Annotated in this window: 63 protein-coding genes, 1 tRNA gene and 21 pseudogenes; 35 read left to right on the top strand and 50 right to left on the bottom strand. The window is 51.0% G+C overall.

The window, feature by feature from the left end:
- A pseudogene (locus tag CRI63_RS17010) lies at positions 1 to 220 on the bottom strand (IS110 family transposase); the annotation flags it as partial.
- 232 nt (positions 221 to 452) lie between these two features.
- A pseudogene (dusC, locus tag CRI63_RS17005) lies at positions 453 to 1,401 on the bottom strand (tRNA dihydrouridine(16) synthase DusC).
- Positions 1,402 to 1,672: 271 nt separating this feature from the next.
- Here dusC and CRI63_RS17000 point away from each other — a divergent pair.
- The 7 genes and pseudogenes from CRI63_RS17000 to preA all read left to right on the top strand — a co-directional run bounded on the left by CRI63_RS17000 (position 1,673) and on the right by preA (position 7,583).
- Positions 1,673 to 2,071 (top strand): CidA/LrgA family protein, encoded by a 399-nt coding sequence (locus CRI63_RS17000; protein WP_001295452.1) that lies wholly within the window; start codon positions 1,673 to 1,675, stop codon positions 2,069 to 2,071.
- The gene (locus tag CRI63_RS16995; RefSeq protein ID WP_130207051.1) at positions 2,068 to 2,763 is read left to right on the top strand and encodes a CidB/LrgB family autolysis modulator; all 696 of its coding nucleotides are present in this window, start codon (positions 2,068 to 2,070) and stop codon (positions 2,761 to 2,763) included. The genes CRI63_RS17000 and CRI63_RS16995 overlap by 4 nt, the downstream gene beginning before the upstream one ends.
- A 129-nt stretch (positions 2,764 to 2,892) precedes the next feature.
- Positions 2,893 to 3,777 (top strand): cytidine deaminase, encoded by an 885-nt coding sequence (gene cdd, locus CRI63_RS16990; RefSeq protein WP_130221870.1) that lies wholly within the window; start codon positions 2,893 to 2,895, stop codon positions 3,775 to 3,777.
- 184 nt (positions 3,778 to 3,961) lie between these two features.
- On the top strand, positions 3,962 to 4,681 hold the full coding sequence (sanA, locus tag CRI63_RS16985) for an outer membrane permeability protein SanA (protein ID WP_130207054.1): 720 nt from the start codon (positions 3,962 to 3,964) through the stop codon (positions 4,679 to 4,681).
- Positions 4,682 to 4,683: 2 nt separating this feature from the next.
- Positions 4,684 to 4,922, top strand: a pseudogene (locus CRI63_RS16980) (DUF2542 family protein).
- A gap of 193 nt (positions 4,923 to 5,115) precedes the next feature.
- A pseudogene (gene preT / locus CRI63_RS16975) lies at positions 5,116 to 6,353 on the top strand (NAD-dependent dihydropyrimidine dehydrogenase subunit PreT).
- Positions 6,347 to 7,583 (top strand): annotated as a pseudogene (gene preA, locus CRI63_RS16970) (NAD-dependent dihydropyrimidine dehydrogenase subunit PreA). The pseudogenes preT and preA overlap by 7 nt, the downstream one beginning before the upstream one ends.
- A 70-nt stretch (positions 7,584 to 7,653) precedes the next feature.
- Here the strand turns inward: preA and mglC are convergent.
- The 6 genes and pseudogenes from mglC to folE form a co-directional block, all read right to left on the bottom strand.
- Positions 7,654 to 8,664, bottom strand: a complete 1,011-nt coding sequence (gene mglC / locus CRI63_RS16965) for a galactose/methyl galactoside ABC transporter permease MglC (protein ID WP_001275110.1) — start codon at positions 8,662 to 8,664, stop codon at positions 7,654 to 7,656.
- A 15-nt stretch (positions 8,665 to 8,679) separates the two neighbouring features.
- Positions 8,680 to 10,201, bottom strand: a pseudogene (gene mglA / locus CRI63_RS16960) (galactose/methyl galactoside ABC transporter ATP-binding protein MglA).
- A 60-nt stretch (positions 10,202 to 10,261) separates the two neighbouring features.
- Positions 10,262 to 11,260: a galactose/glucose ABC transporter substrate-binding protein MglB gene (gene mglB, locus CRI63_RS16955; protein WP_001036964.1), complete on the bottom strand. Its 999-nt coding sequence runs from the start codon at positions 11,258 to 11,260 to the stop codon at positions 10,262 to 10,264.
- Positions 11,261 to 11,557: 297 nt separating this feature from the next.
- Entirely contained in the window at positions 11,558 to 12,580 is a 1,023-nt protein-coding gene (galS, locus tag CRI63_RS16950; protein ID WP_130207064.1) for an HTH-type transcriptional regulator GalS, read from the bottom strand.
- 141 nt (positions 12,581 to 12,721) lie between these two features.
- Entirely contained in the window at positions 12,722 to 13,879 is a 1,158-nt protein-coding gene (yeiB, locus tag CRI63_RS16945; RefSeq protein ID WP_130207066.1) for a DUF418 domain-containing protein YeiB, read from the bottom strand.
- Between the two features lie 16 nt (positions 13,880 to 13,895).
- The gene (folE, locus tag CRI63_RS16940; RefSeq protein ID WP_001139613.1) at positions 13,896 to 14,564 is read right to left on the bottom strand and encodes a GTP cyclohydrolase I FolE; all 669 of its coding nucleotides are present in this window, start codon (positions 14,562 to 14,564) and stop codon (positions 13,896 to 13,898) included.
- Positions 14,565 to 14,821: 257 nt separating this feature from the next.
- Between folE and yeiG the strand changes: the two genes are divergently transcribed.
- Positions 14,822 to 15,658, top strand: a complete 837-nt coding sequence (gene yeiG / locus CRI63_RS16935; protein ID WP_135520183.1) for an S-formylglutathione hydrolase — start codon at positions 14,822 to 14,824, stop codon at positions 15,656 to 15,658.
- Positions 15,659 to 15,689: 31 nt separating this feature from the next.
- On the opposite strand, the gene cirA is transcribed toward yeiG, so the two are convergent.
- The 3 genes and pseudogenes from cirA to yieE all read right to left on the bottom strand — a co-directional run bounded on the left by cirA (position 15,690) and on the right by yieE (position 20,524).
- Positions 15,690 to 17,681: a catecholate siderophore receptor CirA gene (gene cirA / locus CRI63_RS16930; RefSeq protein WP_135520181.1), complete on the bottom strand. Its 1,992-nt coding sequence runs from the start codon at positions 17,679 to 17,681 to the stop codon at positions 15,690 to 15,692.
- A 285-nt stretch (positions 17,682 to 17,966) separates the two neighbouring features.
- Positions 17,967 to 19,438: pseudogene (gene lysP, locus CRI63_RS16920) on the bottom strand (lysine-specific permease).
- A gap of 204 nt (positions 19,439 to 19,642) precedes the next feature.
- Positions 19,643 to 20,524, bottom strand: coding sequence for a DNA-binding transcriptional regulator YeiE (gene yieE, locus CRI63_RS16910; protein ID WP_130207074.1), 882 nt, complete (start codon positions 20,522 to 20,524; stop codon positions 19,643 to 19,645).
- 98 nt (positions 20,525 to 20,622) lie between these two features.
- On the opposite strand from yieE, the gene CRI63_RS16905 reads away from it, so the two are divergent.
- The 3 genes and pseudogenes from CRI63_RS16905 (at position 20,623) to CRI63_RS16895 (ending at position 23,695) form a co-directional block, all read left to right on the top strand.
- The gene (locus tag CRI63_RS16905; RefSeq protein ID WP_000182044.1) at positions 20,623 to 21,672 is read left to right on the top strand and encodes a YeiH family protein; all 1,050 of its coding nucleotides are present in this window, start codon (positions 20,623 to 20,625) and stop codon (positions 21,670 to 21,672) included.
- Between the two features lie 73 nt (positions 21,673 to 21,745).
- A pseudogene (nfo, locus tag CRI63_RS16900) lies at positions 21,746 to 22,604 on the top strand (deoxyribonuclease IV).
- A 2-nt stretch (positions 22,605 to 22,606) separates the two neighbouring features.
- Entirely contained in the window at positions 22,607 to 23,695 is a 1,089-nt protein-coding gene (locus CRI63_RS16895; protein WP_135520179.1) for a sugar kinase, read from the top strand.
- Positions 23,696 to 23,749: 54 nt separating this feature from the next.
- Here the strand turns inward: CRI63_RS16895 and CRI63_RS16890 are convergent, their stop codons facing one another.
- Positions 23,750 to 25,000, bottom strand: a complete 1,251-nt coding sequence (locus CRI63_RS16890; RefSeq protein ID WP_135520177.1) for a NupC/NupG family nucleoside CNT transporter — start codon at positions 24,998 to 25,000, stop codon at positions 23,750 to 23,752.
- 99 nt (positions 25,001 to 25,099) lie between these two features.
- Positions 25,100 to 26,041: a ribosylpyrimidine nucleosidase gene (gene rihB / locus CRI63_RS16885; RefSeq protein WP_000415426.1), complete on the bottom strand. Its 942-nt coding sequence runs from the start codon at positions 26,039 to 26,041 to the stop codon at positions 25,100 to 25,102.
- A gap of 129 nt (positions 26,042 to 26,170) precedes the next feature.
- Between rihB and CRI63_RS16880 the strand changes: the two genes are divergently transcribed.
- The gene (locus CRI63_RS16880) at positions 26,171 to 26,869 is read left to right on the top strand and encodes a transcriptional regulator YeiL (RefSeq protein WP_135520175.1); all 699 of its coding nucleotides are present in this window, start codon (positions 26,171 to 26,173) and stop codon (positions 26,867 to 26,869) included.
- 58 nt (positions 26,870 to 26,927) lie between these two features.
- Here the strand turns inward: CRI63_RS16880 and CRI63_RS16875 are convergent, their stop codons facing one another.
- The 6 genes and pseudogenes from CRI63_RS16875 to fruB all read right to left on the bottom strand — a co-directional run bounded on the left by CRI63_RS16875 (position 26,928) and on the right by fruB (position 34,341).
- Positions 26,928 to 28,178 (bottom strand): NupC/NupG family nucleoside CNT transporter, encoded by a 1,251-nt coding sequence (locus CRI63_RS16875; RefSeq protein ID WP_135520173.1) that lies wholly within the window; start codon positions 28,176 to 28,178, stop codon positions 26,928 to 26,930.
- A 93-nt stretch (positions 28,179 to 28,271) separates the two neighbouring features.
- The gene (gene psuG / locus CRI63_RS16870) at positions 28,272 to 29,210 is read right to left on the bottom strand and encodes a pseudouridine-5'-phosphate glycosidase (protein ID WP_135520171.1); all 939 of its coding nucleotides are present in this window, start codon (positions 29,208 to 29,210) and stop codon (positions 28,272 to 28,274) included.
- Entirely contained in the window at positions 29,198 to 30,139 is a 942-nt protein-coding gene (locus tag CRI63_RS16865; protein WP_130217116.1) for a pseudouridine kinase, read from the bottom strand. The genes psuG and CRI63_RS16865 overlap by 13 nt, the downstream gene beginning before the upstream one ends.
- Before the next feature lie 424 nt (positions 30,140 to 30,563).
- Positions 30,564 to 32,257 (bottom strand): annotated as a pseudogene (gene fruA / locus CRI63_RS16860) (PTS fructose transporter subunit IIBC).
- A 16-nt stretch (positions 32,258 to 32,273) separates the two neighbouring features.
- Positions 32,274 to 33,212, bottom strand: a complete 939-nt coding sequence (gene fruK, locus CRI63_RS16855) for a 1-phosphofructokinase (protein ID WP_000091270.1) — start codon at positions 33,210 to 33,212, stop codon at positions 32,274 to 32,276.
- Positions 33,212 to 34,341 (bottom strand): annotated as a pseudogene (gene fruB / locus CRI63_RS16850) (fused PTS fructose transporter subunit IIA/HPr protein). The gene fruK and the pseudogene fruB overlap by 1 nt, the downstream one beginning before the upstream one ends.
- A gap of 367 nt (positions 34,342 to 34,708) precedes the next feature.
- Here fruB and setB point away from each other — a divergent pair.
- Positions 34,709 to 35,890, top strand: a complete 1,182-nt coding sequence (gene setB / locus CRI63_RS16845; protein ID WP_130221884.1) for a sugar efflux transporter SetB — start codon at positions 34,709 to 34,711, stop codon at positions 35,888 to 35,890.
- Here setB and CRI63_RS16840 read toward each other — a convergent pair.
- On the bottom strand, positions 35,887 to 36,141 hold the full coding sequence (locus CRI63_RS16840) for a YkgJ family cysteine cluster protein (RefSeq protein WP_064526801.1): 255 nt from the start codon (positions 36,139 to 36,141) through the stop codon (positions 35,887 to 35,889). The two genes, setB and CRI63_RS16840, sit on opposite strands and share 4 nt — an antisense overlap.
- A 154-nt stretch (positions 36,142 to 36,295) precedes the next feature.
- Here CRI63_RS16840 and yeiP point away from each other — a divergent pair, with 154 nt between their 5' ends.
- The 10 genes and pseudogenes from yeiP (at position 36,296) to yejF (ending at position 48,742) form a co-directional block, all read left to right on the top strand.
- Complete coding sequence (gene yeiP / locus CRI63_RS16835) at positions 36,296 to 36,868, top strand: elongation factor P-like protein YeiP (protein WP_001136827.1); 573 nt, start codon at positions 36,296 to 36,298, stop codon at positions 36,866 to 36,868.
- A gap of 222 nt (positions 36,869 to 37,090) precedes the next feature.
- A pseudogene (locus CRI63_RS16830) lies at positions 37,091 to 38,558 on the top strand (mannitol dehydrogenase family protein).
- 118 nt (positions 38,559 to 38,676) lie between these two features.
- Positions 38,677 to 39,663 carry a zinc-binding GTPase YeiR gene (yeiR, locus tag CRI63_RS16825; RefSeq protein ID WP_135520169.1) on the top strand — a complete coding sequence of 329 codons (987 nt, stop codon included), beginning with the start codon at positions 38,677 to 38,679 and terminating at the stop codon, positions 39,661 to 39,663.
- Positions 39,664 to 39,701: 38 nt separating this feature from the next.
- Positions 39,702 to 40,408, top strand: a pseudogene (gene lpxT, locus CRI63_RS16820) (Kdo(2)-lipid A phosphotransferase).
- Between the two features lie 422 nt (positions 40,409 to 40,830).
- Positions 40,831 to 41,397: a bifunctional murein DD-endopeptidase/murein LD-carboxypeptidase gene (gene mepS / locus CRI63_RS16815; protein WP_000241011.1), complete on the top strand. Its 567-nt coding sequence runs from the start codon at positions 40,831 to 40,833 to the stop codon at positions 41,395 to 41,397.
- Positions 41,398 to 41,579: 182 nt separating this feature from the next.
- Positions 41,580 to 43,136, top strand: a complete 1,557-nt coding sequence (locus CRI63_RS16810) for a cyclic di-GMP phosphodiesterase (RefSeq protein WP_130207104.1) — start codon at positions 41,580 to 41,582, stop codon at positions 43,134 to 43,136.
- 81 nt (positions 43,137 to 43,217) lie between these two features.
- Positions 43,218 to 45,032 carry an extracellular solute-binding protein gene (locus tag CRI63_RS16805; RefSeq protein WP_130207106.1) on the top strand — a complete coding sequence of 605 codons (1,815 nt, stop codon included), beginning with the start codon at positions 43,218 to 43,220 and terminating at the stop codon, positions 45,030 to 45,032.
- A pseudogene (locus CRI63_RS16800) lies at positions 45,033 to 46,126 on the top strand (microcin C ABC transporter permease YejB). It abuts the gene before it with no gap.
- On the top strand, positions 46,126 to 47,151 hold the full coding sequence (locus tag CRI63_RS16795; protein ID WP_130217098.1) for an ABC transporter permease: 1,026 nt from the start codon (positions 46,126 to 46,128) through the stop codon (positions 47,149 to 47,151). Before CRI63_RS16800 ends, CRI63_RS16795 begins: the two are co-directional and overlap by 1 nt.
- 1 nt (position 47,152) lies before the next feature.
- Positions 47,153 to 48,742 (top strand): microcin C ABC transporter ATP-binding protein YejF, encoded by a 1,590-nt coding sequence (gene yejF / locus CRI63_RS16790; protein WP_135520167.1) that lies wholly within the window; start codon positions 47,153 to 47,155, stop codon positions 48,740 to 48,742.
- A gap of 3 nt (positions 48,743 to 48,745) precedes the next feature.
- Here the strand turns inward: yejF and CRI63_RS16785 are convergent, their stop codons facing one another.
- The 3 genes from CRI63_RS16785 to rsuA form a co-directional block, all read right to left on the bottom strand.
- Positions 48,746 to 49,090: a YejG family protein gene (locus CRI63_RS16785; RefSeq protein WP_000202791.1), complete on the bottom strand. Its 345-nt coding sequence runs from the start codon at positions 49,088 to 49,090 to the stop codon at positions 48,746 to 48,748.
- Positions 49,091 to 49,422: 332 nt separating this feature from the next.
- Complete coding sequence (gene bcr / locus CRI63_RS16775) at positions 49,423 to 50,613, bottom strand: multidrug efflux MFS transporter Bcr (RefSeq protein WP_000213385.1); 1,191 nt, start codon at positions 50,611 to 50,613, stop codon at positions 49,423 to 49,425.
- A gap of 27 nt (positions 50,614 to 50,640) precedes the next feature.
- Positions 50,641 to 51,336 carry a 16S rRNA pseudouridine(516) synthase RsuA gene (gene rsuA, locus CRI63_RS16770; protein ID WP_130207114.1) on the bottom strand — a complete coding sequence of 232 codons (696 nt, stop codon included), beginning with the start codon at positions 51,334 to 51,336 and terminating at the stop codon, positions 50,641 to 50,643.
- A 148-nt stretch (positions 51,337 to 51,484) separates the two neighbouring features.
- On the opposite strand from rsuA, the gene CRI63_RS16765 reads away from it, so the two are divergent.
- Both CRI63_RS16765 and rplY read left to right on the top strand, forming a co-directional pair.
- Complete coding sequence (locus CRI63_RS16765) at positions 51,485 to 53,245, top strand: DEAD/DEAH box helicase (protein ID WP_135520165.1); 1,761 nt, start codon at positions 51,485 to 51,487, stop codon at positions 53,243 to 53,245.
- Positions 53,246 to 53,370: 125 nt separating this feature from the next.
- On the top strand, positions 53,371 to 53,655 hold the full coding sequence (gene rplY, locus CRI63_RS16760; RefSeq protein WP_000494183.1) for a 50S ribosomal protein L25: 285 nt from the start codon (positions 53,371 to 53,373) through the stop codon (positions 53,653 to 53,655).
- 75 nt (positions 53,656 to 53,730) lie between these two features.
- Here the strand turns inward: rplY and CRI63_RS16755 are convergent, their stop codons facing one another.
- From CRI63_RS16755 to yejK, 4 genes are all read right to left on the bottom strand, one after another.
- Complete coding sequence (locus CRI63_RS16755) at positions 53,731 to 54,141, bottom strand: cytochrome c3 family protein (protein WP_135520163.1); 411 nt, start codon at positions 54,139 to 54,141, stop codon at positions 53,731 to 53,733.
- On the bottom strand, positions 54,138 to 55,778 hold the full coding sequence (locus tag CRI63_RS16750; RefSeq protein WP_240725519.1) for an FAD-dependent oxidoreductase: 1,641 nt from the start codon (positions 55,776 to 55,778) through the stop codon (positions 54,138 to 54,140). The genes CRI63_RS16755 and CRI63_RS16750 overlap by 4 nt, the downstream gene beginning before the upstream one ends.
- 93 nt (positions 55,779 to 55,871) lie before the next feature.
- Positions 55,872 to 56,330: a NapC/NirT family cytochrome c gene (locus CRI63_RS16745; protein ID WP_240782758.1), complete on the bottom strand. Its 459-nt coding sequence runs from the start codon at positions 56,328 to 56,330 to the stop codon at positions 55,872 to 55,874.
- A 506-nt stretch (positions 56,331 to 56,836) separates the two neighbouring features.
- A complete protein-coding gene (gene yejK, locus CRI63_RS16740; RefSeq protein WP_130207118.1) occupies positions 56,837 to 57,844 on the bottom strand; it encodes a nucleoid-associated protein YejK in 1,008 nt (335 codons plus the stop codon).
- A gap of 181 nt (positions 57,845 to 58,025) precedes the next feature.
- Here yejK and CRI63_RS16735 point away from each other — a divergent pair.
- From CRI63_RS16735 to narP, 4 genes and pseudogenes are all read left to right on the top strand, one after another.
- Positions 58,026 to 58,252: pseudogene (locus tag CRI63_RS16735) on the top strand (YejL family protein).
- Positions 58,253 to 58,271: 19 nt separating this feature from the next.
- A complete protein-coding gene (gene yejM / locus CRI63_RS16730) occupies positions 58,272 to 60,032 on the top strand; it encodes an LPS biosynthesis-modulating metalloenzyme YejM (protein ID WP_130257505.1) in 1,761 nt (586 codons plus the stop codon).
- A 74-nt stretch (positions 60,033 to 60,106) separates the two neighbouring features.
- A tRNA-Pro gene (locus CRI63_RS16725) sits at positions 60,107 to 60,183 on the top strand.
- Between the two features lie 182 nt (positions 60,184 to 60,365).
- Positions 60,366 to 61,013 carry a nitrate/nitrite response regulator protein NarP gene (gene narP / locus CRI63_RS16720; RefSeq protein ID WP_064526779.1) on the top strand — a complete coding sequence of 216 codons (648 nt, stop codon included), beginning with the start codon at positions 60,366 to 60,368 and terminating at the stop codon, positions 61,011 to 61,013.
- A gap of 213 nt (positions 61,014 to 61,226) precedes the next feature.
- On the opposite strand, the gene ccmH is transcribed toward narP, so the two are convergent.
- From ccmH to napF, 15 genes and pseudogenes are all read right to left on the bottom strand, one after another.
- On the bottom strand, positions 61,227 to 62,279 hold the full coding sequence (ccmH, locus tag CRI63_RS16715) for a cytochrome c-type biogenesis thiol:disulfide oxidoreductase CcmH (protein ID WP_130217086.1): 1,053 nt from the start codon (positions 62,277 to 62,279) through the stop codon (positions 61,227 to 61,229).
- Positions 62,276 to 62,833 (bottom strand): thiol:disulfide interchange protein DsbE, encoded by a 558-nt coding sequence (dsbE, locus tag CRI63_RS16710; protein ID WP_000824439.1) that lies wholly within the window; start codon positions 62,831 to 62,833, stop codon positions 62,276 to 62,278. The genes ccmH and dsbE overlap by 4 nt, the downstream gene beginning before the upstream one ends.
- Positions 62,830 to 64,772 (bottom strand): annotated as a pseudogene (ccmF, locus tag CRI63_RS16705) (cytochrome c-type biogenesis heme lyase CcmF). Before ccmF ends, dsbE begins: the two are co-directional and overlap by 4 nt.
- Complete coding sequence (ccmE, locus tag CRI63_RS16700; protein WP_130221898.1) at positions 64,769 to 65,248, bottom strand: cytochrome c maturation protein CcmE; 480 nt, start codon at positions 65,246 to 65,248, stop codon at positions 64,769 to 64,771. The pseudogene ccmF and the gene ccmE overlap by 4 nt, the downstream one beginning before the upstream one ends.
- Entirely contained in the window at positions 65,245 to 65,454 is a 210-nt protein-coding gene (ccmD, locus tag CRI63_RS16695; protein ID WP_032184639.1) for a heme exporter protein CcmD, read from the bottom strand. The genes ccmE and ccmD overlap by 4 nt, the downstream gene beginning before the upstream one ends.
- On the bottom strand, positions 65,451 to 66,188 hold the full coding sequence (gene ccmC / locus CRI63_RS16690) for a heme exporter protein CcmC (protein ID WP_001295447.1): 738 nt from the start codon (positions 66,186 to 66,188) through the stop codon (positions 65,451 to 65,453). Before ccmC ends, ccmD begins: the two co-directional genes overlap by 4 nt.
- 41 nt (positions 66,189 to 66,229) lie before the next feature.
- Complete coding sequence (gene ccmB / locus CRI63_RS16685) at positions 66,230 to 66,892, bottom strand: heme exporter protein CcmB (protein ID WP_000971724.1); 663 nt, start codon at positions 66,890 to 66,892, stop codon at positions 66,230 to 66,232.
- Positions 66,889 to 67,512, bottom strand: a complete 624-nt coding sequence (gene ccmA / locus CRI63_RS16680) for a cytochrome c biogenesis heme-transporting ATPase CcmA (protein WP_214678548.1) — start codon at positions 67,510 to 67,512, stop codon at positions 66,889 to 66,891. Before ccmA ends, ccmB begins: the two co-directional genes overlap by 4 nt.
- A gap of 14 nt (positions 67,513 to 67,526) precedes the next feature.
- Complete coding sequence (gene napC, locus CRI63_RS16675) at positions 67,527 to 68,129, bottom strand: cytochrome c-type protein NapC (RefSeq protein ID WP_130207128.1); 603 nt, start codon at positions 68,127 to 68,129, stop codon at positions 67,527 to 67,529.
- Between the two features lie 9 nt (positions 68,130 to 68,138).
- Positions 68,139 to 68,588, bottom strand: a complete 450-nt coding sequence (gene napB, locus CRI63_RS16670) for a nitrate reductase cytochrome c-type subunit (RefSeq protein ID WP_000835174.1) — start codon at positions 68,586 to 68,588, stop codon at positions 68,139 to 68,141.
- Positions 68,585 to 69,448 carry a quinol dehydrogenase ferredoxin subunit NapH gene (gene napH / locus CRI63_RS16665; protein ID WP_135520161.1) on the bottom strand — a complete coding sequence of 288 codons (864 nt, stop codon included), beginning with the start codon at positions 69,446 to 69,448 and terminating at the stop codon, positions 68,585 to 68,587. The genes napB and napH overlap by 4 nt, the downstream gene beginning before the upstream one ends.
- Complete coding sequence (gene napG / locus CRI63_RS16660) at positions 69,435 to 70,130, bottom strand: ferredoxin-type protein NapG (RefSeq protein ID WP_000091300.1); 696 nt, start codon at positions 70,128 to 70,130, stop codon at positions 69,435 to 69,437. The genes napH and napG overlap by 14 nt, the downstream gene beginning before the upstream one ends.
- Positions 70,131 to 70,136: 6 nt before the next feature.
- Entirely contained in the window at positions 70,137 to 72,623 is a 2,487-nt protein-coding gene (gene napA, locus CRI63_RS16655) for a periplasmic nitrate reductase subunit alpha (protein ID WP_000778067.1), read from the bottom strand.
- Entirely contained in the window at positions 72,620 to 72,883 is a 264-nt protein-coding gene (gene napD / locus CRI63_RS16650) for a chaperone NapD (RefSeq protein ID WP_135520159.1), read from the bottom strand. Before napD ends, napA begins: the two co-directional genes overlap by 4 nt.
- Entirely contained in the window at positions 72,873 to 73,367 is a 495-nt protein-coding gene (napF, locus tag CRI63_RS16645) for a ferredoxin-type protein NapF (protein ID WP_000686723.1), read from the bottom strand. The genes napD and napF overlap by 11 nt, the downstream gene beginning before the upstream one ends.
- Positions 73,368 to 73,475: 108 nt before the next feature.
- Between napF and CRI63_RS24755 the strand changes: the two genes are divergently transcribed.
- Positions 73,476 to 73,640 carry a hypothetical protein gene (locus CRI63_RS24755; protein WP_276319961.1) on the top strand — a complete coding sequence of 55 codons (165 nt, stop codon included), beginning with the start codon at positions 73,476 to 73,478 and terminating at the stop codon, positions 73,638 to 73,640.
- A 132-nt stretch (positions 73,641 to 73,772) separates the two neighbouring features.
- Positions 73,773 to 74,261: a serine protease inhibitor ecotin gene (gene eco, locus CRI63_RS16640; protein WP_130207134.1), complete on the top strand. Its 489-nt coding sequence runs from the start codon at positions 73,773 to 73,775 to the stop codon at positions 74,259 to 74,261.
- 264 nt (positions 74,262 to 74,525) lie between these two features.
- On the opposite strand, the gene mqo is transcribed toward eco, so the two are convergent.
- The 6 genes and pseudogenes from mqo to ompC form a co-directional block, all read right to left on the bottom strand.
- Complete coding sequence (gene mqo, locus CRI63_RS16635; protein WP_135520157.1) at positions 74,526 to 76,172, bottom strand: malate dehydrogenase (quinone); 1,647 nt, start codon at positions 76,170 to 76,172, stop codon at positions 74,526 to 74,528.
- A gap of 217 nt (positions 76,173 to 76,389) precedes the next feature.
- Positions 76,390 to 78,033: a microcin J25 efflux ABC transporter YojI gene (gene yojI / locus CRI63_RS16630; protein WP_135520155.1), complete on the bottom strand. Its 1,644-nt coding sequence runs from the start codon at positions 78,031 to 78,033 to the stop codon at positions 76,390 to 76,392.
- A 75-nt stretch (positions 78,034 to 78,108) separates the two neighbouring features.
- Complete coding sequence (gene alkB, locus CRI63_RS16625) at positions 78,109 to 78,759, bottom strand: DNA oxidative demethylase AlkB (RefSeq protein WP_135520153.1); 651 nt, start codon at positions 78,757 to 78,759, stop codon at positions 78,109 to 78,111.
- Positions 78,759 to 79,820, bottom strand: a pseudogene (gene ada / locus CRI63_RS16620) (bifunctional DNA-binding transcriptional regulator/O6-methylguanine-DNA methyltransferase Ada); the annotation flags it as partial. The pseudogene ada and the gene alkB, both read right to left, overlap by 1 nt.
- Before the next feature lie 77 nt (positions 79,821 to 79,897).
- Positions 79,898 to 80,954, bottom strand: a pseudogene (gene apbE / locus CRI63_RS16615) (FAD:protein FMN transferase ApbE).
- A gap of 111 nt (positions 80,955 to 81,065) precedes the next feature.
- Positions 81,066 to 82,168: pseudogene (gene ompC, locus CRI63_RS16610) on the bottom strand (porin OmpC).
- 739 nt (positions 82,169 to 82,907) lie between these two features.
- Between ompC and rcsD the strand changes: the two are divergent.
- Both rcsD and rcsB read left to right on the top strand, forming a co-directional pair.
- Positions 82,908 to 85,580 carry a phosphotransferase RcsD gene (gene rcsD, locus CRI63_RS16605; RefSeq protein WP_130217062.1) on the top strand — a complete coding sequence of 891 codons (2,673 nt, stop codon included), beginning with the start codon at positions 82,908 to 82,910 and terminating at the stop codon, positions 85,578 to 85,580.
- 16 nt (positions 85,581 to 85,596) lie between these two features.
- The gene (gene rcsB / locus CRI63_RS16600; protein WP_042290573.1) at positions 85,597 to 86,247 is read left to right on the top strand and encodes a response regulator transcription factor RcsB; all 651 of its coding nucleotides are present in this window, start codon (positions 85,597 to 85,599) and stop codon (positions 86,245 to 86,247) included.
- A 172-nt stretch (positions 86,248 to 86,419) separates the two neighbouring features.
- Here the strand turns inward: rcsB and rcsC are convergent.
- A pseudogene (rcsC, locus tag CRI63_RS16595) lies at positions 86,420 to 89,270 on the bottom strand (two-component system sensor histidine kinase RcsC).
- 167 nt (positions 89,271 to 89,437) lie between these two features.
- Here rcsC and atoS point away from each other — a divergent pair.
- Together atoS and CRI63_RS16585 are read left to right on the top strand one after the other, a co-directional pair.
- Complete coding sequence (gene atoS / locus CRI63_RS16590) at positions 89,438 to 91,264, top strand: two-component system sensor histidine kinase AtoS (RefSeq protein ID WP_135520151.1); 1,827 nt, start codon at positions 89,438 to 89,440, stop codon at positions 91,262 to 91,264.
- Positions 91,261 to 91,896 (top strand): annotated as a pseudogene (locus CRI63_RS16585) (response regulator); the annotation flags it as partial. The gene atoS and the pseudogene CRI63_RS16585, both read left to right, overlap by 4 nt.
- 10 nt (positions 91,897 to 91,906) lie before the next feature.
- Here the strand turns inward: CRI63_RS16585 and CRI63_RS16580 are convergent.
- Positions 91,907 to 92,170: pseudogene (locus CRI63_RS16580) on the bottom strand (IS4 family transposase); the annotation flags it as partial.

Here is a 92,170-nt window from a genome sequence, read left to right as displayed (position 1 = left end):
GAGTTTTACCTCATGACCATAGCGGGTGAATAATCGCGCAAAATAATGACTGGATGAGCAGGCTTCCATGCCAATCAGACAAGGTTCCAGTTGAATCACAAACTGAACAAACTTAGCCCGGGTGAAGCTTTTTACGCAAAATAGTATGGCCTTCATGATCGACACCATGAAGCTGAAAAACGTTCTTTGCCAGGTCGATACCAAGAGTTGATACTTTCATGTGGACGCTCCTAATTTTTCAGGACGTATTGCAACGATCCAGTCTGGTACTTTGATACCGTAAAATCTGGAGCGTCCATCTCATTATCCCTGTAAGACGCGCCCTCAGCCCACATCCATGTGGGCTGCCCCGGCCTTCAGGGAACGCCTCGGCGATTTTGACGCCACCAAACAACCGTGCGGCCTATTGATAAAGAGCTAACACATTGTCAAAAAAACATCACTATAGTTTTTTAGAGTTTCTCGATATCAATTGCCTGAATAGCCCTTGCAATATCAGGGGAATTATTCAACACCCGCACATGCTGAAATAATCCCGTTGCTTCATCATATTCTTTACGTAAATAACTCAACCACTGCTTAATCCGCGCGACGTGATATAAGCCGGTATCTCCCTGTTTCTCCAGACGGGTATACTTTTGCAGCAATGCAACGACCTCCGGCCACGGCATTCGCGGTTCGTTATATTTCACCACCCGACTCAGGTTGGGAATATTGAGCGCCCCGCGCCCAATCATCACCGCGTCGCAGCCGCTGATAGCCATGCATTGTTGCGCACTCTCGCCAGTCCCAGATTTCACCATTGGCAATCACCGGAATATTCAGCCGCTGGCGAATCTCGCCAATCGCCCGCCAGTCGATATGCTCCGCGCGGTACCCCTGCTCTTTTGTCCGCCCATGCACCACCAGCTCCGTAGCGCCAGCCTGTTGAACAGCATCGGCAATTTCAAATTTTTTCTCGCCACTGTCCCAGCCCAAACGCACTTTCACGCTGACGGGCAAATGCGCCGGTACGGCTTCGCGCATCGCTTTCGCGCCCTGGTAGATGAGTTCGGGATCTTTCAGTAACGTTGCCCCACCGCAGCTGCCGTTAACCGTTTTCGACGGGCAGCCGCAGTTAAGATCCACGCCCCAGGAACCTAATTCCACCGCACGGGCGGCGTTCTCTGCCAGCCATTGCGGAAACTGCCCCAGCAACTGTACGCGCACCAGCGTACCTGAAGGAGTACGGCTGGCGTTTTGTAGCTCAGGACAAATGCGATGAAAAACTTTTACCGGCAGCAGTTGATCCACCACGCGAACAAACTCAGTGATGCACAGATCGTAGTCGTTAACTTCGGTCAGCAATTCGCGCACCAGAGAGTCAAGTACCCCCTCCATTGGCGCCAGTAACACACGCATATCATCACCCGCAAAAAATGAGGCGCTATGTTAGCGCCTCCGGTCAGCGGATTAAAGGTCTGCCGAGTGAGATTGCGGCAAAGCTGCAATCCCTCTCTATGCTTGATCTATGGCAAACACACTTTCTGTTGCGAAAAAGCAGATTTGCCTGAGTTCGCTGCTCACATCGTCATACCCAGGCGCGAAAAATAGCGATGAATTCTTAATGTGATCTGTAGCACATTTTATGAATTAATTGTATGATGAATCCATCTCATCTGGGGTGTTGATTATGAGTAAGACACTGAACATTATCTGGCAATATTTACGCGCTTTCGTCCTGATTTATGCCTGCCTGTATGCAGGCATTTTCATTGCATCCCTGCTACCGGTAACCATTCCGGGCAGCATTATCGGGATGCTGATCCTGTTTGTCCTGCTGGCCTTGCAAATTCTTCCGGCGAAGTGGGTCAATCCAGGGTGTTACGTTTTAATTCGCTATATGGCGCTATTGTTTGTGCCGATTGGCGTAGGCGTAATGCAATATTTTGATTTACTACGCGCGCAGTTTGGCCCGGTAGTGGTTTCCTGTGCAGTCAGTACGCTGGTGGTTTTTCTGGTGGTGAGCTGGAGTTCTCAACTGGTGCACGGTGAACGTAAGGTCGTAGGTCAGAAAGGATCAGAAGAATGATGGCAAATATCTGGTGGTCATTACCGCTGACGTTGATTGTCTTTTTTGCCGCCCGCAAGCTGGCGGCGCGGTATAAGTTTCCCTTGCTTAACCCGTTGCTGGTGGCAATGGTGGTGATCATTCCTTTTTTAATGCTGACCGGCATCTCTTACGACAGCTACTTTAAAGGTAGCGAAGTGCTAAACGATCTGCTGCAACCGGCGGTCGTCGCGCTGGCCTATCCTTTATATGAACAGTTGCATCAGATCCGCGCCCGCTGGAAATCAATCATCACCATCTGTTTTATCGGCAGCGTGGTAGCGATGGTGACAGGGACTTGCGTGGCATTGTTGATGGGGGCTTCACCGGAAATTGCTGCGTCAATATTACCGAAATCGGTCACTACGCCAATTGCGATGGCTGTCGGCGGCAGTATTGGCGGTATTCCGGCAATCAGCGCAGTTTGTGTCATTTTCGTCGGGATCCTCGGCGCGGTATTTGGCCATACATTGCTTAACGCGATGCGTATTCGTACCAAAGCGGCGCGCGGTCTGGCGATGGGGACAGCTTCCCACGCCCTCGGTACGGCGCGCTGCGCCGAACTGGATTATCAGGAAGGCGCATTTAGTTCGCTGGCGCTGGTGTTATGCGGGATTATTACTTCGCTGATCGCGCCGTTCCTTTTCCCAATTATTCTGGCAGTAATGGGCTAAAATTTGCGATGCGTCGCGCATTTTTGATGTACGTTTCACGCGTTGCATAATTAATGAGATTCAGATCACATATAAAGCCATAGCAGGTTCGTAAACTGTTATCCCATTACATGATTATGAGGCAACGCCATGCATCCACGTTTTCAAACTGCTTTTGCCCAACTTGCGGATAACTTGCAATCTGCGCTGGAACCTATTCTGGCAGACAAGTACTTCCCCGCTTTGTTGACCGGGGAGCAAGTCTCTTCGCTTAAGAGCGCAACCGGGCTGGACGAAGACGCGCTGGCTTTCGCACTGCTACCGCTGGCTGCGGCCTGTGCGCGTACGCCATTGTCGAATTTTAACGTTGGCGCTATTGCACGCGGCGTGAGTGGTACATGGTATTTCGGTGCCAATATGGAATTTATTGGTGCAACAATGCAGCAAACTGTTCATGCTGAACAAAGTGCTATCAGCCACGCCTGGTTAAGCGGTGAGAAAGCTCTCGCGGCCATCACCGTTAACTACACGCCTTGTGGTCACTGCCGTCAGTTTATGAATGAACTGAACAGCGGTCTGGATCTGCGTATTCATCTGCCGGGTCGCGAGGCGCACGCACTGCGTGACTATCTGCCGGATGCCTTTGGACCAAAAGATCTGGAGATAAAAACGCTGCTGATGGACGAGCAGGATCACGGCTTTGCGTTAACTGGTGATGCGCTTTCTCAGGCGGCGATTGCCGCGGCAAACCGTTCGCACATGCCTTACAGTAAGTCACCAAGCGGTGTAGCGCTGGAATGCAAAGACGGTCGTATTTTCAGCGGCAGCTACGCTGAAAACGCCGCATTCAACCCGACTCTGCCGCCATTGCAGGGTGCGTTAATTCTGTTGAATCTCAAGGGTTATGATTACCCGGATATCCAGCGCGCGGTTCTGGCAGAAAAAGCCGATGCGCCGTTGATTCAATGGGATGCAACCTCAGCAACGCTGAAAGCTCTCGGCTGTCACAGTATCGACCGCGTTCTTCTCGCTTAAGCCTGGTGCCGGATGCGGCGGGAACGCCTTGTCCGGCCTACAGTCTGGCACGCTGATAAGCGTTGCATCAGGCTTGCCAGCGCTCTCCTGATGTCGAAAATCCCGGCAAACAGTTTACCGTTTCTTGCGCAAAAGCAGCGGGTAAAGTAGCCTGATAAAAATTTCCCGAGATCGAGTCTTCTGCATGTTAAAGCGTCTGTTCTACAGCCTGTTAGTCATGATCGGCTTGCTGCTGTTGACTGTGCTCGGCCTCGATCGCTGGATGAGTTGGAAAACCGCGCCTTATATCTACGACGAGTTGCAGGATCTCCCCTACCGTCAGGTCGGCGTGGTGCTTGGCACAGCAAAGTATTATCGCACCGGAGTCATTAATCAGTATTACCGCTACCGTATTCAGGGGGCGATTAATGCCTATAACAGCGGTAAAGTGAACTATCTATTACTTAGCGGCGATAACGCGTTGCAAAGTTATAACGAACCGATGACCATGCGCAAAGATTTAATAGCCGCTGGCGTCGACCCCTCTGATATTGTTCTCGATTACGCGGGCTTCCGAACACTGGATTCCATCGTACGCACGCGCAAAGTGTTCGATACTAACGATTTCATTATTATCACCCAGCGTTTTCACTGTGAGCGGGCATTATTTATCGCTTTACATATGGGTATTCAGGCCCAGTGTTATGCCGTACCATCGCCAAAAGATATGTGGTCTGTCCGTATTCGCGAATTTGCCGCCCGTTTCGGCGCGCTGGCTGACCTTTATATTTTTAAACGTGAGCCGCGCTTTTTAGGTCCATTGGTCCCTATTCCGGCAATGCATCAAGTGCCGGAAGATGCGCAGGGCTATCCCGCCGTCACGCCCGAGCAGTTACTTGAATTACAAAAGAAACAAGGAAAGTAGTTATGGATGTACAGCAGTTTTTTGTCGTTGCCGTTTTTTCCTAATCCCTGTATTTTGTTTTCGCGAAGCGTGGAAAGGCTGGCGTGCTGGCGCGATTGATAAACGGGTTAAAAATTCGCCGGAACCGGTGTATGTCTGGCGAGAAAAAAATCCGGGGCTCTTCTTTGCTTATATGGTGGCGTATTGTGGTTTCGGAATTTTATCTATTGGCATGATTATTTATCTTATTTTCTATCGTTAATATTCCTCTCTCCAGTTAATTATTGAGAATAATTATTACTTCACCTGATAAGCTGCGGATATCACATTCTTAACCGCAGCTATTTGTGAATCCTTTCACAGTTTAAATTTCCCCGCACGCTTAGCCTTAATATCAGTACATTATTATTTACTAAACGCTCGCCTTAATTACCTATAGCATTAAGGAAGATCACATGCCGCAACAAAATTATCTGGATGAACTCACTCCGGCTTTTACGCCTTTACTGGCGATTAAAGAAGCCTCTCGCTGTTTATTATGTCACGACGCGCCCTGTAGCCAGGCTTGCCCGGCGCAAACCGATCCGGGAAAATTTATTCGCTCAATTTATTTTCGTAATTTTAAAGGTGCTGCCGAGACAATTCGCGAAAATAACGCCCTCGGTGCCATTTGCGCCAGAGTATGCCCTACGGAAAAATTATGCCAGCAAGGTTGTACACGTGCCGATGTCGACGACCCGATTGATATTGGCCGCTTACAGCGTTTTGTTACTGATTTCGAACAGCAAACCGGAATGGAGATTTATCAGCCCGGCAGTAAAACGCTCGGCAAAGTGGCGATTATTGGTGCAGGCCCTGCCGGGCTACAAGCGAGTGTGACACTGACCAACCGGGGATACGACGTCACGATTTATGAAAAAGAAGCACAGCCAGGGGGTTGGCTGCGTAATGGCATTCCGCAATTTCGTTTGCCGCAATCAGTGCTGGATGCAGAAATCGCCCGTATCGAAAAAATGGGGGTGACCATAAAGTGTAATTGCGAGATTGGTAAAACACTCACGCTGGAACAATTGAAAGCGGAAAACCGAGCGGTACTGGTCACCGTGGGGTTATCGAGCGGTTCTGGTCTGCCGCTGTTTGAACATAGCGATGTTGAGATTGCGTCGACTTCTTGCAACGTGTACGACAGGCGCAGGGCGATATCAGCATCCCACAGAGCGCATTAATTATTGGCGGCGGCGATGTCGCGATGGACGTTGCCAGCACGCTGAAAGTTCTTGGTTGCCCGGCGGTGACCTGCGTTGCGCGTGAAGAGTTAGATGAGTTTCCGGCAAGCAAGAAAGAGTTCACCAGCGCTCAGAAATTGGGGGTATCGATTATCGATGGCTTTACGCCAGTGGCTGTAGACGGCAATAAAGTGACGTTTAAACATGTTCGTTTACCGGGCGAACTGACGATGGCGGCGGACAAAATTATTCTCGCTGTAGGTCAGCATGCCGAACTTGCCGCGTTTGCGGCGCTGGAACCACAGCGCAACACCATCGAAACGCAAAATTACCAGACCCGTGACCCGCAACTGTTTGCCGCTGGCGATATTGTTGAGGGTGACAAAACCGTGGTTTATGCAGTGAAAACCGGGAAAGAAGCCGCCGAGGCGATCCATCACTATTTAGAGGGAGCTTGCTCATGTTAACGAAAGATCTTTCTATTACCTTTTGCGGCGTGAAGTTTCCCAACCCGTTCTGCCTCTCTTCTTCGCCGGTTGGCAATTGCTACGAGATGTGCGCCAAAGCCTACGACACCGGCTGGGGTGGCGTGGTGTTCAAAACGATCGGCTTTTTTTATCGCTAATGAAGTCTCACCGCGTTTTGATCATCTGGTGAAAGAAGATACCGGTTTTATCGGCTTCAAAAATATGGAGCAGATTGCTGAACATCCGTTGGAAGAGAATCTGGCCGCCCTGCGTCGGCTGAAAGAAGATTACCCGGACAAAGTATTGATCGCGTCGATCATGGGGGAAAATGAGCAGCAATGGGAAGATCTGGCGCGTCTGGTGCAAGAAGCTGGCGCCGATATGATCGAGTGTAACTTCTCCTGTCCGCAAATGACTTCTCATGCGATGGGTAGCGATGTCGGGCAAAGCCCGGAGCTGGTAGAAAAATATTGTCGGGCAGTGAAACGTGGTTCCACGCTGCCAATGCTGGCGAAGATGACGCCGAATATCGGTGATATGTGCGAAGTGGCGCTGGCGGCAAAACGCGGTGGCGCAGATGGTATTGCGGCAATTAACACCGTTAAATCAATCACCAATATCGATCTTAATCAGAAAATCGGTATGCCAATCGTTAACGGCAAATCGAGCATTTCCGGTTATTCCGGTAAAGCGGTGAAACCGATCGCCCTGCGCTTTATTCAGCAAATGCGCACGCATCCAGAGTTACGCGATTTCCCGATCAGCGGTATCGGCGGTATTGAAACCTGGGAAGATGCGGCGGAGTTTTTATTGCTCGGCGCGGCAACCTTGCAGGTGACCACCGGCATTATGCAGTACGGGTATCGGATAGTGGAAGATATGGCGAGCGGGTTGTCGCATTACCTTGTCGATCAGGGATTTGATTCGTTGCAGGAGATGGTAGGTCTGGCGAACCATAATATTGTTCCGGCAGAAGATTTAGACCGCAGTTATATTGTCTATCCCCATATCAATCTTGATAAATGTGTTGGCTGTGGACGCTGTTACATTTCCTGTTATGACGGCGGTCATCAGGCGATGGAATGGAACGAGAAAACGCGCACGCCGCATTGTAATACCGAAAAATGCGTTGGTTGTTTGCTTTGCGGTCATGTTTGCCCGGTGGGTTGTATCGATCTCGGGGAAGTGAAGTTTAAGAAAGGAGAGAAAGAACACCCGGTAACGTTGTAAAACCAGCGTTGCATCCGGCATTTGGCTCCGATTGCCGGATGCGGCGCATCCGGCAATACCCACAATCACATCACTTCTTACGTGCGTATTTCAGTGAATCCAGCGCCACGGCGAAGATAATAATCGCCCCTTTGATGATGTACTGCCAGTACGGGTTTACGCCGATGTACGTCAGGCCATAGTTGATGACGGTAAAAATAATTACCCCGGTCACCACGCCAATCACCGTCCCCACACCGCCGCTGAACGATACGCCGCCCACCACGCACGCCGCGATAGCATCCAGCTCATACATGAAGCCGAGGTTGTTGGTGGCAGAGCCGATACGTCCGGCTTCTAACATCCCACCGAAGGCATAGAACACGCCAGACAACGCATAGATCATCAGCAGGTTCAGGCCGACGTTGACACCAGAAACTTTTGCCGCTTCCGGGTTACCGCCAATGGCAAAAATGTTCTTACCAAAACGGGTTTTGTTCCACAGCACCCAGACGAATGCCACCGCAATCAGGGCGTAGAAGGTGATGTAAGAGAGACGGAAACTCCCCAGCGCAATAAAGCCCTGGGCAAAAGTGGAGAAACCACTGTCAAAACCAGAAATAGGCGACGCACCAACAAAATCGTAATAGAGCGAGTTAATGCCATAAACGATGATCATCGTGCCGAGAGTGGTTATGAATGGCGTTACGTTGAGATAGGCGATAATCAGCCCGTTGATCAAACCGATCACCGCGCCAATAGCACAGACAATCAGAATAACCAGCGCAATCGGCATCGTCGCCATTTCAGGGAACACTTTGTTGGCGTTATCCATGGACTGCAATAACGTCGCTGCTACCACTGCCGCCAGCCCTACCTGACGACCAGCTGAAAGGTCGGTCCCCTGGGTGACAATTAACCCTGCCACGCCGAGCGCGATAATAATACGCACCGATGACTGGGTGAGAATATTACTTAAGTTCAACAAACTTAAAAAAGTGGGATCCTGGAAAATAATAATCGCCAGCAAAACTAAAAGAACGACGTAAATACCGCCCTCTTTCAGGTAAGTAAGAAAACTTTTCTTATTTAACGCACTCATGGGAAGCCCCTAATCTTAAAGGTGCAAAGACGCAAGACGCAGAATTTCGTTTTGCGTTGTTGTTTTTGTATCGACAATTCCGGAAACGAGGCCATTGCTCATAACCAGAATACGGTCTGTTATCCCTAACAACTCTGGCATTTCAGATGAGATAATAATAATCCCCTTGCCTTTCTTCGCCAGTTCGGCAATTAACTGATAAATTTCAAACTTCGCTCCAACATCAATACCGCGCGTCGGTTCGTCGAGCATTAATATTTCTGGTTGCGTTAGCAGCCAGCGACCAATAATCACCTTTTGCTGATTACCACCTGAGAGCGAACCAATTTGCGTCCGATGCCCTGGCGTTTTTTACCCGCATCGAATCAATCACCCACTGGGTATCGCTTTTCATCCGCGAGTTATCCAACAAGCCAACTTTATTTTTGTAGTTGCGAATATTGGAAATTAATGAGTTAAAGCCAATATCCAGATAGGCATAAATTCCCGTTGAACGGCGTTCTTCAGTTACCAACGCGAATCCGTGGTTAATGGCTTCGTTGGCGTTATGGTTATTGATCTTTTTGCCGTGCAACGTAATGGTGCCAGCAGATTTCTCGCGAATGCCAAATAACGTCTCAACAATATCGGTACGTTTCGCCCCCACCAGCCCGGCAATACCGAGGATCTCCCCTTTATGCAGGTCAAACGACACATCGCGAATCGATGGCTGGCGTAGTGACGTCAGGTTACGCACTTCGAGGATCACTTCGCCCGGCTTGTTTTCTTTATCCGGGAAACGCTGGTTAAGAGAACGACCAACCATCATGGCGATGATCTTGTCCATCGTCAGCCCTTCCAGCGGTTCGGTAGCGATCCACTGACCGTCGCGCAATACGGTGACTTCATCACATAACTGGAAAATCTCTTCCATTTTATGCGAGATATAGACAATACCGCAGCCGCGTTCTTTTAATTTACGAATAATAGTAAACAGATGGTTGACCTCTTTTTCGGTTAACGAAGAAGTCGGTTCATCCATAATCACAATTTTCGCGTTATAGGAAAATGCTTTAGCAATTTCGATCATCTGCATTTGCGAAACGGATAATGTACCGACGCGCGCACGCGGATCGATATCAATATCCAGTTCATCAAAAATCGCTTTAGTTTCGCGGTACATTTTGTCCTGATCAACAAACATGCCTTTGGTGGGATATCGCCCCAGCCACATGTTGTCCATCACCGAACGTTGTAATACCAGGTTTAACTCCTGGTGTACCATCGAAATACCATTTTCCAGTGCTTCTTTGGCAGAATGAAAATCGATCTCTTTACCCTGGAATAAAATGGTGCCGGAATCTTTTTGATAAATACCAAACAGGCATTTTAATAATGTTGATTTTCCCGCGCCGTTTTCCCCCATTAATGCATGGATAGAATGTGGTCGGACTTTTAAATTAACGTTATCAAGTGCCTTAACACCAGGAAAAGACTTGTTGATACCGCTCATTTCCAACAAGTATTCACCTGATGACGGAGTCGTTGAGCTGACCATATAATTTTACCTTGTTGGTCATACAATAAGGGCGCAATAAACTATTGCGCCCGTTCAGTCTTATTTCTTGCTGAATTCAGCCAGGTTATCTTTGTCTACGCCAACATAAGGTACGCGAACCACTTTGTTGTCGATTTTCCAGTTGGTGCCGTCAGCAGCGCCCTTGCCATCGGCCAGGTTTTTCGCCAGATCAAAAGTCGCTTTCGCCTGGTTGTTGGCATCATTCAGTACGGTCCCCGCCAGCGCACCGGATTTCACCAGCGCCAGAGCTTCTGGCAGCGCATCGACGCCAAACACCGGAATGCTGGACTTGTTGTGTGCTTTCAGCGCTTCAACCGCACCCATTGCCATCGCATCGTTGTTAGCAATAACCACTTCGATTTTGTTGGCGTTCGGGCCAGACAGCCAGGCGTCCATCTTATCTTTCGCCTGAGCAGTGTCCCACATAGCGGTATCTAACTGTAACTGTTCAGTTTTGATGCCTTTATCGTTCAGCTCTTTAATCACGTAAGTGGTGCGTGCTTCTGCATCCGGATGGCCCGGCTCGCCTTTCAGCAGTACGAACTGAATCTGACCGTCTTTGTTCAGATCCCAACCCTGATTCGCCGCCCAGTGTTTAGCAATCAGATCGCCCTGGATAATGCCGGACTCTTTGGAGTCAGTACCAACGTAGTAGGCTTTGTCGTAGCTATCCAGTGCCTTACGGGAAGGTTCTTTGTTGAAGAAAACCACCGGCACGTTTTGCCCGCGCGCTTTCTCAATCACCGTACCCGCAGCTGCCGGGTCAACCAGGTTGATTGCCAGCGCCTTCACCCCTTTCGCCAACAGCACGTCAATCTGATCGTTCTGCTTGGACTGGTCATTCTGTGAATCATTCATCAGCAACTGGACGTCTGGTGCTGCTTTCGCATCCTGTTCGATAGCCTTACGCACGACAGACATAAAGTTATCGTCATATTTATAAATCGTCACACCAATACGGGTATCAGCAGCGTGTGCAGCGGCGCCGAATAACATGCTGGCCATCACAGCAGACAGGGTTAACACCTTCTTATTCATGGTATCTCCGGTTTTTCTTATGCAGGGTAGTGCTTGAGATAAATGCTCGGCGGGCCAGTATGGTTAATGAAGTGTTACTGAACGCCGAAGCTCATTTTTAAAAATCCGTTCGTCCATGCCCGGTAACGCTCCATAAAACGGCTCTAATTGTTGTTATGACGCCATAACTTCGATAAAAGCGATTATTCGCTGTTACATACAAGTTACAACGTTAAAACGGTGCAATCATAGCTACCACATTGTTAAGATACTGTGAAATCTCTCACAAATTGAAAGCGGTTACATCCTCTGATTTGCTCAGTTAGTGATCGCCGCCGCATTCTGACGTATTGCGACAGAATGGCGGCGCACTAACGTCGGCATAAAACAGTGGCTGGCACGCGGATCAATGTTGCCTGCAGCCCCCTGCAAGGCCAGTTCAGTGGCTAATTTTGCCATCGAAGCAATGGGATAACGCACGGTCGTTAATTGCGGGTCGGTGTAACGAGCAATGGGGATATCATCGAAACCGATGATTGAGAGATGTAACGGAATCGCAATGCCATTATCTTTTAATGCCGTCAGAGCGCCTGCGGCCATATTGTCGTTATAGGCAAATACAGCGGTAAGTTGTAGATTGCGCCCGAGCAGTTCAACCATCGCCGCCTCGCCGCCTGGCATATCCGGCGTACCCGTGCCAATCCAGCTTTCCGGCGGAACAATATCCTGCTCTTTCAGCGCGCTTATCCAGCCCGCTTTACGCATTGCGTCATCTTCAATGCTGTGGCTGGAAGAGAGATAGCCGATACGTTGATGACCGTTATTCAGCAACATGCGCGTCGCCATTCTGGCACCGCTGATATTATCCAGACAAACACAGCGATGGGCATAGCCTGGCACAACCCGATTGATGAGCACCATGCCGGGAATGTTGTCCATAAATTGCGCCAGCTCGTCGTCACTTAACGCTTTTGAATGAACGATCAACGCGTTACAACGCTGGCGAATTAACACCTCAATGGCGTGACGCTCTTTTTCCGCTTCATGATAGCTATTGCCAATCAACACATATTTCTGATGTTGCTGGGCAACGAGATCGACGGCTTTAACCAATGCGCCGAAAAATGCATCTGAAACATCCATGACCACCACACCGATGGTATCGCTCACCTGAGTTGCCAGCGCCTGTGCATTGGCATTTGGCCGATAATCCAACTCACTCACCGCTTTCATAACTGCTTCACGCGTGTCGGCACTGACCAGCGTGCTGTTATTGAGCACCCGGGAAACCGTTGCCACAGAGACGCCAGCCTGACGCGCTACATCACGAATGGTGATCATATTCACTACCTGTTATGAGAATGCAGTAGGTTACTGCTTGCTGGCGGCTATTTTGTCAGCACTGAATACAGGACTTCGTGAATCGAGTCACAGCAATGGAAACGGTTACAGCCGTTTTGTTAATGAATGTGATCCAGATCGTTATCTGGATGTTTTAGATAATGCAGGTCCGGCAGCGCGCAAGGTTAACTGACGCCAGAGCCATTCCACCGGCCCCTGACGGAAGTAACGCAGCCAGATAACAGAGAAAAGCAGGTTCGCCAGCCATACCGGAACGACAAACGCCAGCAACTCCAGGCGGTCAAACTGCATAAACAAACCGAGGTGGTAAAACAGCGTGGTACAAATCAGCGTTTGCAGTAGATAATTGGTTAGCGCCATCCGTCCGACGCAGGCGATTGCCAGCACCAGCCTGAAGCGGCTTAATTGCGGCCAAAAGCCATAAAACAGCGACGCATAGCCAATTGCCTGAAACGGCGCGCTAAGTTCACGCGGCATTTGAAGTAAGAAGGCACACCAGCGATACGCCCAGTCTAGCCGCCATTGCAGTGCGATAGCAGGAAGGTTAATCAGCACACCAATTGCCACCAGCACAAAACCGGTACGACGATAGTGACGTAAGCTGAACTGCCCTTTCAGCCAGCCGCTACGCATCAGCGCAGCGCCAATTAACATCATCCCTGCCAGTTGCCAGCCATACTGCGCGCCCAGTGCCAGTAAACTGTTGCCGACGCCATCGGCACGGTTACTGATCGCTTCAACGCCGCCATGAAGTTTCCAGTATTTTTCATACAAAATGGCCGATGCATCTGGCGTCCAGGCGCGGCTGGTCTGGCTGTCAGAAATCAACCCCAGCAACAGCAAAACGCCAATCCCCACCAGATACAGCATCACGCCAGTATTAAATAAACTTTTTACCGATGGCGCATCACGCACCAGTCGCCAACTGATTAAGCCCACCAATCCGTAAGCCAGCAGGATATCGCCGTCCCAGAACAATAAACCGTGAATAAAACCCAGCAAGACTAACAGTGTTAACCGCGACTGGATCCAGCGTCTGCCGCGCGGCAGCAACATTTGCAGGCCCGCGCCAAACAGCAGCGCAAAAAGCGTGAGGAATTTTACCTGGCCGATGAGATCCAAAAACGCCCAGGTCCAGGCGTCGGACGGGGTAATAGTGCCATACCAGGCGGGATTGAGATAAGCCGCCTTTGGTAAACCAAAGGCGCTGATGTTTAATAGCAGGATCCCCAGAATGGCGACGCCGCGAACAAAATCGAGCGTGACGTTGCGCTCCATGGTTCCTGCCTTTTAATCAGTTGTGATGACGCACAGCGCGCAGAAACTCGTGCCGCGTATTCTGACTGGATTTGAACAAACCACCGAGGGAGGTCGTTGTCGTGGCGCTGGTTGCATCGCGGATGCCACGCGCCTTCACGCAGTAGTGCACCGCGTCGATGGAGACAGCCACGTTATTGGTGCCCAGCAGCGTTTGTAGCGCAATGAGGATTTGCTGAGTCAGACGTTCCTGCACCTGCGGGCGCTGGGCAAAGAACTGCACGATGCGGTTAATTTTCGACAGGCCGATCACCGAATCTTTCGGGATATAGGCTACCGTCGCTTTGCCATCGATAGTGACAAAATGGTGCTCGCAAGTGCTGGTCAGGGTGATATCGCGCACGGTGACCATTTCATCGACCTTCATTTTGTTTTCAATGAGGGTGATTTTCGGGAAATTGGCGTAATCCAGACCGGAGAAAATTTCATCGACATACATTTTAGCGATGCGATGCGGCGTTTCCATCAAACTGTCATCAGCGAGGTCGAGATTCAATAGCTGCATGATTTCAGTCATATGACCGGCGATAAGGCTTTTGCGCGTTTCGTTATCCATTTCATGCACGGGCGGGCGCAGCGGTGTTTCCAGTCCTCGCGCAACTAACGCTTCATGAACCAAGGCCGCTTCTTTACTGAGTGATGGCATTTATGTTTTCTCCTGCAGGTGTGACGCCTCCGCCCTGCGTGGGGGCAAAGTTATTAAGCTGATTAGCAGCCCGATTATTGTGCGTGAGGTGGCGCACATAATCCAGTATTCACAGCGATAATTATTGTAATTGCCGCTGCCTTTCAGCGTTAGATGTTAAAACATCGTTATGCATATGCGGAAGTGAAAGTTACTCACAGCGCATTGAATAAACGGTATGATGACTAAAATGCAAACAACACAACAAGGAGCCACGCATGGAAATGCTCGAAGAGCACCGCTGTTTTGAAGGCTGGCAGCAACGCTGGCGGCACGACTCCAGTACCTTAAATTGTCCGATGACGTTCAGCATCTTTCTCCCACCGCCCCGCGACAACGCCCCTCCGCCTGTGCTGTACTGGCTTTCAGGTTTAACCTGCAATGACGAGAACTTCACCACCAAAGCAGGCGCTCAGCGCGTAGCGGCAGAACTGGGGATTGTGCTGGTAATGCCAGACACCAGCCCGCGCGGCGAACAGATTGCTAACGATGATGGCTACGATTTAGGCCAGGGTGCGGGGTTTTATCTCAACGCCACGCAACCGCCGTGGGCGACGCATTACAGGATGTATGATTATCTGCGCGATGAATTACCGACGCTGATTCAATCGCAATTTAACGTCAGCGATCGCTGTGCTATTAGTGGCCATTCGATGGGGGGTCATGGCGCATTGATTATGGCGCTGAAAAATCCGGGCAAGTACACCAGCGTTTCCGCCTTTGCGCCGATTGTGAATCCGTGCTGCGTCCCGTGGGGAATCAAAGCGTTTAGCCGCTATTTAGGTGAGGACAAAGATGCATGGCTGGAATGGGACAGTTGCGCGCTGATGTATGCCAGTCATGCGCAGGATGCGATCCCGACGCTTATCGATCAGGGCGATAACGATCAGTTTCTTGCCGACCAGCTGCAACCCGCAGTTCTGGCAGAAGCCGCGCGGCAGAAAGCTTGGCCGATGACGCTACGTATTCAACCTGGTTATGATCACAGTTATTACTTCATTGCTTCTTTTATAGAGGATCATCTGCGCTTCCATGCGCAGTATTTACTGAAGTGAAAGTTCGCCCGGTTCGCCGGGCATCTTCTCATCAGAAGCGATAATCCACTGCCATAAAGTAACGACGTCCGTCTTCGTTATAGCTGTAGTCATCACGACTCAGATCTTTGTCGCCCAGGTTCAGCACGCCTGCGCGCAGTTTGACGTCTTTGGTCACCTGCCAGGCCGCGCCGGTATTCCAGATCACATAGCCACCTGGCGTTTTAGCGGTATCGCTGTCGGCTCGTTTCTGACCAGTGTAGTGACCAGAAACATAAAACGACCAGTCTTCCAGCGCCAGCGGTTTCCAGTCCAGCGTACCGTTAGCGGTATGGAACGGCAGATCGGATAGCGGTTTGTTTTCACCGTTGCTGACATCGCGTCCATCGTTGTAGGTGTAGTTGAGTGACAGCTTCCATTCATCGTTGAACGGAATTTTCAGCTCGGTTTCCACGCCCTGAATACGAGCTTTGTTAACGTTGTAGTAGCTGAACACCGGTATACGTCGACCGTTTGCCCCCGTTTCAAAACCAACAAAGTTTTGGTAACCCGGCGCAGCATTGACGTCAGATGTACGGCTGATGCTGATACGATCTTTCACATCGTTACGGAAAACGGTAACGCTGGATTCAACACCTTCCAGCCAGCCCTCTTCACCCATGTAGTAAAGCCCCAGTTCCCAACTTTCGCTGGTTTCTGGTTTCAGATCCGGGCTACCCACAATCTTACATGCGCCACGGCAGGAATTGGTCGTCCAGTCGGGGCTAAGTTGTAATAACGAAGGTGCTTTAAATGCCGTCGCCCAACCCCCTTTCACTGTTACGGTGTCGGTAGCGTTATAGACCAGATAGGCACGCGGGCTCCAGTGATCGCCGTAGGTTTCATGATCGTCCATACGCACGCCGGTCGTCAGCGCCAGCGGCTCGAAGATCCGCCATTCATCTTCCACAAACAGCGCGTACTGACTGGCGGACGTTTTAGTGCTGGTGCCGCCGGTCAGGTTCACCGCATCGCTAAGTTTGTCGTGGCGCCATTCACCACCCACCGTGACAAACTGATTGATAGCCGTCAGCGGCAGCGTGTATTTACCATCGACCGTGTTACTTTCGGAAGTAATCGGGCTACTGTTGCCTGGGTTTTTGTTCTCGACTTTCTCACCATAATATTTCAGTTCGCTGGTGCCGTAATCCCAGCGCCCATTATGGCTTACGGAGTAGTTCTGGCGTTCGAGGCGGTTTTTGTCCAGCGAGTCAGAATCGCGATCCTGGCGGTCAAAACCGTAACCAGCGGTAAAATCGTGATTTTGATTCGGCGTCCAGGCAAATTCGACATTGCCGTCGCGACTGGAGAATCCTTCAATACGCGGCGTTTCTCCCGTGTCGGTAGTAGAGGAACTCTGCGGGTCATCCTTTTCACGTTTTGCCAGGCTACCGTAAGCTTTCATTCCCAGCACGCCGTCAATCAGCGGTCCACTCGTGAAGAACTGGCCATTGTAGGTGTCACCGCGATCACGATGTTCCTGAATGGTGGTATCTACCGTTACAGTGCCTGACCATTTCTGGCCGATTTTTTTGGTGATGATGTTCACCACGCCGCCGAGCGCATCGGAACCATACAGTGAAGACATCGGGCCACGTACCACTTCGATACGTTCGATGGAATCGACCGGGATCCAGTTCAGGTCAAAGTCATTATGGCGGAAGACGGCATTGCGCGAGTTAACACGTTTACCATCGACAAGAATCAGGGTGTAGCTGCTATCCAGACCACGAATACTGACGCCCTTACGGTTGTCCCCTTCGTTAGTCAGTTGTACGCCCGGCACTTCTTTGAGGACATCCTTCAAATTTTGCACTGGTTTACGTTGCAAATCTTGCTGGGTAATGACACTGATACTGGCGGGCGCATCTTTGAGGTTTTGTTCAACGGAAGATGCCGTGACTACCATCGTTTCGCCATCATCATCAACCGCTAACACAGGCCATGCACATGAAACTGCGGACAAACACAGCCCGGCCCGTACGAAAGGGTTCAACCTAAACATTCCATATCTCCATGAGGTAACTACGAAAATAAAATGGGTTATCGCTCACATCTTCTTCATGTCCCCTTGCGTACGGCAGCATCGCGGTAGACTTTTTTGTATGCAGGTGATCATCCCAAAAGCCTGAACAGCCTCTGATTTGTCAGCCTTTTTTGATTTCGGCGTAACGATAATGCAAACGATAACAATTATCAATCCAAATGTTAAATTTTATATCCGTATGAATACTAAGGAAAAGAAAAAGCCCTCTCGGTTGAGAGGGCTTTATTAAGGAAGGGGTAAAACTTATTTCTTATCGTTCTGCGGGAACTTCATTTCACTGTAGCGTACGAAGTGGGTTCCTTTAATCAACTTATAGCCAAACCAGATCATAAGGAACAGCGGGATGCCAATATAGGTTGCCGCTACGCCACCCCAGTCGATAGTGTCTTTCAGGAACGCTTCGTAGTTCTGGCCCAGAGTGATAATCAGGCACAGCACAAAAGCGAAGATCGGTCCCAGCGGGAAGAAGCCTGAACGGTACGGCAGATCGTTAATATCATGCCCCTGCAGCACATAACCGCGACGGAAACGATAATGGCTGATCGCAATTCCCAGCCAGGCGATAAAGCCTGTCATACCGGAGGTGTTCAGCAGCCACAGGTATACCGTCTGGTTACCAAACATGGAGGTCAGGAAGCACAGACCCGCAATTACCGTGGTCGCATACAGCGCGTTACGCGGTACGCCGCCACGCGACAATTTAGCGAAAATGCGCGGCGCTTTACCGTCACACGCCAGGGTGTACAGCATACGAGTAGACGCATACATACCGGAGTTACCCGCTGACAGCACCGCCGTCAGAATAACCGCGTTCATCACCGCCGCCGCAGAGAGCAGACCCGCATGCTGGAACACCAGGGTGAACGGGCGTGACGCTGATGTCTTTAACATCGTTACGCAGCAGGCTCGGATCGGTGTATGGAATGATCAGGCTGATGATCAGGATTGCGAACACATAGAACAGCAGGATTCGCCAGAACACCTGACGTACCGCGCGTGGAATGTTTTTCGCCGGTTCTTCGGACTCGCCTGCAGCAATACCGATCAGCTCGGTTCCCTGGAAAGAGAAGCCGACAATCATTGCCACACCGATCATCGCCGCAAAACCACCAGCAAATGGTGCTTCGCCAATCGTCCAGTTGCTCCAGCCCGCAGGCTGTGCGCCTTTGAAGATGCCGATAATCATCATCACGCCGACGATGATAAAGACAATGACCGTAGTGACTTTGATCAGTGAGAACCAGTATTCCGCCTCGCCAAAGCCACGAACTGAAATGTAGTTCAGGAGGAAGATAACGCCGAGGAACAGCGCACTCCAGATCCAACCCGGGGTGTCCGGGAACCACCAGCTCATGACCAACTGAGCGGCCACCAGGTCAACGGCGATAGTAACCGCCCAGTTGTACCAGTAGTTCCAGCCCAGCGCGAAGCCAAAGCCTTCTTCAACATAGTTCTGACCGTAAGTGGCAAAGGAACCAGAAACCGGCATATATGCCGCCAGTTCACCAAGACTGGTCATCAGGAAGTAAACCATCAGGCCGATCAGAATATACGAGAGCAGCGCCCCACCTGGACCTGCCTGAGAGATCGTTGCGCCAGAGGCAACAAAAAAGACCCGTACCGATGGAACCGCCAATGGCAATCATCGTCAGGTGACGCGCCTTTAATTCACGGCGTAAGCCCGGCGCTTCTGTGGTTTTAGTTTCGGAAACCATACGAAAATGCTATCCATCTTAAAAATGAGGCGCGATTGTAGCAGACGATTTGCAATCCTTCCGGTAGAAATACGCTTTTATAAGACACCTTCATGATCGCCCAGGGATTATAAGTAAAGCAACCAATCTCTTTTCTGGCGAATGTATACCGGTGGTGCTGCGTCACAAAATCGACACAGCCCCCGTAGGTTTCTGTACAACGGATTAACGCGGCAAAGTGGAGGAATCGCAGTACTCCAGAAAGCGCCGTAACGCGTTGGAAAGGTGTTTCTGCCGATGATGTATACGCCACAACGTACGCATCAGGCGCGGCAGAGGGACAGCAACTTCACTTAATGTGCCAGCCTGCAATTGATCTTCAATGACCCTTCGCGACAGGCAACTGATTCCCAACCCATGACGCACCGCATGTTTGATTGCCTCGGAGTTACCTAATTCCATCGCCATCTCAAACTTCGGTAAATGCGACAGTAACAGATAATCGACAATCTCCCGCGTGCCGGAACCGCGTTCACGCAGGATCCACGGCGCAGCGGCCAGCTGTTCTAAAGTGACCGGACCACGAGCCAAAGGCGAAGTCGGCGCGGCGAAAACCACCAGCTCGTCTTCCAGCCACGGTTCAGAAATGATTTCAGTGCTGTGGCACGGTCCTTCAATAAAGCCAATATCAACGCGGAAATCCAGCACCGCTTGCATCACGTCCTGGCTGTTCCCAACGCTCAGTTCAATCGGCAACTGCGGATAATCATGGCGATACCGGGCGATGACTGCAGGCAGAATGTAGTTACCGATGGTACTACTGGCATAGACACGAATCGCGCCGTTGTCTTCGCGAAACAGTTGTTCGATTTCAATCGCCTGTTCAAGCAGTGCCAACGCACGCGGATAGAGCAGCCGCCCGTGTTCATTAACAACCAGTCTTTTCCCCACGCGATCAAACAGTTGCACGCCAAGCTGCCCTTCCAGGTCGGTCAAGGCTGCGCTCACTGCTGATTGCGACAACGCCAGCATCACCGACGCCTGGGTGGTTGATCCACTTTTCAATACTTCTGCAAAAACTTCCAACTGCCGGAGGGTGATGTGCATAGTCGCTTACCACTTATAAAGATTAATTATAAATATATAATCAATTTTATTTTTAAACCAGTTAGTCGTAACCTTATGCCCGGTTAAAGGAGAGGGTTATGACAAATATCACCTTACAGAAACAACATCGTACACTGTGGCATTTTATTCCGGGGTTAGCCCTGAGTGCAGTTATCACCGGGGTCGCCCTGTGGGGTGGTTCCATTCCCGCGATTGCGGGTGCCGGGTTTAGTGCCCTCACCCTCGCAATCTTGTTGGGGATGGTTTTAGGCAACACCATCTATCCGCACATCTGGAAAAGCTGTGACGGTGGCGTGCTGTTTGCCAAGCAATATTTATTACGTCTGGGTATCATTCTTTATGGCTTCCGTCTGACGTTCTCGCAAATTGCCGATGTCGGTATCAGTGGGATCATCATTGACGTGCTGACGCTGTCCAGTACCTTCCTGCTGGCTTGCTTCCTGGGGCAGAAAGTGTTTGGTCTGGATAAGCACACCAGCTGGTTGATCGGTGCCGGTAGCAGTATCTGTGGTGCTGCAGCGGTACTGGCGACTGAGCCGGTAGTGAAAGCGGAAGCCAGTAAAGTAACCGTGGCTGTTGCAACCGTTGTTATCTTCGGGACCGTCGCGATTTTCCTCTACCCGGCGATATATCCGCTGATGTCTCAATGGTTTAGCCCGGAAACTTTCGGTATCTACATTGGTTCTACTGTGCACGAAGTGGCGCAGGTGGTGGCGGCAGGTCATGCCATCAGCCCGGATGCAGAAAACGCAGCAGTTATTTCCAAAATGCTGCGCGTGATGATGCTGGCCCCGTTCCTCATTCTGCTGGCGGCGCGTGTTAAACAGCTGTCTGGGGCGAACAGCGGCGAGAAAAGCAAAATCACTATTCCGTGGTTTGCCATCTTGTTCATCGTAGTTGCCATCTTTAACTCGTTCCACCTGTTACCGCAGAGCGTGGTGAACATGCTGGTAACGCTGGATACCTTCCTGCTGGCAATGGCGATGGCGGCGCTGGGTCTGACCACTCACGTCAGCGCGCTGAAAAAAGCCGGGGCGAAACCTCTGCTGATGGCACTGGTACTGTTTGCCTGGCTGATTGTTGGTGGTGGTGCGATTAACTATGTGATTCAAAGCGTCATCGCATAAACCACTACATCTTGCTCCTGTTAACCCGCTATCATTACCGTTTTCCTCCAGCGGGTTTAACAGGAGTCCTCGCATGAAATACATTGGAGCGCACGTTAGTGCTGCTGGCGGTCTGGCAAATGCCGCAATTCGCGCCGCCGAAATCGACGCAACCGCGTTTGCCTTGTTCACCAAAAACCAACGTCAGTGGCGTGCCGCACCGCTCACGACGCAAACCATCGATGAATTCAAAGCCGCCTGTGAAAAATATCACTACACATCGGCGCAAATTCTTCCCCACGACAGTTATCTGATTAACCTCGGACATCCGGTCGCTGAAGCTCTGGAAAAATCGCGCGATGCCTTTATAGATGAAATGCAGCGTTGCGAACAGCTGGGGCGTTTCTTTGCTCAACTTCCACCCAGGCAGCCATCTGATGCAGATTTCAGAAGAGGATTGCCTTGCGCGTATTGCCGAATCCATCAACATTGCACTGGATAAAACACAAGGTGTGACCGCGGTGATTGAAAATACCGCCGGTCAGGGCAGCAACCTTGGATTTAAATTCGAACATCTCGCGGCGATTATCGACGGCGTGGAAGATAAATCCCGCGTCGGCGTCTGCATTGATACCTGCCATGCTTTCGCTGCCGGGTATGATTTGCGTACTCCAGCCGAATGCGAGAAAACATTCGCGGATTTTGCCCGTATTGTCGGCTTTAAATATCTGCGCGGGATGCACCTTAACGATGCGAAAAGCACCTTTGGCAGCCGCGTTGACCGCCATCATAGCCTCGGTGAAGGCAATATCGGTCATGATGCGTTCCGCTGGATCATGCAGGACGACCGTTTCGACGGCATTCCGCTGATCCTTGAAACCATCAACCCGGATATCTGGGCAGAAGAGATCGCCTGGCTGAAAGCGCAACAAACTGAAAAAGCGGTAGCCTGAAGATGAATAACCGGGAGAAGGAGATCCTTGCAATTTTACGGCGTAACCCGCTGATTCAGCAGAACGAAATTGCGGACATGCTGCAAATTAGCCGTTCGCGCGTTGCGGCGCATATTATGGATTTAATGCGCAAAGGGCGGATTAAAGGCAAAGGTTACATTCTCACCGAGCAGGAATATTGCGTGGTGGTGGGAACAATCAATATGGATATTCGCGGGATGGCGGATATCCGTTATCCGCAAGCGGCCTCTAATCCCGGTACGATTCATTGCTCGGCGGGCGGCGTTGGGCGCAACATCGCCCACAATCTGGCGCTGTTAGGCCGCGACGTCCATTTACTCTCGGTGATTGGCGATGACTTTTATGGCGAAATGCTCCTGGAAGAGACGCGCCGCGCCGGAGTGAATGTCTCCGGCTGTGTTCGTTTACACGGCCAAAGCACATCGACGTATCTGGCAATTGCCAATCGAGACGATCAAACCGTGCTGGCGATTAACGATACCCATCTGTTGGAACAGTTGACACCGCAACTACTGAACGGGTCGCGCGATTTACTTCGTCATGCGGGCGTGGTGCTGGCTGATTGCAACCTGACAGCCGAGGCGCTGGAGTGGGTCTTTACCCTCGCTGATGACATCCCGGTGTTTGTCGATACCGTTTCAGAATTCAAAGCGGGCAAAATCAAACACTGGCTGGCGCATATTCACACCCTGAAACCCACTTTACAGGAACTGGAAATTTTATGGGGACAGGCGATCACCAGCGATGCTGACCGTAATGCCGCAGTGAATGCGTTGCATCAGCAAGGTGTTCAGCAACTGTTTGTTTATTTGCCCGATGAGTCAGTTTATTGCAGCGAAAAGGATGGTGAACAATTTTTGCTGACTGCGCCAGCGCATACGACGGTAGACAGTTTTGGTGCTGACGATGGTTTTATGGCGGGCCTGGTGTATAGCTTTCTGGAAGGAAGCAATTTCCGTGATAGCGCCCGTTTTGCGATGGCCTGCGCGGCAATTTCGCGCGCCAGCGGCAGCTTAAACAACCCTACCCTGTCTGCCGATAACGCGCTTTCATTAGTGCCAATGGTGTAACAATGTTGCCGGATGCGACGCTTAACGCGTCTTATCCGGCTCATAAATCGCGCACTACGCTAAACCAATAAAGAACCCGGCAATGGTCGCACTCATCAGGTTGGAAAGCGTCGCCGCCGCCAGCGCCCGTAAACCAAGCTGGGCGATTTCCGGCGCACGGTGTGGCGCAACCGCAGAAAATGCCCCAACCACTACCCCGATAGAACCAAAGTTAGCGAAACCGCACAGCGCAAAAGAAATAATCGCCACGGTTTTAGCATCCAGAGAGCCACCCGTTTGCAGATATGGCGAGAAATTGAGATAAGCGACAAATTCATTGATCGCCAGCTTCTGCCCAATCAAACTCCCGGCAAGATTTGCATCACTCCAGTCAACACCCATCACCCACGCCAGCGGGGCCAGCAGATAACCTAAAATGGACTCCAGCGAGGCTTGCTCAAAACCAAACCAGCCGCCAACGCCGCCGATAATACCGTTAATTAACGCAATGATGGCAACAAATGCCATGACTACTGTCGCCACACCCGCAGCGATTTTCAGCCCGGTCATTGCCCCTGTAGCGGCGGCCTCAATAATACTTTTTGGCGGTGTTTCGGTGAAAGAGAGGTTATTAAAGGAAACCTGCGAAGATTCCGTAGCCGGGCTTAACAGGCGGGCAAACAAGATCCCGCCGGGGATCGCCATTAATGATGCCGCCAGCAGATATTCCACAGGTACGCCCAGTGCAGCGTAACCAATCATTGTCGAACCAGCAATCGAGGCCATGCCACTACAAATCGCTGTAAATAATTCATTGCGATTCAGACGATCGATAAAGGGCTTCACAATCGCCGGAATTTCGTTTTGCCCGAGGAAAATGGTAGTGACCGCGACGAATGACTCAATCTTGCTGATATTTAATGCTTTCTGGAATATACCGCCGAGAATGCGAATTAAAATCCCCATCACACCGATGTAGTAGAGAATACTCACCAGTGCAGTAACGAAGATAATTGCCGGTAATACCCTGAAACCAAAGATAAATCCTGCGCCATCAAATAAGGTGTCCATTTTCGGTCCGACCAGAGAACCGAAGATAAATGCGCTACCCGCGTCGCTGTACGCCATCACTTTATGGACGCCAAAAGCGACTTTTTCAGCGACCCAACGCCCTGGCGGTAACCAAAGCATAATGCCGCCAATCACGACCTGTAACACTAACGCCGCGCCAACGGTACGCAGGCTGATCTTCTTCTTGTTTACTGACAGCAAAAATGCAATTGCCAGCAGTACCACCATTCCCAGAACACTTCTCATGACATCCATAGTGATTATCTCTTCATGTCATTTTGGGCGACGGCTTTCTGCCCATCAGAAATAGCCGGGCCTGCATCTTGCGATACTGACCCAGCTTGTTATCAACACTTAATGGGTTTTGATGTAGCCGCGAACGCACTCTTCGACTAAGCCCCAGAACCAGTCGGTATCAATAGTGATGCCGACTTTGGTATTGGCTGGCTTGCCAAGAACGCCCAACTCGTCGCAGACGGTACGCCCGTAGCAAGGGCCGCTATTAACGTCCACTTCGACGTACATATCCTGGGTTTTAATGCCATCAGGGTTAATCAGATAACCGATGCAGGTGGCGTCGTGCACCGGGCCGCCAGCCAGACCGTAGTTTTCGAACTGGGTTTTGAGAGTGAAGTTCATGATGTCGCTGAACAGCTCCCCGGCAGGGCCGCCTGCCCTTTCCATCCGTGCAATCACGTCAGGGGTGCAAACGGTCTGGTTGGTGAGATCGAGGCCCATCATCACCAACGGAACGCCGGAGGTGAACACCACGCGTGCGGCTTCCGGGTCAGCAAAGATGTTGAACTCGGCAGATGGCGTAAAGTTGCCAGTACCATAAGCGCCGCCCATCAGTACAATTTCACGGATTTTGGGCAGGATTGCGGGTTGCATGCGCATTGCCACCGCGATGTTTGACAACGGACCAACCGGCACCAGAGTGATATCGCCATCGCTTGCCATCAGGGTATCAATGATGTATTTCACCGCATGAGTGCTTTCTGCCTGGCGGGTTAGCGGCTCGAATACCGGGCCATCCAGTCCGGTTTCACCGTGAATATTATCGGCAACAATTTGTTGACGCATAATGGGCTGCGGCATCCCCGCATAAACCGGAACATTAATCTCCAGTTTCTGGCAAACATTCAGGCCATTAATTAATGTTTTATCAAGCGTCTGATTACCCGCCACAATAGTGATACCTAATAAATCAATCGCCGGATGTTTCGCAGCCATCATTATGGCAATAGCATCATCATGACCCGGATCACAATCCAGAATAATTTTTCTCTTTTCCATTGTTTATTTCCTCTGTTTCCAGTTGCGTTATTTTTTCTACAGCAAAGAAAATTCGACCGGGCCGATGATTGAATCTTAACAACAGCGTACGTATGCTAAATATGAGAAATCTCATAGCGGATAAACATCGTGAAAGAAATCCACAATAATGATCTTAAGCAGCAATTGATGAGTGAATCCGCGTTTAAGGATTGCTTTTCAACGGATGTTTCAGCCGATACGCGGTTGTTTCATTTTTTAGCGCGTGACTACATTGTGCAGGAAGGGCAACAGCCGTCCTGGCTGTTTTACCTGACGCGAGGCCGTGCCAGACTTTACGCCACGCTGGCTAATGGTCGCGTGTCGCTGATTGATTTCTTTGCCGCGCCCTGTTTTATTGGCGAGATTGAGTTAATCGACAAAGATCATGAACCGCGTGCGGTACAGGCTATTGAAGAGTGTTGGTGTATTGCGCTCCCTATGAAACATTACCGTCCGCTGTTATTAAACGACACGTTATTTTTACGAAAACTCTGCGTCACCTTAAGTCATAAAAATTATCGCAATATTGTTTCTTTAACTCAGAACCAATCATTTCCGTTAGTGAATCGCCTGGCAGCATTTATATTACTCTCGCAGGAAAGTGATCTTTATCACGAAAAACACACACAAGTGGCAGAGTATTTGGGTGTTTCTTATCGACATCTTTTATATGTTCTCGCGCAATTCATTCACGACGGTTTATTAATTAAAAGTCAGAAAGGGTATCTCATTAAAAACAGAAAGCAGCTGTTAGGGTTGGCGCTGGAGATGGACCCGGAGAATAAATTCTCCGGGATGATGCAGTAAAAATTATTTGCAATAGCGCGATTGCCGGATACGTCTTATCCGGACTACAAATCGAGCATTACGCCAGCCCAAGAAAGAACCCGGCAATAGTCGCACTCATCAGGTTGGAAAGCGTCGCTGCTGCCAGCGCCCGTAAACCAAGCTGGGCGATTTCCGGAGCACGTTTTGGCGAAATAGCCGAAAACGCCCCAACGACAACGCCGATAGAACCAAAGTTAGCAAAACCACACAGCGCAAAGGAGATAATAGCCACGGTTTTCACTTCCAGCGAGCCACCCGTTTGCAGATACGGTGAGAAACTCAGGTAAGCAACAAATTCGTTTATCGCCAGTTTCTGCCCAATCAGGCTACCTGCAAGGTTAGCATCGCTCCAGTCTACCCCCATGATCCACGCCAGTGGCGCCAGCACATAGCCAAAAATACTTTCCAGAGAAGCATTGGCGAAACCAAACCAGCCGCCAATTCCGCCGATAATGCCGTTGATCAACGCAATAATTGCGACAAACGCCATTACCACCGTCGCCACACCAGCGGCGATTTTCAGCCCGGTCATCGCACCGCTCGCCGCCGCTTCGATAAAGCTTTTTGGCGGCGTTTCGCTGAACGACAGGTTTTCAAATGTCACCTGCGAAGGCTCGGTTGCCGGGCTAAGAATACGCGCAAACAAAATACCGCCGGGGATAGCCATCAGCGATGCCGCTAACAGGTAGTCAATTGGCACGCCCATTCCGGCATAACCAATCATCATCGAACCAGCAATGGACGCCATCCCGCTACAAATTGCGGTAAACAGCTCGTTGCGATTCATACGATCGATAAACGGTTTAACGATCGCCGGGATCTCGTTTTGCCCGAGGAAAATAGTGGTAACTGCAACAAAAGATTCGATTTTGCTGATGTTGAGGGCTTTCTGGAAAATACTGCCAAGAATGCGAATCAGCAGCCCCATCACGCCAATGTAATAAAGCAGGCTAATGAGCGCGGTAACGAAGATAATCGCCGGAAGTACGCGAAAGGCGAAGATAAAGCCCGCGCCATCAAAGAGAACATCCATTTTCGGCCCAACCAGCGAACCAAAAATGAAGGCGCTACCGGCATCACTGTAAGACATCACTTTATGAACGCCTAATGCCGCCTGTTCTACTGCCCATTTTCCCGGCGGAAAATAGAGCATGATGCCACCAATAGCGATTTGCAGCAGCAGCGCGGCTCCAACCGTGCGCAAACTGATGCTCTTTTTATTCACCGACAACACAAATGCTATTGCCAGTAACACCACCATCCCCACAACACTTCTCATTATATCCATAATGATTTTCCCTTCATGCCAGTAAACCCGGCGTCAGCGCCAGGTTTCGGTATGTATGATCAGTACGGGCGACGGCTTTCTGCCCGTCAGAAATTAACCCGCGAGACGCTGGTATTCTTTGGCAATTTCACTCGCCAGAATGGCGTTGTTGAACACCAGCTGGATGTTGGATTTCAGGCTGTCACCGCCGGTCAGTTCAGCAACGCGTGCCAGCAAGAACGGCGTACTTTCTTTACCAATAACACCCTGCGCTTCAGCTTCAGCTACCGCCTGATCGATCGCCGCATTGATAGTGTGTTCCGGCATAGCAAACTGTTCCGGGATCGGGTTCGCTACCACGAGGCCACCGTTCAGCCTACTTTGCCATTTCACCGCCATCGCGCGGGCAATTTCTGTGGCACTGTCGAGACGAATGCTGACGTCAAACGGGCTGGTGCGGCAGAAAAACGCAGGCAGCGCTTTGGTCTGATAGCCAATTAGCGGTACACCGAAAGTTTCTAAATATTCGGTAGTTAAGCCTAAATCGAGAATAGATTTTGCTCCGGCACACACTACGGTGACATTGGTGTGCGCCAGTTCTTGCAAATCGGCAGAAATATCGAAGGTATGTTCCGCCCCGCGATGCACGCCACCAATTCCCCCGGTGGCAAATACTTTAATTCCGGCAAGCGCCGCAATAATCATCGTTGAAGCAACGGTGGTTGCGCCATTTTTCCCAGCCGCAACAACAAAAGGTAAATCGCGACGGCTAACTTTAGTTACGTTATGTCCTTCACGACCCAGCAATTCAATTTCTTCTTTGCTTAAGCCCACTTTCATGACGCCACCAATAATGGCGATAGTGGCAGGTACAGCGCCCTGTTTACGAATAGTTTCTTCTACTTCAATTGCAGTCTGGGCATTTTGTGGAAACGGCATACCGTGAGAGATAATGGTCGATTCCAGCGCAACAACTGGTTTTTTGCTTTTTAAAGCATCCTGAACTTCCGGGGAAATTTGTAATAATTCAGGGGAAAGGTTTAATTCAGACATTCTGCGTTCTCCACTAACGATATAACGTTGGCAATCGATAAATTTGGGTTATTGGTGTATTCACAGGAGAGCGCCATTGACGAACATCCCTGTGCAAAACGAACAGATTCGGCAAACGGCATTCCGTCGACCCAACACGAAGCAAGACCTGCCATCATGGCATCGCCCGCTCCGGTAACATTAATGACATTGGTTTTAATCGGTGCAGACCAGCCGTTTTCACCGCCGATTTCACTGTAGTAAACACCGTCTCCGCCCATACTCAGTACCAGGCGGTTCAGGCCATGCTGATGGAACCAGGCGGCAACTTTTGCGACATCTTCACGCCCTGACAGCGCAATCCCGCTCAGGGTTTCCGCTTCAAGACGGTTTGGCTTCAGGGTGTGGATCTGACTTAGACGGTCGCGCACTTTGACACATTTCCATGCCGAAACCGGATCGACAAATACAGGTACGTCGGCGGCATTATCCAGAATCCAGACCAACGCCTCTTCACTGATATTACAGTCAGCGACAATGACCTTTGCTCCCTGGATAAATTCACGGTGCTGTGCGAGATATTCCGCAGAAATACAGTTACTAATATTCATGTCATTTATAGCAACCAGCATTTCACCGGTATTATCGAGCAATGATAAATAGCTCGAGGTATTTTCCCCTGGCACAATCAGGCATTTCTCGACATAAACACCGGATTGATTGGTTTGCGTCAGGAGCGATTGGCCATAAAAATCACTGCCTACAGCGCTAAGTAGCCAGACTTTGTTCCCCAGCAACGCCAGATTTTGCGCGATATTGCGCCCTACTCCACCAGGTGTAAATTTTATTTTCCCTGGATTTGAATCCGCATAATTTAATGATTCATGTGAATATCCGGCGACATCAATATTCGCCGAACCTATAATTACGACATATTCCTTTTCGCGCATAGCACGTCCCCTGGTAAAAAAATTACCAACTCTGTCAATCCACAAGAATATAGGTACTGCCAATAACGTTTAAACATGTGTTCATATTTAAACATGTGCTCATAGTATGCATGTTTTACTTAAAGTAAATTGCCGCCAGATGGGCAAAATGGGCAGATTTGAACAGGCTCACAAAACGCTATTAAATGCATGGATTAAAAAAAACGAGGAATTTGTGATGGGATGCACAGAACAGGAACAATAAAAAAGGGCAGAAATTAATCTGCCCTTGAGGAAATAACGTTGATGTTCGATGAAGATTTCAGGTTTTCACTTAAAGATAAAACATATAAATTCATATAGTTACCTTCAAGAACTTGTCAATCACCTTGCGATCATCAAATGATACAGGGCAGGAAATTTCTGCCCTGTTGTTCACGTTTTATTATGCGGCTTTCGCTACCGCGTCCACTTCCGGACGTTTCAGGAAGGCATAAGCCAAACCCGCCACCAACGTACCGGCAATAATTGCCACCAGGTAACCCAGTACCGGCGTAATTGCGCCCGGGATCAGCAGAACAAACAGACCACCGTGCGGTGCCATCAGTTTCGCACCAATCGCCATAGAGATTGCGCCAGTCAGCGCCCCACCAACGATACAGCACGGCAGCACGCGCATCGGATCACGAGCAGCAAACGGAATTGCACCTTCCGAAATAAAGCACAGTCCCAGTACCAGAGCTGCTTTGCCGCCTTCCTGCTGCGCTTTGTCGAATTTGCGACGCGCCACCATCGTTGCCAGCCCCATTGCCAGAGGTGGCACCATACCTGCCGCCATAATCGCTGCCATTGGGCCATAGGTTTGGGTACTCAGCAGACCCACACCGAACGCGTATGCCGCTTTGTTAACCGGGCCGCCCATATCAGTACACATCATGCCGCCAAGGATCGCACCCAGCAGAACCGCATTCGCAGTCCCCATCGTTTGCAGCCAGTGAGTCAGAGCTTCGAGGATGCCAGCAACTGGTTTACCGATCAGGTAGATCATCGCCAGACCAACAACCAGACTGGAAATCAGCGGAATGATCAAAATCGGTTTCAGCGCCTCCATACTCTGCGGCAGTTTCAGTTGAGTACTGATTAACTTCGCGATGTAACCTGCCAGGAAGCCCGCAATAATACCGCCAATGAAACCAGAACCTGTGCTGACCGCCAGCATACCGCCAATCAGGCCAGGCGTGAGGCCCGGACGGTCGGCAATAGAGAAGGCAATATAACCTGCCAGTACCGGCACCATCAGCGCAAAGGCTGAACTGCCACCAATCTGCATCAGCGCCGCGGCCAGCGTACCCGGTTCTTTAAACGCTTCGATACCAAAAGCAAAAGAAAGCGCGATACACAGACCGCCAGCAACCACCATCGGCAACATGTAGGAAACGCCCGTCAGCAAGTGACGATACGCGCCAGCACTCTCTTTCTTGCCTTCAGTCGCCGCCGTTTGAGCTTTGCCTGCTGGTTCGTAAGGCGTCGCTTCAGCAACGGCTTTATCCAGTTCCTGCGCGGTTTTCTTCAGCGCCAGACCAGTAGAGGTGCGATACATCGGTTTACCAGCAAATTTCGCCAGATCGACTTCAATATCTGCCGCCACAATGACCAGATCCGCCGCTGCCACTTCTTCAGGGGTGATGGCATTACCCGCGCCTACAGAGCCCCGAGTTTCAACTTTCACCCACCAGCCACGTTTTTTTCGCTTCGGTTTCAATGGCTTCCGCCGCCATAAAGGTGTGTGCTACGCCGGTCGGGCAAGCAGTCACCGCAACTACGCGTTTCGGACCACTGGCAGCAACCGGTGCTGTCGCAGCGACCGGCGCAGTGTAAGGTTTCGCATGGCCTTTGGCTTCACTCAGGAACAGCTCAGGGTGCGCAACTGCCCGGGAAATATCACCCAGCCAGACATTTTTACCGTTCAGCGCGCTGTCATTCGGGATGGAATCACCGAGAACAATCGCCATTTCGGCGTCGTTCGGATTGTCGATGATTTCCAGTTTTGCTTTTTCGCGCCGCCGCGCCCAGCAGGGTCTTCGCCATATAGGCGCGTGCCTGACCGAGATTAGCGTCAATAATCAGCAGCGTTTTCATTATGCCTCTCCTGCTGTCAGTTAAAAGGTTGTAAGTCGACGCGCGCCATCATTGCGGCCAACTGCGGACGATCGGTAATACCCACATTGCTTTGACTTACCGCCAGGGCAGCAACAGCAGTCGCCAGACGCAGAGTGTGTTCACTGGATTCACGCATCAGCAAGCCATAAATCAGGCCACCAACCATAGAATCCCCTGCGCCAACGGTGCTTACGACATCGACTGACGGTGGTTTGGCGATCCATTCGCCGGAGGCATTAACCCAAAGCGCGCCTTCGGCACCCAGTGAAATAACGACATGCGCGATACCTTGTTCACGCAGCGCATGCGCAGCTTCAATCACATCTTTCATTTCAGGCAGTTTACGGCCAGCCCAGATTTCCAGCTCGCGGCGGTTAGGTTTCACCAGCCACGGTGCCGCTTTTAAACCTGCCACTAACGCTTCACGACTACTATCAAAGATAATGCAAGGACACTGACTACGCAGGCGAGTCATCCAGTCGGTGAAGGCTTCCGGGCTGACGCCTGATGGTAAACTGCCGCTGACACAGACCATATCGAACTGACCAAGCCAGCTCAGAGAATCCGTCACAAAGCGTTCCCAGTCGGCTGGAGTGACTTCAAAACCCGAGAAGTTGAGGTCGGTCACTTCGCCGTCTTTTTCCGTCAACTTGACATTAATACGGGTGCGCCCCTGTACAACCTGGAAACGGTTGGCAATGCCCAGCTCGCTGAACAATTGCTGAAACCCATCCTGGTTATCTTTACCGAGGAAACCGCCAACAGTGACATCAATCCCCAGATCTTTCAGAACTTTGGCAACGTTGATACCTTTACCCGCCGCATGCAGACCGGTGGTTTTCACCAGGTTCACTTCGCCGCGTTCAATTTCCGGGCAGAAACCAACAAGGTCATAAGCCGGATTAAGGGTGATCGTAGCAACACGTCTGCTCATTACGCGCCCTCCCCAAGACCTGCGGCGATGGCGTCGCCAATGGCGTTCAGCGCCTGTTCAGCATCTGGTCCCTGGGCGGTAAAGCGTAGGCGATGACCTTTCTTAACGCCAAGTGCTACAACTTTCATCAGACTACGTCCGTTTGCCGGTTTGCCGGTGCCATCAAGGTTTGTCACGGTAATATCACTGTTAAATTGTTTAATGGTATTGACCAACATGGTGCCTGGACGGGCATGCAGGCCGTGTTCATTGCGCACCACAAACTCCGCGCTTAACACGTCGTCGGTCGGCGCATCATCGCTGGTCAGCAGCGCCAGCAACGTTGCTGCATCTGCTTTCAGCAAGCGGTCAGCTTTATTGTCGAGCAGCAAATCGGCGAGACGCTTAGAACCGCGACGGGCTGATCGTCATTCATCGCCACACTCACCAGCATGGCTGCCGTTTCGCCGTCCACATCAAAAGCACTTGCCGCACGGCTTACCGCAATCGCGCTACGCAGATTGCCTTCGGCGCTATCGCTCAGCCAGATGCCCTGTCCGAGGTTCAGCGGTTGTTCATTGATGGCTTTGGTAACGAAAGTGGCGTCAACTGCCCCCGCTTCTTTCAGACGCGCAGCGTTCAGCGCCTGAAGAGTCAGCAGATCGCTGGCGACGATATCCAGCGTCAGCATTTCGTTATCGAGCTTCAGCTGCTCACTCTGCTTTTCGCCCATCAGCAATGCGCGAAGTTCTTCTGCTGTTGTTGCTGACTTCAGTTGTTCAGCAACGGAATCATCGCTCAGTACATGGGTTAGTTGGCGCAGCAAGCCCAGATGTTCATCGGAGCTAGCGGCAATACCGATAGCCACGTACGCAACTTGACCTTCACCCCAGGTAATGCCTTCCGGGAACTGAAATACCTGAACGCCGGTTTTCAGCACCTGATCGCGGGTGTCGGTAGTACCGTGTGGAATAGCAATCCCATTGCCGAGAAAGGTTGAGGTTTGCTGTTCGCGCGCCAGCATGCCATTGACGTAGCCTTCCGCTACATTACCGGCTTGCACCAGCGCCGCGGCGACCTTGCGAATAGCCTCTTCTTTGTCTCCGGCCTTCTCGCCCGGATGGATGTCCTGTACGGATAACTGGAACATAGTTCTCCTCTCTTGCTGAATTGAAACGATTCAGCTTCTATGAGAAAAAAAGCGCCAACCTGGCTCAGGATTAAAGACAAGATCGCGCTGAAACGTTTCAATGAAGAATAATACTTCTTCTTCAGCACGCAAGGGAAGCCGCTAAATTATGTCCAAAAGTTTGATGTGCTGCACATTTTTTTGCCAAAAATCTGAAATGCTGACAGTGAAATTAGCCATCAGCATTAGCATTTCGACGGCGTCAGCTGAGGATCAGCAAGAGTGAAATGCCATTTTGATTATTCGTGGCGAGTTTGATTTCACTGACTGTTTATTTTCTGACAGGCAGCGTAAACTCCGCGTCTTCATCTTTCACTGATCGACCAGCATGCATAACTCCCCCGCAGTTTCCAGCGCGAAATCGTTTGACCTGACGTCAGCGGCGTTTTTAATTGTTGCCTTTCTCACCGGTATTGCAGGCGCCCTGCAAACCCCGACGCTAAGTATTTTCCTCACTGATGAAGTGCACGCGCGCCCGGCGATGGTGGGATTCTTCTTTACCGGCAGCGCCGTTATCGGAATTCTGGTCAGTCAGTTTCTCGCCGGACGCTCTGATAAACGCGGCGATCGTAAATCACTGATTGTCTTTTGCTGCCTGTTAGGCATGCTGGCCTGTACCCTTTTTGCCTGGAATCGCAACTACTTTGTTTTGCTATTCGTTGGCGTCTTTCTTAGCAGCTTTGGCTCGACCGCTAACCCGCAAATGTTTGCTCTTGCTCGTGAACATGCCGACAAAACCGGGCGTGAAGCGGTGATGTTCAGCTCTTTTTTACGCGCCCAGGTATCGTTAGCGTGGGTTATTGGCCCGCCGCTGGCGTATGCCTTAGCGATGGGATTCAGCTTTACGGTAATGTATCTCAGCGCGGCGGTAGCGTTTATTGTTTGCGGCGTGATGGTGTGGCTGTTTTTACCGTCGATGCAAAAAGAGCTTCCGCTGGCGACCGGCACGGTTGAAGCGCCGCGCCGTAACCGTCGCGATACGCTGCTGCTGTTTGTCATTTGTACATTGATGTGGGGCTCGAACAGCCTGTACATCATCAACATGCCACTGTTTATTATCAACGAACTGCATCTTCCCGAGAAACTGGCCGGTGTGATGATGGGGACCGCCGCCGGGCTGGAAATCCCGACCATGTTGATTGCCGGATATTTTGCCAAACGTCTGGGTAAGCGCTTCTTAATGCGCGTTGCCGCCGTGGGTGGCGTCTGTTTTTACGCAGGAATGCTGATGGCGCATTCACCTGTCATTCTGTTGGGCTTGCAGCTGCTAAATGCTATTTTTATCGGCATTCTGGGCGGTATCGGGATGCTCTATTTTCAGGATTTGATGCCCGGTCAGGCAGGTTCAGCCACCACGCTCTATACCAACACTTCGCGCGTAGGCTGGATCATCGCAGGTTCAGTGGCGGGCATCGTCGCCGAGATCTGGAATTATCACGCGGTGTTCTGGTTTGCGATGGTGATGATTATCGCCACCCTGTTTTGCTTACTGCGGATTAAAGATGTTTAAGGCGCGGTCAACATTTCCAGATCGATAAGCCAGGTCATGGCCTGCTGACGCGTGTTACCGCACATTTCAGCACTGGCCTGCAAGCCTGCGCAAACTTTCGGTCGCAGTGGCGAGGTGAAAATTTTACAGCGTTGCTGTTCATCAAGCTGAATGCAGGGCGTATTGGCGGGCTTGCCATCTGGCATACCGGGAATAGGACTGGAGATTGAGGGAGCGGTGCAACACGCCCCGCAACCCGGACGGCATTCCATACGTTGTTCTCTTAAGGTTAACCACCGGATTGAGGAGCGCGCACATTACCACCTTTTTGGCACCAGCAAAAGTGCGAATACCACTTGCCTGAAAGGCCCGTCGCGAGTAGTTTGTCGCGATATTTTTGACATTTTCGACAACAGGAATTTTTCGATGCCAAGAGCGAACGAAATTAAAAAAGGTATGGTACTGAATTACAACGGCAAACTGCTGCTGGTTAAGGACATTGATATTCAGTCGCCTACCGCCCGCGGTGCCGCTACGCTGTACAAAATGCGTTTTTCAGACGTCCGTACCGGGCTGAAAGTGGAAGAACGCTTTAAAGGCGATGATATCGTTGATACCGTGACGCTGACCCGCCGCTACGTTGACTTCTCCTACGTCGATGGCAACGAATATGTCTTTATGGATAAAGAAGACTATACCCCGTACACCTTCACTAAAGATCAGATCGAAGAAGAACTGCTGTTTATGCCGGAAGGCGGCATGCCAGACATGCAGGTTCTGACCTGGGACGGTCAACTGCTGGCGCTTGAACTGCCGCAGACCGTTGATCTGGAAATCGTTGAAACCGCTCCTGGCATCAAAGGCGCTTCTGCCAGTGCCCGTAACAAACCGGCAACCTTGAGCACCGGTCTGGTGATTCAGGTACCAGAATACTTAAGCCCGGGCGAAAAAATTCGTATCCATATCGAAGAACGCCGTTATATGGGGCGTGCTGACTAACTTCAGCCACATTCAGAAAAGGGATAGCTCAGGCTGTCCCTTTTTTAATTTATTATACCAATCCTTCATTTTGCGCTTCCTGAACACCTTTCGCCTGCAATATTCACTTGTAAATTGATCATCCTCACACTTCATCGCATTAACAATCCAGACCAATTTCAATTGCTGTCATATAACTTTACACTATCATTGTTAATCAATCGTTACTAAGACGTGACTTCTATGAACACAATTGCCTCCACTACGTTCCCGCCTCACATTCACACTCCACGCTACGATCGCCAGCAATTGAAATCCCGTATCGTTCATTTTGGCTTTGGAGCCTTTCACCGCGCACATCAGGCGTTACTGACCGACCGTGTGCTGAATGCCCAGTGCAGCGAGTTGGGGGATCTGTGAAATCAGCTTGTTCAGCGGCGATCGGCTAATGAGCCAACTTCGCGAACAGGATCATTTATATACCGTGTTGGAGAAAGGCGCAGACGGCAATCAGGCGATTATTGTCGGGGCCGTTCATGAATGCCTGAATGCAAAACTGGATTCCTTAGCGGCGATTATTGAGAAGTTTTGCGAACCGCAGGTGGCAATTGTGTCCCTGACCATTACCGAAAAAGGTTATTGTATCGACCCGGCCACCGGTGCGCTTGATACCAATAATTCGCGGATTATTCATGACTTACAAAGCCCGGAAGAACCTCACTCCGCGCCAGGCATTCTTGTCGAAGCGCTGAAACGCCGTCGTGAACGTGGCCTTGCGCCGTTTACCGTACTTTCCTGCGATAATATTCCCGACAATGGTCATGTGGTGAAAAATGCGGTGCTGGGGATGGCTGAAAAACGCTCTCCAGAACTTGCCGAGTGGATAAAAGAACACGTCAGTTTTCCGGGAACCATGGTCGACCGCATTGTCCCGGCAGCAACGGAAGAATCACTGGCAGAAATTAGCCAATATCTGGGCGTGAATGATCCCTGTGCAATTAGCTGCGAGCCGTTTATCCAGTGGGTGGTGGAAGATAACTTCGTCGCAGGGCGCCCAGCCTGGGAAATCGCAGGTGTACAAATGGTGGATGATGTCCTGCCGTGGGAAGAGATGAAACTGCGCATGCTTAATGGCAGCCACTCTTTTCTCGCTTATCTGGGCTACCTGGCTGGATTCGCCCATATTAGTGATTGCATGCAGGACCGCGCATTTCGCCATGCCGCCAGAACATTAATGTTGGATGAGCAAGCGCCAACGCTACGGATTAAAGATGTCGATTTAACATACTATGCGGATACGTTAATTGAACGTTTTGCCAATCCGGCGCTGAAACATAAGACCTGGCAAATCGCGATGGATGGCAGTCAAAAATTACCGCAACGCATGTTGGCAGGGATTCGCATTCATCTGGCTCGCGAGACAAACTGGCCGTTACTGGCATTAGGCGTCGCAGGTTGGATGCGCTATGTGAGCGGCGTAGATGATGCCGGAAAAGCTATCGATGTCCGCGATCCGCTTTACGATAAAATTCACAACCTCGTTGCGGGCAGTAGCAGTGAACAACGCGTCACCGCCCTGCTTTCTTTGCGTGAAGTATTCGGTGATGACCTACCAGATAACCCGCATTTTGTGCAGGCCATCGAACAAGCCTGGCAACAAATCGCGCAGTTCGGCGCGCATCAGGCGCTATTAAACACCCTCAAAATTTAACGATTTCTGCGGTTAAAGCGGATGGAGCATCGCTTCGTCCGCCCTCTCTCTTCTCTTTTCCGCCTTTTTTAGCCAGGATTAACGCACAGTTAACTCATCTGATTATTGCGGAGCCGTTGTGACCAGGACCAACCTCATCACCGGTTTTCTCGGCAGCGGGAAAACAACCTCTATTCTTCATCTGCTAGCCCACAAAGATCCCAACGAAAAATGGGCGGTTCTGGTTAATGAATTTGGGGAAGTTGGAATTGATGGTGCTTTGCTCGCCGATAGCGGCGCATTGCTGAAAGAGATCCCCGGCGGCTGCATGTGCTGCGTTAATGGTTTACCCATGCAGGTAGGGTTGAATACCTTACTGCGCCAGGGAAAACCAGACCGCTTGCTGATAGAGCCGACCGGACTGGGTCATCCGAAACAGATCCTCGATCTGTTAACCGCGCCGGTCTATGAACCGTGGATCGATCTGCGCGCCACGTTGTGCATTCTCGATCCGCGCCTGCTGCTGGACGAAAAAAGCGTCGGTAATGAAAACTTCCGTGATCAACTGGCTGCCGCAGACATCATTGTCGCCAATAAATCCGACCGTGCTACGCCAGAAAGCCAGCAAGCGTTACAACGCTGGTGGCAACAAAACGGTGGCGAACGGCAATTAATTCACAGCGATCATGGGCAAATTGAAGGTCATCTTCTGGATTTACCTCGTCGAAATTTAACTGAGTTGCCCGCCAGCGCTGCCCATTCGCATCAACATAACGAGAAAAAAGGATTAGCGGCATTAAGCCTGCCAGAGCATCAACGCTGGCGTCGCAGTCTGAATAGCGGACAAGGACACCAGGCCTGCGGTTGGATATTCGACGCTGATACCGTGTTCGACACCATTGGCATTCTGGAATGGGCGCGACTTGCGCCGGTCGGACGCGTAAAAGGCGTGATGCGGATACCAGAAGGTCTTGTGCGCATCAACCGTCAGGGCGATGACCTGCACATTGAAACGCAAAACGTTGCACCACCAGATAGCCGCATTGAGCTGATTTCCTGCAACGAAACTGACTGGAACGCCTTACAGAGCGCGCTGTTGAAGCTTCGTTTAGCGACCAACGCGTAAGGTTGCCTGCGTTTTTCAGTAAGATAATTAGAGAAAATATGATCAAAAATTTGCCGCAAATAGTGCTGTTAAATATTGTCGGCCTCGCGCTGTTTCTTTCCTGGTACATTCCCGTCAATCATGGATTCTGGTTGCCGATTGACGCGAATATTTTTTATTTTTTTAATCAGAAACTGGTCGAAAGCAAGACTTTTTTTATGGCTGGTTGCGTTGACTAATAATCGCGCCTTCGACGGTTGTTCACTGCTGGCGATGGGAATACTGATGCTGAGTTTCTGGCTGAAAGAAAACGCACCCGGCAGACGGCGTATTGTGATTATTGGTCTGGTCATGCTGTTAACCGCAGTGGTATTAAACCAGTTGGGCCAGGCATTTATTCCGGTAAAACGGGCCAGTCCGACATTGACCTTTACAGATATTAACCGCGTCAGCGAACTGCTATCTGTTCCAACGAAAGATGCCTCACGAGATAGTTTTCCCGGCGATCATGGCATGATGCTGCTTATTTTTTCCGCTTTTATGTGGCGATATTTCGGAAAAAGTCGCAGGAGTAATCGCCCTTATTATATTTGTGGTTTTTGCATTTCCCAGAGTGATGATTGGCGCACATTGGTTTACCGATATCATTGTCGGTTCCATGACGGTGATATTGATTGGGTTGCCCTGGTGGCTAATGACACCTTTAAGTGATCAATTAATCGCCTTTTTTGACAAATCACTGCCTGGAAAAAATAAACATTCATAAAACAAATAACTCACAGTAATTAACATCATCAGGTTTATTTTCATAGTAGGGATAATCCTGATGATGTGCGACTTTGCTCTCGTTCATTAAGTGAAATGATCATTCTCTAAGCAAATGAATGGATTGCGCATCTTTTAGACAATAGTGCTTTAATTGACCAATCCCGTTTATTAACTTTCTGTATCACTTTTTCTTATAAAAAATCATGTAAAACCGCTCGCCAAGACCGCGTCAATCGGGTAATCTCGAACACGTTTTTGCCTCGGCGGTAGATTATCCTCACAGCATATAATTTTGTGCGTTAGTCCACAGATTTGGCCTTAAGGAATTGTTTCAACGTGCCCAGGTAATTAGTCTCGTGTCGCTTGGCATTTTTTTATAACGATATTTGTCGTTAAGGACTTCAAGGGAAAACAAACAACATGGTCAAATCTCAACCGATTTTGAGATATATCTTGCGCGGGATTCCCGCGATTGCAGTAGCGGTTCTGCTTTCTGCATGTAGTGCAAATAACACCGCAAAGAATATGCATCCTGAGACACGTGCAGTGGGTAGTGAAACATCATCACTGCAAGCTTCTCAGGATGAATTTGAAAATCTGGTTCGTAATGTCGACGTAAAATCGCGAATTATGGATCAGTATGCTGACTGGAAAGGCGTACGTTATCGTCTGGGTGGCAGCACTAAAAAAGGTATCGATTGTTCTGGTTTCGTACAGCGTACATTCCGTGAACAATTTGGCTTAGAACTTCCTCGTTCAACTTATGAACAGCAGGAAATGGGCAAGTCAGTTTCCCGCAGTAATTTGCGTACAGGTGACTTAGTTCTGTTCCGTGCCGGTTCAACTGGACGCCATGTCGGTATTTATATCGGCAACAATCAGTTCGTTCATGCTTCCACCAGCAGTGGTGTTATTATTTCCAGCATGAATGAGCCGTACTGGAAAAAGCGTTACAACGAAGCACGTCGGGTTCTTAGCCGCAGCTAATAAACCGTTTGGATGCAATCCCTTGGCTATCCTGACGAGTTAACTGAAGGCACTGCTTAAGCAGTGCTTTTTTGTTTTCATTCATCATAGAAAATGATGTTTCCGTGCCTTGAACCAGGCTATAGTCCCGTCATTCTCTTCCACTTCAGCGTTGTCGTAATCTCGGGAATATTAACGGAACCATGTTCATACGCGCTCCCTCTTCCGGACGTAAGATCCTGCTTACCTGCATTATTGCGGGCGTGATGATTGCAATACTGGTCAGCTGTCTTCAGTTTTTGGTTGCCTGGCATAAACACGAAGTCAAATACGACACACTGATTACCGACGTACAAAAGTATCTCGATACCTACTTCGCCGACCTGAAATTAACCACTGACCGCCTACAGCCGCTCACCTTAGATACCTGTCAGCAGGCTAACCCTGAACTAACTGCCCGCGCGGCGTTTAGCATGAATGTTCGCACATTTGTGCTGGTGAAAGATAAAAAGAGCTTTTGTTCATCAGCGACGGGGGAGATGGATATACCGCTCAATGAGTTGATCCCGGCGCTCGATATTAACAAAGACGTCGATATGGCGATGTTGCCTGGCACGCCAATGGTGCCCAACAAACCCGCTATCGTCATCTGGTATCGCAACCCTTTATTGAAAAATAGCGGCGTTTTTGCAGCATTAAACCTGCACCTGACGCCATATCTTCTCTATAGCTCTCGTCAGCAAGATTTCGACGGGATCGCACTCATTATTGGCGATACCGTGCTTTCGACATTTTCGTCGCATTTGATGAACGTCCGTGAGTTATCCGGCAAACCCGTACGCGAAACCAAAATAACAGGCATTCCGCTGACTGTGCGTCTTTATGCTGATGACTGGACATGGAACGATGTGTGGTATGCGTTTTTACTGGGCGGAATGAGTGGAACTGTCGTTGGCCTGCTCTGCTATTACCTGATGAGTGTGCGTATGCGCCCTGGCAGAGAAATTATGGCTGCCATCAAACGTGAGCAATTTTACCTGGTGTATCAGCCGGTGGTTGATACACCAACGCTGCGGGTCACGGGCCTGGAAGTGCTGCTACGCTGGCGTCACCCTGTTGCAGGTGAAATCCCGCCGGATGCCTTCATTCAATATGCCGAATCGCAAAAGATGATCGTGCCGCTGACCCAGCATCTGTTTGAGCTTATAGCCCGTGATGCGGCTGAATTACAAAACGTACTGCCGGTGGGCATAAAGTTTGGCATTAATATCGCACCGGAACATCTGCACAGCGAGAGCTTTAAAGCGGATATACATCGGCTGCTCGCCTCCCTACCCGCGCACCATTTCCAGATTGTACTGGAGATAACCGAGCGCGATATGCTGAAAGAGCATGAGGCCACAAAACTGTTCGCCTGGCTGCACTCTGTCGGCGTGGAAATTGCTATTGATGACTTCGGCACCGGACACAGCGCGCTTATCTATCTGGAACGCTTCACGCTCGAGTATCTGAAAATTGACCGTGGATTTATCAATGCTATAGGTACGGAAACGGTCACATCTCCGGTGCTTGACGCGGTGCTCACGCTGGCGAAACGTCTCAATATGCTGACGGTTGCTGAAGGTGTCGAAACACCGGAACAGGCGCGCTGGCTACGTGAGCGCGGTGTTAATTTCCTGCAAGGCTATTGGATTAGCCGCCCCTTACCGATAGATGATTTTGTCCGCTGGCTGGAGAAACCGCATACGCCGCAGTGGTAAGGTGTGCTTGTGTCCCTTATTATTCATAGTTGAAGCATGCCGGATTGCGGCTAATGATGAGTAAAAGGAAATCCGTTGCAGATGATTGTGCGCATACTGCTGCTGTTTATCACCCTGTTCACCTTCGGTGCGCAGGCGCAAGCTATCAAGGAAAGCTATGCCTTTGCGGTGCTGGGAGAACCCCGGTATGCTTTTAATTTCAACCATTTTGATTATGTGAATCCCGCTGCGCCGAAGGGCGGGCAAATAACGTTATCCTCCATTGGTACCTTCGATAATTTTAACCGCTATGCACTACGCGGAAACCCCGGCGCACGCACCGAGCAACTGTACGACACGCTATTTACCACTTCCGATGACGAACCCGGCAGTTATTACCCGCTGATTGCCGAAAGCGCACGCTATGCTGACGATTATTCCTGGGTAGAAGTCGCTATCAATCCGCGCGCCCGTTTTCATGATGGTTCGCCGATTACCGCGCGCGACGTTGAGTTTACTTTTCAAAAATTTATGACCGAGGGCGTGCCGCAGTTTCGCCTGGTATACAAAGGCACAACGGTCAAAGCCATAGCGCCATTAACCGTGCGTATTGAATTAGCCAAACCAGGCAAAGAAGATATGCTGAGTCTGTTTTCGCTGCCGGTATTTCCAGAAAAGTACTGGAAGGATCATAAACTTAGCGACCCGCTATCTACACCTCCGCTTGCCAGTGGTCCGTATCGCATTACGTCCTGGAAAATGGGGCAAAATATTGTCTATTCCCGCGTGAAAGATTACTGGGCGGCCGATTTACCGGTAAATCGTGGTCGCTGGAATTTCGATACCATTCGCTACGATTATTATCTCGACGATAATGTTGCCTTCGAAGCGTTTAAAGCTGGCGCCTTTGATTTACGCATGGAAAACGACGCCAAAAACTGGGCCACGCGCTATACCGGTAAGAATTTCGATAAAAAATACATTATCAAAGATGAGCAAAAGAACGAATCAGCCCAGGATACGCGCTGGCTGGCGTTTAATATTCAACGACCGGTATTCAGCGATCGCCGGGTCCGGGAAGCCATCACCCTCGCCTTTGACTTTGAATGGATGAATAAGGCGTTGTTTTACAATGCCTGGAGTCGCACGAACAGTTATTTTCAGAATACCGAATACGCGGCCAGAAATTACCCCGACGCCGCTGAGCTGGTGCTTTTGGCGCCAATGAAAAAAGATCTACCGCCAGAAGTGTTCACGCAAATCTACCAGCCACCAGTGTCCAAAGGCGATGGCTACGACCGTGACAACCTGTTAAAAGCCGACAAACTTCTCAACGATGCAGGCTGGGTGCTGAAAGGTCAGCAACGCGTTAATGCCACCACAGGCCAGCCACTCAGCTTTGAATTATTGCTTCCTGCAAGCAGCAATAGTCAGTGGGTATTGCCGTTCCAGCACAGCCTGCAACGGCTGGGTATCAACATGGACATTCGCAAGGTGGATAACTCGCAAATCACCAACCGCATGCGCAGTCGCGACTATGACATGATGCCGCGCGTATGGCGGGCGATGCCGTGGCCCAGTTCCGATTTACAGATTTCCTGGTCATCGGAATATATCAATTCCACTTATAATGCCCCCGGCGTGCAAAGCCCGGTTATCGACTCGCTAATTAACCAAATTATTGCCGCCCAGGGAAATAAAGAAAAATTGCTGCCTCTGGGGCGCGCCCTGGATCGCGTATTAACGTGGAATTATTACATGTTGCCGATGTGGTATATGGCGGAAGACCGTCTCGCCTGGTGGGATAAATTCTCCCAGCCGGCCGTGCGCCCCATCTATAGCCTCGGTATCGATACCTGGTGGTATGACGTCAATAAAGCGGCCAAACTGCCGTCCGCGAGCAAACAGGGAGAGTAGATGGGCGCTTACCTGATTCGCCGTCTGTTGCTGGTGATCCCAACATTATGGGCGATTATCACCATCAACTTTTTCATCGTGCAAATTGCGCCTGGCGGTCCCGTCGACCAGGCCATCGCCGCCATTGAGTTTGGTAATGCCGGAGTATTACCCGGCGCAGGCGGTGAAGGCGTTCGTGCCAGCCATGCGCAAACGGGCGTCGGCAATATCAGCGACAGTAATTACCGTGGCGGACGCGGGTTAGATCCAGAAGTGATCGCTGAGATCACCCATCGCTACGGTTTCGATAAGCCGATCCACGAACGTTACTTCAAAATGCTTTGGGACTACATTCGCTTTGATTTTGGCGACAGCCTGTTTCGCAGCGCTTCGGTGCTGACGCTGATTAAAGACAGTCTGCCTGTTTCCATCACCCTAGGATTGTGGAGCACGCTGATTATCTATCTGGTGTCGATTCCGCTGGGTATTCGCAAAGCCGTTTATAACGGCAGCCGCTTTGACGTCTGGAGTAGCGCATTTATCATCATCGGCTACGCCATTCCAGCCTTTTTGTTCGCCATCCTGCTGATTGTCTTCTTCGCGGGCGGCAGCTATTTCGACCTGTTCCCTCTACGCGGCCTGGTTTCCGCTAACTTTGATTCGCTGCCGTGGTATCAGAAAATCACCGATTATCTGTGGCATATCACGCTGCCGGTGCTGGCGACAGTGATTGGTGGCTTTGCGGCGCTGACCATGCTGACAAAAAACTCATTCCTTGATGAAGTGCGTAAGCAATACGTGGTGACCGCGCGTGCGAAAGGGGTAAGTGAGAAAAATATTCTCTGGAAACATGTGTTCCGCAACGCCATGCTGCTGGTGATTGCCGGTTTCCGGCGACTTTTATCAGCATGTTTTTCACCGGCTCACTGCTGATTGAGGTGATGTTTTCGCTCAATGGCCTCGGTTTACTGGGCTACGAAGCGACCGTCTCGCGCGATTATCCGGTGATGTTTGGCACCCTGTACATTTTCACCCTGATTGGCCTGCTGCTGAATATTGTCAGCGACATCAGCTATACGCTGGTCGATCCTCGTATTGATTTTGAGGGACGCTAATGTCGCGACTCAGCCCCGTCAATCAGGCCCGTTGGGCGCGTTTTCGTCATAATCGTCGCGGCTACTGGTCGTTATGGATTTTCCTCATCTTGTTTGGTTTGAGTTTGTGTTCTGAACTGATCGCCAACGATAAGCCATTACTGGTACGTTATGACGGCAGCTGGTATTTCCCGTTGCTGAAAAACTACAGTGAGAGTGATTTTGGCGGCCCGCTGGCAAGTCAGGCTGATTATCAGGACCCGTGGCTGAAACAACGGCTGGAAGATAAAGGCTGGGTACTGTGGGCGCCGATTCGCTTTGGTGCTACCAGTATCAACTTTTCCACCGACAAGCCTTTCCCCTCCCCACCTTCCCGGCAAAACTGGCTGGGAACGGATGCCAACGGTGGCGATGTGCTGGCGCGCATTCTGTATGGCACGCGGATCTCGGTTCTGTTTGGTCTGATGTTGACACTCTGCTCCAGTGTAATGGGCGTGCTGGCGGGGGCGCTGCAAGGTTATTACGGCGGTAAAGTCGATCTCTGGGGGCAACGCTTTATTGAAGTATGGTCGGGGATGCCGACGCTGTTTTTGATTATTTTACTTTCCAGCGTCGTACAGCCTAACTTCTGGTGGCTGCTGGCAATTACTGTCTTATTTGGCTGGATGAGTCTGGTCGGCGTGGTGCGGGCGGAGTTTTTACGTACCCGTAATTTCGACTACATCCGCGCGGCGCAGGCGCTTGGCGTCAGCGATCGCAGTATCATCCTGCGTCATATGTTGCCGAATGCAATGGTCGCGACCCTCACCTTTTTACCGTTTATTTTATGTAGTTCGATAACCACCCTGACCTCGCTCGATTTCCTCGGCTTCGGTCTGCCGCTCGGTTCACCATCACTCGGCGAACTGCTGCTACAAGGGAAAAATAACCTTCAGGCTCCGTGGCTTGGGATCACTGCCTTCTTGTCGGTGGCGATATTGTTGTCTTTGCTGATCTTTATTGGTGAAGCCGTCCGCGACGCATTTGATCCTAATAAGGCGGTGTAGCATGACGCAAACTCTGTTAGCGATTGAAAATTTGTCGGTGGGTTTTCGCCATCAGCAAACTGTTCGTACCGTAGTGAATGATGTTTCACTACACATTGAGGCTGGCGAAACGCTGGCGCTGGTGGGTGAGTCAGGTTCTGGCAAAAGCGTTACCGCGCTGTCAATTTTACGTCTGCTCCCTTCCCCGCCGGTTGAATATCTCTCTGGCGATATCCGTTTTCATGGAGAATCGCTGCTTCATGCCAACGAGCAAACATTGCGTGGCGTGCGGGGAAATAAGATTGCCATGATTTTCCAGGAGCCGATGGTGTCATTAAACCCATTGCATACCCTGGAAAAACAGCTTTATGAAGTGCTTTCACTCCACCGCGGAATGCGTCGGGAAGCGGCTCGTGGCGAAATTCTTAACTGCCTTGATCGCGTCGGTATCCGTCAGGCGGCAAAACGGCTGACAGATTACCCGCAGCAGCTCTCCGGCGGCGAACGCCAGCGGGTGATGATTGCGATGGCGCTGTTAACGCGACCGGAATTATTAATTGCCGATGAACCAACCACCGCACTGGACGTCTCTGTCCAGGCGCAGATTTTGCAGCTTTTGCGCGAACTGCAAGGCGAGCTGAATATGGGCATGCTGTTTATTACTCATAACCTCAGCATTGTCAGAAAACTGGCCCACCGTGTGGCGGTAATGCAAAACGGTCGCTGTGTGGAGCAAAATAACGCCGTTACGCTCTTTGCCTCCCCTGAACATCCTTATACACAAAAGCTACTCAACAGCGAACCGTCAGGCGACCCGGTGCCGTTGCCAGAAGCGGCCTCAACGTTGCTTGATGTTGAACAGCTTCAGGTCGCCTTCCCCATTCGCAAAGGGCTCCTGAAGCGCGTCGTCGATCATAATGTGGTGGTGAAAAGCGTCAGTTTTACGCTACGGGCGGGTGAAACGCTGGGTTTAGTGGGCGAGTCCGGTTCCGGCAAAAGCACAACGGGGCTGGCGCTACTGCGGTTGATTAACTCTCAGGGCAGTATCGTCTTTGACGGTCAGCCATTGCAAAATTTAAATCGCCGCCAGCTGTTACCTATTCGCCATCGCATTCAGGTGGTATTTCAGGATCCAAACTCCTCGCTCAACCCACGACTCAACGTGTTGCAGATTATTGAGGAAGGCTTACGGGTTCACCAGCCGACGCTTTCTGCCGCACAACGCGAACAACAAGTGATAGCCGTGATGCATGAAGTGGGATTAGATCCTGAAACGCGCCACCGTTATCCGGCGGAGTTCTCGGGTGGTCAGCGGCAACGTATTGCGATTGCCAGAGCATTGATTCTTAAGCCTTCGCTGATCATTCTTGATGAACCGACATCATCACTCGACAAAACGGTACAGGCGCAAATATTGACGCTATTGAAATCATTGCAACAAAAGCATCAACTGGCCTATTTGTTTATCAGCCATGATTTGCACGTTGTCCGCGCGTTATGTCATCAGGTTATCGTGCTGCGACAGGGAGAAGTGGTGGAACAAGGATCGTGCGCGCGCGTGTTTGCCGCACCGCAGCAGGAGTATACGCGTCAGCTACTGGCGTTGAGCTGACGCTTAAAATGGATTGTAGTTTGAGAAAGGTTCGGCAATGGCCACACCAAAATTTTTCAGTCGGCATGTTGCAGCAAACTCGTCCTGGCGATTTACAAACAGGCAAGGCTCACCTTCACACTCCAGCACCGAACATGGAACTTCGATGTCGCTTAACGCCTGGCTTAGTTTGTACATCACCGACCATGCATTATCACCATCCGGGCTAAGCAATTTAAGCGCCACCAGGCTGTTGTCACCGCACGGTCCATTTTGCGGAATCGGTTCAACTTTCGAACCTGCGAAACCAGCAGACCAGCGAAAGTTCTGCGGCAGTCGATGGACAATTGAGAGTTGTAATGAAGTCACTTATTTTCCCCGGAAGCACACTTACTTCACAATTTATTTACATTAATTTTAACACATCATCAACAATCTGTCCTTCAACAGATCGTAAAGATTGATGCCTCGCCTGCGTGGCCGCTATTGTTCTGATTTAAATGATATCTGCGGGCGTGGTCACGTTTGCGGGGCTATATGTACCCGTTTCTGCGATCTAACTCAACCTTTTTAACTACAATGATGTGACTTTTTACATAAATTGAGTTTACATAAAATAAACATATATCGGGGGAATGATAGATTTGCGGTTGACATGCATCAACAAAGGAAGCCTTTTAGCTTCCCCGTTGTGCAATAGATCACCGTTTTTTCGGTCGACTGGCGTAAAGACAGAAGAGAATGGAACTGGTCGCACAGAAAGCAATGGACCAGATCATTGGCCATGCAGAGTTAAACGTCGCCAGCGAAAGCAGTGCGCCAACAATGGCGCCAATACCAAAACGGAAGGTTCCTGCCAGCGACGACGCAGTTCCCGCCATATGGGGGAACTCATCCAGAATGACCGCCATCGCGTTAGAAGACACCATCGATACGCAGCCCACAAACGCCGCAACGCCAACCACCAGCGACCAGAAACCCAGCCCCAGTAGCGCGCTGATAACCATCCACGCCGCCATAATAAATTGTATCCACAACCCCGAGCGGAACATATTTAACGCGCCAATACGGCGAACGAAGCGGCTGTTAAAGATGGTCATCACGAACAGGAAAACAATGTTTAGCGCAAAGTAATAACCAAAGTTTTCCGGCGCAACGTGGTTGATTTCAATGTAGACAAACGGTCCGGCGCTTAAGAACGAGAACATCCCGGCAAAGCTGAAACCACTGGCCAGCATATAACTCAGGACACGCTTATGGCGGAACAGCGCAGCAAAGTTACCGATAGTGGTACGAATGTGGAACGGTTGGCGACGCTCCGGCGGTAACGTTTCTTTGATCAGGAAGAAGATCATTGCCGAAGCCAGAATTGCCGCCACAGCGAGGATCCAGAAGATGTAATGCCAGCTCAACCACACCAGCACCCAACCGCCAACAATCGGTGCCATCAACGGTGCAATGGTGGTCACCAGCATGACAAACGACATCATCCGCGAGAACTCTTCTTTCGGGTAGATATCGCGCATCAAAGCGTTGATAACCACGCTGGCCGCAGCCGCCGCCAGACCGTGGAAGAAACGCATCACAATCAGCTGATCGATGGTTTGCGCCAGCGCGCACGCCACCGCCGCCGCGGCAAACACCAGCGTACCACCGAGGACAACCGGCTTGCGCCCGAAGCTATCCGCCATCGGCCCGTAGATTAACTGCCCCAACGCAAAACCCAGAATATAAGTACTCAGGGTCATCTGCGTGCTGCCCGCTGGCACACCAAACTGCGCTGAAATCACTGGCAGCGCGGGCAGATACATATCAATCGACAGCGGCATTAACATGGCCAAAAGGCCAAGGATAAAGACAATAGCAAACGACGAATGCTGTCGAGTGGTCACAACGGGCTCCTGAATAAAATGAAAGTGTTAACCGACGCTGGCAATTTCTTCTGCAGTTAATGGACGATATTCACCTGGGGCTAAATCTTCATCCAGAGTAATACCGCCAATGCGTTCACGATGCAGCTCAACCACGTGGTTACCCACGGCGGCGAACATACGTTTCACCTGATGATAACGCCCTTCACTGATGGTCAGACGGACCTGCGTAGGGGTAATCACTTCCAGCACCGCTGGCTTAGTGAGATCTTTTTCGTTATGCAGCTGTACGCCTTTGGCAAATTGCTCTGCCGTATCGTCAGCTACGGGTGATTCCAGCGTCACCAGATAGGTCTTCTCGCAATGATGACGCGGAGAAGTAATGCGATGCGACCACTGACCGTCGTCAGTCATCAGCACCAGACCGGTGGTATCAATATCCAACCGCCCCGCCGCGTGCAGTTTCCACGCCACAGGTTCATCCAGAAAATAGAGCACCGTTGGGTGATCCGGGTCATCAGTTGAGCAAACATAGCCCTGGGGCTTGTTGAGCATGAAATAACGCGGGCCGTGTTGCTGCGCCAGCGGATTGCCGTCATAAGCTACATCGTGCTCAGGGAGCAGTTTGAACGCTGCATTGCGGACGATTTCGCCATCGACGGTGACACGATTGCCGCGGATTTCACGCCCGGCAATAGCACGGCTAACACCGAGTTGCTGTGCGATAAATTTATCAAGTCGCATGTGTGTGATTTTGCCTGTAAAAACGGAGGTCGGGCATAGACCCGAAAATCAGAACTGTTGTCTGCCCAGTATAGCGGTCTAATAACTTCCCTCAAGGGAAAAAGATCCGTGGCATACTATTAGCAGATTAATCTACCTACGCTAAACCATGATTTTTACACTTCGTCCATACCAGCAAGAAGCCGTGGATGCCACGCTCAACCATTTTCGTCGTCATAAAACCCCTGCCGTTATCGTGCTGCCTACCGGAGCAGGTAAAAGCCTGGTGATTGCCGAACTGGCACGGCTGGCGCGTGGTCGTGTTCTGGTGCTGGCACACGTCAAAGAACTGGTGGCGCAGAACCATGCTAAATACCAGGCGTTGGGGCTGGAAGCCGATATTTTTGCCGCCGGGCTAAAACGCAAGGAGAGCCAAGGTAAAGTGGTATTTGGCAGCGTGCAATCGGTCGCCCGTAATCTTGATGCCTTTCAGGGTGAATTTTCGCTGTTGATTGTCGATGAATGCCACCGTATTGGTGACGACGAAGAGAGCCAGTATCAGCAAATCCTCACTCACCTGACAAAAGTGAATCCCCACTTACGCCTGCTGGGGCTGACTGCCACGCCTTTTCGACTGGGCAAAGGCTGGATTTATCAGTTCCATTATCACGGCATGGTACGCGGCGACGAGAAAGCCCTTTTCCGTGACTGCATTTATGAGCTACCGCTGCGTTATATGATTAAACACGGCTATCTGACGCCACCAGAACGGCTGGATATGCCGGTAGTGCAATACGATTTCAGCCGCTTGCAGGCACAGAGTAACGGGCTGTTCAGCGAAGCTGATCTCAACCGCGAGCTGAAAAAACAGCAACGCATTACACCGCACATCATCAGCCAGATTATGGAGTTCGCCGAAAAGCGTAAAGGGGTGATGATTTTCGCCGCGACGGTTGAACACGCAAAAGAGATTGTCGGTTTGCTACCCGCAGAAGATGCTGCACTGATTACTGGCGACACGCCCGGCGCTGAGCGCGATGTGTTAATTGAAGATTTTAAAGCCCAGCGTTTTCGCTATCTGGTCAACGTTGCGGTGCTGACCACCGGATTTGACGCCCCGCACGTCGATCTTATCGCCATTCTGCGCCCTACCGAATCAGTGAGCCTTTACCAACAAATTGTCGGGCGCGGTCTGCGTCTGGCGCCGGGTAAAACAGATTGCTTAATTCTCGATTATGCGGGCAATCCTCATGACCTCTACGCACCGGAAGTTGGTACACCGAAAGGCAAAAGTGACAACGTTCCGGTACAGGTTTTCTGCCCTGCCTGCGGTTTTGCCAACACCTTTTGGGGCAAAACTACCGCCGACGGGACATTGATTGAACACTTTGGTCGCCGCTGTCAGGGATGGTTTGAAGATGACGACGGTCATCGCGAACAGTGTGACTTCCGTTTCCGTTTTAAAAATTGTCCGCAATGTAACGCGGAAAACGATATTGCCGCTCGCCGTTGCCGCGAATGTGACACCATTCTGGTTGACCCGGATGATATGTTAAAAGCGGCGCTACGACTGAAAGACGCCCTGGTATTACGCTGTAGCGGCATGTCTTTGCAGCATGGGCACGATGAGAAAGGCGAATGGTTGAAAATCACCTATTACGATGAGGACGGCGCTGATGTGAGTGAGCGTTTCCGTCTGCAAACGCCCGCCCAGCGTACTGCCATCGAACAGCTTTTTATCCGCCCGCATACGCGTACACCGGGCATCCCGCTTCGCTGGATCACCGCTGCCGATATCCTCGCCCAGCAAGCGTTGCTGCGCCATCCGGATTTCGTCGTCGCACGAATGAAAGGCCAGTACTGGCAGGTGCGTGAAAAAATATTCGATTACGAAGGTCGTTTTCGGCGGGCGCACGAATTACGCGGTTAATGGTAGTTTTGATTGATGTATAAGGCGATTGAGTATAGAATCTCGCCCGCTTTTGCATACGCAAAGCAGATCACTTGCCTGTTGCTGGGTCGCCTGTAGCAGGAATCATTTAAGAGAGAAAGAAAATGTTTACTATCAACGCAGAAGTACGTAAAGAGCAGGGTAAGGGTGCGAGCCGCCGCCTGCGTGCCGCTAACAAGTTCCCGGCAATCATCTACGGTGGCAAAGAAGCGCCGCTGGCTATCGAGCTGGATCACGACAAAGTCATGAACATGCAAGCTAAAGCTGAATTCTACAGCGAAGTTCTGACCATCGTTGTTGACGGTAAAGAAATCAAAGTTAAAGCTCAGGACGTACAGCGTCATCCGTACAAACCGAAGCTGCAGCACATCGACTTCGTTCGCGCTTAATCGCTGAATAAGTTGAACAAAAGAAAACGGCCTTTACGGGCCGTTTTCTTTTTTAGCGACTGACAAATACCTGCACTACTTAATCTTCACATCAAACTGATGGCAGTTGTTGCAATAGAGTGGCTGTGGTTCCTTCTCATGTGACGTATGGCATACCGTACAGCGAATTTCCCCGCCATGAGAGTCATGGAAAGAAGCAACTCGTGTTTTACCCGACTCCGGATACTCTTTTAACACTGAGTTACCTTCTGAATCCTTCTTACCATAATAATAACGCTCACCAGGCGCATGGCAGCTAACGCACGTTGGCGTCATATTCTTGTTGGCTTTAACATCATCAACATGGCAGTTATTACATTCCAGACCAATGGTCTTGTGCATTTTCATGCCAACAATCTCTTGTGCACTGGCAGAAACCATACCGATAACGGTGCACATTACGCCAGCAAGAATGATTGTGACAATGTTCTTCAATAGCTTGTTCATTTGCCACCTCCCTGTGCCTGCATTCTGGTGCTTATAATATGTTTCGCTGCCATACGTCCCGACGTCAACGCAAAGCCAGAAGCCGATCCTTCAAGTACCAAATCATAGGAGCTGTCATACAGACCGCCCATATCCTGCCCGACAACATACAGACCCGGAATAATCTTCTCATTGGTATCGTAGACCTGCAGATCGCTGTTCATTTTCAAACCACCCAGCGTCAGGAAATAAGCCCGAATACCTTTCACGGCGTAATACGGTCCTTTATCCTGAAATTTAAACAGATGCTCTTTCTTGCGCCCCCAGTCAGGATCGAAACCTTCATCCGTATACTTGTTTACTTTCGCAATCGTCGCTTTCAGATTGTCTGCAGGAACATTGATCTGTTTTGCCAGATCGTCCAACGTTTCACCTTTAAACAACCACCCTTCTTTCATGCCGATCTCGATCGCCTGATCCAGCGCCTTCATCGGTTGCCCTGGCAACACAATGGCGTTAAACGGCGTGACCGGCCCTTCGTTAACCATCTTCTGACGCATTGCGTCATCCCAGACGGAATACATGACTCCGCCATTCATGGTGATAGCGTTATAAACGAGGGTAAAACTGGAACCGAGTGACTCATCAAAGAAACGCTCGCCTTGTCGGTTAATCCACAGGAATGGCTGGCTTAATGATGTTCTGGCCTGTTTTTGGTAATCCGCGCCATTAAACTGACGGATAGGAGGGTCTTGATCGACATATGGGCTATTGCCAGCAATGGTTTGCATCCCGGCAGTATCAGCGCCAATGTCTTGCCCCATTTTGATACCATCGCCTTCGCGTCCATCAATCAGGGGGCCACGTAGTTTGACCGGCACCATGTTTTTCTGATTCACATCGGTGATGTATTTTTCAATCATGTCACGGTTGTTGGCAAAACCACCGGTCGCCACAATCACACCTTTACCATAGGCAATGATTTTTTCCCCTGTTACGCTATTAACCGCTTCGACGCCAACGACATCACCGCTTTGTTTATCGCGAATAATCTTCTTAACAGGAGTTTCGGTGTAGATTTGACCACCGCCATCAAGGATCTTCTTGTAAAAGCTTTTAGTAACAGATGCACCGTTATGCTTATACATATGCCAGGTCCATAATGAATCTGACTGAGGATAAATGGTGGTTTTTAAGGTCGTAAACTCAACGCCATTACTGGCAACCCAATCAATGGTTTCGCCTGAGTTTTTCATTAATGCGTGCAATGCACTGGCATTGGCTCGCCAGTGATGGAAATCGATCGCCTTACCAAAGGCTTGATTCAGCGTGGCACCTTTCCCCTCTTTTTTCTGCATAAGGGTGCCAATGCCTAAACTGCCTTCAGGATAAACGCCTGCCCCTCCAAGGCTTGGTAGTTTTTCAAAAATAACAACCTTGGCTCCGCCCTGTACTGCAGTCAACCCTGCGGACATGCCAGAAAGCCCACCGCCAATAACAACAACATCTGTTTGGATTATTCTCTCACTAACTGGTTCGACGGATGGATTCGACAGATTGATATGCGGGATCTTATTCATATTTCTGTCAGCATAGGCGCTTAGGGAAAGCGCCGTTAATACCCCAGCTAATAAGAATCCCCTTTTTAGTTTCCTCATAACATGGTCCTTTTACATAAAAATTTAAATCAACATGAAACCCTTCTTGTTTTTATTTGAAACCAAACAGACATGACATTCATGTATTAATGACTAATGAACTACTGTTGCAACTGCTGGTAATTTATGTGCAATGCCGGCATGACAATCAATGCATGTTTTCCCTTCTTTAAGAGAAGCCTCATGGAACGGCGCCATAAATTTTTTCTGTAATTTAGAAATATCGTGGCAGTTTCTGCATTCCTGCGAATTGTTTGCTTTCATTCTTGCCCATTCCGCTTTTGCCATTTCGCCACGATGTGCATCGAATTTTTCAGCCGTATCAATTACGCCTGTCATATGACCCCAAACCTCTTTAACGGCGTGGGCTTTTCTGATCATCTTAGGGACAAATTCATCAGGAATATGGCAATCAGCACAAGCGACCTTCACGCCAGTACGATTACTGCCATGAATGGATTTTTTGAAGCTCTCGGTGAGGATGTTGTCTTTCATTTCATGACAACCCAGGCAAAAGCTGTCAGTGCTTGTGTTGTGAATGACCGTGTTCATGACGACAAATAAACAGCCACTGAATACAATGAGGGTAAAGATAAAACATACCAGTAACTTTCTGGTTAAAGAGAACGTTTTTTTTCGGTCGACAACACTTTTTTATCTTCAGGATTTTCTTGCTCCATGCGGTGAATCCTTAAAATCATTCATACGATTAATATAATGAGTCAAACACAACGGCAATAATATTGACATTAAAAATATATTTGCATTTTATATAGGCAAAGCAAATAACAAAATATAACACCAGGAAAACTCAATATAATTAAACAGAATGTTTTTTCCAGTGTTACAGCTCACAAAAAACGGCGGAAATAGTTACCAGACCGATTTATTATCGAATAAAGAGGAAGAGAAAAATATTTACTACAACACTTAATATGATAACAGAGAAAATATTTTCGAATGAAAGGTCAATCAGCAAGTTATCTTACTCACTGATTGACAAGAATTGTGATTACCCCGCAACTGTTTCTCCGAAAAGAAACATTCGCGTTGGAGATTTAGTTCCCGCCAGACGTCCGGCGCTGCAATTGATCGCGCAAATTCGGCGGCGTACCTTTAATGGTCAGCGTATCGGTCGCTGGATCCCAGAAGATGCGTTCACCTAACAGCATCGCATCAAAGTTAATGGTCAAGCCACCGCCGCTACCGGCAAACTTCGTCAATTGACGCAGCGTGCTGCGGTCTGCCGGGAAGCTCTCTTCCAGTTCGTAGCCTTTTTCAGCCGCAAACTCCGTGAAGCTCACTTCGCTGACGCCCGCCAACTCTTTTGACAGCGATTCCAGTTCGATCTCCTCGCCCGCCTGCAATTGCTCATTACAATAGCTATAAACTTGCTGGCGAACGTTCTGCCGTTCTGCTTTATCCAGTTGCGCTTCTGCGGTGAAGTCGTCGACTGCTTGCAACAGACCGCGGTTTTGCGCTTTGGCGTTCAACCCTTCGCTGGCACCGAGGAAATCCATAAAGAAATCGGCGACTTTGCGTCCTACTCGCCCTTTCAGGAAAGTCAGGTAGCGGGTCGATTCCGGATTGGTTTCCCACTCAGTTAAATCAATACGCGCCACAATATCCGCATGATTGATATCAAGATAATGGGTCGGGTTGATGTCGAGATTTTCGTTGACGCGCATACTGCTTAGATTGCTCAGCACGCAAATCAGCAAATACTCAACTGCCAGATAACGATAGTGGCAAAACAGGACGAAACCGCCATCAGCAAACGGATATTTTGCCAGTTCGTCACGCAGGCGACCGGTTGCCGCGCGGCTAAATGCCAGAAAGTCCTCTTCGCCCTGACGTTGCAAGCGCAGCGTCTGCGCCAGTTCACTCTCTTCGCTGAACAATCCGTAGGCTTTGTTCTTGGCGCTATAGACCCGATGCAGCTCTGCCACCATCTCAACGACGGTTTCCGTCGGTTCCAGCAATGAATCGCGCAACACCAGCTCAAGGTTCTGCTCATCACGCTTGATAAGCTGGTGCAGAGCAATCTGGTTGATATCCAGACTCATGATAAACTCTCCTTTAAGACCGGGCGGTATTCAACCACCACCGGTAAAGCGACGCAATAAAAGTTGGCGGCCATTTTACAGAAGGCTGCGTAAGGAGAATGATTGAAAGCATAAAAAAGCAGAAAAAAAACCGTTGCTACGGTAATATGTTGCACTTTCATCAACTAACTGATTTCGATTTATGCCACAAATTTCCCGCTACAGTGATGAACAGGTTGAACAATTGCTCGCAGAGCTGCTCAACGTACTGGAAAAACATAAGGCTCCGACCGACCTTTCCCTGATGGTGTTAGGCAACATGGTCACTAACCTTATCAATACCAGCATTGCCCCGCTCAACGCCAGGCAATTGCCAACTCTTTTGCCCGCGCTTTGCAGTCCTCGATCAACGAAGACAAAGCGCACTAAGGGAAACAGATAACAGGTTATGGTAACTCATCGTCAGCGCTACCGTGAAAAAGTCTCCCAGATGGTCAGCTGGGGGCACTGGTTTGCACTGTTCAACATTCTGCTCTCACTTGTCATTGGCAGTCGTTACCTGTTTATCGCCGACTGGCCGACAACGCTTGCGGGTCGTATTTATTCCTATGTAAGCATTATCGGCCACTTCAGCTTTCTGGTGTTCGCCACCTATTTGCTGATCCTCTTCCCGCTGACCTTTATCGTCGGCTCACAGAGGCTAATGAGGTTTTTGTCCGTCATTCTGGCCACTGTGGGAATGACGCTGTTACTGATCGACAGCGAAGTCTTTACCCGTTTCCATCTCCATCTTAATCCCATCGTCTGGCAGTTGGTTATCAATCCGGACGAGAATGAGATGGCGCGCGACTGGCAGCTAATGTTTATCAGCGTGCCAGTTATTTTATTGATTGAACTGGTGTTTGCGACGTGGAGCTGGCAAAAGCTGCGCAGTCTGACGCGTCGTCGACGCTTCGCCCGTCCGCTGGCCGCATTCTTATTTATCGCCTTTATCGCCTCACACATGGTGTATATCTGGGCCGATGCTAACTTCTATCGCCCTATCACCATGCAGCGCGCTAACCTGCCGCTTTCGTACCCAATGACGGCGCGACGTTTTCTTGAGAAGCATGGTCTGCTTGATGCGCAGGAGTATCAACGCCGTCTGATCGAGCAAGGCAATCCAGACGCTGTTTCCGTACAGTATCCGTTAAGCGAATTGCGCTACCGCGATATGGGCACCGGGCAAAATGTGTTGTTGATTACTGTCGATGGCCTGAACTACTCACGCTACGAGAAGCAGATGCCTGCACTGGCGGGTTTTGCCGAACAAAATATTTCGTTCACGCGCCATTTGAGTTCCGGCAACACCACCGACAACGGTATCTTTGGCTTGTTCTATGGTATCTCGCCAAGCTATATGGACGGTATTCTGTCGACCCGTACGCCTGCGGCGTTAATTACCGCGCTCAACCAGCAAGGCTATCAGTTGGGTTTATTCTCGTCAGATGGCTTTACCAGTCCGCTGTATCGCCAGGCATTGTTGTCAGACTTCTCGATGCCGAGCGTACATACACAATCCGATGAGCAGACCGCCACGCAGTGGATCAACTGGCTTGGCCGCTACGCGCAAGAAGATAACCGCTGGTTCTCTTGGGTATCTTTCAATGGCACCAATATTGACGACAGCAATCAGCAAGCATTTGCCCGGAAATATAGCCGCGCGGCAGGCAATGTTGATGACCAGATCAATCGCGTCCTGAATGCGTTACGTGAATCCGGGAAACTGGACAACACGGTGGTGATTATCACTGCTGGTCGCGGCATTCCGCTGAGCGAAGATGAAGAAACCTTTGACTGGTCACGTGGCCATCTTCAGGTGCCATTAGTCATTCACTGGCCAGGCACACCGGCACAGCGTATTAATGCCTTGACCGATCATACTGATCTTATGACCACGCTGATGCAACGCCTGCTACACGTCAGTACGCCTGCCAGCGAATACTCACAAGGTCAGGACTTGTTCAACCCTGAGCGCCGTCATTACTGGGTAACAGCCGCGGATAACGATACGCTGGCAATTACCACACCGAAAATGACGCTAGTACTGAACAATAACGGTAAATACCGCACTTACAACTTACGTGGTGAAAGAGTGAGAGACGAAAAACCACAGTTGAGTTTGTTATTGCAGGTGCTGACAGACGAGAAGCGTTTTATCGCTAACTGATTAATTATAAATCAGTTAGCAAAATATCTTACTTGCAATCGGTGTGGAAAACGGTAGTATAAGCAGCCACGAGTCGGCACGTAGCGCAGCCTGGTAGCGCACCGTCATGGGGTGTCGGGGGTCGGAGGTTCAAATCCTCTCGTGCCGACCAAAATCCCAAGAAAACCAACCGCAAAGGTTGGTTTTTTTATATCTACGTCATACCCCTTCTACCCACACTTACAGTTTTCACTACATGCCCATACATAAAATGGGGTAACATTCACGCGCCTGGTAGCGTAACCAACGCTACGCTCAAACATAATGATTCTAATAAAACCTCAGGAGACTACTATGCCTGAAGCAACGCCTTTTCAGGTGCTGATTGTGGATGATCATCCACTTATGCGACGCGGTGTTCGTCAGTTACTGGAGCTTGACCCTGGCTTTGAAGTGGTCGCCGAAGCAGGCGACGGCGCTAGTGCTATCGATCTGGCGAATAGACTGGATATCGACGTGATCTTGCTGGATCTCAATATGAAAGGTATGAGTGGCCTGGATACCCTCAATGCCTTGCGCAGGGATGGCGTTACCGCGCAAATTATAATCCTGACCGTTTCAGATGCCTCCAGCGATATCTTTGCATTGATAGACGCAGGCGCTGACGGTTATCTGTTGAAAGATAGCGATCCGGAAGTGTTGCTGGAAGCGATTCGCGCCGGAGCAAAAGGTAGCAAAGTCTTTAGTGAACGCGTCAGTCAGTACTTACGCGAGCGTGAAATGTTTGGCGCTGAAGAAGACCCCTTCAGCGTGCTAACGGAGCGTGAATTAGATGTTCTGCACGAACTGGCACAAGGACTGTCCAATAAGCAGATCGCTTCGGTACTGAATATTTCTGAGCAGACGGTAAAAGTCCATATCCGCAATCTGCTGCGTAAACTCAACGTCCGCTCACGCGTGGCGGCCACCATTCTGTTCCTGCAACAACGCGGGGCGCAATAAAAAAATAGCCCGATGGATTTACCATCGGGCTGATATTGATGACAAACGCAAAACTGCCTGATGCGCTACGCTTATCAGGCCTACGCGGATCGAGCAATGTATTGAATTCGCACGATTTTGTAGGTCGGATAAAGCGTTTACGCCGCATCCGGCATAAACAAAGCGCACTTTGTTATCAATCTGGCCCCGATGGCATCACCATCGGGCTTCTTCTTATTTACTTTCGTGTGGTGATAAATGCTGCATCGCCTGCGCGATACTGCGTTCAATCACCGCACGGCGAGTATCGTTGGCAGGTAAGAGTTTCAACATCATCTCCCACGCAGCAACGGCTTCGCCAAATCGCTGCTGCTCAAAGGCATTAAACGCATACATACTTAACACACGAATATTGCTGTGGTCCGTTCTTACCAACTGGCGTAGCAGTTCGCCGCCGAGGCGGTTGTCGCTGGGATCAGATGAACGTGTCAACGCTTCCGCGTAACCCAGTGCGGCATCACTGTTCTTCGGATCGAGGCGATACGCAGTGGCGTATGCATCGGTCGCGATACTGGCGTTACCCAGCGCCATCCCAACACGGCCCAACATAATCCAGCCTTCTATATCTCCCGGATTTTTTTGCAGTTGAGTACGCATTCCAAGTGCAAGGCGCGACATCTCTTCTTCGTTGAGCGGATCGGCTTTCGGATCCAGCGCCCTGTCCAGCAATGCCGGAGCCTGCGCCGTGGCCTGCTGCCAGATTTTTACCTGCTGATAATTGCCAGTCTGGTAGTAGCCGACACCTGCCACAATCAACGCCACAACAATACCCGGCAGGTAAACAGCAAATCCGGCACGCTTACCTTCAGGCACGCTTTGTTCAGGAAACTCCTCCACTGCCAGCCGTACACGCCGCCGCGAGCGGGCATAAATAACCCAACCGCCGATACCAATAGCTACCACTGGCAGCACCCACAGCAAGACGGTCAGCGGCGTTAACGGCGGATCGTAAGTGACGAAGTTGCCGTAACGCGCCACCATATAATCGACAATCTCCTGCTTGCTTTTACCTTCCTGCATCAGTTCGTACACTTTCTGGCGCAGGTCGGTCGCAATCATCGAGTTAGAATCGGCAATGCTGTTGTTCTGGCATTTCGGGCAGCGTAGTTCTTCAGTGAGTTGGCGAAACTGCTGTTCCTGCGCTTCATCCTTAAACTGCAACACATCGATGGTCGCCAGCGCTGAACCGGAGATCATCAGCATCAGCACACCCAATAAAAACCTCATTGTGCGGCCTCCTTACTGTATTTCTCCCACAGCGGCTTGATCTCTTCTTCCCAGACGCGAGGATTGAGATCGCCCGCATGGCGATAGCGAATGATGCCGTTGCCGTCAATAAGGAACGTTTCCGGCGCGCCATAGACACCGAGATCCAGCCCTAACATGCCGTCGCCATCAAACAGGCTTAGCGCGTAAGGATTGCCCAGCTCTTTCAGCCAGCTGATTGCCTTCTGGCGATCGTCTTTATAGTTCATGCCGACCACGCGAATGCCCTGCGCAGAAAGCTGATTCAGATATTGATGTTCCGCACGGCAGGTCGGACACCAGGTCGCCCAGACGTTAAGCAGCACCGGTTTGCCCTGAGTCAGCACATCCGCCTGATAAAACTGCCCCGGATTGTCCAGTGATTCGAGGCGAAATTTCGGCACAGGCTTGCCAATGAGCGCCGATTCCAGATTGGTCGGATCATCCCCTTCGGCATTACGCGCCAGCTGCCACAGCAGCGCCGCGGCAATCGCCAGGAAGATAATCAACGGAATTAACAATACTTTGCGCTTCATACAGCCTCCGGCGCAGTTTTTTGCGGACTCACGCGCTTACGATAGCGAGGATCAAACAGACACAGCAGTCCGCCCAATGCCATCATCAGCCCGCCCGCCCAAATCCAGCGAACAAACGGTTTGTAGTAAAGGCGCACAGCCCACGCGCCGTTTTCCAGCTCTTCACCGAGCGCGGCGTACAGATCACGAGTGATGCCGCCGTCAATCGCCGCTTCGGTCATCATCGACCCGGCAGTGTTGTAATAACGTTTTTCCGCATACAGCACCGTTTCCGGCTTGCCATCTCGCGTTACGCCGATAGTCGCCACACCGCCGCGCCAGTTCGGGCCAGTCACCTCTTTGACATCACGGAAGGTGAAGCGATATTCATGAATATCGACGCTATCGCCGGGCTTCATGCGCACATCACGCTCGACGCTATAGTTCTGGCTAAAGGCAATGCCAACAATTGTTACCGCCAGCCCCAGGTGAGCCGCCACCATCCCCCAATAACTGAAGGTGGTTTTCGTGCCGCGTGAAATACGCAGCGCAGCTCCGCAATTGCCAGCACCGCAATCCAGCAGGCCATTGCCAGGCCGAGCACCGTCATCGCCACAACTTTGCTCTCAAACAGCCACGGCAACAGCAGAGACAGCACCAGCGTAGAGATGAAGGCGATAATCAATAAATTGCGGATTTTACGCGGTCGGTCGCGCCCCCAGCGCACCAGCGGACCAATGCCCAGCACCAGTGCAAATGGCACCATCAGCCAGGTAAACATGCTGTTGAAGAACGGTTCGCCAATCGAAATACTGCCCAGTCCCAGTTGCTTGTGCACCAGCGGTAGCAGCGTCCCCAGCAATACCACCAGCATCGCGGCGACCAGCAAAACGTTGTTCGCTAGCAGCAAAGATTCCCGCGACCACAGCGCATTGTTTACGCATGAGCGAACTTTGTGTCCACGCGCGGCAAACAGCAGCAGCGAACCGCCAATCACCAGCACCATAAAGGCGAGGATAAACATACCGCGCGCCGGATCAGACGCAAACGCGTGTACCGATACCAGCACGCCAGAACGCACCAGGAAAGTCCCCAGCAGACACAGCGAGAAGGCACTGATTGCCAGCAGTAATGTCCACGCTTTGAAGCTGGCGCGTTGTTCAGTGACCGCCAGCGAGTGCATCAGCGCAGTCCCCACCAGCCACGGCATAAACGAGGCATTTTCTACCGGATCCCAGAACCACCAACCGCCCCAGCCGAGTTCGTAATAGGCCCACGCGGAACCGAGTACGATACCGAGCGTCAGGAAGATCCACGCTGCCAGCGTCCACGGACGAGTAAAACGCGCATAAGTGCTGTCCAGACGCCCACTCAGCAAAGAAGCAATAGCAAAAGCAAACGCCACCGAGAAACCAACGTACCCCATATAAAGCAGAGGCGGATGGAAGATCAGCCCCGGATCCTGCAACAACGGGTTAAGGTCGCGCCCTTCAATCGGGAAGTTCGGCAATGTGCGTGAGAACGGGTTAGAGGTAAAGAGAATGAACAGCAAAAAGCCGACGCTGACCATCCCCATTACCGCCAGTACGCGCGCCACAATATCCAGCGGAATACGCTGGCTAAAAATCGCTACCGCAAACGTCCAGCCGCTCATTAGCAGCACCCACAGCAGTAGCGAACCTTCATGCGCCCCCCACGTGGCCGCCACGCGATACCACACCGGAAGCTGGGTATTGGAGTTACTGGCAACATAGGTGACGGTGAAGTCGTTTACCACGAAGGCGTTAACCAGCACCAGAAACGCGCCAGCCACGCACATAAACAGCAGCCAGGCAAACAGCCGGGAGGAGGCCATCATCCGCGCATCTCCACGCGCCACACCCCATAGCGGATAAACAGACAGCAAAAGTGCAATCCCTAACGCCAGGCACAGCAGTCCGTTACCAATTTCTGGCATCATGATGCGGGATCCTTATAAGCACTTGCCGGGCGACGATGGTTAGCATCCATCGCCTTTTCAACTTCTGGCGGCGTGTAATTTTCGTCGTGTTTCGCCAGTACTTCTTTCGCGAGGATATGATTGCCTTTTTCCAGCTCGCCCTGAACCACAACGCCCTGCCCTTCACGGAACAGGTCCGGCAAAATGCCTTCGTAAGAGACATCCACTGAGCCTTCAGCATCGTAAATGGTAAACGTCACTTTCAGTGAGTCAGGATCGCGCTGCACGCTACCCGGCATCACCATCCCGCCCACGCGCAGACGCTGACCAACTTCCGGCATCTGCTGCGTTTCACGCTTACCGTAGAGAATTTCTCCCGGTGTATAGAAAAGATCGATATTAGAGCGCAGCGCATACAGCACCAGACCGATGGTCAGCGCCAAACCTGCCAACACGGCGCAGGCAATCCACAAGCGGTTTTTACGGCGAATATTCATGCAGCCTCCTGCTGTTGCGCAGCACGTAAACGCGCCTCACGCGCCCGCTGCTGCGCCACGCCACGCAGAATTGCGCGATGCTGCATCACCGAGTGCACGACCAAAGCCACCAGCGGAATAACGGTCATCACCACCGCCAGCCAGACAAAAAAGGCGTAACCGCCCATTGCGAAAAATTCATTCCAGGAAGCAAATGCAGGGGTCATTTACGGCCTCTTTTCAGTATCAGTTCACTCACCCACGGACGGCGTTTTTCCATCAGCAAAATCAAATTGCGCATCCGCATTAGCGTCAGCGTGGCAGAAAGCAGCAGGAAGCCAAAAATCGACCAGCGCAGCGGCGAACGCATTGCCGGATCGATACTTTGCTGCATCCGCGTTGATCCCTGATGTAGGGTGTTCCACCACTCCACGGAATAATGAATTATCGGCAGGTTCACCACGCCAATTAGCACCAGAATACCTGCCGCACGGCCCGCCAGACGGCGGTCGTCGAAGGCGTGCCACAGGGCAATCACACCAACATACAAAAACAGCAGCACCAGTTCAGAAGTCAGACGCGCGTCCCACACCCACCAGGTGCCCCACATCGGTTTTCCCCATGCAGAGCCAGTAACCAGGGCAATAAAAGTAAATACCGCGCCAATAGGCGCCATCGCCGCGACCGCCAGGTTAGCCATTTTCATCTGCCAGACAAGACCGATGAACGCCGCTACCGCCATCGAGGCATAAATACCCATCGACCAGATTGCCGCTGGCACATGTAGATAAATAATGCGATAGCTATTTCCTTGCTGATAATCAGCCGGAGCAAAGCCGAATCCCCAGATCCAGCCGACGGTGAGCACGACCACACTGGCGATTGCCAGCCACGGTATAAACCAGCCACAGATTTGATATAACCGTGGAGGGATCGCCAGTTGATGTAGTGTTTTCCACATAGTTTCGATACCAGACTCGAACAAAAATCAGTAATCCAGCGTTATTGAATGCTGATTCGTAACGCTGCCGCCGTCGCAAAAGGACTTAATGTCGCGGTGCCAGCCAGCAACGCGCCTAAAATTGCCAGATACCCGTCCACGGGCAAATGCATCGAAGCCGCGTCCATCGCAGCAGTGGCAAAGATGAGTAAGGGGATGGTGAGTGGTAACACGAGAATACTGAGTAGCACTCCACCGCGCTTAAGTCCGACCGTCAGCGCCACGCCTGGCGCACCAAGAAAGCCAAGCGTGGGGGTTCCCAACAACAGCGTAAGCGCCATCACTTGCCAACCGTACACGTCCATTCCCAGTAGCAATGCCACCAGTGGTGAGAGAATGAGCAGGGGCAAACCTGTCACCATCCAGTGCGCCATCACCTTCGCCAGCACAACGGCGGGCAAGGGTAATGGCAACAACATCAGTTGTTCAAGACTGCCGTCCTGCAAATCGTCACGAAACAGTCGCTCCAGCGCCAGCAAAGAGGAAAGCAGCGCCGCCACCCAGATAATGCCCGGTGCAATCCTCGCCAGCAATTGCGGCTCCGGACCGATACTAAGTGGAAAAAGGGTAATAACAATCAGGAAGAACCACAGCGGGTTAGCGATTTCGGCGCTATGGCGAAACGCCACGCGCAGCTCAAGACGGAAAATGCGCCAGAACATCATGCGCCCCTTGTATGCGTCAGAGAAATGCGGCGGATTTTACTTTCAGCAACGTTGAGCGGCTGGTGGGTGGTCAGAATCACAATTCCCCCCTGCTCCGTATGCTGCGCCATGCGCTGGGTCAGACGATCGACGCCGTTGACGTCAATCGCGGTAAAAGGTTCGTCGAGGATCCACAACGTAGCGCGGGTCAGCCATAATCGCGCCAGCGCGACGCGGCGTTGTTGCCCGGCAGAGAGCTGGTTTACGGGAATATCTTCGAATCCGGCAAGCCCGGCCTGCGCCAGGGCGTCCAGACATTGTGCGGTATCACCATCGCGATGATAAAAGTGCAGATTTTCTAACGCCGTCAGCCGGGTTTTAATCCCCGGCTGATGGCCTATCCATAACAGGTTTTGATGGTAGCTGTCGCGTACCTGATGCAAGGGCTGCCCTTGCCAGAGAACCTCACCGGCGTCAGGGCGAGACAACCCAGTCAGCAGACGAAGAAGCGTTGTCTTCCCCGCACCGTTGCTGCCGGTGATTTGTACCCACTCTCCTGCGTTCAGCGTAAATGACAAACCACTAAACAAGGTTCGTTCATCCCGCTCGCAGAGCAATTCTCTGGCTTCAAGCATCCCCACGCAATGACATCCTGTTAAAAACCTGGTTCGACTTCACGCATATCGGGTAGCTTGTGCGCGATCCCTTTATGGCAGTCAATACAGGTTTGCCCATCTTTCACCGCTTGATCGTGCATCTTCGCGGCAACACCTTTCTGGGCGGTTAAATCCATAAACTCGAAGTTGTGACAGTTACGGCACTCCTGCGAATTGTTGTCCTTCATTCGCCGCCACTCATTCTGTGCCATAGTCAGGCGATGAGCTTCGAATTTCTGCGGCGTGTCAATAACGCCCAGAATTTTACCATACAGCTCTTTACTTGCTTTGAGCTTGCGTATCATTTTCGGCACAAACTCGTGCGGAACGTGACAATCCGGACAAGTCGCACGAACGCCGCTACGGTTGTTGTAATGCACGGAATCCATGTATTCCTGATACACCGTGTTGCGCATTTCGTGGCAGCTAATGCAAAACTCTTCAGTGTTAGCTTTTTCCATCCCGGTGTTAAAGCCGCCCCAGAAGACGATGCCGCCAACAAAGCCGATCAACAGCAGCGTCCCCAGCGCCAGACGGCTGGGGGTACGCCACCATTTCCACAGGCGCTTAATCAGACCAGGCTTACGGTCAGAATTTCCCATAATAACCTCTTATTTCCCGTAACCTTTTGATGGGGTAAAGGTATTCCCCACGATTGGCGCGGTATCGGCCTGCGGTACGTGACATTGCAGACAGAAATAACGACGCGGAGCCACTTCTGCGCCCACTTTGCCGTCGCTGTCCATAAAGTGAGTAGGACTGATGCGCGGTGCGCCAGTGGTGCGATAGCTTTCAACACCGTGGCACTGTAAGCAGCGGTTGGTATTGGTCGTTACCTGATAACCTTCAACGCTATGCGGGATCATTGGCGGCTGATTCACATAGTTCAGCGGCATCCGATCCTGCTCTTTTGGCATCCGAATGGCCCCTTCCTGCGTCCCGGATACTTCCGGCGACTGGCTAAAATCGACGCCATTTGCCGCCCAAACCGCGCCGCTCACCACCAGGGCCAGCATCGCCGTCCATTGACACAGCGCTTTCTTCAGGTCATGGCTTTTCATGATTTCGCTCCCGAACTCCATCGTGTAGTTATTGTAAATACATCCTCAGAACAGACATCCACGCAGCGACCGCATGTCATGCAATCGCGGCTGGTGACCTGCACCGGGCTTTGTTCATCCAGCACCGGGGCACGTAGCACATGCGGTTCCGGGCAAACATGAAAACAATCCATACAGCGGTTACATTTCTGTCGATCGGTGGCCGCAACGGTGACAACACCTTTGCTACCCAACACGCCATACAGCGCGCCGACCGGACAAATATGGCCGCACCAGCCGTGTTCAACGACCAGTAGATCAAATAAAAACAGCGCGAGAATAAGCAGCGCGCCGCTGCCGAATCCCATTACCAGGCTACGCCCCATCAGAGATACGGGGTTGATCCATTCCCAGATGAGCGAGCCAGTTAAGGCGGATCCCACCAGAATGACCACCAACAGCACGTAGCGAATGTGGCGAGGGATCGTCGCAGACTGATTGAGATCAAATCGTCTGCGTAACCAGTTTGCTAAATCGGTAATCGGGTTCAGCGGGCAGACCCAGCTGCAAAATAATCGCTTTCCTGCCAGGGCGTAGAGCACGGTGATAATCACCGCACCGATCAGCGCCACCGTGGCAGGCAGATGACCGCTGGCAAGGCTTTGCAGCGTCATCAGCGGATCGGTCAGCGGAACGGTGTCGAATAACAGGCTACTGCTGTAGTTGCCATGTAAGATCCACACACCAAACCACGGGCCGCTCAAAAACATCCCCAGCACGAAGAACTGACAAAGGCGACGTAACACCAGCCAACGGTGACTGCGCCACCAGCCTTTTTTCTCCAGCGCCTCGCGCCCGGCGTCACGTTTACGATTTGCCATTGTTCCCCTCCAGCCAGCCGAAGCGGTAATGGTGACCTAACTCCCCTTTCGCCAGTGACAGCGGTAACACCTTGATTGCCGGTTGTTCCAGCACACACACCTTTTCGCACTTACCGCAGCCAGTACAGGCGTCGCTGTGAACCGTCGGCAGAAAACGGGCGTGCTTACCGGTACGCGTGTTGCGCTCCAGCTCCAGGGTGATTGCCTCATCAATTTTCGGGCATTCGCGATAACAAACATCACAGCGCAGCCCCTGAAAGTTGAGACAGTTTTCCTGGTCCACCAACACCGCCAGCCCCATCCGCGCGTCGTCGATCGATTCGATCTCACGATCCAGCGCGCCGCTGGGGCATACTTTGGCACACGGGACGTCCTCACACATTTCGCAAGGAATATCCCGTGCGACAAAATATGGCGTGCCCGCCGACAGACCAGAGGCCAGCGTCGCCAGTTTTAAGGTGTCGTAAGGGCAAGCCTGAACACACTGACCGCAACGCACACAGGCACTGGCAAAGGCGTTCTCGTTTATGGCTCCGGGCGGGCGCAACCGCACGCCAGATGCGCGTGCGGTTTGCTGTTGTAACCCCAGCGCCACACCCACGGCAGCCAGACCGCCTGCTGTGCGAACAACATCGCGCAGAAAGCGGCGGCGACCATTTTGAGGTTTCGCTGACCGGGACATAATGGCTTACACCTTCTCCAGTTTGACCGCGCACTTCTTGAAGTCCGTCTCTTTCGAGAGCGGATCGGTCGCGTCCAGCGTCAGTTTGTTAACCAGCTGTGCGGCGTCGAAGAACGGCATGTACACCAGGCCCTGCGGCGGACGGTTACGACCGCGCGTTTCGACAATCGAGATCACTTCGCCACGGCGAGAAACCACTTTCACTTTGTCGCCACGACGCAGATCGCGCGCTTTCGCATCCAGCGGGTGAATAAACAGGACCGCTTCCGGGAAGGCGCGGTGCAGTTCCGGTACACGGCGAGTCATACTGCCGGTGTGCCAGTGCTCCAGAACGCGTCCGGTAGAGAGCCACAGGTCGTACTCTTCATCCGGTGCTTCCGCCGCCGGTTCGAACGGCAGCGCGAAGATCACCGCTTTGCCATCCGGTTTACCGTAGAACTTATAGCCTTCGCCCGCTTTCACGTACGGGTCGTTACCTTCGCTGTAACGCCACTGCGTTTCTTTACCGTTCACCACCGGCCAGCGCAGACCGCGCGCTTTGTGGTAGTCATCGAACGGCGCGAGATCGTGACCGTGACCGCGACCAAACCATGCGTACTCTTCGAACAGCCCTTTTTGCAGATAGAAGCCCAGCTCGCGGGATTCATCGTTCAGCTGATCTTCCGCCAGTTCGGATACCGGAAATTTGCTCACTTCGGGGGTGGCATACAGAACTTCGTACAGCGTTTTGCCACGCAGTTCCGGTTTCTTCGCCAGCAGCTCTTCCGGCCATACTTCTTCAGTTTTGAAGCGGCGGGAGAACTGGACTAACTGCCAGAGATCCGATTTCGCTTCACCCGGTGCCTGCACCTGCTGACGCCAGAACTGAGTACGGCGTTCGGCGTTACCGTAAGCGCCCTCTTTCTCTACCCACATTGCGGTCGGCAGGATCAAGTCGGCGGCCAGCGCACTGACTGTCGGATACGGATCGGAGACGATGATAAAGTTGCGCGGATCGCGCCAGCCCGGCATACGCTCCTCATTAATATTCGGCCCGGCCTGCATGTTGTTGGTACACATGGTCCAGTAAACATTCAGCTTGCCGTCTTTCAGCGCACGGTCTTGTGCCACCGCGTGCAGACCGATTTTCGCCGGAATGGTGCCGCTCGGGATATTCCACTTCTTCTCGCAGATATCACGATGTTTCTCGTTAGTCACCACCATGTCCGCAGGCAGACGGTGAGCAAAGGTGCCCACTTCACGCGCAGTACCACACGCGGAAGGCTGCCCGGTCAGGGAGAACGGACCGCAACCCGGCTGGGAAATTTTGCCGGTCAGCAAGTGCAGGTTGTAGACCAGGTTGTTGGCCCACACGCCACGAGTATGCTGGTTGAAGCCCATCGTCCAGTAGGAGATGACTTTCTTGTTCGGATCGGCATACAGCTGCGCCAGTTGTTCTAACTGGTCTTTCGGCACGCCGGTCATTTCGGCGGTTTTTTCCAGCGTATATTCGGCAACGAAGGCTTTGTAATCTTCGAAGCTCATCGGTTCGGAGGCGTCAGAACCCGGATTCTTCGCTGCTTTTTCCAGCGGATGGGTCGGACGTAAACCGTAGCCGATGTCCGTCGCCCCTTTGCGCAGGTTAACGTGCTTGCTGAAGAAGTCCTGATTTATCGCATTGTTTTGAATGATATAGTTGGCGATGTAGTTCAGGATCACCAGGTCAGATTGCGGCGTAAAGATGATGCCGTTATCCGCCAGCTCGAAGCTACGATGCTGGTAGGTAGAAAGCACCGCCACGGTGACGTTCTGGTTAGAGAGACGACGGTTAGTGATGCGCGACCAAAGAATCGGGTGCATCTCCGCCATGTTCGCGCCCCACAGCACAAACGCGTCAGCCTGTTCGATATCGTCATAGCAGCCCATCGGCTCATCCATACCAAAGGTACGCATAAAGCCAACCACCGCCGACGCCATACAGTGACGCGCGTTCGGGTCGATGTTGTTCGAGCGGAAGCCCGCTTTAAACAGCTTGGACGCAGCATAACCTTCCCAGATAGTCCACTGACCAGAACCGAACATACCGATCGATTCCGGCCCTTTTTCTTTCAGGGCGGTTTTGAATTTCTCTTCCATCACATCGAAGGCCTGATCCCAGGTGATTGGGGTAAATTCGCCTTCTTTGTCATATTTACCGTTTTTCATACGCAGAAGCGGCTGCGTCAAACGGTCTTTACCGTACATGATTTTGGGCAGGAAATAGCCCTTAATGCAGTTCAGACCACGGTTAACCGGTGCATCCGGGTCGCCCTGACAGGCCACCACACGCCCCTGCTGCGTTCCGACCAGAACGCCGCAACCGGTACCGCAGAAACGGCACGGCGCTTTATCCCATTTGATGGCTTCCTGCTGACCAACAACGGCGCGGGCAACGCCCGGCACGCTGAGACCGGCAGCCGCCGCAGCGGCCGCAACGGCGTTAGCTTTCATAAAGCTACGACGACTGAGTTTCATGGTGTTTCCTCACCTTGCTCTTCCTGCTGGTGATAAACCAGCGACACCGCCAGCACGCCCTCTACGTTGCGTACTGACTCAATGGTTTGGATCAGCGTTTCGCTGTCTTCTGCTTCCACCACCACAATCAACTGACCGCTTGGCGCGTCGCTGACAGCGACTTCACAGCCGGGAAAGGCGCTCAGTTGGGTGCTGATGTCTGAAATTCGTTCGCTTTTGGCCTGAACGACCAGGCTGCAAACTTGCCAGTTAGTGTGCATGGAGATACTCCGCAGTTATGGCTGATACCGGACAGCTGGCTGCACATGCTCCACATCCGTTGCAAAGTTGGCTATTAAGTTGCGGCTGGTAGATCCCGGAGAGCGTCGGGCGAAAGATAATTGCCATTGGCTCACAGCTATCCTGACAGCGGCGGCATTCAACTGACTGATACGCCAGGCACGCGTCCCCAATGGTGAACTGCAAATCCCAGGCCCTGGTGTGGCGCGGAGAAAATAGCGATTCGGGGCAAGCCTGCGCGCAGGCGTAACAGAAGCTGCACTCGTTATTTTTGAAATTAACGCTCGGATAGCCACCCGCGCCGCGTTGCAGAATGTTGTTTTCACAAGCATTAATACAGGCATCGCAGCGGGTGCAATGGGTCAGAAAATGAGATTCATCACCGGACCAGGGCGGACGGATACCGTTACTGGCTTTGCGCCAGCGACCAGTGAGTATGCCCCGACGGGATGCATCAATCTTCACATTGACCTTCCATCATTAACGCGCTCTGAAAATTGAGAGCGACCAAAGAAACCGCGTAATTAATAAGCCATTTTTATAGGCGCTAAGATATTAAAGGATGTGTCAAAGATGCATACCCCGATCGGGGTAAAACCTGTAGCAGGATCAAAAGAGTGGCGGGAAGGCTGGCAAAAATGGGCTTTTATTCACATTTCAAACGGTTATAAACAATTTTACATAGCGATAAATTCACCAAAGATATTTATCCAGCCTTCGCCATCCATCAGCATATAACTCCAAAAGAGAAGGTAAAGTTGTCTGAATATTCTATGCATTATTCATAAAGCAAATTAATAAATCTGATGAATATGTTAACCTTCAGCGACATCATCGGTGAAAACCTATAAATGAAGAAGGAAAGCAAAAATGAAGACTATTCTACCTGCAGTATTGTTTGCCGCTTTCGCCACAACTTCAGCCTGGGCGGCAGAAAGCGTCCAGCCACTGGAAAAAATCGCCCCTTATCCGCAAGCTGAAAAAGGGATGAAGCGTCAGGTGATTCAGTTAACTCCGCAAGAAGATGAATCTACCCTGAAAGTAGAACTGTTAATCGGTCAGACGCTGGAAGTTGACTGCAATTTGCATCGTCTCGGCGGAAAACTGGAAAGCAAAACGCTGGAAGGCTGGGGCTATGATTATTATGTCTTTGATAAAGTTAGCTCCCCGGTTTCCACGATGATGGCCTGCCCGGATGGCAAAAAAGAGAAGAAATTTGTCACCGCGTATCTGGGCGATACCGGAATGCTGCGTTACAACAGCAAGCTGCCGATCGTGGTGTATACGCCAGACAATGTAGATGTGAAGTACCGCATCTGGAAGGCGGAAGAGAAGATTGACAACGCGGTAGTTCGCTAAACACAGCGTACCGCCCATCGGTCGGATAAGGCGGTTACACCGCATCCGACATCTAACGCCCGAGTCGGTTGCCTGATGCGACGCTGACGCGTCTTATCAGGCCTACGCCGCTACGCCGTTGTGAAGTGCAGCACCTCGTAGGTCGGATAAGGTGGTCACGCCGCATCCGACATTTGACGCCCAAGCCGGGTGCCTGATGCGACGCTGGCGCGTCTTATCAGGCCTACACCACATCCGGCATACCATGCCGGATGTGGCACATCATTACAACGCAATATCCGCCACTTCTTTTTGAACGGGTTGCGGTTTCAACTGCGGTTTCGGCGTACTGTCTGCCGCCTGCGGCTTGTCGTATTTCAGCCCCAGCACTTCGCTGGTGTACTGCAACTCACGTTCCGTTGCTGCCACATCACCATTCAGCTTACGTCCATAAGACGGAACGATCGCTTTCAGCGTGGCCTGCCATTGCGGGCTGGAAACGCGATCGCCAAATACTTTTTCCAGCAGGTTCAACATAATCGGTGCGGCGGTTGACGCCCCCGGCGATGCCCCCAGCAGCGCGGCAATGGTTCCTTGCTGGTCACTGACCACTTCTGTTCCCAGACGCAGTACGCCACCTTTCTCGGCATCACGCTTGATAATCTGTACGCGCTGCCCCGCTTGCCACAAACGCCAGTCCTCTTTTTTCGCCTGTGGATAGTATTCTTTCAACGCTGCAAAACGATCCTCTTCACTCAACATCACCTGACTCACCAGATATTTCACCAGATCGAAATTATCCAGCCCAACGTGCATCATCGGCATCACGTTTGACGTTGTGGTGGAACTCATCAGATCCCACAGCGAACCGTTTTTGAGGAATTTGGTTGAGAAAGTAGCAAATGGCCCGAAAAGCACCACGCGTTTACCATCCAGAACTCGGGTGTCAATATGCGGAACAGACATCGGCGGTGCACCCACGGAGGCTTTACCGTAGACCTTCGCCAGATGACGGTTAACCACGTCAGGGTTTTCCGAGACGAGAAACTGCCCCCCCACCGGGAAACCAGCGTACTCTTTCGCTTCCGGGATACCGGATTCTTGCAAAAGCTTCAGCGCCGCACCGCCCGCGCCGATAAAAACAAATTTCGCGCGGATGTTCTGTACAGTGCCATTTTTCAGATCGGCAATGGTGACGGTCCAGGTGTTGTCGTCATTACGTTTGAGGCCGCGGACTTCGCTACTGAGTTGCAGCGAGAAGTTAGATTTTTTCTGCAAGGAAGCAATTAATTGGCGAGTGATTTCACCATAGTTTACATCGGTGCCGATTTCTGTACGTGTCGCTGCCACTTTCTGCTGCGGATCGCGTCCTTCCATCACGAGTGGCGCCCACTCTTTGATTTGCGCGTGATCTTCGGAGTAACGCATACCGCGGAACAACGAACTTTGTTGCAAGGCCGCGTAACGGGCGCGCAGGAAGTTGACGTTATCTTCGCCCCAGACAAAGCTCATATGCGGAACGGTATTGATAAATGAACGCGGAGTACGCAGCACACCGCGCTCGACCTGGTGCGCCCAGAACTGGCGGGAAATCTGGAATGCTTCGTTAATGGCGACTGCTTTTTCGATACTGATGCTACCATCGGCGTTTTGCGGGGTGTAGTTCAGTTCCATCAACGCAGAATGCCCGGTTCCGGCGTTGTTCCAGCCGTTCGAACTCTCCTGCGCGACACCCTCCAGGCGCTCCACCATGGTCATCGACCATTCAGGCTCCAGCTCCCGTAAATAGGTCCCCAACGTGGCGCTCATAATGCCGCCGCCAATCAACAGTACATCAGTTTCCTGCTCCTCGGACGCTTTCGCTTTTGCCGCCATCGAAACGGCATTAAGCCCCACGGCCATCGAGAAGAGCATGGCAGTCACTTTTTTCATCTTGTTAATGCCTTACTTTTAGTCGCTTTATTGCAGGTGAGATTTGCGCGGCATCAACGGTAACACTTAAGTAACAACATTTAAATAATGTTTATAAATTATCTTCTAATTTTAGAAACATTATAATTTCGTTGATTAATTATAGGGTTATTAGAAACGAAGGGATTTTTAGAATATTGACCTGGCGGCAGCGGTCCGCCAGGTCAGCGTCGAAATATTATGCCGTCCGGGCAACGGCATCACGAGAAGCAGCATCGCGCTCTGCGCCCGTCAGCTCGCTAAGTTGTCCGTTGCGCATTTCCAGCAGGCGGTCGGCGTGGATAAAGTAATGGTCATCATGACTGATGGCGAAAATATGTTTCCCCATCTCCTGCATCAGCGGCAGCAGCACCTGATAAAACTCACGGCGGAAATGTGGATCCTGATCCGCCGCCCATTCATCCAGCAGAATAATATCGCGTTCTTCTGCCAGAGCCAGCAACAGCGCCAAGCGCTTTTTCTGCCCTTTCGATAACTTCAGGTTAACAATACGCCCGTTACTTAACTCAAGCTTATGACCCATTTTCAGCTGCGCCAGCCACTTCTCAACCAGTTGCGGATTAGCAGGTTTACCTTCCGGCCCCAGCAGTTGATCAAACAGCCAGACATCGGTAAACACCGCCGAAAACAGTTTGCGATAATCTTCCGGTTTTTCACCGCTGACAGGTTTGCCATCCAGCAAGATTTCGCCATTTTGCGGCTGATACAACCCCGTCAGCAACATCGCCAGCGTCGATTTGCCGCTACCATTGCCACCAATCAGAAACAGCAGTTCGCCACGTTTAATGGTGAGGTTAATCGGCCCAACGGAAAACGCGTTATCCTGATAGCTAAACGTAACATTACGCAGCTCAAGCGTTTGCCAGTTGGGAAACGCCTGCGGACGCGGAAACTCCGCTTTGAAAGGTGCGAGCGCGAATTTGTTCAGCTTGTTAAACGCCACCTGCGCCGTCAGCAGCGTCGGCAATGCGCCAACCGCCGAAAGCAGCGGCGTACGCAGGAATAACAGCGTCAACGAATAGGTCGCGGCAACGTTGGTATCAGCCCAACCGAGGCTGTTTGCCATCCAGAACACCAGGCCGATTGCGCCCAGCATCATGATGTTTGACCAGTTCACGGCACTAAGATGGAAGGTGTCTGCGCGGATAATATGATGGCGATACTCTTGCGCATCAGGAATGTAGAGGTTGTTAAACACATACTCGGCGCGCTCGCGATTCAGCGTCAGCTCTTTGCGCCCTTCCAGCACGGTTTGAAAATCCGTGTACAGCTTGTCTTCGGTTTCACGCAGGGTCGCCATATGTTTGTACACCCGCGCCACCAGTACAAAACCGCCCCAGATGGTGACTGCCATCCAGATAGCCGTTACCAGCAACATTTTGCCCGACAGCATCCAGAGATACGCCGCTGAACCGATAGTGAGAATGATCCCCTGCACCAGTTCCGGCAGACGCACAAACGCAATGGTGATATTGCGCACATCGCTGGTTAACCCCGCCAGCAACGAGGCGCTACCAAGTTGTTCAATGCGCTCGACGTGGGTATCCAGTATCCGCTTGATAAATTCGCTACGCAGTCGGTAAACGAAGTGATGGCCCAGCGTAGTAAGTGCCAGTTGCGATCCCAGTGTTACCGCCATTAACAGCAGCAATAAACCCAGAAACTCCGGCAACACCAGCAGACTGGTATCCGCCGTTTCGATAAGGCGCTGATTGATAAAAGCAATTAAGCCAATGCCTAATGCCGCACTGGCGAGGCTTAGCGCCATCACACTGATAAATGGCCAGCGATACTGCCGCCAGACAAGTACAAGAAGTTCCATGCAGAAAACCCGGACAATGAATTACAGCCCGCAGTTTAAACATCTCCGCGCGCACAGCAATAATAATTCTTATTTTTATTCTTTTTTACCTGCCTGACGGAATGTCAGGTTGTAACGGCAGTCGGCGGTGAGTGGATGAAACCCAGCTTTTAGTGGTTGAATACCGTGATAAAACAGCCGTGATTCACCGCCCCACACCACCACATCGCCATGTTCCAGCAACAAACGTTTGAGCGGATCATTTCGTTTCAGGCCGCCAAATTGAAAAATCGCGGGTAAGCCCAGAGAAACAGAAACAATCGGCGCGCGTAGATCCGGTTCGTCTTTATCCTGATGCAGCGACAGTTTCGCGCCCGGGGCGTAGCGGTTGATAAGACAAGCGTCAGGCTGGAAATCTGGATAGCCCGCTGCCGTGGCCGCGCGCCGACATAAATCATAAAAACTTTGCGGCATGGCAGGCCACGGTTGATTTGTTTGCGGATCAATGGGCGAATAGAGATAACCTTGCCGATTGGTCGTCCAGCCCAGATGCCCGCAGTTGGTCATCGCCACCGACATGGTATATCCGCCAGGAGTGACCATCTGGCGAAACGGCGACTGGTTGGCAATGCCACTGATATCGTGCATCAGTTGTTCCGCTACGTTAAAAGCAAAACGGCGCAAAATCACCGCGCCGGAAGCCAGCGATTCGTGCCACGGTTCAGCATCAGCAAACAGATCCAACATTACCTCTCCTCATGTTCAGCTTCGCGGCGCAGCAAGTGCGCTTTGCGCGACACGCCCCAGCGGTAACCAGAAAGTGTGCCATCACCGCGTACTACCCGATGACAAGGGATAATAATAGCTAATCTATTGGCGGCACAGGCGCTGGCTACGGCGCGAACGGCTTTTGGTTTGCCAATCGCGTTCGCCAGTTGCTGGTAACTCACCGTTTCACCACAAGGTATAGTGCGTAGCGCCTGCCAGACTTGTTGCTGAAAAGCGGTGCCGCGAATATCCAGCGGTAACGTCAGCGGCGTATCGCGGTTATTGAGGCTGGCAATAACCTCACGTATATGTTGCTGAAACGTCAGGTCAGCAGGCGCGTTGTCAGCGGCAGGAAACATCTGACGGAGTTCGCTGATTAATGTCGCGTCATCGTCGCCCAGCAGAATCGCGCAAATCCCCCGCTCGCTTTCCGCCACCAGGCAACGCCCCAGCTCACAATCGGCCAGCGCATAACGCACTGCCAGGTTTTCGCCACCGTGACGAAACTGTTTGGCCGTCATGCCCAACGTTTCGTCAGCTTTGCGGTAGTAACTGCTGCCGTCGGGGAATCCAGCGTTCAGAATCGCCTGGGTGACACTCTCCCCTTTCGCCAGCGATTCGCGCAAGCGACGAGCGCGCCAGGCCTGTTGCCAGGCTTTTGGCGTCATTCCGGTGGTGGCTTTAAATAAACGATGCAGATGGAATGGACTCATCGCCACCTGGTCGGCCAAGGCTTCCAGCGTTACAGGCGTTTCCTGTTCCAGCAGTCGACACGCGTGGGTGATTTTATCCAACCGATGTTGCTGGGCGTTGGCTTTATCAGGTTGGCAGCGTTTGCAGGGGCGAAATCCGGCGGCAAGTGCCTCACTGGAATTGGCATAGAAAGAAACGTTTTCCCGCAAAGCATGTCTGGCTCGGCAAGACGGGCGGCAAAAGATCCCCGTGGTACGCACGGCGAAAACGAATTCGCCGTCGGCGTGCGGGTCGCGGGCTAAGACAGATTGCCAGCGTTGATCGTCAGTTAAGCGTGTGGCGTTTTTTCATAATCAGCTCCCTGGTTAAGGATAGCCTTTAGTCTGCCCGGTCACCATCACGCAAAAACCAACAATCTTGCGCTTTAATTTTTTTCGCTGACAAGGAAGCTTTTAAACTGCGGCGACATCCAGGTTTTAAAACTATCACCTTCTTTGGTGATCATATAAACCGCCAGCCCTTCCCGGCGAACGACTTCTTTGGCTTTCTCTGGCCCGAGCACCATCAGACCTGTATCCCAGGCGTCGGCTTCCAGCGCCGTCGGGGCAATCACCGTCACGGACACCAGATTATGTTCAATGGGACGCCCGGTTTGCGGATCGATAACATGGGAAAGGCGTTTGCCGTCCAGTTCGTAATAGTTGCGATAACTGCCGGAGGTGCTGATACCGTGGCCGTTGATATCCACCACCGCCTGAACTGCGTTTTCTTTATCGGTTGGTTTTTGAATCGCCACTCGCCACGGCTGGCCTTCACCGTTCATACCACGGCTGTTCAGCGCGCCCCCCACCGACACCAGATAGCGGGAAATACCTTCCTGCTCCATCAAGCGTGCCAGATGATCGGCGGCATAGCCTTCGCCGACGGTGGAGAGATCGACATATAAATCCGGAAGATCTTTTTGCAGGTACTGCTGATGATACTGATTGATGACCGTCAGGTGCTGTAAGCCGGTTTTGGCTTTCATTGCATCAATTTGTTCCTGGCTCGGAATTTGTACCGGTTGTTGTTCCGGGCCAAAGCCCCACAGATTCACCAGTGGCCCGACGGTAATATCCATCGCGCCATCGGTCTTTGCGCCAATACGTAGCGAGGTGGTGACGATATCCGCCATCGCTTCATTTACCGGCCACGGTGTCAGGCTTTGCGAGTCGTTAAAGCGCATCAGCGCGGAGTCTTTTTTTATAGGTCGAAAGCAGCTGATCGTCAGCGTTCAGCTGGGTCTGAATCTTCTCTTTGAGCTCGGCACTAAGTTTGGCGTCAATGCCCGGGATGCTGGCACGCCAGAAGGTTCCCATGGTTTTGCCTTCAAGAACGGTAACTTCAGGAGCGTGGGAGTTGGCGGGTTGTGGTTTTTGATCGCAACCAACAAACAAGAGCGCGGCAGCCAGCAATGCCACACGGGTAAAGTTCATTTCCATACGTGATTATCCTCATGCGAACGGTCGCAAGAGTACACCAAAAAAACGCGTTTGTACGCTGAAAACAATGAAAAAAGGGCCCGAAGGCCCTTTGTTCGATATAAATCGAGATTAGAACTGGTAAACCAGACCCAGAGCTACGATGTCATCAGTGTTGATGCCAGCAGCGCGGGTGAACTGGTTGTCGTCCAGCAGGTTGATTTTGTAGTCAACGTAGGTGGACATGTTTTGTTGAAGTAGTAGGTAGCACCAACATCAACATATTTCAGGATATCTTCGTCGTCGTAGTTACGACCAGCAACGACACCCAGGTTTTTACCTTTAGACTGCAGGTATGCTACAGACGGACGCAGACCGAAGTCGAACTGGTACTGAGCAACAGCTTCGAAGTTCTGTGCTTTGTTCGCCCAACCCAGGGAACCTACGCGAGTTGCGTTGTAGGTCTGGGTGTACTGAGCAGCCAGGTAGATGTTGTTAGCGTCGTATTTCAGACCACCAGTGTAGGTTTCAGCACGGTCGCCGTTACCGATGTAAGCAATGCTGTTCTGATCATCAGTACGTTTGGAGCTGGAAACTGCAGCACCGATACCGAAGCCTTCGTAATCATAAGTGATAGAACCGCCGACACCGTCGCCATTCTGACGCAGAGCGCCACGACCGTTGTTGGTCATGCCTTCGCCGCTTACGCTACCGTTTTTGCCCTGGTACTGAACAGCAAAGTTCAGACCGTCAACCAGACCGAAGAAGTCGGTGTTACGGTAGGTCGCGAAGCCGTTACCACGCTGCTGCATGAAGTTGTCAGAACCGTAGGTGTCGCCACCGAATTCTGGCAGTACGTCGGTCCAGGAAGTTACGTCGTAAACAACGCCGTAGTTACGACCGTAGTCGAAAGAACCGATGTCCTGGAATTTCAGACCAGCAAATGCCACACGGGTCCAGGAGTTGTTTTCGCTTTCCGGAGCGTTGCCCTGGATCTGATATTCCCACTGGCCGTAACCGGTCAGCTGGTCAGTAACCTGAGTTTCACCTTTGAAGCCAAGACGCATGTAGGTCTGGTCGCCATCTACAGACTTGTCGTCAGAGAAATAGTGCAGGCCGTCTACTTTACCGTACAGATCTAATTTGTTGCCGTCTTTGTTGTAAACTTCAGCAGCATTTGCTGCGCCTGCTACCAGCAGAGCTGGGACCAGGAGGGACAGTACTTTAACTTTCATGTTATTAACCCTCTGTTATATGCCTTTATTTGCTTTTTTATGCCACTGCATACTGATTAACCCTCATTAATCAGTCGGCAGGTCCATTCTCCCCAAAAATGCAGAATAATCCAACACGAATATGATACTAAAACTTTTAAGATGTTTCAAATATCCACATAGATATTTCAAAATGTAAATGTGATTGGAACTTTTTCAAATTCTAATGGTTGAGCAAATAACGCACTAAACATCAAGTAAGATTATTTCGACCTTTAAAACAATAACTTAATCTTAAGTCTTTGACCGCACTGAATGTTAAAACAAATTCTTCACTCGCAACTAAAATATCTCTCGCTATCATCATTAACTTTATTTATTACCGTCATTCATTTCTGAATGTCTGTTTACCCCTATTTCAGCCGGATGCATCGCATCCGGTTTTTTTTTACCCTTCTTTACACATCTTTTATTTTCCTGTGCTACCGTAGCAAAATTATAACAATTGTTAACTATTTCGTAAAAAAACGACAACAATTACCGACAAAATCTATCTGCGCTATTTTCCTGATAATTTTCTTCATGCCTGTGGGTTATTTGTACATTAACAACGCATTTGTACATTTATTTACCGCAGCGCAAAATGTGAAATATCGTCGGCTAATGCCTTAACATCAATCAGGTAAGAGTCTGGAATTTCACACTGTACCCTTTATACTGCCCTATCACTTTGCGAAGTTTTAACAGGTCATAAACACGAATGCGTCAGAAAGAGACAACGGCCACGACCCGCTTTTCACTCCTACCGGGGAGCATTACCCGCTTCTTTTTACTGCTGATCATCGTGTTACTGGTGACGATGGGTGTAATGGTACAAAGCGCCGTTAACGCCTGGCTGAAAGATAAAAGCTATCAGATCGTTGATATTACCCATGCCATACAAAAGCGTGTCGATACATGGCGTTATGTGACCTGGCAAATCTACGACAACATTGCCGCGACGGCCTCTACCACCTCCAGCGAAGGGTTGCAGGAGACGCGCCTGAAACAGGATGTCTATTATCTGGAAAAACCGCGCCGCAAAACGGAAGCCCTGATCTTTGGTTCCCACGACAATTCAACGCTTGAAATGACCCAAAGAATGTCCACTTATCTGGACACATTATGGGGCGCAGAGAATGTTCCCTGGTCGATGTACTATCTGAACGGTCAGGATAACAGCCTGGTTTTGATCTCCACCCTACCGCTCAAAGATCTCACCTCGGGATTTAAAGAGTCGACCGTCAGTGACATTGTTGATTCTCGTCGCGCAGAGATGTTGCAACAGGCCAACGCCCTGGATGAACGCGAAAGTTTTTCTAACCTGCGCCGCCTGGCCTGGCAGAACGGCCATTATTTTACCCTGCGCACCACCTTTAACCAGCCGGGGCATCTGGCGACGGTAGTCGCTTTTGATCTGCCTATTAATGATTTGATCCCGCCGGGGATGCCGCTGGATAGTTTCCGTCTGGAGCCAGACGCGACAGCTGCGGGAACCAATAATAATGAGAAAGAAGCCACGGATAGCGTCAGTATCCACTTTAATAGTTCGAAGATTGAAATCTCTTCGGCGCTAAACTCCACGGATATGCGTCTGGTCTGGCAGGTTCCTTATGGCACATTGCTGCTGGATACGTTGCAAAACATTCTCCTGCCGCTGCTGCTGAACATCGGTTTGCTGGCGCTGGCGCTGTTTGGCTATACCACCTTCCGCCATTTCTCTGGCCGCACCACCGAAAGCGTACCCAGCACGGCAGTGAACAATGAACTGCGCGTTTTGCGGGCCATCAATGAAGAGATCGTGTCACTGCTGCCGCTCGGCCTGCTGGTTCACGATCAGGAATCGAATCGCACAGTAATAAGCAACAAAATTGCCGACCACCTGCTGCCGCATTTGAATCTGCAAAACATCACCACTATGGCGGAGCAGCATCAGGGCATCATTCAGGCGACGATCAATAACGAACTGTATGAGATCCGTATGTTCCGCAGCCAGGTCGCGCCGCGTACACAAATCTTCATTATTCGCGATCAAGATCGCGAAGTACTGGTGAACAAGAAACTCAAGCAGGCGCAGCGTCTGTACGAGAAAAATCAGCAAGGCCGGATGGCCTTTATGAAAAATATTGGCGATGCACTAAAAGAACCTGCACGCTCCCTGGCGGCAAGCGCAGCCAAACTCAACACACCGGAAAGCAAACAACTGGCGAATCAGGCTGATGTGCTGGTGCGCCTGGTCGATGAAATCCAGTTAGCAAATATGCTTGCCGACGATAGCTGGAAAAGCGAGAGCGAGCTTTTCTCCGTGCAGGATTTAATTGATGAAGTCGTGCCTTCCGTGTTGCCAGCCATCAAGCGTAAAGGTTTGCAGCTATTGATTAACAATCATCTAAAAGCACACGATATGCGCTGCGGCGATCGCGATGCCCTACGCCGTATTTTGCTGTTACTGATGCAATATGCTGTCACCTCAACGCAAATGGGGAAAATTACCCTTGAGGTTGACCAGGACGAATCTTCCGAAGAACGTCTGACTTTCCGCATTCTGGACACCGGAGATGGCATAAGTATTCATGAAATGGATAATTTGCACTTCCCGTTCATCAACCAGACCCAAAGCGATCGCTACGGTAAGGCGGATCCGTTAGCATTCTGGTTGAGCGATCAACTGGCGCGCAAGCTAGGCGGTCATTTAAACATCAAAACGCGCGACGAGCTTGGTACACGTTATTCCGTGCATATCAAAATGCCCACTGCGGAACCGGAAGTAGAAGAGGAAGAAGAGCGTTTACTGGATGATGTTAGCGTGATGATGGACATAACTTCCGCAGAAATTCGGAATATTGTCACTCGCCAGTTAGAAAATTGGGGGGCAACCTGCATCACACCGGATGAAAGATTAATTAGTCAAGATTATGATATCTTTTTAACGGATAATCCGTCTAATCTTACTGCCTCTGGCTTGCTTTTAAGCGATGATGAGTCTGGCGTACGGGAAATTGGACCTGGTCAATTGTGCGTCAACTTCAATATGAGCAACGCTATGCAGGAAGCGGTCTTACAATTGATCGAAGTGCAACTAGCGCAGGAAGAGGTGACAGAATCGCCTCTGGGCGGAGATGAAAATGCACAACTCCATGCCAGCGGCTATTATGCGCTCTTTGTAGACACAGTACCGGATGATGTTAAGAGGCTATATACTGAGGCAGCAACCAGTGACTTTGCTGCGTTAGCCCAAACGGCTCATCGTCTGAAAGGCGTGTTTGCCATGCTTAATCTGGTACCCGGCAAGCAGTTATGTGAAACGCTGGAACATCTTATTCGCGAGAAGGATGTCCCAGGAATAGAAAAATACATCAGCGACATTGACAGCTATGTCAAGAGCTTGCTGTAGCAAGGTAGCCTATTACATGAACAATATGAACGTAATTATTGCTGATGACCATCCGATAGTCTTGTTCGGTATTCGCAAATCACTTGAGCAAATCGAGTGGGTGAATGTTGTCGGCGAATTTGAGGACTCTACAGCACTGATCAATAACCTGCCGAAGCTGGATGCGCATGTTTTGATTACCGATCTCTCCATGCCAGGCGATAAATACGGCGATGGCATAACCTTAATCAAGTACATCAAGCGCCACTTCCCAAGTTTGTCGATTATTGTTCTAACCATGAACAACAACCCGGCTATTCTTAGCGCGGTACTGGACCTGGATATCGAAGGGATCGTTCTGAAACAAGGCGCGCCGACCGACCTGCCGAAAGCGCTCGCCGCGCTACAGAAAGGTAAGAAATTTACTCCGGAAAGCGTTTCTCGGCTGTTAGAGAAAATCAGTGCTGGCGGTTACGGTGACAAGCGCCTCTCACCAAAAGAGAGTGAAGTTCTGCGCCTGTTTGCCGAAGGCTTCCTGGTTACCGAGATTGCTAAAAAGCTGAACCGAAGCATTAAAACCATCAGTAGCCAGAAAAAATCCGCAATGATGAAGCTGGGAGTCGAGAACGATATCGCTCTGTTGAATTATCTCTCTTCTGTGACGTTAAGTCCGGCAGATAAAGAGTAATTTCCCGCAGTCCCGATAAACTCCGATTGCCGGATGCGGCGTAAACGCCTTATCCGGCCTACAAATTCCATTATTTCAATGGATTGCAATAATGTAGGCCAGATAAGACGCATCAGCGTCGCATCTGGCATTTGCACCGATTGCCGGATGCGACGTAAACGCCTTATCCGGTCTACGATTCCCGCGCTTTCCTGACCCTCTCCGCATACATCGTCAGCGTCTGTTTGATGACATCCAACGTCACTGGCTTAGACAGACAGCTATCCATACCGGACTCCAGACACCGCTGTTTCTCTTCAGCCAACGCATTGGCCGTTACCCCTATTACCGGCAACGTGAGTCCCAACTGACGGATACGTTGCGTTAACCGGTAACCATCCATATTCGGCATGTTGACATCACTTAGCACTATATCAATGTGATTCTTACTAAGGACATTAAGTGCATCAACACCATCATTCGCCGTCTTACACTGATAGCCCAACGATCCAAGCTGATCGGCCAACAGACGACGGTTAATTGGATGATCGTCCACGACCAGAATCATCATATCGTCGTTATTGCTGACCACTTTGTCGGTCGACGGCAGAGAGTTAGCAGGATCGTCGCTCTCCATTTCTATCAGATAGATGCGCGCCAGCAATGTCGGTAGCTCGTGCGGAGCTGCCACACTGTGTACCCATTCACCAGGCGCTTTCTCCAGAGGGATACCGATATGGCGACGACAGAAAGTCACAACCGCCCTGCCCTGCCATTTTTTACTCATCACATCATCGGTGATCAACACATCTTCGGGAGTCGGTTCCTGCCCTTCGTATGTAGCAACGACTATGCCGCTACGCTGCAAACTGGTTTCAAGGAACTGACAGAGCGACGCATTGCGTACCGCCAGCCAGCAACGTTTACCCGTTAATCCTTCGACACCTTTTTTCTGCGGATACTGCGCGCCGTACAGTGGAATACGCACGGTAAACTGGCTGCCCATTCCCGGTTCAGAATCCACCGAGATGTCACCGTCCATCATGCTGATCAGTTTTTCACAAATCGCCAGCCCCAGACCAGTACCCTGGAAGTTACGCTGTACGCCCGTCCCTACCTGGAAGAATGGATCAAATAACCGCACCACTTCTTTAGCTGGAATGCCCACCCCCGGTATCGCGTACGCGAATAGAAAGATAATCACCATCAACGCGAACATGCAGAACAATGCAGCCGGTATCGGTAAATTTAATAGCATTACTCAACAGGTTGGAGATCACCTGCTGTAAGCGCATTGGGTCGCCATTGAGCGCCATCGGTACATCTGGCTCAATAAAACAGTACAAACCAAGTTGCTTGCGTACCACCAGCGGCAAATAGTTGGCGGTGATGTGGTTCATGACTTCGCGCGGTGAAAACTCGCGTGGTTCGATTTTCAACTGTTCCGATTCAATCTTCGAGAAATCGAGAATGTCGCTAATAATTTTCAATAACAGGCTGGAAGAGTTATTCATTGCCGTCACCAGACGGTCAACACCTTTTGGTAACTCTTTGGTTTGTAATAGATCCAGGTTGCCGATAATGCCATACAGCGGTGTTCGCAGTTCGTGGCTGACGGTTGCAAGGAACATCGATTTTGACTGGCTCGCCTGTTCTGCTGCCTGCGCCATTTCTTGCAGCGACTCTTCCATCTTCACACGTGAAGACACATCGACCAGTACGCAAATTGCCACGTTTTCATTACGATAGCGCGAATGAACAAAGCTGATTTGCAGGTTGGTATTGTTACTGGTAAGGACATCGACAAAATTGACCTGCTGGCCACAAATAATTTGCGTCAGCCGTTGGCGATCCTCATGCGTAAGCATGTTGAGATAGGTATGCGCCAGTTCGTTACTCAAAATATTAACGCCATCGACAGTTCGCAAAATGCAGATCCCCACAGGCGCAGAGGCGACTATCTTGCGGTTAAACTGCTCATGCTCTTCCAGTCGCTGGGCGTCACTTTCCGCCGGAATAAAAATACGTCGCTCATACATCCGTGCGAGGGTAAACAATGCAGCACCCGCAATCACGTTCAGCAAAATCGCGTTAAGTATCAACATGCGAATACGTTCCAGCACCTGATCAACAGGCACGGAATAGACAATACTTAACGAAGACGGCGGTAGATTTTTTTTCAGCACCAGCTCACGGAAACCTGGCGTATAGCCAAACCAGGATCGCTCCTGCATCCAACGCGGTTCGGCTTTAATCTTACTTTCCGGTCCGGTCAGCGAAATCAGGGTATGGCCATTTTCATCAAGAATGGTGACGCCCATCGGCAACGTCCCCGGCAGGAAGAAGTTCTCCATCCGAATTGTCTGTTCTACGCCTAAAAGCGCTTGCAAACGGTTTGCCAGATAAACCGGCGTCAGCGCGTAGAAATATCCCACCCCAGGACGCGGCCCTTCACTGATCCAGAAAAGGTTACTGCCACTGTCATCCTGTGGCGCGTTACGATATTTGTTAATGCGTTCATGCAGGGCTTTCAGAGCGGTGTCACGTTCGACGGGCATATCACGCAGGCCAAAGTTAGCCATACAGAGGTTATCGCTGCCGATTAAAAACACACGGTTGAGATCGTAAGCCGCAGAGAAATTATCGCGCCAGTAGCGCATAAACCACGCCAGTGACTCCAGGGAGCCTCGCCAGGTGTTGCTCATTGCGGAACAATCGGAATCAGCAAACAGCGGTTCGAAAACCGGCACATCCGCTTGCGTTTCACGCCCACGCGGAGAAAGCACGCCGTTTTCCACGGATAAGCGATTTTCAGCAATGTACTTCAGCTCTTTCATGACATCAGAGGTGCGCTGAATAAACCGCTGGGCCTGATCGGAGCTCAGATTAAATTCCTGACGAATCTCAGATTCTCGTTGATGTAAAGCGTTGACGATGTAAAACACTGATGAAAAAGCAATCAACAGCCAGATCAATAACGCCAGCGCTCTGAACATGTAGCGCGAGACTTTCAGGGTTGTGCGAAAAGAAGCAAGGTATTTCAAAGGGGCGAAGCTCCGCCTCAGGTGACCGATGGAGTGTGGTTAAGGTAGCGGTAAAAGCGTGTCACCGCAATGTTCTCTCTTCTCTGGAATATGATACACCGCCGAGAAATCATTACCTTAACCCCTGATAATCGTCGTTTGCCTGAAAAACAACCCGGATACCCAGCATGCACTCTCTGAAGTGGTTGTACCCACGTCGTCTGCGCAACCAGCTCATTATGATGGCAATCCTGATGGTCATCATTCCGACGCTATCTATTGGTTATATCGTAGAAACTGAGGGTCGGTCAGCGGTCTTATCTGAAAAAGAGAAAAAATTAGCGGCGGTTGTGCAGTTGCTGAACGCCGCACTGGAAGAACGCTTTGCGCTTTACCAACATCTGCCTCGTGAGGCACGCATCCGGGCGCTGAATCATGAGTTGGCTCCTATTACCGAACGTATTACCCAAGCTTTTCCCGGTGTCGGGGCTGGCTATTACCACAAAGAACTGGACGCAATTATCACTTATGCCCCATCGGCACTCTATCAAAGCAATGTAGGTATTAGTATCACCCCGGATCATCCCGGCAATATCGTCATGCAAACCAACACGCCACAACTCTTTTCCGGCAGGCAAGTCCGCGGCGATATTATGAATTCCATGATCCCAATAGAACGCCAGGGCATCGTGCTTGGTTATATCTGGGCGAATGAATTAACGGAGGATATTCGTCGTCAGGCATGGAAAATGGACGTGCGGATAATCATTGTCCTTTCTGCCGGTCTGCTGATTAGCCTGCTGTTGATTGTGCTTTTTTCTCGCCGTTTAAGCGCCAACATCGATATCATCACTGCGGGTCTGTCGACGCTGGCGCAGAATAATCCGACGCAATTGCCACCGCTACCTGGCGAACTAGGGCAAATCAGCCGTTGTGTGAATAACCTTGCCGACGCGCTTCGTGAATCGAAAACACTCAATGACCTGATTATTGAAAATGCCGCCGATGCAGTGATTGCCATTAACCGACAAGGCGATGTGATCACCATGAATCCTGCAGCGGAAGCCATCACCGGATACAAACGTCAGGAACTGGTAGGCCAGCCTTACGCCACCCTCTTTGCCAACACCCATTTTTATAGTCCGGTTCTTGATACGCTGGCGCATGGTATCGAACATATGGCGCTGGAAATCAGCTATCCCGGACGCGACCGAACCATTGAAATCAGCGCCACCACCAGCCGAATCCATGACGGACATGGAGACATGATTGGCGCTTTAGTGATTTTCTCCGATCTGACGGCACGTAAAGAAAGCCAACGGCGACTGGCGCAGACAGAAAGACTCGCCACTCTGGGGGAACTGATGGCGGGCGTAGCGCATGAAGTACGCAATCCTCTCACCGCCATCCGGGGTTACGTGCAAATCATTCGCCAGCAGACACCTCAGCCAGAACATCAGGAATATCTGTCAATTGTACTGAATGAGATTGATTCGATTAACAAAGTTATTCAGCAGCTTTTGGATTTTTCCCGCCCACGTAAAAGTCAGTGGCAGCAAGTGTATCTCAATGCCCTGATCGAAGAAACGCTGATCCTTGCCCAAACCTCCGGCGTACAGGCACGGATCGACTTTATTACAGAGCTTGATCCTTCACTCACAGCGATCGTGGCTGATCGGGAACTACTCAAGCAGGTAATCCTGAATATGTTGATCAATGCCGTGCAAGCTATCACCGCGCGCGGGGAAATCCGCATTCGCACATGGATGTATACGGCTAACCAGCAGGCGATCACGATTGAAGACAACGGCTGCGGCATCGATCTGTCTCTACAGAGAAAAATCTTTGATCCCTTCTTTACCACCAAAGCGTCCGGTACGGGACTTGGCCTCGCCCTAAGCCAACGAATTATTAATGCGCATCAGGGCGATATACGCGTCGCCAGCCTGCCCGGCTGTGGTGCCACATTCACCCTTATCTTACCGATTGATCCGCAGGAAAATTTGCCCTTATGAATGCTGTTTACCGAATCCTGATTGTTGACGACGAAGAGAATGTACGTCGCATGCTATCCACCGCTTTTTCTTTGCAGGGGTATGACACTCATTGCGCCTGTAACGGCAATGAAGCATTGCCACTGTTCACCCGTGTGCAGCCGGACGTGGTGCTGATGGATATCCGTATGCCGGAAATGGATGGTATCAGTGCGTTAAAAGCGATGCGTGGTCATAATCCACGCACGCCCATTGTCCTGATGACCGCATATGCCGAAGTCGAAACGGCAGTAGAAGCCTTACGCAGTGGTGCGTTTGATTACGTCATCAAACCGTTTGATCTGGATGAGCTGAACCTGGTCGTGCAGCGCGCATTGCAGTTGCAGTCAATGAAAAAAGAGATTCGCCAGCTGCATCAAGCGCTAAGTGCCAGTTGGCAGTGGGGCCATATATTAACCAGTAGCCCGGTCATGAAGGCGATCTGCAAAGACACGGCAAAAATTGCCCTCTCGCAGGCCAGCGTGTTAGTCAGTGGCGAAAGCGGTACTGGTAAGGAGCTGATTGCCCGGGCGATCCATTACAACTCCCGCCGCGCCAATGGGCCATTTATTAAAATTAACTGTGCCGCGCTACCAGAATCCCTGCTGGAAAGCGCAATGCCGTTCACTTAAGCGGAGCGGTGCTGCGTTTCACCGGATAACGGGTTTTTGATATCTTAACTGCCCTCGGCCTTGATGGTCGGGGGCGTTTTGTTATGAACACCGCTTCCACGAGCCCCCCGCCAGATGCTCCAGTCGTTTCGGGATGGTCCCCGGTGATGCCGTATTTCCCAGCACTATCATTTCTGTCGCGATAAACTGGAACGCGAACTTAAAGCTGATTTCTGACGCCGCTTTTTGTGTTTCTCAGCCGCTTTGTTGCCTCACG

Origin of the sequence: Escherichia sp. E2661, from assembly GCF_004745185.1 — a bacterium.
Taxonomy (GTDB): Bacteria; Pseudomonadota; Gammaproteobacteria; order Enterobacterales; family Enterobacteriaceae; genus Escherichia.
This window is presented reverse-complemented; position numbering and strand designations above follow the sequence as displayed.

Excerpts from the sequence above, each read along its gene's own strand:
- ccmC (WP_001295447.1), bottom strand. The coding sequence starts at position 66,188 with ATGTGGAAAACACTACATCAACTGGCGATCCCTCCACGGTTATATCAA.
- yejK (WP_130207118.1), bottom strand. The coding sequence starts at position 57,844 with ATGAGTCTGGATATCAACCAGATTGCTCTGCACCAGCTTATCAAGCGT.
- mglB (WP_001036964.1), bottom strand. The coding sequence starts at position 11,260 with ATGAATAAGAAGGTGTTAACCCTGTCTGCTGTGATGGCCAGCATGTTA.
- CRI63_RS16795 (WP_130217098.1), top strand. The coding sequence starts at position 46,126 with ATGTCGCGACTCAGCCCCGTCAATCAGGCCCGTTGGGCGCGTTTTCGT.
- CRI63_RS17000 (WP_001295452.1), top strand. The coding sequence starts at position 1,673 with ATGAGTAAGACACTGAACATTATCTGGCAATATTTACGCGCTTTCGTC.
- cirA (WP_135520181.1), bottom strand. The coding sequence starts at position 17,681 with ATGTTTAGGTTGAACCCTTTCGTACGGGCCGGGCTGTGTTTGTCCGCA.
- ccmE (WP_130221898.1), bottom strand. The coding sequence starts at position 65,248 with ATGAATATTCGCCGTAAAAACCGCTTGTGGATTGCCTGCGCCGTGTTG.
- CRI63_RS16755 (WP_135520163.1), bottom strand. The coding sequence starts at position 54,141 with ATGAACAAGCTATTGAAGAACATTGTCACAATCATTCTTGCTGGCGTA.
- mepS (WP_000241011.1), top strand. The coding sequence starts at position 40,831 with ATGGTCAAATCTCAACCGATTTTGAGATATATCTTGCGCGGGATTCCC.
- CRI63_RS16765 (WP_135520165.1), top strand. The coding sequence starts at position 51,485 with ATGATTTTTACACTTCGTCCATACCAGCAAGAAGCCGTGGATGCCACG.
- atoS (WP_135520151.1), top strand. The coding sequence starts at position 89,438 with ATGCACTCTCTGAAGTGGTTGTACCCACGTCGTCTGCGCAACCAGCTC.
- napD (WP_135520159.1), bottom strand. The coding sequence starts at position 72,883 with ATGCACACTAACTGGCAAGTTTGCAGCCTGGTCGTTCAGGCCAAAAGC.
- napC (WP_130207128.1), bottom strand. The coding sequence starts at position 68,129 with ATGGGAAATTCTGACCGTAAGCCTGGTCTGATTAAGCGCCTGTGGAAA.
- galS (WP_130207064.1), bottom strand. The coding sequence starts at position 12,580 with ATGATCACCATTCGTGATGTAGCGCGTCAGGCTGGCGTCTCTGTGGCA.
- rcsD (WP_130217062.1), top strand. The coding sequence starts at position 82,908 with ATGCGTCAGAAAGAGACAACGGCCACGACCCGCTTTTCACTCCTACCG.
- psuG (WP_135520171.1), bottom strand. The coding sequence starts at position 29,210 with ATGTCTGAATTAAACCTTTCCCCTGAATTATTACAAATTTCCCCGGAA.
- CRI63_RS16890 (WP_135520177.1), bottom strand. The coding sequence starts at position 25,000 with ATGGATGTCATGAGAAGTGTTCTGGGAATGGTGGTACTGCTGGCAATT.
- mqo (WP_135520157.1), bottom strand. The coding sequence starts at position 76,172 with ATGAAAAAAGTGACTGCCATGCTCTTCTCGATGGCCGTGGGGCTTAAT.
- CRI63_RS16875 (WP_135520173.1), bottom strand. The coding sequence starts at position 28,178 with ATGGATATAATGAGAAGTGTTGTGGGGATGGTGGTGTTACTGGCAATA.
- sanA (WP_130207054.1), top strand. The coding sequence starts at position 3,962 with ATGTTAAAGCGTCTGTTCTACAGCCTGTTAGTCATGATCGGCTTGCTG.
- napA (WP_000778067.1), bottom strand. The coding sequence starts at position 72,623 with ATGAAACTCAGTCGTCGTAGCTTTATGAAAGCTAACGCCGTTGCGGCC.
- CRI63_RS16805 (WP_130207106.1), top strand. The coding sequence starts at position 43,218 with ATGATTGTGCGCATACTGCTGCTGTTTATCACCCTGTTCACCTTCGGT.
- yejF (WP_135520167.1), top strand. The coding sequence starts at position 47,153 with ATGACGCAAACTCTGTTAGCGATTGAAAATTTGTCGGTGGGTTTTCGC.
- yeiP (WP_001136827.1), top strand. The coding sequence starts at position 36,296 with ATGCCAAGAGCGAACGAAATTAAAAAAGGTATGGTACTGAATTACAAC.
- ccmB (WP_000971724.1), bottom strand. The coding sequence starts at position 66,892 with ATGATGTTCTGGCGCATTTTCCGTCTTGAGCTGCGCGTGGCGTTTCGC.
- rsuA (WP_130207114.1), bottom strand. The coding sequence starts at position 51,336 with ATGCGACTTGATAAATTTATCGCACAGCAACTCGGTGTTAGCCGTGCT.
- napH (WP_135520161.1), bottom strand. The coding sequence starts at position 69,448 with ATGGCAAATCGTAAACGTGACGCCGGGCGCGAGGCGCTGGAGAAAAAA.
- CRI63_RS16895 (WP_135520179.1), top strand. The coding sequence starts at position 22,607 with ATGAATAACCGGGAGAAGGAGATCCTTGCAATTTTACGGCGTAACCCG.
- rihB (WP_000415426.1), bottom strand. The coding sequence starts at position 26,041 with ATGGAAAAGAGAAAAATTATTCTGGATTGTGATCCGGGTCATGATGAT.
- CRI63_RS16995 (WP_130207051.1), top strand. The coding sequence starts at position 2,068 with ATGATGGCAAATATCTGGTGGTCATTACCGCTGACGTTGATTGTCTTT.
- napB (WP_000835174.1), bottom strand. The coding sequence starts at position 68,588 with ATGAAAAGCCATGACCTGAAGAAAGCGCTGTGTCAATGGACGGCGATG.
- yeiG (WP_135520183.1), top strand. The coding sequence starts at position 14,822 with ATGGAAATGCTCGAAGAGCACCGCTGTTTTGAAGGCTGGCAGCAACGC.
- setB (WP_130221884.1), top strand. The coding sequence starts at position 34,709 with ATGCATAACTCCCCCGCAGTTTCCAGCGCGAAATCGTTTGACCTGACG.
- cdd (WP_130221870.1), top strand. The coding sequence starts at position 2,893 with ATGCATCCACGTTTTCAAACTGCTTTTGCCCAACTTGCGGATAACTTG.
- yeiB (WP_130207066.1), bottom strand. The coding sequence starts at position 13,879 with ATGGAGCGCAACGTCACGCTCGATTTTGTTCGCGGCGTCGCCATTCTG.
- yojI (WP_135520155.1), bottom strand. The coding sequence starts at position 78,033 with ATGGAACTTCTTGTACTTGTCTGGCGGCAGTATCGCTGGCCATTTATC.
- CRI63_RS16840 (WP_064526801.1), bottom strand. The coding sequence starts at position 36,141 with ATGGAATGCCGTCCGGGTTGCGGGGCGTGTTGCACCGCTCCCTCAATC.
- CRI63_RS16905 (WP_000182044.1), top strand. The coding sequence starts at position 20,623 with ATGACAAATATCACCTTACAGAAACAACATCGTACACTGTGGCATTTT.
- CRI63_RS16810 (WP_130207104.1), top strand. The coding sequence starts at position 41,580 with ATGTTCATACGCGCTCCCTCTTCCGGACGTAAGATCCTGCTTACCTGC.
- eco (WP_130207134.1), top strand. The coding sequence starts at position 73,773 with ATGAAGACTATTCTACCTGCAGTATTGTTTGCCGCTTTCGCCACAACT.
- alkB (WP_135520153.1), bottom strand. The coding sequence starts at position 78,759 with ATGTTGGATCTGTTTGCTGATGCTGAACCGTGGCACGAATCGCTGGCT.
- ccmD (WP_032184639.1), bottom strand. The coding sequence starts at position 65,454 with ATGACCCCTGCATTTGCTTCCTGGAATGAATTTTTCGCAATGGGCGGT.
- fruK (WP_000091270.1), bottom strand. The coding sequence starts at position 33,212 with ATGAGCAGACGTGTTGCTACGATCACCCTTAATCCGGCTTATGACCTT.
- CRI63_RS24755 (WP_276319961.1), top strand. The coding sequence starts at position 73,476 with ATGCATACCCCGATCGGGGTAAAACCTGTAGCAGGATCAAAAGAGTGG.
- mglC (WP_001275110.1), bottom strand. The coding sequence starts at position 8,664 with ATGAGTGCGTTAAATAAGAAAAGTTTTCTTACTTACCTGAAAGAGGGC.
- rcsB (WP_042290573.1), top strand. The coding sequence starts at position 85,597 with ATGAACAATATGAACGTAATTATTGCTGATGACCATCCGATAGTCTTG.
- folE (WP_001139613.1), bottom strand. The coding sequence starts at position 14,564 with ATGCCATCACTCAGTAAAGAAGCGGCCTTGGTTCATGAAGCGTTAGTT.
- dsbE (WP_000824439.1), bottom strand. The coding sequence starts at position 62,833 with ATGAAGCGCAAAGTATTGTTAATTCCGTTGATTATCTTCCTGGCGATT.
- rplY (WP_000494183.1), top strand. The coding sequence starts at position 53,371 with ATGTTTACTATCAACGCAGAAGTACGTAAAGAGCAGGGTAAGGGTGCG.
- CRI63_RS16865 (WP_130217116.1), bottom strand. The coding sequence starts at position 30,139 with ATGCGCGAAAAGGAATATGTCGTAATTATAGGTTCGGCGAATATTGAT.
- napG (WP_000091300.1), bottom strand. The coding sequence starts at position 70,130 with ATGTCCCGGTCAGCGAAACCTCAAAATGGTCGCCGCCGCTTTCTGCGC.
- CRI63_RS16745 (WP_240782758.1), bottom strand. The coding sequence starts at position 56,330 with ATGAACACGGTCATTCACAACACAAGCACTGACAGCTTTTGCCTGGGT.
- yejM (WP_130257505.1), top strand. The coding sequence starts at position 58,272 with ATGGTAACTCATCGTCAGCGCTACCGTGAAAAAGTCTCCCAGATGGTC.
- ccmH (WP_130217086.1), bottom strand. The coding sequence starts at position 62,279 with ATGAGGTTTTTATTGGGTGTGCTGATGCTGATGATCTCCGGTTCAGCG.
- CRI63_RS16750 (WP_240725519.1), bottom strand. The coding sequence starts at position 55,778 with ATGAGGAAACTAAAAAGGGGATTCTTATTAGCTGGGGTATTAACGGCG.
- yieE (WP_130207074.1), bottom strand. The coding sequence starts at position 20,524 with ATGCACATCACCCTCCGGCAGTTGGAAGTTTTTGCAGAAGTATTGAAA.
- narP (WP_064526779.1), top strand. The coding sequence starts at position 60,366 with ATGCCTGAAGCAACGCCTTTTCAGGTGCTGATTGTGGATGATCATCCA.